This window comes from Paenibacillus sp. TSM33, assembly GCF_056099025.1.
Map to the genome: position 1 here is coordinate 1 of NZ_JBLZXB010000022.1, position 115,343 is coordinate 115,343.

At 44.6% G+C, this 115,343-nt stretch carries 76 protein-coding genes and 1 rRNA gene (1 of these 77 running past the window's edge); 12 read left to right on the forward strand and 65 right to left on the reverse strand.

What is annotated here, in order from left to right; genetic code table 11:
• The 12 genes from ACN6NF_RS22380 to rfbC all read right to left on the reverse strand — a co-directional run.
• Nucleotides 1-221 (reverse strand): 16S ribosomal RNA (locus ACN6NF_RS22380); the annotation flags it as partial.
• Nucleotides 222-597: 376 nt separating this feature from the next.
• Nucleotides 598-2,613, reverse strand: coding sequence for an NAD-dependent DNA ligase LigA (gene ligA, locus ACN6NF_RS22385; protein ID WP_474319609.1), 2,016 nt, complete (start codon nt 2,611-2,613; stop codon nt 598-600).
• A gap of 87 nt (nt 2,614-2,700) precedes the next feature.
• Nucleotides 2,701-5,025 carry a DNA helicase PcrA gene (gene pcrA, locus ACN6NF_RS22390; RefSeq protein ID WP_474319611.1) on the reverse strand — a complete coding sequence of 775 codons (2,325 nt, stop codon included), beginning with the start codon at nt 5,023-5,025 and terminating at the stop codon, nt 2,701-2,703.
• A gap of 41 nt (nt 5,026-5,066) precedes the next feature.
• Entirely contained in the window at nt 5,067-5,759 is a 693-nt protein-coding gene (pcrB, locus tag ACN6NF_RS22395) for a heptaprenylglyceryl phosphate synthase (protein WP_474319614.1), read from the reverse strand.
• A gap of 144 nt (nt 5,760-5,903) precedes the next feature.
• Nucleotides 5,904-6,776: a phosphatidylinositol-specific phospholipase C/glycerophosphodiester phosphodiesterase family protein gene (locus ACN6NF_RS22400; protein ID WP_474319615.1), complete on the reverse strand. Its 873-nt coding sequence runs from the start codon at nt 6,774-6,776 to the stop codon at nt 5,904-5,906.
• A gap of 136 nt (nt 6,777-6,912) precedes the next feature.
• Complete coding sequence (locus ACN6NF_RS22405) at nt 6,913-8,313, reverse strand: undecaprenyl-phosphate glucose phosphotransferase (RefSeq protein ID WP_474319617.1); 1,401 nt, start codon at nt 8,311-8,313, stop codon at nt 6,913-6,915.
• A complete protein-coding gene (locus ACN6NF_RS22410; protein ID WP_474319619.1) occupies nt 8,310-9,218 on the reverse strand; it encodes a glycosyltransferase family 2 protein in 909 nt (302 codons plus the stop codon). The genes ACN6NF_RS22405 and ACN6NF_RS22410 overlap by 4 nt, the downstream gene beginning before the upstream one ends.
• Before the next feature lie 370 nt (nt 9,219-9,588).
• Nucleotides 9,589-9,681 carry a putative holin-like toxin gene (locus tag ACN6NF_RS22415; RefSeq protein ID WP_377570451.1) on the reverse strand — a complete coding sequence of 31 codons (93 nt, stop codon included), beginning with the start codon at nt 9,679-9,681 and terminating at the stop codon, nt 9,589-9,591.
• A 184-nt stretch (nt 9,682-9,865) separates the two neighbouring features.
• Nucleotides 9,866-10,810 carry a glycosyltransferase family 2 protein gene (locus ACN6NF_RS22420; protein ID WP_474319808.1) on the reverse strand — a complete coding sequence of 315 codons (945 nt, stop codon included), beginning with the start codon at nt 10,808-10,810 and terminating at the stop codon, nt 9,866-9,868.
• A gap of 159 nt (nt 10,811-10,969) precedes the next feature.
• Nucleotides 10,970-11,842: a dTDP-4-dehydrorhamnose reductase gene (gene rfbD / locus ACN6NF_RS22425; protein ID WP_474319620.1), complete on the reverse strand. Its 873-nt coding sequence runs from the start codon at nt 11,840-11,842 to the stop codon at nt 10,970-10,972.
• A gap of 1 nt (nt 11,843) precedes the next feature.
• The gene (gene rfbB, locus ACN6NF_RS22430; RefSeq protein WP_474319621.1) at nt 11,844-12,863 is read right to left on the reverse strand and encodes a dTDP-glucose 4,6-dehydratase; all 1,020 of its coding nucleotides are present in this window, start codon (nt 12,861-12,863) and stop codon (nt 11,844-11,846) included.
• An 80-nt stretch (nt 12,864-12,943) separates the two neighbouring features.
• The gene (gene rfbC, locus ACN6NF_RS22435; RefSeq protein ID WP_474319622.1) at nt 12,944-13,489 is read right to left on the reverse strand and encodes a dTDP-4-dehydrorhamnose 3,5-epimerase; all 546 of its coding nucleotides are present in this window, start codon (nt 13,487-13,489) and stop codon (nt 12,944-12,946) included.
• Between the two features lie 83 nt (nt 13,490-13,572).
• Between rfbC and ACN6NF_RS22440 the strand changes: the two genes are divergently transcribed.
• Nucleotides 13,573-15,447 (forward strand): hypothetical protein, encoded by a 1,875-nt coding sequence (locus ACN6NF_RS22440; protein WP_474319623.1) that lies wholly within the window; start codon nt 13,573-13,575, stop codon nt 15,445-15,447.
• 67 nt (nt 15,448-15,514) lie between these two features.
• Here the strand turns inward: ACN6NF_RS22440 and ACN6NF_RS22445 are convergent, their stop codons facing one another.
• The 8 genes from ACN6NF_RS22445 to ACN6NF_RS22480 all read right to left on the reverse strand — a co-directional run bounded on the left by ACN6NF_RS22445 (nt 15,515) and on the right by ACN6NF_RS22480 (nt 26,565).
• Entirely contained in the window at nt 15,515-16,612 is a 1,098-nt protein-coding gene (locus tag ACN6NF_RS22445; protein WP_474319624.1) for an acyltransferase family protein, read from the reverse strand.
• 64 nt (nt 16,613-16,676) lie between these two features.
• Nucleotides 16,677-17,405, reverse strand: coding sequence for a sugar phosphate nucleotidyltransferase (locus ACN6NF_RS22450; RefSeq protein WP_474319625.1), 729 nt, complete (start codon nt 17,403-17,405; stop codon nt 16,677-16,679).
• Between the two features lie 27 nt (nt 17,406-17,432).
• Nucleotides 17,433-18,551 (reverse strand): glycosyltransferase family protein, encoded by a 1,119-nt coding sequence (locus ACN6NF_RS22455; RefSeq protein WP_474319626.1) that lies wholly within the window; start codon nt 18,549-18,551, stop codon nt 17,433-17,435.
• 69 nt (nt 18,552-18,620) lie between these two features.
• Entirely contained in the window at nt 18,621-22,457 is a 3,837-nt protein-coding gene (locus tag ACN6NF_RS22460) for a glycosyltransferase (RefSeq protein WP_474319809.1), read from the reverse strand.
• A 39-nt stretch (nt 22,458-22,496) separates the two neighbouring features.
• Nucleotides 22,497-22,910 (reverse strand): FAD synthase family protein, encoded by a 414-nt coding sequence (locus ACN6NF_RS22465; RefSeq protein WP_016822980.1) that lies wholly within the window; start codon nt 22,908-22,910, stop codon nt 22,497-22,499.
• The gene (gene asnB / locus ACN6NF_RS22470; RefSeq protein WP_474319627.1) at nt 22,907-24,445 is read right to left on the reverse strand and encodes an asparagine synthase (glutamine-hydrolyzing); all 1,539 of its coding nucleotides are present in this window, start codon (nt 24,443-24,445) and stop codon (nt 22,907-22,909) included. The genes ACN6NF_RS22465 and asnB overlap by 4 nt, the downstream gene beginning before the upstream one ends.
• 13 nt (nt 24,446-24,458) lie before the next feature.
• Nucleotides 24,459-25,766, reverse strand: coding sequence for an ABC transporter ATP-binding protein (locus ACN6NF_RS22475; protein WP_474319628.1), 1,308 nt, complete (start codon nt 25,764-25,766; stop codon nt 24,459-24,461).
• Between the two features lie 10 nt (nt 25,767-25,776).
• A complete protein-coding gene (locus ACN6NF_RS22480) occupies nt 25,777-26,565 on the reverse strand; it encodes an ABC transporter permease (RefSeq protein WP_474319630.1) in 789 nt (262 codons plus the stop codon).
• Between the two features lie 150 nt (nt 26,566-26,715).
• Here ACN6NF_RS22480 and ACN6NF_RS22485 point away from each other — a divergent pair, with 150 nt between their 5' ends.
• Nucleotides 26,716-29,175 carry an O-antigen ligase family protein gene (locus ACN6NF_RS22485; RefSeq protein WP_474319632.1) on the forward strand — a complete coding sequence of 820 codons (2,460 nt, stop codon included), beginning with the start codon at nt 26,716-26,718 and terminating at the stop codon, nt 29,173-29,175.
• A 114-nt stretch (nt 29,176-29,289) separates the two neighbouring features.
• Here the strand turns inward: ACN6NF_RS22485 and ACN6NF_RS22490 are convergent, their stop codons facing one another.
• The 4 genes from ACN6NF_RS22490 to galU form a co-directional block, all read right to left on the reverse strand.
• The gene (locus ACN6NF_RS22490) at nt 29,290-30,630 is read right to left on the reverse strand and encodes a lanthionine synthetase C family protein (protein ID WP_474319634.1); all 1,341 of its coding nucleotides are present in this window, start codon (nt 30,628-30,630) and stop codon (nt 29,290-29,292) included.
• Between the two features lie 3 nt (nt 30,631-30,633).
• Nucleotides 30,634-33,834 (reverse strand): lantibiotic dehydratase, encoded by a 3,201-nt coding sequence (locus tag ACN6NF_RS22495; RefSeq protein ID WP_474319635.1) that lies wholly within the window; start codon nt 33,832-33,834, stop codon nt 30,634-30,636.
• 74 nt (nt 33,835-33,908) lie between these two features.
• The gene (locus ACN6NF_RS22500) at nt 33,909-34,073 is read right to left on the reverse strand and encodes an FDLD family class I lanthipeptide (RefSeq protein ID WP_474319636.1); all 165 of its coding nucleotides are present in this window, start codon (nt 34,071-34,073) and stop codon (nt 33,909-33,911) included.
• A gap of 101 nt (nt 34,074-34,174) precedes the next feature.
• The gene (galU, locus tag ACN6NF_RS22505; RefSeq protein WP_474319637.1) at nt 34,175-35,065 is read right to left on the reverse strand and encodes a UTP--glucose-1-phosphate uridylyltransferase GalU; all 891 of its coding nucleotides are present in this window, start codon (nt 35,063-35,065) and stop codon (nt 34,175-34,177) included.
• Nucleotides 35,066-35,252: 187 nt separating this feature from the next.
• Between galU and ACN6NF_RS22510 the strand changes: the two genes are divergently transcribed.
• Together ACN6NF_RS22510 and ACN6NF_RS22515 are read left to right on the forward strand one after the other, a co-directional pair.
• Nucleotides 35,253-36,287 carry a glycosyltransferase family 2 protein gene (locus tag ACN6NF_RS22510; protein WP_474319639.1) on the forward strand — a complete coding sequence of 345 codons (1,035 nt, stop codon included), beginning with the start codon at nt 35,253-35,255 and terminating at the stop codon, nt 36,285-36,287.
• 13 nt (nt 36,288-36,300) lie between these two features.
• The gene (locus tag ACN6NF_RS22515; protein WP_474319640.1) at nt 36,301-36,738 is read left to right on the forward strand and encodes a GtrA family protein; all 438 of its coding nucleotides are present in this window, start codon (nt 36,301-36,303) and stop codon (nt 36,736-36,738) included.
• Nucleotides 36,739-36,841: 103 nt separating this feature from the next.
• On the opposite strand, the gene ACN6NF_RS22520 is transcribed toward ACN6NF_RS22515, so the two are convergent.
• The 4 genes from ACN6NF_RS22520 to ACN6NF_RS22535 form a co-directional block, all read right to left on the reverse strand.
• Entirely contained in the window at nt 36,842-39,352 is a 2,511-nt protein-coding gene (locus tag ACN6NF_RS22520) for a U32 family peptidase (RefSeq protein ID WP_474319642.1), read from the reverse strand.
• A gap of 432 nt (nt 39,353-39,784) precedes the next feature.
• Complete coding sequence (locus ACN6NF_RS22525) at nt 39,785-40,225, reverse strand: GNAT family N-acetyltransferase (RefSeq protein ID WP_474319810.1); 441 nt, start codon at nt 40,223-40,225, stop codon at nt 39,785-39,787.
• A 260-nt stretch (nt 40,226-40,485) separates the two neighbouring features.
• A complete protein-coding gene (locus ACN6NF_RS22530; protein WP_474319644.1) occupies nt 40,486-42,399 on the reverse strand; it encodes a stalk domain-containing protein in 1,914 nt (637 codons plus the stop codon).
• A gap of 48 nt (nt 42,400-42,447) precedes the next feature.
• Nucleotides 42,448-43,680 (reverse strand): S1C family serine protease, encoded by a 1,233-nt coding sequence (locus tag ACN6NF_RS22535; protein WP_474319646.1) that lies wholly within the window; start codon nt 43,678-43,680, stop codon nt 42,448-42,450.
• A gap of 355 nt (nt 43,681-44,035) precedes the next feature.
• Between ACN6NF_RS22535 and ACN6NF_RS22540 the strand changes: the two genes are divergently transcribed.
• Nucleotides 44,036-45,661 (forward strand): nitrite/sulfite reductase, encoded by a 1,626-nt coding sequence (locus ACN6NF_RS22540; protein WP_474319648.1) that lies wholly within the window; start codon nt 44,036-44,038, stop codon nt 45,659-45,661.
• Nucleotides 45,662-45,778: 117 nt separating this feature from the next.
• Here the strand turns inward: ACN6NF_RS22540 and ACN6NF_RS22545 are convergent, their stop codons facing one another.
• The 3 genes from ACN6NF_RS22545 to uvrB form a co-directional block, all read right to left on the reverse strand.
• Complete coding sequence (locus tag ACN6NF_RS22545) at nt 45,779-46,990, reverse strand: hypothetical protein (protein WP_474319650.1); 1,212 nt, start codon at nt 46,988-46,990, stop codon at nt 45,779-45,781.
• Between the two features lie 409 nt (nt 46,991-47,399).
• Nucleotides 47,400-50,261, reverse strand: coding sequence for an excinuclease ABC subunit UvrA (uvrA, locus tag ACN6NF_RS22550; RefSeq protein ID WP_474319651.1), 2,862 nt, complete (start codon nt 50,259-50,261; stop codon nt 47,400-47,402).
• 169 nt (nt 50,262-50,430) lie between these two features.
• Nucleotides 50,431-52,422, reverse strand: coding sequence for an excinuclease ABC subunit UvrB (gene uvrB / locus ACN6NF_RS22555; RefSeq protein ID WP_013373322.1), 1,992 nt, complete (start codon nt 52,420-52,422; stop codon nt 50,431-50,433).
• Between the two features lie 208 nt (nt 52,423-52,630).
• Between uvrB and ACN6NF_RS22560 the strand changes: the two genes are divergently transcribed.
• Nucleotides 52,631-53,458, forward strand: a complete 828-nt coding sequence (locus ACN6NF_RS22560; RefSeq protein ID WP_474319654.1) for a flagellar motor protein — start codon at nt 52,631-52,633, stop codon at nt 53,456-53,458.
• Nucleotides 53,442-54,257: a flagellar motor protein MotB gene (locus ACN6NF_RS22565; protein WP_474319656.1), complete on the forward strand. Its 816-nt coding sequence runs from the start codon at nt 53,442-53,444 to the stop codon at nt 54,255-54,257. The genes ACN6NF_RS22560 and ACN6NF_RS22565 overlap by 17 nt, the downstream gene beginning before the upstream one ends.
• A gap of 231 nt (nt 54,258-54,488) precedes the next feature.
• Here the strand turns inward: ACN6NF_RS22565 and ACN6NF_RS22570 are convergent, their stop codons facing one another.
• From ACN6NF_RS22570 to ftsE, 11 genes are all read right to left on the reverse strand, one after another.
• Complete coding sequence (locus ACN6NF_RS22570; protein WP_474319657.1) at nt 54,489-54,716, reverse strand: Spo0E family sporulation regulatory protein-aspartic acid phosphatase; 228 nt, start codon at nt 54,714-54,716, stop codon at nt 54,489-54,491.
• Nucleotides 54,717-55,010: 294 nt separating this feature from the next.
• Nucleotides 55,011-56,414: a DNA-binding protein gene (locus ACN6NF_RS22575; RefSeq protein WP_474319658.1), complete on the reverse strand. Its 1,404-nt coding sequence runs from the start codon at nt 56,412-56,414 to the stop codon at nt 55,011-55,013.
• Nucleotides 56,415-56,675: 261 nt separating this feature from the next.
• The gene (locus ACN6NF_RS22580; protein WP_019688759.1) at nt 56,676-58,073 is read right to left on the reverse strand and encodes a helix-turn-helix domain-containing protein; all 1,398 of its coding nucleotides are present in this window, start codon (nt 58,071-58,073) and stop codon (nt 56,676-56,678) included.
• 214 nt (nt 58,074-58,287) lie between these two features.
• Nucleotides 58,288-62,352: a glycosyl hydrolase gene (locus tag ACN6NF_RS22585; RefSeq protein WP_474319661.1), complete on the reverse strand. Its 4,065-nt coding sequence runs from the start codon at nt 62,350-62,352 to the stop codon at nt 58,288-58,290.
• A 425-nt stretch (nt 62,353-62,777) separates the two neighbouring features.
• A complete protein-coding gene (locus ACN6NF_RS22590) occupies nt 62,778-63,161 on the reverse strand; it encodes a hypothetical protein (RefSeq protein ID WP_165079715.1) in 384 nt (127 codons plus the stop codon).
• 272 nt (nt 63,162-63,433) lie between these two features.
• Nucleotides 63,434-63,991 (reverse strand): class I SAM-dependent methyltransferase, encoded by a 558-nt coding sequence (locus ACN6NF_RS22595; RefSeq protein WP_474319663.1) that lies wholly within the window; start codon nt 63,989-63,991, stop codon nt 63,434-63,436.
• A gap of 181 nt (nt 63,992-64,172) precedes the next feature.
• Complete coding sequence (locus tag ACN6NF_RS22600) at nt 64,173-65,486, reverse strand: serine protease (protein WP_474319664.1); 1,314 nt, start codon at nt 65,484-65,486, stop codon at nt 64,173-64,175.
• A gap of 164 nt (nt 65,487-65,650) precedes the next feature.
• Entirely contained in the window at nt 65,651-67,117 is a 1,467-nt protein-coding gene (locus tag ACN6NF_RS22605) for a S41 family peptidase (protein WP_474319665.1), read from the reverse strand.
• Between the two features lie 204 nt (nt 67,118-67,321).
• Entirely contained in the window at nt 67,322-68,605 is a 1,284-nt protein-coding gene (locus tag ACN6NF_RS22610) for a murein hydrolase activator EnvC family protein (protein WP_064961711.1), read from the reverse strand.
• Between the two features lie 84 nt (nt 68,606-68,689).
• The gene (gene ftsX / locus ACN6NF_RS22615) at nt 68,690-69,607 is read right to left on the reverse strand and encodes a permease-like cell division protein FtsX (RefSeq protein ID WP_474319666.1); all 918 of its coding nucleotides are present in this window, start codon (nt 69,605-69,607) and stop codon (nt 68,690-68,692) included.
• Entirely contained in the window at nt 69,597-70,283 is a 687-nt protein-coding gene (gene ftsE / locus ACN6NF_RS22620; protein WP_007432660.1) for a cell division ATP-binding protein FtsE, read from the reverse strand. Before ftsE ends, ftsX begins: the two co-directional genes overlap by 11 nt.
• Nucleotides 70,284-70,506: 223 nt before the next feature.
• Between ftsE and ACN6NF_RS22625 the strand changes: the two genes are divergently transcribed.
• Nucleotides 70,507-71,925: a VanW family protein gene (locus ACN6NF_RS22625; RefSeq protein WP_474319667.1), complete on the forward strand. Its 1,419-nt coding sequence runs from the start codon at nt 70,507-70,509 to the stop codon at nt 71,923-71,925.
• Between the two features lie 72 nt (nt 71,926-71,997).
• Here ACN6NF_RS22625 and ACN6NF_RS22630 read toward each other — a convergent pair whose 3' ends face one another.
• On the reverse strand, nt 71,998-73,170 hold the full coding sequence (locus ACN6NF_RS22630) for an S-layer homology domain-containing protein (protein ID WP_474319668.1): 1,173 nt from the start codon (nt 73,168-73,170) through the stop codon (nt 71,998-72,000).
• Nucleotides 73,171-73,438: 268 nt separating this feature from the next.
• On the opposite strand from ACN6NF_RS22630, the gene ACN6NF_RS22635 reads away from it, so the two are divergent.
• The gene (locus tag ACN6NF_RS22635; protein WP_474319669.1) at nt 73,439-74,227 is read left to right on the forward strand and encodes an alpha/beta hydrolase; all 789 of its coding nucleotides are present in this window, start codon (nt 73,439-73,441) and stop codon (nt 74,225-74,227) included.
• A 78-nt stretch (nt 74,228-74,305) separates the two neighbouring features.
• On the opposite strand, the gene ACN6NF_RS22640 is transcribed toward ACN6NF_RS22635, so the two are convergent.
• From ACN6NF_RS22640 to argC, 13 genes are all read right to left on the reverse strand, one after another.
• Entirely contained in the window at nt 74,306-75,940 is a 1,635-nt protein-coding gene (locus tag ACN6NF_RS22640) for a glycosyltransferase family 39 protein (RefSeq protein WP_474319670.1), read from the reverse strand.
• Between the two features lie 106 nt (nt 75,941-76,046).
• Nucleotides 76,047-77,648, reverse strand: a complete 1,602-nt coding sequence (locus ACN6NF_RS22645) for an ArnT family glycosyltransferase (RefSeq protein ID WP_474319671.1) — start codon at nt 77,646-77,648, stop codon at nt 76,047-76,049.
• Nucleotides 77,645-78,064: a GtrA family protein gene (locus tag ACN6NF_RS22650; protein ID WP_474319672.1), complete on the reverse strand. Its 420-nt coding sequence runs from the start codon at nt 78,062-78,064 to the stop codon at nt 77,645-77,647. The genes ACN6NF_RS22645 and ACN6NF_RS22650 overlap by 4 nt, the downstream gene beginning before the upstream one ends.
• On the reverse strand, nt 78,027-79,034 hold the full coding sequence (locus ACN6NF_RS22655; protein ID WP_457905999.1) for a glycosyltransferase family 2 protein: 1,008 nt from the start codon (nt 79,032-79,034) through the stop codon (nt 78,027-78,029). Before ACN6NF_RS22655 ends, ACN6NF_RS22650 begins: the two co-directional genes overlap by 38 nt.
• Nucleotides 79,035-79,057: 23 nt before the next feature.
• Complete coding sequence (locus ACN6NF_RS22660; RefSeq protein WP_474319674.1) at nt 79,058-81,517, reverse strand: glycosyltransferase family 2 protein; 2,460 nt, start codon at nt 81,515-81,517, stop codon at nt 79,058-79,060.
• Nucleotides 81,510-81,800 carry a hypothetical protein gene (locus ACN6NF_RS22665; RefSeq protein WP_474319676.1) on the reverse strand — a complete coding sequence of 97 codons (291 nt, stop codon included), beginning with the start codon at nt 81,798-81,800 and terminating at the stop codon, nt 81,510-81,512. The genes ACN6NF_RS22660 and ACN6NF_RS22665 overlap by 8 nt, the downstream gene beginning before the upstream one ends.
• A gap of 480 nt (nt 81,801-82,280) precedes the next feature.
• The gene (argH, locus tag ACN6NF_RS22670) at nt 82,281-83,693 is read right to left on the reverse strand and encodes an argininosuccinate lyase (protein ID WP_474319677.1); all 1,413 of its coding nucleotides are present in this window, start codon (nt 83,691-83,693) and stop codon (nt 82,281-82,283) included.
• A gap of 85 nt (nt 83,694-83,778) precedes the next feature.
• Nucleotides 83,779-85,014, reverse strand: coding sequence for an argininosuccinate synthase (locus tag ACN6NF_RS22675; protein WP_013373358.1), 1,236 nt, complete (start codon nt 85,012-85,014; stop codon nt 83,779-83,781).
• Between the two features lie 51 nt (nt 85,015-85,065).
• Entirely contained in the window at nt 85,066-86,022 is a 957-nt protein-coding gene (gene argF / locus ACN6NF_RS22680) for an ornithine carbamoyltransferase (protein WP_474319678.1), read from the reverse strand.
• A gap of 48 nt (nt 86,023-86,070) precedes the next feature.
• Nucleotides 86,071-87,327: an acetylornithine transaminase gene (locus ACN6NF_RS22685; RefSeq protein WP_474319679.1), complete on the reverse strand. Its 1,257-nt coding sequence runs from the start codon at nt 87,325-87,327 to the stop codon at nt 86,071-86,073.
• A gap of 52 nt (nt 87,328-87,379) precedes the next feature.
• Nucleotides 87,380-88,219: an acetylglutamate kinase gene (argB, locus tag ACN6NF_RS22690; protein WP_474319680.1), complete on the reverse strand. Its 840-nt coding sequence runs from the start codon at nt 88,217-88,219 to the stop codon at nt 87,380-87,382.
• A 117-nt stretch (nt 88,220-88,336) separates the two neighbouring features.
• Entirely contained in the window at nt 88,337-89,563 is a 1,227-nt protein-coding gene (argJ, locus tag ACN6NF_RS22695; RefSeq protein WP_474319682.1) for a bifunctional glutamate N-acetyltransferase/amino-acid acetyltransferase ArgJ, read from the reverse strand.
• 107 nt (nt 89,564-89,670) lie between these two features.
• On the reverse strand, nt 89,671-90,720 hold the full coding sequence (argC, locus tag ACN6NF_RS22700) for an N-acetyl-gamma-glutamyl-phosphate reductase (protein WP_474319684.1): 1,050 nt from the start codon (nt 90,718-90,720) through the stop codon (nt 89,671-89,673).
• Nucleotides 90,721-91,065: 345 nt separating this feature from the next.
• On the opposite strand from argC, the gene ACN6NF_RS22705 reads away from it, so the two are divergent.
• Nucleotides 91,066-91,986 (forward strand): SMP-30/gluconolactonase/LRE family protein, encoded by a 921-nt coding sequence (locus ACN6NF_RS22705; RefSeq protein WP_474319685.1) that lies wholly within the window; start codon nt 91,066-91,068, stop codon nt 91,984-91,986.
• A gap of 92 nt (nt 91,987-92,078) precedes the next feature.
• Here ACN6NF_RS22705 and ACN6NF_RS22710 read toward each other — a convergent pair whose 3' ends face one another.
• The 4 genes from ACN6NF_RS22710 to hpf form a co-directional block, all read right to left on the reverse strand.
• Nucleotides 92,079-92,978 carry a YitT family protein gene (locus ACN6NF_RS22710; protein ID WP_474319686.1) on the reverse strand — a complete coding sequence of 300 codons (900 nt, stop codon included), beginning with the start codon at nt 92,976-92,978 and terminating at the stop codon, nt 92,079-92,081.
• A 96-nt stretch (nt 92,979-93,074) separates the two neighbouring features.
• Nucleotides 93,075-94,188 (reverse strand): peptide chain release factor 2 gene (prfB, locus tag ACN6NF_RS22715; protein ID WP_129550094.1). Its coding sequence is split into 2 segments (ribosomal slippage): nt 93,075-94,115 and nt 94,117-94,188, totalling 1,113 coding nucleotides; the frame shifts between segments, so codons are not numbered across the junction.
• 442 nt (nt 94,189-94,630) lie between these two features.
• Nucleotides 94,631-97,081, reverse strand: a complete 2,451-nt coding sequence (gene secA, locus ACN6NF_RS22720) for a preprotein translocase subunit SecA (protein WP_016822935.1) — start codon at nt 97,079-97,081, stop codon at nt 94,631-94,633.
• 411 nt (nt 97,082-97,492) lie between these two features.
• A complete protein-coding gene (gene hpf / locus ACN6NF_RS22725) occupies nt 97,493-98,053 on the reverse strand; it encodes a ribosome hibernation-promoting factor, HPF/YfiA family (protein WP_474319687.1) in 561 nt (186 codons plus the stop codon).
• Nucleotides 98,054-98,490: 437 nt separating this feature from the next.
• Between hpf and ACN6NF_RS22730 the strand changes: the two genes are divergently transcribed.
• The gene (locus ACN6NF_RS22730) at nt 98,491-109,566 is read left to right on the forward strand and encodes a beta strand repeat-containing protein (RefSeq protein ID WP_474319688.1); all 11,076 of its coding nucleotides are present in this window, start codon (nt 98,491-98,493) and stop codon (nt 109,564-109,566) included.
• 157 nt (nt 109,567-109,723) lie between these two features.
• Here the strand turns inward: ACN6NF_RS22730 and ACN6NF_RS22735 are convergent, their stop codons facing one another.
• Complete coding sequence (locus ACN6NF_RS22735; protein ID WP_013373372.1) at nt 109,724-109,921, reverse strand: cold shock domain-containing protein; 198 nt, start codon at nt 109,919-109,921, stop codon at nt 109,724-109,726.
• A gap of 254 nt (nt 109,922-110,175) precedes the next feature.
• Entirely contained in the window at nt 110,176-111,264 is a 1,089-nt protein-coding gene (locus tag ACN6NF_RS22740; protein WP_474319690.1) for a hypothetical protein, read from the reverse strand.
• Between the two features lie 475 nt (nt 111,265-111,739).
• Here ACN6NF_RS22740 and ACN6NF_RS22745 point away from each other — a divergent pair, with 475 nt between their 5' ends.
• Nucleotides 111,740-112,588 (forward strand): hypothetical protein, encoded by an 849-nt coding sequence (locus tag ACN6NF_RS22745; protein WP_474319692.1) that lies wholly within the window; start codon nt 111,740-111,742, stop codon nt 112,586-112,588.
• 127 nt (nt 112,589-112,715) lie between these two features.
• Here ACN6NF_RS22745 and ACN6NF_RS22750 read toward each other — a convergent pair whose 3' ends face one another.
• The 3 genes from ACN6NF_RS22750 to ACN6NF_RS22760 form a co-directional block, all read right to left on the reverse strand.
• Nucleotides 112,716-112,841 carry a DegT/DnrJ/EryC1/StrS family aminotransferase gene (locus tag ACN6NF_RS22750; RefSeq protein ID WP_474319693.1) on the reverse strand — a complete coding sequence of 42 codons (126 nt, stop codon included), beginning with the start codon at nt 112,839-112,841 and terminating at the stop codon, nt 112,716-112,718.
• Between the two features lie 1,047 nt (nt 112,842-113,888).
• Entirely contained in the window at nt 113,889-114,788 is a 900-nt protein-coding gene (locus ACN6NF_RS22755) for a polysaccharide deacetylase family protein (protein ID WP_474319695.1), read from the reverse strand.
• Nucleotides 114,781-115,343, reverse strand: the 3' portion of a protein-coding gene (locus ACN6NF_RS22760; RefSeq protein WP_017427094.1) for a GNAT family N-acetyltransferase. 589 nt of this gene lie beyond the right edge of the window; 563 of the gene's 1,152 nt are visible here — the last part of the coding sequence; its start codon lies off the right edge, out of view; it ends in the stop codon at nt 114,781-114,783. The genes ACN6NF_RS22755 and ACN6NF_RS22760 overlap by 8 nt, the downstream gene beginning before the upstream one ends.

Genomic DNA, 115,343 nt, shown 5'->3' on the forward strand with positions numbered 1-115,343 from the left:
GCTCCGCCTTTCCTCCTTCTCCCATGCAGGAAAAGGATGTATCGGGTATTAGCTACCGTTTCCGGTAGTTATCCCTGTCTTGTGGGCAGGTTGCCTACGTGTTACTCACCCGTCCGCCGCTAGGTTAGTTAGAAGCAAGCTTCTAACTAACCCCGCTCGACTTGCATGTATTAGGCACGCCGCCAGCGTTCGTCCTGAGCCAGGATCAAACTCTCCATTAAAGACCAACCGAGGTTGGTTTATAGAAAGAGCGATTAGCTCATTTTTAATGCTAGCGATTCTTCTTTATAAAAGAAGTAATCTTTATTTCATCATCCATTTGTTCAGTTTTCAAAGAACTTGTCTGACCTCGTTTGTTTAATAAGTCAGGAATTAGATCATATCATGTTAGTTGCTTTCTTGTCAAATCTTTTTTTGATTATCTTTTCAGCAACTTTGCTTCAAGAAATGTTATTCTCAAAGCAACGTCTAATAATATATCATGCCTGAAGTTATTTAGCAAGCACTTTTTTATACTCTTGTTCTTTTACAACATGCTAGATAATAAGGCAGCCAATCCGCTTTGGAACGGAATGGCTGCCCTCATTGCAAAAACTATTATTGCTGTTCTAACAGTCTGATGAATTCATCCTCATCTTCAATGGTGTCGATTTCGAGCTGTTGTGCCTTAGCCAGCTTGCTCCCAGCCTTTTCACCAGCGATGACTAGATCCGTTTTTTTCGATACAGATCCGGCAACTTTGGCTCCCAGCGCCTCCAGCCTCGATGCAGCTTCATCACGCGTAAGCTGATGCAAGGTACCTGTAAGCACAACCGTTTTGCCACTGAAAAAGCTGTCTGTCTTTTTCGTCTGTGGAGCTTGGGGGGCCTGAGCTTTTACCCCTAGAGACAGCATCTTTTCAATCCCTGCTTGAGTAAATGGATCGGCAAAGAATGCAACAATGCTTTCAGCGACAATCCCACCTACATCCGGCAGTTCTATCAGTTCATCCACCGTAGCGGACATCGTCTTGTGCAAATCACGATAGTGTTCAGCCAACATGCGTGTCGTCGCTTTACCGGTATTTGGTATACCCAGAGCATAAAGGAAAGAAGCCAAATCTCTCTCCTTACTCTTTTCAAGTGCCGCCAAGAGGTTATTAGCCTTTCTCTCACCAAACCGCTCCAGCTTCACAAGATCATCATATTTCAGTGTATACAGATCTGCAGGTTCACGGACACCCAGTTCATCATGCAGTTGGATAGCTGTTTTGTCACTGAACGTCTCAATATCCATAGCATCACGTGAAGCAAAATGGGAAATGCGGGCCACAATTTGTGGTTTACAACCTAGCTTATTGTCGCAAAATAAATGGGCGCCTCGCTGCTGCAGTGGAAACCCACAAGCTGGACAATGATTTGGAACCACAATTTCCTCTCCGTCGTTCTCAGATGTTACTTTTCCCAAAATCTCAGGAATAACATCGTTTGAGCGACGAATAAACACGCGTGCCCCCAAAGCAAACTTCAGATTTTTACGCTCAATGTCACCAGCATTGTTCAGCGTACAATTTTGTACAGTGACTCCCGCCAGTTCTACCGGTTCTACCCTAGCCAGTGGAGTGATCTTACCGGTTCTTCCTACATTCCACTCTACCGAGTTAAGCACCGTAGTCGTTTCCTCTGCTTCGAACTTATAGGCCACCGCCCAGCGTGGGAATTTATCAGTATATCCGAGAACCTCACGTGTGCGCATATCTGTAATTTTCAATACTGCCCCATCAATAAGATAGTCCAATCCTGCACGCGATTCCTCAATCTCAATCAGCTGCTCCATTACATCATCAAAATTATCAAAGTAAGTCAGGTATGGGTTTACCTTGAAATGATTTTCACGCAGGAAGGTCATCATCTCCTGGTGGCTGCTAAACTGGATACCGTCTGCATATCCCACGTTGTAGAAAAATGCATTCAATCGGCGTTCTGCTGTCACTTTGGGATTCAAGTTGCGCAAAGCACCAGCTGCGGCGTTGCGTGCATTTTTAAGAGGGTCCACGGCAGTCTCATTATATTTGGACAGTACAGAGAGATTCATGATTCCTTCTCCCTGTACCTCAATTGTTCCATTTCGAAAAGGAATTGTAAGTGGCACGGATTTAATCGTCTTGACCTGTGCCAGTATCCCCTCACCTACCACACCATTACCACGTGTAGAAGCCTGCACCAGTTGTCCATCCGTGTACGTTAGGTTCAGCGTCAGTCCATCAAATTTTAGTTCTATCGCATAGCCGGGGGATGGCAAAGGTTGCTCTGGGTTCTTGGTATTGTAATCATTAATCAGCTTCACGACACGCGCGTTCCATGCACGTAGCTGCTCCATATTCTGGGCTTTATCAAGACTCCATAATGGGGCCAGATGGCGATGCGGTGTGAAACCCTTGAGGATCTCCCCGCCCACACGCTGTGTTGGCGAATCCGGCAGTACAATACCGCTTGTCTGTTCAAGCGCTACCAGTTCGTCATAAAGCACATCATATTCTTTGTCGCTGATCTGGGGATCATCCAATGTATAGTAGTGATAGTTATATGTGTTCAGTTCAGCAACAAGCTGCTCCATCCTGTGCATTGGGTTCATGCAGGCGTATCCCTCCGGGAACTTCATTAGGGCAGAGGCCTTAGCCAAGCTGCCCTATGAGGTTCGAGATTTAATGATAATTTAAATTTATTCTACTTTTGTAATCGGCGCAAAGCCAGCTAACAGTCGTTTAACCCCCACTGGAGCCGGGAAAGCAATCTGAAGCTCCATATCATTGCCCGTTCCTTTTACAGCTACAATGGTTCCAATTCCCCATTTGCCATGCTGTACCTTGTCTCCGGCAGCAAAAATGGATGAACCCCCTGTCGAAGCAGTCGGAGTTGGTTTTGCGGGTGAGGAAGTGGTCACTGTTACGCGGGGCGACGCTGAAGCAGACGAGCCACTACGGCTCATCGTATCAAACGAGCGCTCTCCACCAAAGTTGCTGCCACTGCTTTTGCCCAGTCCGCGACCACCATAAGATCCGCCTACATTGCCTGAACGACGGTAACGATCACGCTTGATGACCGTATCCTCTTTTAACTCATCCGGAATCTCTTCGAGAAAGCGGGAAGGCGGGTTAGCTGTGGTACGTCCAAACAGAGTGCGCATCTGAGCGCATGTAAGGAACAACTGCTCCTCAGCTCGGGTAATCCCGACATACGCCAATCTACGCTCTTCCTCCAGCTCTTCATTATCCAAAAAGGCCCTGCTGTGAGGGAATACCCCTTCCTCCATACCAACGATAAATACGATAGGAAACTCCAATCCTTTGGCGCTATGCATGGTCATTAATACCACCGCATCACTCTGCTCCTCTTCATCGTCATTCATGGAATCAATATCGGCAATCAGAGCAAGATCGGTCAGGAAGGAGACAAGCGACTTGTCTTCCGTCCCTTTTTCAAATTCCATGGTTACTGACAGAAACTCATCAATATTCTCCAAACGCGAGCGTGACTCGAGTGTATTCTCGTTTTGCAGTTCCAATCGATATTGAGTGGTTTCCAGCATTTTTTCAGTCAACTCAGTAACTGACAGGTAATCCACCATCCGACTTAAACCTTCAATCATATCGTAAAACTCTACAAGCGCATTGCGTGTGCGTCCAGCAAAGCCCAAGTCATCTACCACTTGAAGCACACGGAAAATCGAAACTCCACGTTCTGCCGCTGCTGCCTGCAATTTGGCAACCGTTGTGTCGCCGATGCTTCGTTTGGGTACATTAATGATTCGGGTCAGGCTGATATCGTCGTCAGGATTGGACAGTAGGCGAAGATACGCCAGCAAATCCTTAATCTCTTTACGATCATAGAACTTGATTCCGCCCACGATTTGGTAAGGAATATCCGATTTAATCAAAATTTCCTCGACCACCCGGGACTGAGCATTCGTTCGGTACAAAATGGCATGATGGCTATAGGTTTTGCCCGCCTTAATATTCTTATGAATTTCTGAGGCGATAAAATAACCTTCGTCATGCTCGGAGTCAGCACGATAAACCTTAATCTTGGCGCCGCCTTCTTTGTCGGTCCATAGTTTTTTCGGCTTACGGCCTGTATTTTGGCCAATGACTTCGTTAGCTGCATTAAGAATATTTGAAGTTGAGCGATAGTTCTGCTCCAGCAAAATCGTGCGTGCTTCCGGGTAATCCTCTTCAAAGTTCAAAATGTTGCTAATATCCGCACCCCGCCAGCGATAGATGGATTGGTCGCTGTCACCTACAACACATAGCCGATGATGCTTGTCGGCCAGCATTTTACACAGCATGTACTGCGCACGGTTCGTATCCTGATATTCATCAACATGAATGTATTGAAATTTCTTTTGGTAGAAATCTAGCACCTCTGGTACTTCTTTAAAGAGCTGGATCGTTGCCATGATCAAATCATCAAAATCAAGAGAGTTGTTATTTTTGAGCCGTTGTTGGTACTTGGTATATACCTTCGCCACAATTCCTTCAAAATAATCGCCAATCTTGCGCTCATACATTTCGGGAGTGACCAGTTCATTTTTAGCCGTACTCATCATAGATTGGACCGCTTTGGGTTCAAACTTTTTGGTATCTATATTCAAGTCTTTCATGCAGCTCCGGATGACAGACAATTGATCCGTAGAATCCAAGATGCTGAAATTAGAGGTAAATCCGATTCGCTCGATATCCCGGCGTAAAATACGCACACACATGGAGTGAAAGGTGGATACCCATACATCTCTCCCCTGTGGGCCAATTAGCTTGGATACGCGATCCTGCATTTCACGCGCGGCCTTGTTCGTAAAGGTAATCGCCAAAATCCCCCATGGAGCCGTCTTGCGGGTCGCAATGAGGTAAGCTATTCGGTGCGTGAGCACCCGTGTCTTACCACTGCCTGCCCCAGCCATAATCAGCAGCGGACCATCTACCGCCTCCACGGCCTGACGTTGAGGCTGATTCAGGCGAGCTACCGCCTCGTGTATATCTATTGATTGCATGCGTGCATGCTCCTTCCCTAAGCTTTCATAAAATTCACGCTCTATACTTCCAATTTCACAGCTACCGTCTCCAGCGCTTTCGCCAAATCACGATAAATAATGTTTCCTACTACAATGGTGTCACAAACAGCTGCTGCTTGTAACGCGGTAGATTTATCCACGATCCCTCCTCCGTATAGGACACGAGATCGCTCCGTACTGCGATGTATTTGTTGTACCAGCTCCATATCTCCAAAGACACCGCTATATTCCACATATACAATTGGCAGATGCATAAGCTTGTCAGCAATCTGTGCATATGAAGTGGCAGCAGAAGCACTCAATGAAGTTTCCGCACCGGTAAGCTTAGCGACGGTGGAGCCACCGTTCAAAACAATATATCCTTCCGTCACAAGCAAATCCCAAGGGATCATATAACCAAATTGCTCAATCGCACGTTGGTGCTGCCCCATAATCCAATTACTGTCAGCGGTATTCAGCACCATGGGAATCATATATAGATCAAACCCCGGCACCACAGCTTCCAGATCGGATACCTCAAGCACACACGGCACCTCATAACGCCGAACCCGCGATAGCAAATCCACCGTATTTTCATAGGTTACGCCCGATGAACCTCCAACCATAATGGCGTCCGTACCAGACATACACACGGCATCAAGCGCCTCATCATTCAGTTCCTTGTCAGGATCAAGCTTAAATACATGCCTCCATGATTGAATTGAATCTGCCAACACACATTCCTCCAGCATCCATTGCTTTTGTCATCATCCAGACGAGCCGAATTCCAATATCCAAAAGCGTTCTATGCTAAGTCTATGACAGTGGTTAAAAGGTGTCAATGTTCGTATCAAATGGGAACACCGAGTTCAGACAGCTCATGGTCTCAGCGCATACAACCAACTGCGTCTACTAAGTTCTTTTTCCGTTAAAACGTCAGTATAAAAACCTCTTACACCCATCTGTTCGTACTCAGTGGCGTCCTGCAACTCGTTAATCGTATTTACGTAGCACACTGCCCCTGCCTGACGTAAACTTTCCACTAAGGCACCACTCACGCGATTTTCTGGTAAAGTTACTGCCGTTATATCATGTTGTTGGACAAATTGAATGATCTGGTCATCTGTATCTTCTGTAGCATAGAGCGTATAAATAATGGATGTATAAGGATAGATACTCCGCAACGTTTGCAGCATTTCTTCATTATAAATTTGAGGGACAATACGAGACAAAAGTTCGGGATTTTTCTCTTGGGCCTGACGGGTCAGTTGCGCAAACAGCTGTTTGATTCGGGCAGGGTCCTGCTCTTTCGTATCGGTCACAATATAGGCATCCGGGTAGTTTTCCAGTAAATCCAATACATCCTTCCAATCTAGTGGAGTATAGGAACCGTGTATGGGGGTGTTTTTGAATTGATGATAGCTCCAAGGCTTTCCGCCCTGCTCTGTAGCAACTGCGTATTCCTGTTGCATCTGTTTTGTAAAGGATTCTGTCCATTCATGGCGCGCCACCAAATGTCCATCCGAAGTAAACATCAGGTCGACCTCGAATACACGGCTGCCTTTTTTATAATTTTCCACAAACGCTTCACGCGTATTGGTATAGGCCAAACCATCAACAGCTCCCATGGCATGCGAAATCACACGGTGTGTGGTGAAGCCAGTATGTTCTTCTGTAGATTGTCCTTTGTAAGCCAGTAAAAATGTACCGATTATCATTAAAAGAATGACTGCAGCAATCACTCGTTTCATAGGGTGTCACATCCTTTTCGTACAGGTCAATACCCTACATACACCTACTCAAAACAGCCCTATATCAGTTGAACTAAAAAATCAGCTATATAGACACAAAAAACACCCTCCGGCTAAGCCGAAGGGTGACTCTGGATTAATATGCGTTTTTGAAACCATTGCGAATCGTGCGAAAAATAATTTTAATATCGAATAAGAGCGACCAGTTCTCAATATAGAAGATGTCGTGCTTAATCCGTTCCTCAATAGATGTATCTCCACGCAAGCCGTTACTCTGTGCCCAGCCTGTAATTCCGGGACGAACATGATGCTTCACCATGTATTTTGGAATTTCCTCACGGAATTGATCCACATAATAGGGCCGTTCCGGGCGTGGGCCAACGACGCTCATATCACCCAACAGTACGTTGAAAAACTGTGGCAGCTCGTCGAGGCTTGTTTTACGAATAAAAGTACCAAAACGTGTGCGTCTTGGGTCATTGGCAGTCGTCCAGCCCGTATCTTCAGTTCCAGGCGGCAGTACCTTCATCGAACGAAATTTGTACATCCGGAAGGTACGACGGTTCAAGCCTACCCGCTCCTGCTTAAAAATAATGGGGCCTCTCGACGTGACTTTCACACCAATCGCCACGGCCAGCATAATCGGAGAGGTCAGGACAATGGCGAATAAAGAAAATAAAATATCGAATAGACGCTTAAACAATCGATTCCCTGCTACATCCAGCGGAATATCCCGTACATTGATCATCGGCATACCTGCAAAATTGTCAAAGTAAGGTCGTGCCGGCAAATAATCAAAGAAATCGGGAATAATAAGCGTGCGTACTCCAGCCTTTTCACACATGTTGATAATCTTGGGATACTTATCATGGGCATCCAGCGGCAGCGCCAGAATGACCTCATCAATCATCAGGCGCGACAGCGTTGCCTCCAACTGATCTAATCCTCCAAGAATCGGACGAAAATGAGCTTCTTCCTCTTCACTCCAATGTCGTTTATCATCCAGAAATCCCACTACTTCATAGCCTAAATCAGGATACTGTCCAAGATTATGATAAAATCGTTGGCCCAAAGAGCCTGCTCCAAGAATGAGCATGAATTGCTTATTGTATCCTTTTTGACGGAGAATTTTAAGAATTTGCTTCAAAAAATAACGATAAAACAAAATAATCAGCACATTACCAACCATATAGATCGCCAGGTAGGACCGCGAGATGTCGATTTGCTTTACGAAGAACATTACACTCAACAGCACAAACAGGCCAACAATATGAATCTGTGTGACACGAAACACGTCATCTGCAAACCGTTTTTTTCGTTTTGGTGAATAAAGTGAGAATAACATCCCCAGCACTACGGCAATTAGACCGTATATTAAGCTCCACCCTCCATATACTTGAATAGGAAGTGGCTCTTTATAAGTGATCCATTCACTTTCAAATTTAAAAAACCAAGCGATCAGAAAGGATAACTGAATGACCGCGAAATCCGCCACAATATATAATTGGGTTAAAAAACGCTGATTTCTGCGTATCATGCTTTCACCTCAGTACGAGATTGTTCCCCGCTGTCCGGCTTAACCGGTGCAGACAACTTATTTTTTAGAAAAGCCATTCCAAACTTCACCGTAATTCCCGCATATACAGCCATATTGGTGATCCAGCTGTATTGCTGCTTATAATGCTTACGATGAAATACCCACATAGCTCTATGAAACTCATAAATAATTTTCAAAGGGCGACGGCGAGCACTGCCTCCTTTGATATGAATAATATATGTGCGTGGGTAGTAGTAAATGCCCCAACCAGCTTGTTTAATCCGGTAACACCAGTCTATGTCCTCACCATACATAAAAAAGGTTTCGTCCAATCCGCCGACCTGGTCAATCGTCTCCCGACGCACCAGCATAAAAGCCCCAACCAGTACATCCACAGGATACTCATCATCCGGGCTTAGATGCCCAAGCTGATATTGGTTGTACTTCGGGTTATCCGGGTAACGCTTCGACCAGCCGAAAGCATAGTAAAAAGACGCAGACGGCGTTGGAAACCCTCGCTTACAAGCCTTATCTAGCGAGCCATCCGGCAGGATGACCTTACAACCCGATGCCCCCATCTCCGGATGTGTATCCATAAATTGAATCATTGTATCCAGCGTATCCGGCTGCACCAACGTATCGGAGTTCAACAGCAATACATAACGCCCGCTAGCTACTTCCATGCCCTGGTTGTTCGCCTTGGCAAACCCTGTATTATCCTGATTAGCTATCAACATAATTTCCGGGTATGCAGCACGAATAGCCTCAACAGACCCGTCACTGGAGTGATTATCGATAACAATCACTTCATATCGATACTGCGTCTTTGACGCATACACCGATTGCAAACAATCTAGCGTCAATCGACATGTATTATAGTTGACGACCAGTATGCTTACATCCATATTTAAAACGCTCCTGACAAATTCAGTAATCTATTCTACTATCGCCTATTATAGCATACCGTGCAGACCACGGGGCGCAAAAAAGCACATAACTTGTAACCTTGCATAGTTAGTAGAATTTCACAAAATTCGATTCCAGTCACTCCAAAGTGCAAATATAGACAAACGAAACCATTTGGATCTATATATTGTTCATTGGAAGTCGATTATTAGATTTTTGTAAAATCCTCGGTTGAGGTCTAAATTTCATCGTGGTAAGATATACATGGAAAAAGGGCTGGTGCCAGCCAGCCCCGCGCAACCAACGCTCCAAGAGCGGACGGTTTTGGAACAATCAGGCCGAAAATAGACCCTTCCTTGCGGGGGCGGTCTATTTTCGTTTGCTAAACTCTAACAGTGTGACGATTAACGCCCCGAACGTCAGCATTAAACTGAGCGCCTCAAACACTGTCACAGGCTTCACCCCCCTCCTCGGGAGAGTTAGCCGACCGCCCTTGTCAGCTCTATCGGTTGCACGTTTCAATTATACTATATATTTCCAAAAAGGAACACGCATTCGATGGGTTTTTATCTAGCATTCATTTGCACCTTTGAATATTTGACGCTTTTATATGGAAAAAAGTTTCAATATTTTTCTTTCCAGCCTCTTATAATTTCCCCAGTATAAAAACTAACTTATAAATCCAGTTGTCCAACCGTGACTGCCTGTAAAATGGAGACTGCCCAATATATTTCATACGAGAAAGCACACCCTTTTGGTAGCTATCCAGGAATTGATCCACATCTCTGTATAATTGAGGAGGCATATCTTGTCCATATAGTTGAACAAATTGCCGGGCTTGTTTACTTAAAATATAGCGATTTTTTCCTTTCACAAATCTACTTAGTCTCTTTCTCCACTTGCTAACCCAGCCATCCGTTGAACCTCCCAGCACGTTGTTTTGATGCTGCCGATACCAAATCGACGGCTCGGGATCAAAAACAACCTCACCAAAAGAAGCGGTACATAAGTAAATCCACCAGTCATGCATAATAACATTGTTTAAGGTAGCTGGAGTTTTCTTTTTCACGAGCTGGAGTGTTGGTTTATTGAACACCATGGTGCAACCTACACATACATTCTCGATGAGAGCATTATACAAGGATAAAGGTCGGGGAATATCAGCTGGCCATACCTTGAGTGGCTCCAAGTTTTGAGAGACCATTTGGGTAGCAGAACAGTACATCAGCGGCCGGCTCTCATCCTTTTCCCTGAGCCGAGCTACAGCCCGAGCAAGCTTGTTCGGCATCCACACATCATCCTGATCACAAAAAGCGTAATAGTCGAATGTCTCGGACGATCTTTGAATCAAATCAAAAAAACTCGTAATAACACCTACATTGCTCTTAAGGCATAACCTAATCTGTTGGGGATAGCGTTGCTCCAGTGTAATCAACTTGGCTACCGTATCATCTGTCGAGCCATCATCACGGATTAGAATCTGCACTTCTACGTCTTTTTGATTGATGAGACTTTCTATCTGTTCATCTAAGTAAGCTGCTCCATTATATGTAGACAATAAAACTTGTACGTTAGGTCTGTTCAGAGTAATTCCCTCCTTCTTTGGAAATATGGGCTACGGGGACATGTATGTCCCACCTGCCTATACATTATAATGCTCACCATCCTTAATCAACATAGTCTTTAACATAACAAAATCTCCCAATCCTGAAATGATGGGAGATTTTTGATAGCTATGATAAAGTTTCAATTACTCGGATTTATCAAAATACTCCTGCAAAAAGTCACGCAATCCCTTGCGCCAATCCTGTAAATCGTGGAATCCGTTGGTCCGGATTGCAATATGCTCCATCACGGAATTACGTGGCCGCGCTGCGGGTCTAGGAAACTGCTCTGTGCTGCAAGGCTCTAATTTTGCAGTGATTTTTACAGCATATAGCTCTGCGGCATCCTGCAAAATAGCTTGTGTGAACTCGTACCAGGTGCAAGAACCGCTATTGGATGCATGATATACGCCATACTTCTCCGTTTGAATCAATTCCGCCAAAAAACGTGCCAAATCCACCGTATAGGTAGGTGAACCCTTCTGATCATTTACCACCTGAAGCTGCGGCTTCTCTTGTCCAAGCTTCAACATGGTTTTAACGAAATTGTTCCCGTACAGCCCATACACCCATGACGTACGAACAATAAAGTACCTAGAGCAAAGTGTCTTGGTTAGCACCTCTCCTGCTCGTTTGGACTTCCCATAGATACTCTGCGGATTCGTATTATCATATTCGTGATAGGGCTGCTCGGCTGTTCCATCAAATACATAATCTGTACTGATATACACCAGTTTAGCTCCTACTTTTTCCGCAGCCAATACCATATTACGTGTTCCTGCAGCATTTACTTGATAAGCTCTATCCATATCAGTCTCCGCCGCATCCACTGCTGTATACGCTGCACAGTGGATTACAGCTTCAGGCTGATATTGTCCTACTATGTTCATCGCCTGATCCAAATTTGTTATATCCAGTTGTTCCCGATCGTAGCCAAGAACATTATGTCCTTGCTCTTGGAAGACTTTTGCCACATCCTTGCCGAGTTGACCAGATGCTCCAGTAACCAATATTCTCATTTTACACATCCCCTAAGCGGGAACCATACTGCCTGGTATAATATTGCTGATATTCGCCAGATTGAATGCGGGTCCACCACTCCTCGTTGTCCAAGTACCAGCGAATCGTTTCTTTAATGCCGGTCTCAAAAGAGTGCTTGGGCTTCCAGCCCAGCTCGTTCATGGTTTTGGTCGGATCAATACCGTAACGGCGGTCATGACCCGGACGATCCTGCACATACGAGATTAGAGATTCTGGCTTGCCTAGCTCCTCCAATACCGTTTTGACGATATGCACATTCGTCCGCTCGTTATTTCCCCCGATATTATATACTTCACCCAACTTGCCCTGATGAATGACCAGATCAATTGCACTACAGTGATCCTCTACATACAACCAATCGCGAATGTTCAAGCCATCCCCATACACAGGAAGCTGTTGGTCGCTCAATGCACGTGAGATCATTAACGGAATCAGTTTTTCTGGGAATTGATATGGACCGTAATTATTAGAACAACGTGTGATATTCACTGGCAAACCGAAGGTTTCATGATATGCACGAACTAACAGGTCACCGCCTGCCTTGGAAGCAGAATAGGGACTATTAGGCTGCAACGGAGTTTCCTCTGTGAACAATCCGGTTTCACCCAGTGAACCGTATACTTCATCTGTCGATACCTGCACAAATTTGGTCACATTATATTTCTTGGCGGCATCCAGTAACACCTGTGTACCGAATACGTTTGTTTTCACAAACACTTCCGGCTCCAAAATACTCCGATCCACATGCGACTCTGCCGCAAAATTCACCACCACATCAATTCCCTGCTGCATCAGCTGATCCATCACTTGTGCATCAGTAATATCTGCTTTCACAAAGGAATGTTTGGGATGATCTTCAATGGATTTCAAATTTTCCAAGTTGCCTGCATAGGTGAGTGCGTCCACATTCACGATTTCATAATCTGGATGCTGCTTTAACATATACAATACAAAGTTACTGCCAATAAATCCGGCACCGCCGGTGACAAGAAGTTTCATAAATACCTCCTCAAACGTGCTTTAATACAATTAACATGTTATTTTAAAACAGAACGACAAAACAGCCGCCTATTATCACTCTAATCAAAGTTAATGTCTGCATCCCTAAATGTCGGATGCTTCTGATCCTTCTCTGAAAGAATAGCATGAGAAGTTGGCCAATCAATCCCCAGCGCAGGGTCATTCCACAGAATTCCCCGATCATTTTCGGGTGAATAATACTCGTCTACCTTGTACAGCACTTGAGTATTTGGAACAAGCGTACAGAACCCATGAGCAAATCCTTTAGGCACCAGCAGCTGACGTCTATTATGTTCGCTTAAGATTACCCCGACCCAATGACCGAATGTTGGAGAACTTTTGCGAATATCCACAATAACATCATAGATGGCTCCAGAGAGCACTCGAATGAGCTTGGTCTGGGCTTTGGGGTTAAGCTGGTAATGCAGCCCTCGGATCACGCCAGCTTCTGCCGATAAGGATTGATTATCCTGAATAAAAACATGATTGATTCCATGCTGCTTCATCATTTGTTCATTGTAGCTTTCCATAAAAAAACCACGGTGATCACCATGGACCACGGGTTCAATGATTTTTGCCCCTGCAAGTACTTCCTTTATTATCATTCACGAAACCTCCAACATCTTCTGTATATACTTTCATTTATGATTACTATAAAATTAATAAGCACACTATTTTGGGAGGGAATATGCTTTTGAATTTATCGAGAGTTAATAAAAATTTTGTTTGGTCCTATTTGATTTTGATGTGGCTACTTATCCCGATTCTCATATTGTTTAAAATTGATTCTTACTATATCTCCATATTATTCAGTCTAAATATTGCTCAGTCGTTTGTCATAGGTGCTACATACATTTTACACATCAGTGGTATCTTAACATATGCAAAGAAAGAAATAATGGTGCAATACCTAGCTTTTGGCGGCTACCTCGTTGGAATTATATTCATTTACGCTTTCCTCCAAAGGGAACATTTCATTTATTATTGGGACTTTTCGGCCTATTGGAATACTTCCATACAATTTAATAACCTTTTAAGTACAGATTTTATAGCAGCATCTAAACAAATCTATGCAAGTATTTTAAGAGACGATTATTCCGTGTTCCCAACAGTCTTTCTCGCTTTACCGTTAAAGTTCTTAGGTACAAGCTACATGAGCTATGTGTTAGCAATCTACACCTGCTTCTTGTATCCTTCTTGTTTGATACTGTTCTTATTATGTATCAAGATTGCTGATCAAATCCAGCTAAACACAAAATTGAACGTTCTTATCATCTTTGTACTTACATTTACTTTTCCAATTATGATAGCTCCTATGTTGGGTGGATACCTGGATTCTATAGGACTTATTTTTATCGGCTTGGCCTTAGTTATCTTATTTAATAATGATTTTGAACGCTTAAATGTAAAAGCGATTTTACTTTTAGCTGCTTGCCTGGTATTACTAACATTCACAAGACGATGGTATGGATTCTGGATCGTATCTTTTTTTGGGTCGATCGGTATCGCCTTTATATTCAAATGGATAATAGAAAAAGATTTTCGCTTTAAGCAGCTTTTACAGGTTATCTTAAATTTTTTCATTATAGGAGCTTCTAGCGCATTATTTCTTGTCATATTCTTCAATGAGTTTATTCAAAGAGCTCTGACCAATAACTTTAAGAACGCCTACTCAGCTTATTATTTTGGTGACGTCTTAAGTAACTTGCAGAATTTATTTTATCATTATGGGGCCTTCATTTTTATCATAGCTCTTGTTGGTTTCGTAGGCTTGCTATTTATGAGTAAAACAAGGTATATATCAATCTTTTTAGTTACGAATTTATTCATTACGTACTTTCTTTTTACAAGAATCCAAAGCTTAGCTTCTCAGCATTATTATCTGCTTACAGTGAACGTGTTAATTCTATTTATTAGTGGCGTTATTCTTATACTAAACTATTTATCCAAGATAAAATATGCAAAAAGTATTGGCTTAGTTATTCTGGCTTATTTAGTGCTTTGTAATTTCTTAGTAACCTTTACGAATACAAATGCACGGCCGGTTACCTATTTATCTTCTTTATTCAGTGACTTTAAACAAACACCTAGAGTAAGAACAGATATACCTGTGTTGAAGCAATTGACGGCTGATCTTAAGGAAATTTCATCAGAACAGCATAAAGTATATGTTCTATCGAGCTCAGGAATCCTTAATGATGATATACTCAGACAGATCGAAATGCCTGACAATAGCAACGCTCTTCCGTTTATGAATTTGACCCATCATGTAGATTTAAGAGATGGCTTCCCAGTGTCGTTTTTTGAGTCTGATTATGTTGTGATCGCATTACCTACACAATACCATTTAGGTGAAAGTGGTCAAAAAGTTATAGGTATACTTGCAGAAGAAGTCATGAACGGATCTCTTAAAAATAATTTTAAACCTTTAAAAAGCTACACCCTTGATAATAACGTAAAAGCTATCGTATTGAAAAAGACATCATCCATCTCAAAAGAAAAAATTGATCTTATACGTTCACAATTTAAAGAAATATATCCTGATAATCCCGATCTTTTCTAATTCAATCCAGATGTACGACGCATAAAAAAACCCTCGAATAAAAATCGGGGGGTTTTTTAGTTAATCATTAAACATTTTTATTGGGGATTGTAGTTATATTAGAATTACCAAAACTAAATTTTTTGCCAATCAGGAATGGTAAGAATCTATTAAATATTTCAATAAAAAGGACACAACTTAAGAAAACAAGCAAGGTAGAGAGAACAACAAATGAAATTCCATCTAAATACATATTTGTTTTAGCAGAAAACAACTCGTAAAAATTCACATTCTCCCAGAAGCTAAGTATTAATCCATGCAGACCAAATATAATTAGAGAATTTTTACCGAAATAGGACAGCAAACTAGATGACTCAATTTGTTTGGATAAGTATATATAGAACATCAGGCTGCACAGTACTGATAGATAAAATAAAATGTAATTATGCCCATAGTAATTTCCTGACATACCTGGTTTATCATTTATTAAAAATAATAAAAGACCCAGAAAACCTGCGGCATAAGCAAAGTATGGTTTATTAATTTTAATTTTATCGATAAAAAATTGTTCATTTAATTTAAATAAATAACCACAAATAATTAAGGAAGCTGCATTAATTGAAGTTCCCAACGACCAGGGAAGTGCATGTGTGTCAAGTTTACTTAAAAATGCCCCTAGAATGGTGAGCAATATCCAAAATACATACATATAACTTTTCTTTGAGGAAATCTTCAAAACTAAGTACGAAATAATTTGGGCCAAGAAAAGACAAGGTAGGAACCATAGAGACATATTAAGAATACTCAGGTGATTCCCATCTGCATATAAAAAAGTTTCAATAACAACCATTGGATCAAGCGTTCCGACAATTCCCATCCAATGCATCCAACCAAAATACAATAAGGAGCATATATAAAGAGTCGTATATGGTAAAAGGATTGTTTTGATTTTAGACCACAGAAAACTACTAAACTTATACTTCTGAAAATTAGAAGTAAACCCAGAAGCAAAAAAGAAAAGAGGCATATGGAAGGAATAGAAATAACCTATAATAAAGCTTTTATCCATCGACTCATTCCCTTTAAAACCATGAGGCACCAAATGTGAGAAGACTAAAAAAATAATTGCCAGTCCCTTTAATACATCTACCCACTTTATTCTAGCTGGAGCATGCACAATTTGCATTTATAAAGTCTCACTTTCTTTATGTCGTTATTGTTTCAATGGATTCTTTAGTCCTGCGATCATCTTAAGAAAAAAGATCATAATCCATTTCACTTACTAATTTGTTAGCAAGCATCAAGGAAGTATGTGTTCCCGCATCAGTCCACCAATTTTCTAAAATATCAAATGTAAGTTGGTTTCGTTGGATATAAGCGTTATTCACATCTGTGATTTCATATTCTCCTCTTGCTGAAGGGGTTAAGGTCTTAATAATATCGAACACTGAATAGTTAAACATATAAATACCCGTAACTGCATAATCACTCTTAGGGTTCTTAGGCTTTTCTTCAATATTGACAATGTTATCGCCTTGTAATTCTGGTACTCCATAGCGATTAGCATCAGGCACTTTATGAAGTAGCAATTTCGCTCCTGAATCTTGAAGCTTGAATTTTTCAACGAACGAGGTTATATCATCTTTAAAAACATTGTCCCCCAAAATCACAACCATCTTGTCAATGCCAACAAAGTGTTCAGCTAAAAGCAAAGCCTGGGCAATGCCCCCAGCCTCATCTTGTACTTTGTAAGTCAGAGTAACTCCAAGGTCTATCCCACTTCCTAAGAGATTAACTACATCTCCCATATGTTCCTTACCAGTAACGATCAAAATATCATTTATGTTCGCCTTTTTGAGCTTGTCAATAGAGTAATAAATCATCGGATATTTACCAATCGGCAGCAAATGTTTGTTTGTAACTTTAGTAAGCGGGTACAATCTAGAGCCAGTTCCTCCAGCTAATATAATCCCTTTCATATCTAACTTCCTCCTATTGAAACTCTTTTATAGTAGCTCCATAATGGTTTTTGCACGAGCTTCCCAATTGTTGTGGACTATGAAGTTTTCCAGTTGCTCCTGATCATAAAAAGGCCGTTGCAGGGTGTCTACACTCGCTAAATATTCCCTTATTTCTTCTAAACTACGATATAGATAGACCCCATTCTGATCTAATAGTTTAGTTTCCTCACTCTGCACGGCTAAAGTCACTTTATTCAGACTAAGATACTCATAAACTTTGACTGGATTAATCGTATCAATTCTATCTGAATTCCTTGAAAAGGGATATAAACAAACATCAAAAACATCAATAATCGCACCAATTTCTGATTTGGGAACTGGGTTATAGTATCTAATCCCACTATGCTGCTCAAAATTATAGCCCAGGTTATTTCTGCCAACCAAACATACAACAAAATTCTCATCAAATTCTGTAATCGCCTTAACCGCTTCCACGTCAAACCAGTGGTCAATCGCTCCTACATAGCCAAAAATATGGTAGCCCTCATGCTTTAATCGTCTCAAGTCACTGGCAACTAGGCTATTTACATTTATGTTTAGTATAGCTGTATCCACAGCATTTTTCACTAAATAAGATTGTTTATTCAATGATAGAGAATGCTTATGCAAATCATTGCTCGTAGATATAACAAGATCCGCCTTGGCAAGTAATTCAAGTTCCCACTTTTTGAGTAACTTCTTCATCAATGCATTGTTAGTTAGAAATACATAGTCGTCCATACGATCAAATACAATCTTCTTTTTATTTTGTTTAATAAGAGGATAAAAAACTGGACTCCCCAACCAAATGATATCGGCACTGGAAATTAAATCTTTTAATTGTCTCTTCTCAAACCATTGATTTAGATGGAATATGTCTAAGCTTTCTAAGCTTCTAGGTAATCTCAGACTGCCTGAAGGCCTGAATATTTGAAGACTATCATTAATGGTTTGTTTTCTTTGCTTATAATCTGAGTTCTGCCTTGCAATACTATTAAGTATGCTAATGGATGGTTCTACAAAGGTGATGTGAACCCCCGGTAGCTTGGCAAACTCTTCAGCCAAATGTTGCGGACGTTGTTTTAAATCATCCCAATAAATTGGAGAGAAATATAAAATGTTCAATTTAACCGCTCCATACTATTAAAGGCGCCCCTTATTTTTATAAAAGAGGCGCCTTTAAAATTTTATTAATTATCTATACGCTCCTGCCAATTGTCTTCGCGTATTCATATCATTTTCCTTCATTTGTATCAGCTCTTCATAGGCTTCGATTGTGTACTGTTTATACAAGATATCAATTTCAATATCTCGATTCTTAGTTGGAATCTTCTGCAAATGATCTAACTCAGCTTTAACAATTTCAAGGTGACTCTTATCTGCCTCAATATCCGATTCCATTGGCGCATACAGATCCTTTTGCAATTGGTAATTAGTTAAAATACTGTTTCGCATTGTCTTTCTAACATGCTCAACCGTATATCGGGAGGTGTCCACATCATGAATGACTTTCATCTTTGGATTAAGACCAACCTTATAACCGATTTCTCTCATAGCAAAAGATACAACAATTTCTTCTCCTCCAGCGTAATTGTTTCCTTTGCGCCCATAAGCGCTCCTAAAGCCCCCAATTCGCATCAGCGCAGCATGTCTAACCGCAAAGTTGGCTCCATAAGGAAACTCCCACTGAAAATTAGAATCGATAATTTCTTCGCCATCGACTATAAGCTGACTCCAATACGCTTCAGTACCTGGTTTAACCACATCAGGCCGTTCCTCATGTAAATTGAGTATGATATTTCCACCCATAACTCCGATGTCAGGCCGTTCTGAGAAGCCTCTGACGGTCTCTTCAAGCAAGTTGGAGTTTGCGATAGCATCATCATCAATATAGAGTATGACTTCACCCTCTGCTCCAAATAAACCAACATTACGTGCAAAGGAAAGACCTTTTAACGGTGCCTCCATATATCGCAGGAAGGAATCATCAATATTGTGGGTTGCTCTGAATTCACGAACCAAATGATGAATCTCATCATTCTGATAATCATTATTGACAACAATAATTTCATAGCTCGCTTTATCCAACGACTGTTCTATCACAGATTTAATCGCATTGGATAGTTTTTCACTCCGCTGGTAAGTGCAAATAATAACAGATAGGTCCTTTTTATAGATGGGTTCACTTTCAATTACCGCCTCAATGCGATATAAGTGATCGTTTTTAATCTTCGTATTTATAAGAGAGAACAGAACTTCCGTATCCTGTGCAAAGAAATCATAGTTGCTATCCGTCTCACTATTCATTTTATCCTTTATTTTCAGATCCCAAGGATAATCAGCTACGAATGTATCTGTGGTGTGCTCTGATTTATCTATAAGCAGTGCATACATAGATGATGAAGCATTAGAATCCATAAATTCAAAATTATGGACTTCGCCTGTTTTAATATATAAATAGCAAACAGGCGTTGCCAAATTAAGGCCAATAATCGTATTTAGTTCATCTCTCCCAACCACGGTATGGCCCTTAGCCAGAACATATTTCTTAAAATAACTAACTTCAGCAGCGTCTCCCTCAATGATCCAAACTAATGGGGTCAGATAAAAATCCCTTCTAAAATCATCAAGTACCATGAGTTTATATCTGTTAGATGTGATGCCGAGTTCTTGATCTGAAGCGGTCAATGATTTATCATGCCAGCGATAATCATATATAGGCTCATCGAACGTCACATGTTTGAGCTCAAATAGGGAGTTCACTCTCATCCAATAATCATAATCTTCAAGGGTATGCTTATAGCTAGAGTAGTCACCTAACAAGTGAGTTACCTTGGCCCTATACATAAAGGCCGCACCAATCGTATTGTTAGGATATACATTTAGCTCCAATGCGGACTTAGGCAGCATAACATTGCCACTGAACTGTGGTTCTTCATACCAGCCATGATTGGATATTACTTGGCCGTCCGAGTCAATTAACCTCATGTTCGCATATACCATACCAATATTTTCATCACGTTTAAGATCAGCGACCATCTTCTCCAAGAAATGTTCAGGGAGAATATTATCTGCACTGGTCCACGTATGGTACTCACCCTTAGCTAGTTTAAAACCTCTGGATAATGTTCTAGGTATTTTACGATTTTCCTGATGGACTACCCTAATACGATGATCTGCTTTCGCATACGCATCAATAATTTCTGCCGTTTTGTCTTTTGAACCATCGTTAATAATAATGAGTTCAAAATACTTATAAGATTGCTGCAGAATACTATCAATAGCTTTTGATACATAATCCTCACCGTTATATACAGGAAGAACGATCGATATAAGATCTTTCTCAAATGCGGTCTCGAACTTATCAAGTTCCAGGGAAAATGAATTGTCTTTAGCTACTTTATAATTATAAAATTTATACTCGTACCAAGTTAATAACTGATTGTAGTTTCCTTCATCTTTGCGCAGATCAACAGGATGATCCCCTGCGTTAGTCCGTTTAAGCTTATGCGACACTTTAGATTTAATCTTTTTTAGTAAGATCGTGGTGCCATAGTTTTTCCATACTCTATATCCCTTAAGAACATATATCATTTTGGACTTGTGTAAGATATGTTTAAGTTTATTCGCCATTTTCCACCTTTTTGAGTTATAAATATTATGAAGCTCTGTCGACAGTCTTCCATTATATTCTTGCAACTCACTGAACTGGGTGTTCAGTTCATTATATTGACCAAATAATTGTCTATATTGATGATTTAAAATATCCAAGTTATTTTTTTCATCATTGTAATCCTGTATGAGTTGAACATATCTTTGTTCTAATTCATCTTTCTTTTCAGATAGAGATCTAAAATCTGCTGACATGCTGTTTATTACATTTTCCTGATGGTCACGCGTTTGAATCAATGTGTTAATCTGATCCGTATGCTCAGCTATGCGTTGTTTTTGCTGTTCTATTTCTTGGCTTTGATTTTGATTATGAGTTTGTAATTCATTAAATTCCTTTTTTAAACGTGTATGCCCTGCTCTATAAGCATGGTCTACGTCATCTTGTAAAAACCTATTAATTACATCCATACACTTATCTATCGTCTCTCTTCCTTTGACCGGAAACATCTCTAAAGTAAATTTCCTTCTTTGTTGTATTAGTTGCTCATCTAAGATTGCATTAAGTAAAGTTTGCTTAATATTGCCGTTATCACTCACAAAAGGAACAATGTTTTGCTGAACAATTTGTTCTTCCAAAGGTAAAATTCCCTCGAACGATTCTGTTTGGGGATGCTGAAATATTACAATTGGAGTATCCGTAAACAGCGCATCAAATATAGCCCCAGAGCCGTCTGACAATATTACATCCGCTTCCTCTATTAGATTAACAAGAGAAGCCTTGTGATCAAGCACTTCAGGAACACGAGATTTAACTAGACTAACCCGCTCATGCTCCAAAAAAGAAGTGCCATGGTGCAATTTCACCTTCACATTAAAGGTATCTGAAATCTCTTCAATATGGTTCATCACAAGCTCAATAGACGACTCATTCCCATACGTAGGCAAATAAAGCAAATTATATTTATCTGTTTCACGCTTCATCCGTTGAAATTTAGCGTATTTAATCATTCCTACGATTTCAGTCTGAGTGTAGGCTGCCAGAACCGAGGAATCATATAGCCCATTACAAAAAATGAAATCGAAATTCCGACTCCATGTATCTAAATTCCAGTTTGGTTTAGCCATTCCATACTGATATCTGAACTTATAATCGGACTTAACTTCCAAATAATAGGGGAGGTAAGGATAGAAGGCTATTTTATATGTTTTGTCAGGTACAGCGCTTGTTAGAGTCACGTTTATACCGTTGTTCTGCAAGTAATGATAGGTATCTAAGGACATGTCTCCCCAATTATCTTCTTCAATGTGAGGGACATAAATATCACAAACGATCTGCTTTTTTTCGCATTCCTCAATTAAAGGCTTAATCGTTTCATATAAAACAAGATTGTGAATGACAAAAGCTATAGATCTGTTCATATTCACTGTAAAACCTCTTCCTTTCAGGCAAAAATCCACTTATTTTCTTAATTTCAGTAATGTCTCATTCAGTAAAGTTGATGATGTACTCTTCGTATAGGGAAAATATATAATTTTCACTCCAACTTCCTTAAACTGCAACTCATACTGGTCCCAACGTTCATTTTGAAACCAATCATCACCAACGAACATTACGTCATACTTTAATTTTTGCCAAACCTCAAATTTATCCATGGAGTCCTGAGGAATTACAGTATCAACAAATTTGATATTTCTAACAATCTCAATTCGTTCCTCAAAAGGAATGACGGCTTTTTTGTACTTATATGAAACCAACTCATCTGTGGTCACACCCACAATGAGCTTGTCACAGAGTGACTTAGCATTTCTCAACAAATTCAAATGTCCAATATGAAATAAATCGAAGACTCCGGAAGTATAGCCGATAATCATAAGATTTCTCCTAACGTATTTAAATTGAAGTTAAACCATTTGTCGAATGTCGTCTTCCCTTCAATTTTTTCAGAAGATAGGACTCTTTCAAGTTGAACAGGAAAACCCACCTTTTTTCTGTTTACAATCTCTGCTGGGATAATGTCTTTAAAAATTCTCTTGAGCGGAGCCTTAACAGCTCCATCCTTCATCTTATACTGAGCGTCTACCCCTGCAAGCCTTTCAATTAATCTGTAGTCCAAGAAAGGTGATCTTGCTTCTACCGAATTTAACATCGAGGCACTATCCAGCCTTTTAAGTAACCCTCGCAAATGGGCTTGTTGAAAGAATGCCGCTACGATTTTTTGAGGGGACTTTAACTTCATAAAAGGTTCCAATGCATCTTCTACAATCTCTAAATCATCTTCCGATCCATAGGTGTAGAGATCACTAAAGGCTCGGATATCAAAGTCTGTGGTGCTACTAGCCCATCTGAAAATACGATCATATCCAAAGAAAAGCTCATCAGCGCCTTCTCCACTTAATATGACTGTGTTCTTAGCAGATGCTTGTTGTGTCATATGATACAGCAACACTTCGTTGGGCACAGACAGAGGCTCTTTTTTTACAATCACCAGCTCACGAGCTAATGATAAAAAGCGATCAGGATCAAATAATATCGGGTGATGAATAGTGTTATATCTTGTTGCTGCGATTTCAGACCACTCGAACTCATTATAATCTTCAAAGCCAACAGTCCAAGTATGCTCTACTCCAGCGAGTGCAGTAATAATCGTGCTATCCAAGCCTCCGCTAAGGTAACTTCCAATTTCAACATCTGCGATCTTGCGGTACTCTACTGCAGAACGAATTAAAAACTCAAGTTCCTCATCAGAAGGCGGCTCTTTCTCTGAATAATCAAGTTCCCAATATTTAATAAATTCGCCATTCTCATAGTAATATCCTGGGGGAAACTCTTTTATTTCATTATAGACAGTACGATTATTAAAAAAACATCTCATTTTTTTATATTGTCTTACAGCTGCTTGATCTAAAGAAACGTTGTGAACTAATGGGAGCAATGGAGCAATTTCAGAACTAAAAATGAACTCTTCACCATTCCTGTTATAATACAGCGGTTTTACCCCCATACGATCTCGCACTGCAAAAAATGATTTCTGCTGGACGTCTAAAACAATAAAACTGAACATTCCATTAAGCCAATTCAACATTCGGGGACCATATTGAATGTAAAGCTTCAATAAAAGTTCAGTATCTGAGTTTGTTCTCATTTGAATTGAATATGCAGAAGCTAATTCTTTATAATTATAGATTTCTCCATTAAATATAATCGCATATCTTCCATCATCAGAAAAAAAAGGCTGATCACTTCTCTGATCCAGATCTAAAATACTTAACCTGTTGTGACCAAGCATAAAATTTTCATGCTGGTATACACAAAGCGGGGCCGTAGGCCCCCGATGCTTCATTATATTTAATGAATTAAGAAATGCTTCTTTATTTATAGCTACATTAGAAAACAAAATCCCACACATTTTATCACCAGCCTTAATTAATAACTTGCAAATCTATTGTATTATCTACAAATATTAAACCTGGTACGTAATTATTCTCTGGTTTAGGAACCTCAAAAACAGCTGCTATACTTACGCTATCCAAATAAAGAGGCTCAAACGGCTTAGGTTTTAAGCCAATAGAAATGGTGTATTTACCACTTTCAGATAATAGATTACGGAAATTAAAGTTAACTTCAAGAATGCCCCCTGCTTGCATTTTCGGGACTAATTTTGCCTTATTATAGATATTCATGCCAAAAACATCTACACCAGTATGGTTTCTAACCATGTAGCCAATGGTTCCCTCGGAATCAATATCTTTATAATATTGTGCCAGCAAACGCAAAGTAACCATTTCACCAAAAGGGACCTGGTTTACCACTTCTCCATTGACTAACAAGTCTGCCCTTATAAAACGTGCATCTCCCGTTCCAGAGCGAAACTCATTGGCACGTTTTGCAAAAGCAGGATCCTCTTCTAGCAACAACAGCGTACTCTTTTTATCCGTTTCGGAATTCACAAATGTATCCAAAGATTGGACACGCTTCATATCTGCAATTTCCTGGTTAATAATATTTTCATAAATTTGTGCTACGCGCTTCACTGGACCAATCTCGACCATGTGTCCCTTATCAATAAGCAATGCTGTATCACAAAAACTCTTAATGGTATCCATGGAATGAGAGACAAACAAAACTGTGCTCTTTTTGGAGAGCTCCTTCATTTTGGTGATACATTTGGCCTGAAAATAAATATCTCCAACAGACAAGGCTTCATCCACAATCAAAATGTCTGGATCAACATTGATGGCTACTGCAAAGGCTAATCGGGCAAACATACCGCTGGAGTACATTTTGACTGGTTGATTAATGAAGTCCCCAATATCCGCAAAGGATGTAATATCTTCTACCTTCTCATCCATTTCTGCTTTGCTATAGCCCATAAGCGTACCATTTAAATAAATATTTTCCATTCCAGTCAAGTCTGGATTAAACCCAGCACCGAGTTCCAACAGAGCTGCAACTTTCCCATTTACCTTTATGCTTCCATTGGTAGGCGTAATTACGCCTGTAATCATTTTTAAAAGAGTCGATTTGCCCGAACCATTTTTACCGATAATACCAATCGCTTGCCCTTTTTTAATAGAAAAGGAAAGGTCACTTATGGCTTTGAAATCAGAATGATATTTCTTTTTAAAAGGATGAATAGCCTCTTTTAAACGTTCATTGGGATTATCATATATTTTATATATTTTAGTGACATTATTAACTTCTACAGCAACTGATTCTGTTTGAGTCATACTCTTCTCCTCACAATACATCAGCAAAATGAGATTTCATTTTTTTGAAAATTTTGATTCCTATCGTACCTGCGATGATCACAATAGCCCAAAAGTAGATCGTCATGGATGGATGCTCCCAGAACCATTTGTGATTAATAAAGGTATCACGATATCCTTCAACAATATAGAAAACAGGATTAAGTTTAAAGAAAAACTGATACTTATCCTCAACAATATTTAAATTCCAGAAGATCGGCGTAAGCCAAAAGAATAGCTGAATAAATACCGCAACAACTTGACCAACATCCTTTACAAAAACAACCAATGTCGCTGTTATGTAAGAAATGGACAAAGAAAGGAGAATCGTGGCCAATAAATAATAAAGGATTTGAATGTTATACATCGTAAATTCAACATTGTATATTTTGAACATAATGAAAAGAACGATGATAAAAAACACATGGACAAAAAGAGCAGCCAAAATTTTTACCATTGGTAGCAAGCCTACTCGGAAAACAATTTTCTTTACCAGATAATTGTTTTCAATAATACTATTGGTTGCAGTTGACAAGCTTTCCGAAAAGAATAACCACGGCACCATGCCTGTTAGTAACCAAAGTATAAAGGGAGTATCACCAATAGGTACATTTTTAAAACCAACCTGAAATACGACCCAATAAACAAGTATAGATACCATAGGATGTATAAAAGCCCAGAGTACCCCCATAAATGAACCAAGGTACCTAGATTGTATGTCCTTTTTAGACAATTCCCAAAGTAACTTTAAATTTTTCGAAAAGTTTTGAGTTAAATTCATACGAGTGTGTCACGACCTTAAATATGGTTTGGTAAGTCTCTTACAATACAAAGTAGTAAAAATTTGGTATTGTCATTGTTGCGATATGGCTCTAACAGCTACGATATGCTAAAATGTTGACGTATCTACAAGAAAAGGAGATTGTAAACCTTGTCGAATCCAGTATACGGGAAACAGGCCAAAACGTCGACCCGTGACGATAAAAGGCCGGCTATGTTTTGGGTGTTAATTGTTGGCATGATTCTGTTTTTTGCTTGGTCTCCCTTCCAAGCTGCACTCTTTAATGGGCAAATGCTCGATTTTGAAAAACCGCTCTATTGGGCTGTCATCATCGCCTCGATTCTGTTGATCCTGGCAATCGTATCTTATTATAAGAAATTCAAGCTGGAAGAGCAAAGGGACTGGCTGGCTGTATTAGTACTGCTACTTCCCCTGTCTTATGTACTTTCACTGACTTCAGCAGCTTCACATTACCTGGCCATGAATATGGTGGTGGTACAGTGCATCTATGCCGCTCTGTTTATTATCTCAATCTATCTATTACAGGATCGCTTAGGCAATAAGATTATTCACAACCTGATTATGACCATCGCTTATATCATCGTAGGCTTTGGCTTCATTAACTGGTTCGGACAGTGGGTGCTTGCCGGCAAGATGGTAGGCTGGTTTACCCAATATGTGTATCAGTATCGCTATACCAATGCAGTTATGACAGATACAAATGGTCTCCGGCTGACATCAGTGTTTCAATATGCGAATACATATGCGGCCTTTCTAATGGCTTTCTTATTCGCTGCCGTTTTCTGTCTGATGAAATCAAAACTATGGTATGGCAAGGCTATTCACGGCTTCATGTTGGTGCCTATTCTGGTCTCGCTATTCCTGACTTTGTCAAGGGGCGGTCTAGTTATGCTGCCTGTCGTGTTCGTGCTGCTTTTGCTTTTCTTTAAACCAGCACGCCAAATTATATGGATTTTGCATTGCGCCATTGCTGGTGTAGCGTCAATATCTATCTTGGCGCCGATTACAAATATGGGATTACAACTCAATAAAACTTACAACGGCGGAGAGGCTGCCAAGGCTTGGGGATTACTTATTGGTGTCTCCCTGGCTGTAGCTGTCGTACTGTGGCTTGTTGAACGTTATTTGGCTCCAACGCTGGAGAATGCACTCAAAGGATGGACCTCACGCAAGTTATCCAATCTGTGGTTGCCTGTCGGATCAGTTGTAGTGATTGGCTTGCTGGCTTTTCTGTTGATGGGAACTGGCCTGCGTAGCGTACTGCCGGAGAACGTACAGGTACGATTAGAAAATATCAATTTCCGTCAGCATAGTGTGCTGGAGCGGCTTGTATTCTATCAGGATGCTGCCAAATCGATTAAAGACCACCCTATTATCGGAAGCGGCGGTGGTGGTTGGGCAACTTTATACGAGAAATATCAAGATTATCCTTATACAAGCCGTCAGGCCCATAACTTTTTCATGCAGTATTTAGTTGAAGTGGGCATTCTCGGCTTCGTAATTTTCATGTCATTTATCTTATTTATTTTCTATAAGTATATCCGTAGCTATATTAGACAAGACGATGAAGAACGGGATTCTCATTTCCTGTATCTCATTTTGGCACTCTCAATCTTACTTCATAGCTTGCTGGACTTTAATATGAGTTACGTGTTCATGGGCATACTGGTATTTGTGAGTCTTGGCGGTATGGCCGCTACTATGGACAGCAAGCCGCTTAAACGTCTGACCATGGGTGCTTCCGGATTCCGAATCATGTATAGTGCTGTCATCGGCATTTTAAGCATTGTGGTGCTTTTTTCAGGTCTTCGCTTCGTGCAATCGGCCAATGCTGCCACATATGCCAAACAGATTATGGCGGCAAGTACATCATTTGAAGAAATTCAAAGTGCTATTAATAAAGATCTGGAGCTTCGCCCTACACATCCGGATTCGGTTATAAGATTGGCTGCACTGTATAAGAATGTGTATGATCAAACGAAAAAAGAGGAATTTTATAACGCTGCAATAGAAGTACTTAATACGGGCCTGAAGGCAGAACCGTATAATAAAATCATGTATAACTCCAAAGTTAACCTTTTAAAAGCAAAAGGTGAGAATGAGCAAGCCTTCAGCATTTTGGAAAATAACATTTCCAACTTTAACTGGGACAATGACTGGTACAACATGTTAATTACCCAGGCCTACACTATTGGTAATAAGGCACGCGAGCAGAAGGACACCGCCAAGGAACAGAAGTATTTCCAAGCAGGTCTTACTGCTTATCAGAAGGTTCTGGATGGGGTAGCTCATCTTAAGACGGTTCCACCTGAAATCGAGTTGACACGTACTTTTGAAGTAACTCCAGGTATTGCGCTCAGTACGGGCAAAATTGAATTCATGTTAGGTAAGCCTGCTGAGGCTGCAAGCATCCTCAAAAACGGCTTGAAGGACGATCTGAGCGATGCTACAAATCGTGAGGTTGCTCGCTATTATATCGTCGCTCTGCAACAGCAGGGACAAGATGACAAAGCTTTGTACGATAAACTGATTAAGGCTGATCCGAAGGAGAAGGAGCAGATTGAACAGTTAAAGGCTTTAAAGCTCTAGGTATACTGTTTAATATTGAACACAAATACAAAAATGCACCCACCAAAAAAGGAACGCAGAAGTTCTTCACTTCTAGCGTTCCTTCCTTTATATCCTAAGTTTTACTTCCTTCCGCTATGTGATTAATAAGCTTCTTCCCCAAATATTTCCCTCGGACTCTAGAGAATCTAGTAAAGTCATAACAATGCCTGCAACCCCATCCAATACGCCTACGAAATCCAAATGTTTGACTGATTGAGTATCCTTTACAATATCCCAAAAACCGAATGCTGCGCTTCTATCGAACTTGTTAACGACTTCTAAAAGCAAGCCCTGAGCATGATCACGCAACTCGGCATCTCCCGTATCCAGATACATCTGATGGGTGAGCTTTACTAATCCCGAATATCCATGACATACCGATGGAGAATATATGCTCCAACGTTCACGGGGACGTGCGTATATGGATTTGAAAGCATCCACAGCGAGCCCCTTTAAGTCTTCGTTCTCCAAAGCCCTCCCTGCTAGCCATAAACTCCTAGCAACCCCTGGAGTTCCATAACACCAGGCTTCACGTTCTGTTTCATCGGAAATAATTCCGTTCATATATTCTCTATAGCTTATATTATTGGGCCAGTACCACCCAAAATCATTCTGCTGCTTCCAATGAGTCAACCATGAACTGAAGTGTTCTATTGCCTCTTTATGCCCTAACACTCTCACATCTTGATGCCAAGCTATTGATAGTAAGGCCAACGGGCCAGGAATTCCATGAGCCAGCCCCATGTTAAAGTATCCTTCAGGATACCTTTGCTGCTCATGTGGGGGCAGATTTTGAACGGGAATATACCAACCTGGTAGAAATTCACCATTCCAAGCCCTCTCTTCACTTAACATGACAAGATATTCAAGAACATCTCTAAGGAGATCTCCCATCTCGGGTACATCTTTGAACAATAACAGGTATCTACCTATCCCACTCCATCCCGAAATAACATCATAGTCATGAAAAATGACTCCTGTTTTTAGATTGTTTCTTGAACTTTCCAAAAGAGCAGCACCATAACGAAGGATTAAATGATTGATCTGTTCAATAAAACTTCGGTATTTACGTAGATTGTCAGACAGTGCGTAGGCCGTAAATCCAATACCCGATAACCCGCTCCACAGTGATAAAGAGATGTTTTCCTTCAGCTTGAGTGCTTCTCTTGTATTCACAAGATACTGATGTGCGTATCGGGTAAACGTCTCGCTGCGGAATACAGTACCCAGCCTTCCGTATAGTAGACTCACCGCTGGATAGCCACTCGCAAGACTAATCTCATCCCATTTATAATCCACTTGTAAATCTGTTCGATTCGAATCCGATGAGCACATTGCCGTTACGTATTCTGGATCTGCCAATCTTCTTCCAACCTCATGTACAATATCCAAAATAGTCTGACGCAAATCTTCTGATATTCCCGTTGTAATCATGCCTCAGCACTCCTTTTTTGTATACTTCTGAGCATGGTTCAGATGATAAAGAGCGTGGCTTAATAGTGACATTATTTTCGCCTCCTTCATTCGATCCGTGCCTAGTAATCTGTTCAGATGCATGTGAATAAAACTTTCTAAAATATCCAATAACGGTCCGTCCCCGCATGTTTCCTCTTTTTTCTGAAAGAGCCTCTCCTTATATTGTTTTAGTTTTTCCCTGCGAGGTTGAAAGCGTTCTATCATAAACGCACCATAATCACAAGCTCTCAATGAACTCCATTGATCGGAAACATCGCATATCGACATGTACCATGTACGACCTTTTTGGAACTCTTTGATATGATAGTTATGCCACTCTTTCTGTTGGGACCATTCAACCTGCTTAGCTAGTGAAGGCATCCATTGATTTAACAAATCAATCACACTAATCAGGGCAATGTCTTCCAATGGCATATTCCATTTTTTGTTGTAGTGCAAATAAATGAATTCAGAAGCGAGCTTGGAATCTGCAGCAAAAACTTCCTCAGCCAGTTGAATGAAGTTCTCTCCTCCATATCTTTCCACCTCTGGCACGTATGTATCATACACAACTTGGTTCAGCAGTCCTTCTTTCTTAAGCTTGTTCGCCCACGTTTGAATAGCAGGAATCAGTTGTGCACACAACATCGCTGCATCACCATGAAATCTCACACGTACATGATCATCAGGATCTTTATATCGAATAATAAAATGTTGATCGACTATTTTTTGTTTTTCTGCCAGTTCACAAAAGAGTCTGAGATAATTACCAATGAATTCATCCTCCCGTTCAGACATACCATATAATTTAACGTACAGCCATTCACTGCCTGGAAAATAAACATCTATCGAACGGGTACTGATAGGGTTTTGCATAATATTCGGTTGAATACGGTCCTTTAAGCTCGATTGAACTAATTTATTCGTTTTCACCAAAGGAATGACATACTCTGCAATGTGATGTCCTTTCGTGGACTCTCCCCATACTTCACTCCAATCAAAACCGCATTCAGTCAACCATATGGATGCTGAATCTGTAAGCTTCTGATATTTATCATATAGTTCGGATATGCAAAAATCATGGGTAGTGTCAATTAACAATCTGTTATCCGCTATGGTTATATACACGTATCTTGGAATACTCCATTCCTTTTTCAGCCTTTCAAATGCACTGCACCAATCACTCTTGGTATGACAATTTTGAAAAGCCTCTATACCTGTATTTAAAGACCACGACGCTAATGACAGAATGGTATTGCCGTATCTTATGCGGGGAAGAAAAGGGAACTCTGATAGGTGATTCCCCCACTGAAACATTGAAACATTCCTTTGCCCTTCCTGCTCCATTTCACGTAAAAATCGATAAACATTGGGCGCTTTGTAATAATTCAGCATATTTGTGGCTACTGGAATTACTCTCTTATTTAAAGAGCGTGACATTAGATAAAAGGAGTCATGGGTACAACCTACATATAAATCGGATAAAGGAATAGTAGACTCACGGTCATCTGTATAATCATTGGTCCCAAGGATAATCTGATGAGAACAGGAACGATTCGTTATAACAACGTTGGAATGCCTGCTATTAATTGTAAGATAGATAAGCTCCGCAAAAATCACATTTGGATTTTGCTCTGATTGTATTTTATAAATACTGGAGATTTGTTTTTGTGCAGAAACATCTAGAATCGGACCAAATCTCCCAAATGTTTTACCTGCACCTGTGCCGCCTGAATTGGGGTTTAAAATTAATTTGTAGTCCCCACCTTTGAGAGCAGTGGCACCAGAAGTGGCGACAGTAACGTACATCTCCAACGATGTCGGAGGAGAAAGCTCCAAGGGTTCACATTCTATTTTTCTGATTTTTTCATCTGTAAGCTCAATTTCGATACTGCCTTGTTTGATCGCTTCTGTAATCCAGCGTGCTAAATGTTTATGTGTGTCTGCATTCGCAGCAGGTATTTCCCAGCTACGTTTGCTCATAGGATATTTATAATCTGGAGGAGCTCCTAATCCCATATCTTCATCCAATAGTTCTAACAAGGGAATCTGACGATGTACTCCGTACTTCTCAATAAAGGCGCTCCGATAGGTCACAAGATGCGGATTACATACATCATTCGATAGTCTCCATAAGATTTCTGCAGCTTCAGCAACCTCTTCCGCTATTTCGTGACTTAAAGTCGCGCTTGTTATAGCTGTTTCCATGTCAATTTGGAGCGGATCTTTGCTAGGGAACATTTCATTGATGCTGCTGCATATGTTCGTATATAGCTCTCCCCCCTCACCTACAGAGGTTTGATTATATTGCTGAATGTAGTTATGGATCTTCTGAATAGAGACTTTGAGATCGTCTATGCCTGTCATGGATGCGAGTTGCCCTTTTATATATTCAAATGGCATTTCAGAATTACGTATGGATAAGGGGGGTCTTAAATTACTTATTAAAAACTCTTGCTCTACTAACTTCTTTAAAAAATCAAATAGTTGATCTTGATTCATAGTCGGGAACTCTTCTTGCATTTTTTTCACTAGCTTCACTATAGGCACGGGCTGTTTTGTGCAGTGAATAACATAATCTACAAATTTGGAAATTCGGATTGAGCTACTTTTCATTTCATCAGAGGAATCAAAATGATCTATATAATTGAGATAAGGCAACTTCACACGTGAGCCGGAAGTATACAGGATCGAATTCGTACGAACTTCGACTTGTTCAACAACGTGCCTCATACGTTCCAAACCCTTTACAAGATCCATTAACCATTGCATATCTGGGCGTGCTATTTTTCGATGACAACTCAAGTCTCCTAATACAAGCCTACTTTCACTTTCAAAAGAACCCATGTTAACTCCAGCAAAAATACCGTAAGGGGTAGCGCGTGTTGAAAGCCTGATCATATAATGAGCTAATGCTTTGATCATCTTATCTACTTTCTTTGAATTTAGATTATCCAGTATTTGATTAACAGATCTCATTAGTGAGGGGCTGGCAATTAAAAGCGCTTCGTAGACAATTGGATCTTTTACCATATGAAGCAGCTTGTTACGTAAATTTTCATATGAAGGCTCATAAAATAGTTCCTTGTACATTTCTACAGGCAACAACGTAATTCTAACCAAAAAAAAATCTAACGCTCTAAACAAATTCCTATCTTCATTCCTGTGTTTTGCACCCTTCATAGCTAGTAACCCTCCTTCTTTACATAAGAAAACCCCAGATATACAAAGCATATCTGGGGTTAGTTTTAACACAATTAACAGCAGTTACAAGTTACATAAGTACTGTAGCAAGCAGAAACAGCACAAGTAACAGTTCCGGTACATGCCATAGTAACCGGTTCAGATGAGAAAGCATTAACCTGTAAGTCCAAATCAAGAGTGTCTTCTTGTTCCAAAGCGAATAGTTCTAAAGAGTTCATCTTTGTTCCTCCTTCGATAGAATAAGAGATTATTTGGAATATTACTCTCTTATTTTAAAAGAAGAACTAGATAATCGGAAATTTATTTTTATTGCATACAATTACAACTTTGTTATATTTTTATCAATATTTTCAATAACTTGTCTCATATAAGCCAGTACTTCATCCTTAATCTCGTTATGCTGTAGAGCATAATGAATGGTTGTTTCAATGAATCCCAGCTTCTCGCCAACGTCATGGCGATTGCCGTCAAATTCGTAGGCCAGAATAGGGTTCTTTTCTCCCAGTTTGGACAATGCATCCGTCAGTTGAATTTCCCCGCCTACTCCTGCCGATTGCTGACCCAGGATATCGAAAATGTCAGGCGTCAAGATATAACGTCCCATGATCGCCAAGTTGGAGTTGGCCTCCTCCTTCTTAGGCTTTTCCACCAATCGTTCCGCCTCAGAGATTTTGGAAGTAAGTGCATGACCTTCAACAATCCCGTAACGATGCACCTCGTTCCAATCGACTTGTTTTACACCTACTACAGAACGTTGATACTCATCAAACACATCAATCATCTGTTTAAGACATGGGTTCTCAGACTCAACGATATCATCACCCAAAAGGACAGCAAAAGGTTCATCACCAATAAACTTACGTGCACACCAGATGGCATGCCCCAAGCCTTTAGGTTCCTTTTGACGAATATAGTGGATATCTGCCATCTCTGAAGGTTTGCGTACTTCATTGAGCAGGTTCCATTTTTCCTTTGAGGTCAAATTATGCTCCAGCTCAAAGGAGTAGTCAAAATGATCCTCAATTGCCCTTTTGCCTTTACCAGTAACGATAATGATATCTTCTATACCAGATGCAACAGCTTCTTCAATAATATATTGAATGGTTGGTTTATCTACAATGGGAAGCATCTCTTTAGGCATCGCTTTGGTCGCGGGAAGGAACCGGGTTCCTAATCCCGCAGCAGGAATAATTGCTTTACGGATTTTCATAGGTAAAACTCCTTTTCGACAAATCTTACTAAATTATTCAATAGTTTGAGTAACGTTTGGAAATTGCTAATAGTTTATTATAGCACTTAGTCATTGCATTGTTATATAATTTAAGTAAACCATATTATAGACTAAAAAAGATAGAAATTTGAGTACCAGATAAGCCAAAATTTGAGGAGAGAGTTCTTTGGATTCAATAATCAGTAACCCTGTTTTAACGTTAGTTATTCCCTGTTATAACGAAGAAGAAGTACTGCCTGAAACCATAAGCAGGCTTACGGTCATTCTGGAAGAGTTGGCTGAGAGCGAGCTTATTTCTAAACATAGTAAAATGTTGTTTGTTGATGATGGCAGCCGTGATCAAACATGGGACATCATAGCATCATATAATCTAAAAAATCCTTTTGTCAGTGGTCTCAAATTGGCGAAAAATGCGGGCCATCAAAACGCTCTATTATCTGGGTTAATGGAAGCTAAAGAAACCTCAGATTGTGTGATATCCGTTGACGCTGACCTACAGGATGATCTCAATGCCATTCGAGAATTCATAATAAAATTCAAAGAAGGTAATGACATCGTATATGGAGTGCGAAAAAGTAGAACTACCGATACATTTTTCAAGCGTTCAACAGCCCAAGGCTTCTACCGTCTGATGAGTAAAATGGGCGTTAATATTGTATACAATCATGCAGATTACCGTTTAATGAGCAAAAGAGTTCTCCAGGAATTAAGCAACTTTAAAGAGGTAAATCTCTTTTTACGTGGTCTAGTTCCGTTAATAGGTTATAAGTCTACTGAAGTGTATTACGATCGACATGAACGCTTTGCAGGTGAATCCAAATATCCTTTAAAGAAAATGCTGGCTTTTGCTTTCGATGGAATCACCTCGTTTAGCGTAACCCCGATACGGCTTATTTCGGTTGTGGGTTTTGGAATGTTTGGCATAAGCTTATTAATAGCTGCCTATACCCTTATTAGCAAGTTCCTTGGCACCACCGTTTGGGGCTGGTCTTCTCTAATGTTGTCCATCTGGTTTATAGGTGGTCTACAGCTGGTAGCACTGGGGCTCATTGGCGAGTATATCGGTAAAATATATAAAGAAGTAAAACAAAGACCCAAATATATTATTGAGACTATTTTAGATTCCCAAAGCACCACCTTAGATACTGAAAACACAAAGAAAGTGAATAATACTGAAAGGGAAGCTGTGGCGGTCCAATAACAGATGCGAACAGGTGACTAATTTGACTTTATTTCAGAATAGTTTTTTCCGTTTTCTTGTTGTAGGTGTTCTAAATACAATATGCGGCATGTCCATCATGTTCTTACTCTTTAATATTTTAGAGACTAACTACTGGTTATCGACCTTTATTGGTAATTCTGTGGGCGCCACTGTAAGCTATTTCTTAAACAAAAGATTTACCTTCAAAAATGATTCGAACCATGGACAGACCATTTGGAAGTTCATCTCTATTATATTGATATGCTATATACTGTCGTATTGTCTCAGCTACCTTATCAGTCACTTCCTGATTTCAACTTTGAGTATTAAAAATAATGAGATTCTAGGCAACCTGTCTATTCTAATCGGGAATGTTTTTTATACTTTAATTAATTATGTTGGACAAAAATTTATTGTTTTTTCTAAAAAAACAAGTGCCCAAAAAGTATAGTAATAAGAGGCTCGATGGTAATTATTTATATAAACTAACAAATAAAAAAGGGGATGTGCTGTCGAAAGCACATCCCCTTTTTGCTTTTTCTATAGCATCCTTGTTACTTCACCAGTTGCCCACGTGTAACCCCTAACTGATTCGTCGCTTTCAGCGTCTTCCATACTTGTGTTCCGCTGATTTCTCCGCGTAAGGCACGGTTATAGAGGTCAATAACCTCATGGACTTGCTCTGGTGTCTCCTCCAAAAATTCCACGCGGTAACGGGACACGCCTAATTCCAGGAAGTTAGACAGGTATTCCGCGCCCGATTGCTCAATCGCGTTATACACCGTGTTACGGCATCCTTCGTCCACGCGAACCGGGTGAGACATCCCAATACGATCACGCAGGGATGCACGATGATCCTCACACGGACGACCACAGTTGGTGTAGTCTGTGCCTTCACTCATGAAGGTACAGTATACGCAGTGTTCGGTATGGAACATTGGCAAATGCTGCTGGATGACGATCTCCAGCTTGTCGGTACGTGTACATCTCAGCATATCGACCATTTGTTGGATGTTCAGATCATATGACGGCGTCACCAAGTCGCAGCCGGAATCCAGGAACAGATCAGCCGCTTTATGGTTGGCGATATTCAGCGAGAAGTCGCCAATCAATTGCGGATGATGTGCATCTGGGTTCTCCAAGCGATGACGCATGTAGAAATACAATGCACCCGGATTGCGTACCAGCACAGCATCCGGTTGCAGGCGCAGGATATTGTTGTGATATCCGTTTTCGCCCGGCATGTGAATACGCGGGGTAACCAGCGCAATTCGGCGCCCAGCGCCGTGCACAGCCTCTACGGCTGCCGGGAATTGCTTGATGAACTCGAAGTCGGCGTATATGAACTCCACGCCGGCCTCAAGCGCAGCCTCCACCTGAGGGAGACTGCGGCACAACGCGGTCAGCTCTGCCTGACCGTGTGCCACAGACGATGCCGGAGCTGAAGCATCGCCATACACCTCTACCGCCCGTTTCGTGTATATGGGCGGTTTGGGGCGCTCGCCCGCGAGCAGTTCCACCGCCTGACGGCGGATGCTGTTCAGCTCGCGCATGGGTACGATGACGTCCCCATGCAGATGGACGTCCAGCTCTTCCAGCTGGAACACTGTTCCGCCCAGTCGGCCGAACTGCTCTTCGAGCAGTTCGTGCGTCATCGGACGCTTCTGGGCGATTTCAAGTTCCAGCTCAGAATCCACGCGGACCGTTGTGCCTTTCTGCACGTCGGTCCACCATGTTGACAGCGGCTGTCCTGGTGAGCCGCTGACCCGCACGTGTACCGGAAAGACTCGGTACGGCTTTTCGGTTTCGTACGACTGGCGCAGACGCTTGTCCAGCGCCGGGTCGTTGGTCTTCCAAATACGGTCGCCCACGTGCACACGACGCAGATCCACATCGTTGCGTCCCGCTACGATGTCAACGATCCAGCCTTCTCCAGCTTCGCCTTCAATCTTCACGCCCTTGCGGCGGATATCGTATACGCGTCCGCCTTCTTCTTTTTGCGTAGGATCTCCTGCATCGAATACAATGCCATCGCCTCGCTTGAGCGGAGCATCGATACGGCACACTACGCCATCACGAAGGATTTTTTCCACTCGGCCGAGATACACGCCCCGGCTTTTCGGGAACGTGCCGTCCACCAGCTTTTTGTTATTCGTTCCTTCCAGAAAACCGTGCGTAAAACCGCGTGAAAAGCTCTGCTGCAGCTCGCGGATATCTTCTTTGCTCGTCTTGGACGTATCGCCATCAAAATACTTGTCAATGGCTTTACGATATTTGCTAACCACATTGGCTACATATTCAGGTGTTTTTAATCTCCCTTCGATTTTAAAGGAAACCACACCTGCATCGATCAGTTCTGGCATCAAATCAATGGCTGCCAGATCCTTGGGGGAAAGCAGGTATGTCACATCGGCCATCGGCTTTTGCTCTCCATCCACCATTAGATCGTAAGGCAAACGGCATGCCTGTGCACATTCACCACGGTTTGCAGAGCGTCCGCCCCACATTTCTGAAGTCAGGCATTGGCCGGAATAAGATACGCATAACGCTCCATGCACGAATACTTCCATCGGAAGTCTCGCTTGATCGCCAATTTTTCGAATCTGTTTTAAGTTATTTTCACGACCCAGCACAACCCGTTCCATGTTGTACGGCTTCGTGAATTCTACAGCCTCCGGCGAGGTAATCGTCATTTGAGTAGAACCATGGATCGGAAAATCCGGCGAAATGTCGCGAATCATTTTCACCAAGCCCATATCCTGAACAATTAGGGCATCGACACCGGCATCAATACAGGCATCGACCAACTCTTTAGCGTCCTCCAGCTCATTTTCAAATACTAGTATATTGAATGTCAAAAAGCCCTTAACCCCGTAGCTATGCAAAAAAGCCATAATTTCGGGCAGTTCATCCATACGAAAATTATTCGCCCGTGCCCGTGCGTTGAACTTTTCTACCCCAAAAAAGATCGCATCGGCTCCGTTCGCTACCGCCGCACGCATACAATCCCAGTCACCTGCTGGTGCCAGAAGCTCGACATCTTCTCTTCGTACTGCTGATTTCATTATTGCCCTCCCTATATGCTGAAAACGAATGTCTCTCATTGGAGCATCGTTGTTTTCAGGGCAGCTATGCTGCTTACTTGGTAATCTCAAGAACGTTCCATCCACTCACTGCAAAGCTGATTATGTTTAGTTAGGGGTATGGAAGCCTACTAGGAATCATATTATTAAGTCCTATCTGTCTCTATCATCTTGTCCGATCATTTACACGCTGAACCATCGGTCCCTCGCCTGAATCGTATCCAACTCAAAAAATCCGCATCACAAGCATCTGCGGCAGAAATCATTCTTATCTTGTAACTAATCTAGTGTACCAGACTGCGCCCCAAGCTTCTACACTTTCCAAGCGATTCCTTTAAAAATATAATCCTAAAATTCAAAAACACCCCCAATCCCGGTCAGCGGTGTATTGGAGGTGCGTCATCCTATCATTAACTAAGAAAACCTATACTTCGCAAGCATTTCTCCCCAGGGTGATATTCCTTCCTCCCTGAAACCAGATTTTCTGTATAGCTTTCTAGCAAGTTCATTGTCTGGTTTATATCCAATCATGATCAGATCAGTCCGATCACTGGCTTTCCTAATTTCGTCGATAACCAGCAACATTGCATGGTAACCATGACCTTGGCCTTGAAATCTTTCGTCAATCATAAATCGGTAAACCCAGTAATTCCCGTCATCCGGGTCTAAACCAAACATCGTAAAACCAATCAATACGTCATCATTATAAATCGCTCTCGATACAAACCCGTCCAAAAACTGACATTCCGCAATTGAGTAAAGGTTGGATACCATAAACCTTTGTTGCTCAGGGTTCGGTTGAAGTTCAGCACATTCTTCCCAATTACTTTTGTCAACTGCTTTTAGCCTAATTATTTTTGGATTCCTCCTTATACTTTTAGTCTGACATCTTCTCTCTTCCCTGCTTACTCACTCATTAAAAGATTAGTGGTCTTTGGCGGGCGCCAGCGAAGCGGGCCATTAGAATCCGAAGAAGCGCCAGTGTTCGCCTTTGACACGGGATTCTTACTATTAAATCCTATATACTCCAAGATCCCGGGTCAACAGCGATCGTAGGATCGAATGGCCCGCGTGGCGTCATCCCACATAACTCACTAATCTTTTACCCACACCCTTTACTTCACAAAATTAAACGAATTCAGTGTCGAATCCAGTGCGTTGGACTGTACACCCGTGTTGTTTGCATCGTTTAATGTCGTTGTTACGGTATATGTTTTACCGTTATGCTCCAGAACGATTTGGCGACCTGTATAGCCGATACCTTCGTCCACACGGTGGAATGTAAAGGACACTGCCGGCACACCGGCAAACGTTACATCCTTAACTTCCTCCACTTTGAGGTTTTTATAGTTCTTGGCTTGCTTATCATAGAAGTCCTTAAGCTGGGACACCGTTAATTCAAAAGATTGGTCGTTGTCGATTTTAATGGAAAAACGTCCTCCGGTAAATTGATACTCTATATCTCCCAATTCAAATTGATCACTAACCGCAGTCCAATACCGTGGGATATTTACTGTATATTCATATGCTTTAGACGTCTTTTTGATCGTTTTCGTTTTGTCCGCCAGGTAGTCATCCTCTTCCAATTGTCCAAAGTTATTCGCTACCGTTTGGAAATCGATTTGAAGCGAAGAAATGAGCGCGTTGAACTGGTCATTTCCCTTGCTTACTTTTTCAGGCACTGCGTATTCAGCCAGGTAGCGATACCCATTTTGCTGAATTAGCACATTGTACTCCTTGACCCATTCATCCCCAAAATTATAGCGGTACTCCTGCACTAATCCCTGAACGCCTGCAACCTCCAGCGGATACGTCTTTTGTGCCTCATAAGCAGTAGACACAAATGAATCGCTCAGCCATTTTTGCAGCTGCTGGCCCCAGTTCTCCAATTTTCCATCTGCTGGAGCAGAGGTGACTTTCATGCGGAAGCTTGATCCGTCATTGCTTTCATATTGCATCCGCTGGTCGTCCATTTTCCAGCCTGCGGGTATTTTGAGTGACACACCGTAGTCTGGATTCCCAGCCTCTCGTGTGCCTCCTACAACAGTGGACAAGTCTTTAATACTTTTATCCTGTGCATTAAAAGAGGTTTTAAAGGAGTTCAACAGTCCAGCATACTGGGCCAGATCTTTATAGTTCGTTGCTTTAGCATCGGAAAAATAAATTACATACAGTCTTCCGTTGTCATAGTACTGACGATTTTCCCACAGTACGCCATCCCCATCCTTCGTAATAACACGAGCATAAGGCACTTTCGCTTTCGGGAAGGATTTTCGGTCCACCACAGTTTCTCCCGTTTCCTTGGCTGCCTGCACCAATTGTTGCAATAGGTCGTCTGCATTCAGTGGAACCGGCTGTATTGCTGTGTGTACTTCCATATAGTATGCACTGTTCTCGTCCATAAATGTGGAAATGCTCTCATCTCCACCTCCTTGGCCGATGACGAGTCCTGTTGGATAGTTCATGGACCAATCGTAGTAACTGTTGCCGATCTGCGTCTTGCCCTCATCATTATCAATGTTCGGTGTCTCTTCAGCTACCGTGCCCGCCTCTTCTTGGGCTTTCATCCGAATGATGATCCCAGCGCCATTCTTCTCCATCTTACCGCCCAGTCCTTCTGCTACTTGACGCAATGGCACCATGAGAATCCCTGATGACATTTCCGGCGGAGCCGGAAGTGTTACCTTGTGACCCCTCACCCAGGCCGTACGACTACCGATCGTCAGCGATACCACGTGAGTGCCGCTGGTGATCTTGACCACATTATCTTCAGCTAGGCGAATTTTGCTGTTAAATGCCTTTTTAAACACACCAGCAGGAACCATCAGTGCACCACTTTTGGAATAGGGCTTCGTAATATTCGCATTTTGGCCGTTCACGACGGCTGTATTGCTGCCGCTTTGCAGACGCAATTCCAATATGTTTTTATCTTGATCTGCTGCAACTGCTGGTAAAGCGGTAAGCAGAAGGGACAATGCGACAGCGCCGACCCCCAGCTTACGCATCATTTTTCTTTGCATATGCTTCACAGTAAATCTCCCTTTAGCTTTATTTTATAGATTGATCAGCCGTTATCTTCACTTTCCAGTAGCTGACTCTGATGCTTCCTTCGAAGGAGCTACGCCGTCATCTACAGCAGCTCCTGATTCATTCGAATCTTCAAGATCTTCTCCAGACTGAATGGAATCATAAATCTCACCGTTATCCTGTGTCAGTACCAGCTTGCGCTTCACAATATCACCGTCCGACTGCATAAGTACACTCACCGTTTGACCTGGTTGATAGCTTTTAAGCAGCTCATTGACATCAATGGCGGAAGCTACACGCTTGCCGTTAATACTATACAGCTCATCGCCTTCCTTGATTTTGGCCTGTACAGCATTGGCTGACGTGATTTTCGTGACTTTCAAAGGGTCCTCAGTAGGTAATCCAACGATAGCTGACCAACTCTCTTCAAGCCCTAGGCCAAGACTAGCACGCCGAACCTCACCATATTTAAAAAATTGATTGATGACATATTTCACTGTATCCGCCGGAATGGAAAAGCCCATATTTTCAATTCCGACCGCAGAAAATTTCATTGTATTGATCCCGATGACCTCGCCCTTGAGGTTGACCAGCGGACCACCGCTGTTACCAGGATTGATCGCCGTATCACTTTGGATCAAACGATAAGCAGCGTTGACACCACGATTCAGCCCGCTAACAACACCTGAGGTTGCCGAGTTACGAAGTGAGAAAGAGATCGGCGTACCGATAGCCACTACCTGCTCGCCTACTTGTAAACTGTTCGTAGAAGCTGCAAAGGTAGCAGGCTTAAGGCCGCTTGCCTTAATTTTTATCAACGCCAAATCACTGATCGGATCGCTGTAGCTGTCGATGATTCCGTAAGATTTTCCGTCCGAGGTTACAACTACGGCATCACCTAGTCCTTCGATAACATGCGCATTCGTAACAATCCATCCATCTGCCCGAATGATGACACCCGTACCGTGAGCCAGGTTGTAACGGTCTCCCCCTGCTACGGTCTCTCCTGTCGCTGAACGGCCAATGATGCCGACTACAGAAGGAGATACATTTTTAACGACCTGCGGCACACGATCGGCCGATAACGTATATGTACCATTTGCGCTGTTATACGCGCCGCTGGTTCCTAATGCTTTATTCATATCACTTACGTTAACATAGACCCCGCCATTAATGACCTTGGCCTTTAACGCAGCTCCACTGCTGGCTGCACCTGCCGTTCCAGAAACACATAGAGCGCTGCCCAAAGCCAGAACAGCCACCCTTTTCCCCATCTTACACATATACTCACCATTTCCTCTCTAACATGACCCTGTTCTATCAGTTAGTCCAAATCTACCATAGAGGGGACACGCATACAATCTCTTTAAGCCCTATCTTTTTCTAAAAAAGCGCTGTTTGCCATATCCCTATCGTCTCATGCTATTTATATTATAAATTTTCCAAATCCTTATATCAAAAAAATAAGCAAAAACAATAAAAAATCGTTATACCATTTGGATCATTCCTTCGTTTACGGACATAACCAACTATGATACCATCACATTATATCTTAGTTATATTGTCGGAAATAAAAAATCGTGAGTTCTATATCTAAAATCTCAAGTATAAATAAGACACATGAAGGAGGTTAAAAAGATGGCCTATGAACCCATCTGGAATGCTCATCCCGATAAGCTTAACAAGTTTGAGTTAGTCAAGCTCGAAAAGGATGGTCTCGACGTTATACGTACCATCATCGAAAGCTATGCACACAAAGGGTATGACTCGATCTCTGCGGACGATATGGACCGATTCAAATGGGCTGGGGTTTACCAGCAAAAACCCAAGGATGGTCATTTCATGATGCGCGTCCGCATCAACACAGGGATCATGACTTCAGCCCAGGCACGTGCCTTAGCAGACATCTCCGCACTATACGGGCGTGGTCTTGTGGATGTCACCACCCGTCAGGCTATTCAATTTCACTGGCTGACCGTTGAAAGCTTGCCGGATATTTTCGAACGGCTGGAAAAGGTTGATTTGTATTCCTTTGAAGCCTGTGGGGACTGCCCGCGTACCATTGTTGGCAATCCGCTGGCTGGCATTGATCCTAATGAACTGATAGATACTCAGAAGATTGTAGATGAAGTAAACCGCTATTTCTTATTGAATCGCGACTTTTCCAATCTTCCGCGCAAATACAAAATGTCCATCTCTAGTAATACGTACAATAATGCACAGGCTGAAATTAACGATCTGTCCTTCATACCGGCAACCAAGACTCTTAACGGAAAAGAAGTGGTTGGCTTCCATGTGATGGTTGGCGGTGGACTATCCGCCAAGCCACATTTGGCACAGTCGCTGGATTTGTTTGTCCGTCCTGAGGAAGTACTGAAGGTTGCTATTGCTGTTACAACCATCTTCCGTGATTACGGCTATCGGGAAAAACGGCACCATGCCCGTCTGAAATTCCTTGTTGCCGATTGGGGCCCGGACAAATTTCTGGCCAAGCTGACCGAGTACACTGGCGAAATGCCGGGACGAGGTGAAGATAAAACCATTGGCTGGCAAGCCGCCTATTTTGACGGTATACATCCCCAAGCCCAAGAAGGTCTGAACTATGTCGGTTTGAACGTACCTGTCGGTCGCCTCAGTGCTGACGAGTTGCACGAACTGGCCGAACTGGCTGACCGCTACGGCGATGGGCAGATTCGTACCACGATGTCGCAAAATATTTTACTGAGCGGTGTGCCGGATGACCAAGTAGATGAGCTGCTGAAAGCTCCTGTGCTGCAACGCCTGACACCACAGCCCAAGCATTTTATGAGCCGTACGGTATCGTGCACGGGAAATGAGTTTTGCAATCTGGCGATTGTGGAAACGAAAAAGCGAGCGATTGACGTTGCCGAGTATTTGGATCAGCACGTACAATTGGATGAAAAGGTGCGCATCCATTTTATCGGATGCCCGAACTCCTGCGGTCAAAAGCATATTGCCGACATTGGACTGCAAGGCTCGCTCCTTAAGACACCTGAAGGCATGGTTGACGCGTTCGACATCGCTGTCGGCGGGGCGCTTGGAGCAGATGCCCAGTTCAACAAGGTACTCAAAGGCCGCGTACGTGGGGATCAGGTTGGTCCTGTATTGGCAGAGCTTATCCTGTTCTACAAAGAGAATAGGATTGCTGGCGAAAGCTTTTATGCGTATGTACAACGTGTAGGCATTCCGTCTTTCCAAGAGAAGTTGTCTGCCATTTTACAGTCCAACCACGTTGCATCCTAAACATAATCCGATTAACAGCCTGCTTGTATTTTATATACAAGCAGGCTGTTTCCTATGCCATACCACAGTGCCATACCTACTTGCTACTTCTTCGATTGCATAAAAAAAGACACCGGATTACTCCGGTATCAATATTTTCGCAAAATCGAGTACTACTGGCTTTTGGACGCCTGTTGTAGATGTCACCACCGCGTAGCCTGAAGGTATCTTATATATCAATCCCGTATCATATCGGATGCCGAAGGAGTTATCTTCCTTATAATGAGTCTTCGTTTCCCACACCTTCGTGCCGTTTCCTTTTAAGCCTGTGATAGTAATGCCATGCATCTTCGTGGTTTTACCCAGTGGATCATATTGATCACTGAACTGGACGTACAACTGCTCCTCAGGCAGATACACCTGGTCAGCGGCATAGTCCTCTGTATTACTAAACAATTGCAGACCATTACTTAACACCTGGGTACGTTTGCTGTTTCCTTTAAGCCCTGTTACAGCAATATGGCCGCTGGACAACTCACGTACCGCGGCAATTTCCTTACCTGATCCTAAGTCTAGATGGACATCACGGATATTACGACCATACACATCGGCTTGTACACCCACGGGACCATCTGAGCTGTTCAAAAGCGCATAATATCCATTGTGACTGCCAACCAGCCAACCTGAGGTCACCCCGGCCGTCGTCCGATTCCATTGTATGTCGCCATCTTCTGTGTATTTGAGTACAGTGAAGGACTGATCCGCAAGGTTCAATGAGGAGACTAGAAAACTGCCATCCTCTAGTGGCTCCAGTCCTACCTGAGAACCCTGCCCTTGGGAGATCAAGCCATCAGTCGGTAATGTTTTGGACCACAAGGGGTTTCCATCCGCGTCCAATCGTGACGCCCGCAAATCCCGCATTCCGTTCGGTTGGGTATAATCAATCAGAAACAGCAAGCCACCATCTGATGTCTCCCGCTGGACTCCCCTGCTGCTTGTTCCCGGTTGTACGCTCAGGTCCTGCTGGTGTTTCCATACAGTCTCCAGAGAACTGTCCAGCTTGCCATACGTGACGTGTACCACACTTGCTTCTGTAACGTCCTCGACGTTCAGCATTAAAAACCCACCCTTTGCAGCGGGCTGAATATAATTGTGAGCGTTTTCTGAATCTTTAATAGTTCCAATCGCTGCACTGGTCTCGATCTCGGCTTGTATGGGCGCATACGCCTCGGACACCTCGGAGGCATAGGACGGTGCAGCACTATAACCCAATAACCATGCCGCTATAGTGACTCCTGCTGCCCATGAGTATACACGTGTACGTAGAACTCTACTTTGCTTAATCTTCAAACGTTCCAGCTCCCTTCATGACTTCCTCAGAGATGTGGTATAAATCTTAGATGTGATATAACTATAGACGGTTTCGCTTCAACTAGTAATGGTTGTCACGTGGGCACGGAACTTCGTATGATGCTAGATAATCATAAGTTATATATTAACCTCTTCAAGCCCGAGCCTAAACATCCAAAACTCTAAAAATTTAGAGATTACTCAGAGACTTTCTGTCGATGAATATACATATAGATTTATTATTCCAGCGCTTGGTAAACTATGTGTCACATGCTTTAACGCAGGAATTTAATAAAAGTTTTCTTTTTTTACAAAAAAAATAAACCCTGCCAACGGGAAAGCATAAATACGCTAATTCGTATTTTGCCTTCCTGTCTGTGCAGGGTTTCTAAAACGTACTAAATAGTATCTATAGATCGACGGTCTGAAGCGCTTGGCTGCGCTGTGTATCCCGTTCAAGGATCGGCTTTAAGTATCGGCCTGTATAGGATTCTTCGACTTTTACGAGTTGTTCTGGTGTCCCGGTAGCCAAGATCGTTCCACCGCCGCTTCCGCCTTCTGGCCCCAGATCAATCAGGAAATCGGCTGTTTTAATTACATCTAGATTATGCTCAATAACCAGTACCGTCTCTCCCGAATCGACCAAACGATGCAGCACGGTCAATAAACGGTCAATATCGTGAACATGTAGACCCGTTGTCGGCTCATCCAAAATATAAATGGTTTTACCTGTGCTGCGACGATACAATTCGGAAGCCAGCTTCACACGCTGTGCTTCACCACCGGACAAAGTAGTCGCTGGTTGACCCAACTTGATATACCCCAAACCTACATCCATCAGCGTCTGAATCTTGCGATGAATCTTCGGGATATTTTCAAAAAATGCTGTCGCATCCTCTACCGTCATCTCCAGCACATCAGCAATACTCTTCCCTTTATACTTAACCTCAAGGGTCTCCCGATTATAGCGTTTGCCTTTGCACACTTCGCATGGTACGTACACATCGGGCAGAAAGTGCATCTCAATCTTGATGATGCCGTCGCCTCTGCAAGATTCACATCGGCCTCCCTTAACGTTAAAACTAAATCGGCCTTTCTTGTAGCCTCGTACCTTAGCCTCGTTCGTCTGCGAGAATAAGTCACGGATATCATCGAACACTCCGGTATATGTTGCAGGATTGGAACGCGGTGTACGGCCGATTGGCGATTGATCGATCTCAACAACCTTTTCGATATGCTCTAGCCCGCGAATTTCTTTATGTTGACCTGGGCGTACTCTCGCACGGTTCAGATCACGCGCCAACGTTTTGTATAAAATTTCGTTGACCAACGTCGATTTTCCAGACCCGGATACGCCAGTGACAGCCGTGAAAACCCCCAATGGAATTTTGACATTCACATTTTTGAGATTGTTCTCCTTGGCTCCGCGAATCTCCAGCCACTTATCTGCAGGCTTGCGCCGCTCGGTATTGACCGGAATAAACTTGCGCCCGCTCAAATATTGCCCGGTCAGGGAATTCGGATCTTCCATAACTTCCTGTGGGGTCCCCTGTGACATGATCATCCCGCCATGGATTCCGGCTCCTGGCCCAATGTCAATGATATAGTCTGCCGCCATCATCGTATCTTCGTCATGCTCCACCACGATCAACGTGTTACCTAGATTCCGCATATGTTCCAATGCACTAATCAGGCGGTCATTATCTCGCTGATGCAACCCGATACTTGGCTCGTCCAAAATATAAAGCACACCCATCAGACTGGACCCGATCTGTGTCGCCAATCGGATACGCTGTGCCTCCCCGCCGGACAACGTACCTGCTGCACGGCTTAAAGTCAGGTATTCCAGACCAACGTTAACGAGGAATCCCAGTCGGCTGTTAATTTCCTTTAAAATGAGGTTGGCGATCGACTGCTCTTTCTCACTCAGCTCCAGTGTATGGAAAAAATGAGAGGCCTCCCCGACTGACAAAGCTGTCACATAAGCGATATTACGCTCTTGTATAGTTACCGACAGGCTTTCTTTTTTCAGTCGGTGCCCCTTACAGGTGTTACATGGCTTTGCACTCATAAAGCCTTCAATAAATTCACGTATTCCCTCAGAAGCCGTATCACGATAACGACGCTCCAGGTTTGGAATAATACCTTCAAAGGTCACGTAGGCTTCCTTACGTTGACCAAAATCATTTTCATAGCGGAAACGGATCTTCTGGTCACCTGTTCCCTGCAAAATAAGATTCATTTGTTCTGACGTCAATTGACTTACAGGAACGTCCTGCGGAATACCGTAGTGTTCGCATACGGACTGTAAAAATTGAGGATAATAAGTGGAAGTTCCTCCACTCCATGCCTGGAACGCCCCATCTTCTACACTTTTTTCTGGATCGGGTATGAGCAGATCAGGGTCAACCACCATTTTAACTCCTAGCCCATCACAATCTGGACAAGCACCAAACGGACTATTAAAGGAAAACATCCGTGGAGACAGCTCATCTATGCTAAAACCGCAAATCGGGCACGCAAAGTTGGAGCTAAATCGCAACTCCTCTTGCCCTATAATATCTACAAGCAACTGTCCGCCTGAAAGATTCAGTGCCGTTTCGATAGAGTCGGACAGACGCGCACGTACATCTTCCTTGACTACGATCCGGTCTACGACCACTTCAATCGAGTGCTTCTTGTTCTTCTCCAATTCAATCTTCTCGGACAATTCACGCAGTTCGCCATTCACACGTACCCGTACAAAGCCCTGCTTGGCTATATCAGTGAAAAGTGTCTTATGCTCACCTTTGCGGCCGGATACCAATGGAGCCAGGATTTGTAGCCGTGTCTTTTCAGGATACTGTAAAATGCGGTCTACCATCTGTTCGACGGTCTGTGAAGTGATTTCAATGCCATGTTCAGGACAATGAGGATGACCCACTCGGGCAAATAACAACCGCAGGTAATCATAGATTTCTGTAACTGTTCCGACCGTAGAACGAGGATTCCGACTTGTCGTTTTTTGGTCAATGGAAATGGCAGGAGACAGACCGTCAATCGAATCGACGTCCGGTTTCTCCATTTGCCCGAGGAATTGACGCGCATATGCAGATAATGATTCCACATACCGCCGCTGTCCTTCCGCATAGATCGTATCGAAAGCCAGTGATGATTTACCTGAGCCGCTAAGCCCTGTCAGGACGACGAACTTGTCCCGCGGAATCGTCACGTCAATATTTTTGAGATTATGCGCACGTGCGCCTTTGATGATGATGCTTTCATTCGCCAAATGTTTCATCTCCTTAGCCGTAATTCACGTCATCCTATATCGCATTGGATTATCCGATGGAAGTGATATATCGCAAAGAGAACGACCACATCGGCCGTCCTCACTATTTCTTAAAAGCAATCAAGCATTGTATTATCAATATGTTGTGCTTCTAGCTTATTAACAATGTTTAATCAGCCCGCAACTCCAGCAAAGCATCACGCAACTCGGCAGCCCGCTCGAACTGTAGATTCTTGGCCGCATCCTTCATTTCTGCTTCCAGGCGCTGAATGAGGGATTGACGCTCCTTCTTGGAAAGTTTACCCGTCTCATTAGGAAGGTAATCATTCTTGGACTCTGCTGTCTTGGTTGCTTCAATGACATCACGAATCTTTTTACGGATGGTTTGCGGGGTAATCCCATGCTCTTCATTGTATTGAATTTGAATCGCACGGCGACGTTCTGTTTCCTTAATCGCTTTATCCATAGAATCGGTAATCTTATCGCCATACATAATAACACGTCCGTCACTATTCCGCGCTGCCCGTCCGATCGTCTGAATCAGAGAGCGCTCAGAACGCAGGAAGCCTTCTTTGTCCGCATCCAAAATCGCAACCAGCGATACTTCCGGCAAATCGAGACCTTCCCGCAACAAGTTGATCCCGATCAGCACATCGAAGGTTCCCAGACGAAGATCCCGCAAAATGGCCATCCGCTCCAAAGTCTTAATCTCGGAGTGCATATACCGAACCTTGATGCCCACTTCTTTTAAGTAGTCTGTCAAATCTTCAGCCATTTTCTTCGTGAGTGTGGTGACCAGTACCCGTTCTTCACGTTCTATGCGCTGACGTATTTCATTAATGAGATCGTCAATCTGTCCTTTGCTCGGACGCACCTCAATAATAGGATCAAGGAGACCGGTAGGACGAATAATCTGCTGCACCATCGTATCGCATTTTTCCATCTCATACGGGCCTGGAGTAGCCGATACATAAATAATCTGATTCACTTTGTCCTCGAACTCTTCGAACTTCAGTGGACGGTTATCCAAGGCAGATGGCAAACGAAAACCATGTTCAACGAGAACATTTTTACGCGCCTGGTCCCCGTTATACATCGCACGAATCTGCGGCAATGTAACATGAGATTCGTCGATGACGATCAGCATATCATCTGGAAAATAATCCAACAGTGTATATGGTGTTGCTCCGCGCTCGCGGAATGTCAGTGGACCCGAGTAGTTTTCGACACCGGAACAAAAGCCAACCTCTCTCATCATCTCGATATCATAGCGGGTTCGTTGCTCCAAACGTTGCGCCTCTAATAGCTTCCCTTGCTCCTTCAGCTCTGCTAAGCGCTCTTCTAACTCACGTTCAATGTTGACCAGTGCTACCCTCATCGTATCCTCATGGGTAACGAAGTGAGATGCCGGGAAAATGGCGATATGCTCACGTTCACCGATCAATTCACCTGTAAGCACATTAATTTCGGTAATCCGTTCAATCTCATCTCCGAACAGTTCTACCCGGATCGCGTTTTCTCCATGGGAAGCCGGGAATATCTCAACAACATCCCCCCGTACACGGAAAGTACCCCGCACGAAGTTGATATCGTTCCGCTGATATTGAATATCGACCAAGCGGGACAAAATCTGATTGCGGGGTTTCTCCATGCCGACTCTAAGCGAGAGCAGCAAGCTTGAATATTCTTTCGGGGAACCCAAACCATAAATGCAAGAGACACTCGCTACAATAATAACGTCACGACGCTCAAACAGAGAGCTTGTGGCTGAGTGGCGAAGTTTATCAATCTCCTCATTGATGCTGGAGTCCTTCTCAATATACGTATCGGAAGAAGGGATGTACGCTTCCGGTTGGTAGTAATCATAGTAGCTGACAAAATAATCGACGGAGTTGTTGGGAAAGAATTCTTTAAACTCACTTGCCAGTTGAGCAGCCAAAGTCTTGTTATGTGCAATAACCAGCGTAGGCCGATTCAGCTTGGCAATGGTCTGAGCGATGGTATACGTCTTACCTGTTCCCGTAGCACCCAATAGAGTTTGATGCTTCTTTCCTTCTGCAATTCCCTCTACCAATTCAAAAATGGCCTGGGGTTGATCGCCTTGAGGTTGGAATTCCGACTGAATTTCAAAAGTCTTATCGCTAACAACGATATCACTCATTGCCCTGCATCACCCTTATCGTCTAAAATGGAAACATCATGTTTTTACACTAATCGAGCTTTAACGTCTTTGCCTGTAATTCTATGTCGATATTTCCCGAGCAATGATACTTGGGAAATATGGTTGAATAAGAATGTTTGTTCCCGTATTATACCTCTTTCTTACCGTGGATGCAAACGATAAGTCTTGAATAGGAGTGAATTAAATTTTGGATATCACCATCGTATTGGGCATCATCGCCGGAATCATAGCATTAATCGGTGGCTTCTTATGGGAAGGCGGCGAATTCACAGGGCTGCTACAAGGCACATCAGCTCTGATTGTATTTGGCGGAACTTTCGCCGCAGTTGTTATCAGTTACCCTGCCTCCAAGCTGAAGACGATACCCACCGCTCTGCGGATGGCTTTTAGTCGTGAGGATAATCCTACGGAGCAATATATAGAGGATTTGGTTTCCATGGCCGCCACCTCCCGCCGATCCGGTGTGCTTGCGTTAGAACGTATATCATCGGAGCATCCGAATGCATTTTTGCGGGAAGGTCTTCAACTAGTCATTGACGGCACTGAACAGGAACAGATCAAGCAAATTTTAGAACTAGAGTTAGATGCTATTGGGCACAAGCATGAGGGGTACGCCAAAATATTTGAATCGGCAGGCGGCTATGCCCCTACGATGGGGATTATCGGTACGGTCATGGGTCTGATCCATGTACTTGGCAGCCTAACCGAGCCTACTGCGCTCGGGCCGTCGATTGCTGTGGCTTTTATCGCAACATTATACGGCGTTGCTAGCGCCAATCTGATCTTTCTGCCCATCGCGTCCAAAATAAGAGCAGCCAGTGAAAATGAAATTATCACGATGGATTTGCTGCTGCAAGGTATTCTGGCTATCCAAAACGGAGAGAACCCTAAGCTTGTACGCAAGAAGTTGGAGTTCTTTATCCGCTCAGAGCAAAATATAGATCGCAAACCGCCTCGTCGCTCACGTACAGAGAGCGCTACTCCAAAGGAGGACTTCCATGAGAGCGCGCGCTAAGCGCCGTGGGCGTCAAGGTGGCGGCGGAGACCAACGGGATCGGTGGATGATTACCTATGCCGATCTGATCACCCTGCTGCTCATTTTTTTCGTCGTGATGTATGCTATGAGCAGTCTGGATGCTAAGAAATACGATGTCGTTGTTCAATCCCTTCAGGATACGTTCCACAAGGGAGATTCTATTTTGGAGCAAGGCTCGGGCATTACGGGGACTGCCGATCGTTACACCAGCAAGAACCCACCCGCGACCAAGCAACCGGCCTCTAATAAAAAAGAAGCGGGATCAACCAAGCTTACCGAGCGTGAACAAGCTTTTCGCAAGCAGGAAAAAGAACTGCAAAACCTAATGGGTGTCATCCAGGAATATATTACAGACAACAAGCTACAAAACCAGATTTTCGTATCCGATCAACCGCGCGGCATTGTCATTACGCTGAATGACCGCTTTCTATTCGACCAAGGCAGAGCGGCACTCAAGCAGGGCTCTGCAAACACGCTATCCAAATTAGCCAGTCTGTTCCGGGATTTAAAAACACCGATTAGCATTGAGGGGCATACGGACAATATTCCATTCACCCGCTCCTCCAACTCATCGGCCTACAAGGACAACTGGGAGCTTTCCGGCGCTCGTGCACTGTCTGTACTTCGGTTCTTTATCGACCGAGAGCAGCTATCCCCCTCAGGATTCCAGTATGCGGGTTATGCAGATACCCGTCCGGTTGGTGACAATAGCACCGAAGCAGGGCGACAAAAAAACCGCCGTGTCGAAATCACTGTGCTGCGTCAGCTCCAGCAGTAAAACCCAAAAACCTCCCGATTCACGCCATAACGTGAATCGGGAGGTTTTTTGAGATGTATCCTCATGTTACATGGCTTCCGCTCTGATGTAGACGCAGAACAATAAACTGTACGAACAACGTGGATAAGGGCGGCGTACGAGATGTAATAGAGATTATTTTGTTTATGCTATATCTCACTATGTATAGAAGCCAAGGTGAAGTTAGGTTTTATCTTGTCATGATGCTTGATGTTAATAAGATAGGACGAGCTCGTGTTGCTTCTCTTGGATCTGTGAACTTTGGGGTACACTCTGTTGTCTACGATAGCTATATTTCCAATCACTGTACTTATTAAGGAGACGATCCAACTCCATAGACTTGGCCAACACCCGTCGATCCTTCAATCCCACTTCTTTCGCCAAATCATTTAATTCTTTTCGCTTTTCTTCGATGCACTCCTCCAATTGTTGCCATTTCACATCAATAAACCTCCTGTTCGGTGTGGTATTTACATTAGTTTACAGGCTGATACCTTCCCCACAGGTTAAAAATATAATAAAACCCATTTCATCCCTTTAGCGGAATACATCAAAAAACCAGCCTTACCAAGACTGGTTTTTTGCTAAGTCCATTTACTTATAAGCTTCCCCTGATACTAACCTAGAAGTAAATATAACATGATTATAATTCAGCCACCTCTACCGTGGCTTGAAACTGTAATCTGTGAACCATTACCAATTGTAATATTATGAAGATAAGACAGATTCCCAATATTACTGACTACTATTAGAGAAAGCAAGAGTGAAAGAAAAACCTTCTTCATCTTTGCACACCCCCTTAATAATAGATTTATAAATTTCAATTTGTACTTCGTCACATAAAGCTCTAAGATTTTCGAAGAAAACCATACTCTGGGCAAAACTCTCTACATTTTTAAGAAAGAATGATGTCTGAATACATTGTAAAATAGCATTTATTGCATCCTTGTGTCTCTTATTTCGCCTATAATAAATGGCTAATTGAAAATTAAAATTATAATAGTCATCCATAAATATTACGTCTTGAGTACTTCTGAAAGTATCAATAAACTTGATAAATTGATCTAAAATGCTGTCAACCGAGAAGAAATTTCTATTAGCCGATTCCAAAATATTCACAAGCCCTGGTAATATCTCATCATTATTGTTCTCTAATAAGTTTACATATTGAGGGAGCACAGATGTATCTCCTAACAGTAAATCAAGTGTATAAGAGTTCCCCATAGACCATACCTTAAACTTTTCCACTTCTCTTTTCCCAACGGTGTCTAAACCCTCAAACCAACTTAGATCGGCATACTCAGCAACAATTTTTTTCGCCTTCTCATAGTCGCCAATTTTTTGTAAGGCATAAGCTTTCATAAGTAATCCTTGCCCATAATATACTACTAAATGTCGTTCGGTTTTTACCGGTACATAACTCCTGTTTTTCCGAGCTCTTCTTTTATTTTCCTCTTCATATATAATTTTAGATTGCTCCCAAAGCTCATCACTGTGTGTAATTGTTTCTTGCCATTTATGTAGTGAGGAATATATATTTGTTAGGTGCAATAATCCGTCCAATTGATGACACTCTGGCAACCGAAAACGAAAAGGCTCAAATTGAATAGCTGCCTTTAGATTTATTTCAGTATTCTCACCAATTTTTGCACGAAATAATTTATAATGACTGATCGCCAAGCGTTCTGAGTGCTGATATTTTTCATTTTCAATTACACACTCATAGAAAGGAATTGCCTCCTGTAGCTTTCCCCCATCATATAGCTCCTCTGCCAAAGCAAAGATCGTCGGGATGTGATTAAGATCCTCCATTAAGCGTGAGAGCACTTTCTCCACGCATTGCAGGTTTCCTACTTCAACACAGCGTATAAGGAACGGCTTAACTCTTTTCCAATGTGGTCTTCCATCATAAAAACATTCATCCACATACAGGTCATACAACCAGTCTTCGGGATAATTAAGCGCTTTAGTGATCAAGTCCATTTGTCGTACGGAGATAGGCTTAGGCGGATTTCCGTTAAGCATAGCACTAAAAATGCCCCGATTAAGACCCGTAGCTTGTCCAAAACTATTAAAAGTATAGCCACCAAGTTTTAATTCTTTCTCAATTTCCGAACGAATCGTGGTTGCATTTTCCAATAAAAACACCCCCGGCGTATTCAGATGATTTTAAAAAATCACCCTCCTCGACAATCAATTACAATATACTAGAAATTATATGAATAAATTGGATGGGGGTCAACCCTTTATTCTACACCATTTCAATATATTATGGAATTTAATGTGTATAAAAATCCTCACAGCGGATATTCACTAATTTTTTTCAAACAATTTAGTCCAATAAACTAAAAGAGCTATGTGATCTTCTGCTTTAGGTACAGAAACATAGCCCTTTTTGCTCTAAGAGGTCATTTGCCTCGTATTATATTCCACTGCTTTTATCGCTTTTTCATATTCTGTCCGTTGTTCTTCAGTCGAATGATCCTTATATTTCTCAAACAATAGCGTGATGGACTTGATATAATAAGTTTTATCGTTCAACTGAGAGGATGCTTCTAAACTAATCAGCATATTGTTTATTGCCTCGGTGTAGCTTCCCTTACTAAAAAAATATCGACTAAGTTCAAGAAAAAAACGAGAATATGTCAGCAGACTGTTGTTGGTATGATAATACGATATATTTGTACGTAGCTCCCTAAATTTATTAATATCCTCGGCGAAAAGGACCAAAGTATCATCTACTGAGTAACTGTAATTATTGGCCGATTCTATAATGGTTAATAGACCTAGTAATATTTCCTGTGGATTATCCCTAATAAGTTCAACATAGGCAGGCAGACTATCTTTATCCCCCATCAGAATTTGTAGATTCAATCGATTGGCTTTCCCCCATATTTCGAATTTCTCTGCTTCTATCATTCCAACCTCATCCAGGCCTTCAATCCGAGTTAGATTTTCATAGTAAGGTATGAACTTCATAGCTGCTTCATATAGTCCTTGTTTTTCTAAGGAATTTCCCTGCATTAAATAGGCTTGACCATAATAAACGATTAGATGTCTTTCTGTATTGAGACGTGTAACTTCACGATTTTTCGCCCTTGCTTGAGCCTGGTCCCAAAAAATACCTGTGACTAATACTTCAAGTTCTTTCGCATAATGTATAGCCATGTCATAATCATAAAATTGGAAATTTGTATTGGTCAACTTCAACAAAGCGTCTAGTTGATAATTTTCGGGAAGGTTCTTTGGAAACGGTGCAAACCTTATAGCTGCTTGCCGATTATTATCCAAATCAGAATTTAGAGAATAACAAAACAGCCTATACTGGCAGATTGCCAGCCGCTCCGAATGGTAATATCTTTCGTTCTCTACCACACACTCGTAAAAAGGGACAGCTTCATTTTTCTTTCCCACTTTATGCAGTTCTTCTGCAAACTCAAATACCGTTGACACATAGGACCAGTCTTCCGTTAATCTCGACAATACCTTTTGAATACAGTCCTTCCTTCCTAAATCTACACAACGCAATAAAAAAGGCTTGATCCGTTTCCAGTGTCCTTTCCCCTCGTGAAAGCATTCATCTATGTATAACTCATACAGCCAGCCATCGGGATATCCTAGTGCCTTGGTAATCAGGTCCATCTGCCGAACCGAAATCGGCTTGGGTGGATTACTGTTCAGCATGGTGCTAAATGTACCACGGTTAATTCCAGATATTTTACTGAAGCTGCTAAATGTATAGCCTCTCTGCTTGAGTTCGGTCTCTATCGTCGAGCGGATCGTAGGTGTATGTTCCATTTCAATCCCCCTCTTAACTAAAAAATATATTTTTCGTCTTTTCTAACATTATGAGGTAATTTTAGTTCGTGATTTCTTTAATCTGAATATAAAAGTCAAACATATCCCTTCCTTCGTTATCCATTTTAAAGTTATAGAGGCTCTGTACAAAAAAATGAGCAGAGGATACAACCCCCCTGCTCATTTCAGCAATGTTTTAGATCGAACATTTATCTTAATTAGCTGTCGGCTCGGTTCCCCAAACAAGTACGCCGTTATGATACAAGGTAACTTTAGGATGATCGGCATATGAGGTTTGCGTGCCTTTATACGAATAATCGTCACTTTCGTTATAGTTCGACCAGTCTGTCTTATGAATACGGGTTTGGATATCGCCCGTGCTTCCTTCAGGTGCTAACACGCCTGCATCCGAATTGAAGCTGACTTCCAAATAATAATCGGCACCGGTTGCAGCCTTCTCCATTTTAACCAGTTTACCGTTCAGCTTCGAGCAGCTCAGCGTCGCATAGTCGCAGTTGAATGTCTGCTCACGGTCACCATCGATTGTGTAGTAGTAGCGAATTTTCAACTCGCTGATCGGTACGGAGGTTGTGCCTTTGTTTACAATTTGGAATTGCGGATTGAGGTGATTATCGTTCATCTTAGTATCTGCTGTGCGATACTGGAGCAGCAGTCCTGTTGTCGGCTGCTGTGTATCCGCTTTTGGCGCTGCGCTAGCGGTGTTCGACAGCGTCTGTCCTGCATCGTTCTTCGCTACGACTTGGTAGTAGTACGTCATGTCTGCCGTTACAGCTGTGTCAGTGTAGCTACTGCCATATACATCACTCACTACAGTGGCGAACGCGCCGTTTTCAGCCGTCGAACGCTTCACTTCATAGCTTTTTGCATTCGCCGATGCTGTCCAGCTTAGCGATACTTTCGCCGTTTCGCCCGCAGCGTTCAGCGTGAAGCTGCCCGGTACTGACGGCTGCTCGGTAATGCCATACGTTTTTAAGTTCGTTGGAAGCTCATCAAGCGTAATAACGTTCGGATGATGATACACTTTTTTCAGATGCTCAAGGCTGTTTTGTTTACCGTCTCTCAGGAAATCCCCATACCATGTAGCGAACCAGCTCCAATGGGCTTGATACGCCTTCATTAGATCAGGGTCTGGGATCGGTCCGTTTTCGCTCATGGCAACTAACTTTTTGTCCTTGCCCAATGTAACAAGGTCTTCGTATTTTGCAATTTGCGGGCTGTAATCACCTGCTTGCGGATAAGAGTCAAAGCTCAAAATATCCACATATTCGTCTCCAGGATACCAGTCCGGAGCAACAGAATTCCATACCCATATCAGATTGTTCAATTTGTGCACATTCGTCAATCGGTCGTGCATTAAAATATACAATTTTTTAACAGGTTCAGGGCCTTTGGCGCCCCACCAGAACCATTTGCCTTCTGCTTCGTGCAAAGGACGGAACAGGACAGGAACCTTCGCATCCTGCAGCTTCTTCAATTGCGCTGCGATCACATCGATATCGCGAATAAGTAATTTATAATCCTCGGACTCTGGATGGCTCATCGCATATTCTATATCAAATGTGGTCGAATCGGCATAGAAGCCTCTCCACCATTCTTTTCCCTGCGTATCGATCAGACCTTTCGGAGCGTTCCAGTGCCATGCAAAGGTAACGATGCCTCCTTGCTTATCCCATGCAATCGCCTTTTCCGCCTCTGTGGAACTAAGACCGTGTTCCGCTCTGCTTGGCGAGTAGTCGATCAGGTCAAGCGCTGCAATCGCCGGCTTTTTACCTACATTGGCTTGAAGCCAATCAATTTCGTTTATTTCCTCTTGACCAGAGAGCATATTCTTCCCATATTGGTCAACCAGGTAGTTCATCAATGCTTTTGCTTCTACCGTCGCATTCGGATTGGTAAGCGTTTTGGTTACCGCGTGAGGTGGGCGGTCAGCAGCAGGCTCCAGTCTGACGTAGTCGATATCGTACCAGCCCCAGCCTGTTTCAAAACCGATCGTATTCGCGCCTGCATTCAGCAGAACCTTGCCTCCAGAAGTTTCTTTAAAATCAGCCGTTTTTTTAAGCACCAGTTCGCCAAACGCTTTGCCGTTTAATGAGAAATTCGTGCGTTTGTCATCATGAGGAGAACGGTAGCCGATTGTAAGATTGTACAAGCCTGCCGCGGGAGCCTGAATCGTCATCGCCAGGGAATCCCCTGGATTGTGGAAATTCGTTACATAACCAGTACCAGAGAAGCCGCTCCCGCTGGATTCCACAATAGTTCCCTTCAGCGTGCCTTCCTCGGCTTCATAGCGAGCGGGACCGTTTACAGCTATCTTCGGAACCGCTTTCAAAATAGTGGATTCGCTCGATCCCTTATTGGTTTTGGCGGTTACTTTGTAATAGTATGAAGTACCGTTTGTTACGTTAGTATCCGTATAGGATGTTTCGGTCAAGTTGGATGCTACAGCAGTAAAAGGGCCGTTTTCACTCGCTGCCCGCTGTACACTGTAGCCCACAACTCCGCTGGAAGCGTCCCAGGACAAATGGACTTTCCCATCGCCTGCCTCTGCCTTCAGCTTAAAGCTATCAGGATTTTCCACTGGTGGCACAGACGTATCTTTGCCAGCAGTCAGCACGATATGATATGCCGTCAAAGGCGGTACGGTATAAGTAAAACGGTTACCTGAAATTTGCGTGATTGGCGCTGCTTCTTTAATTTGTGAACTATTTTTATCGAAGCCCCATACTTTACCGGAGCCGTAAGTCGTCGCGCCAGCAAGATCAAATTGAGCGTCGAATGCGCTGTCCATGCTTTTGTTCATGACCACGAGGTGCAGTTCCTTGTCGGCTGCATTTGTTATGGAAGCATGCACGGAGCTGTTAACAATATCCGACGTTTGCGCACTAACACTGGTGTCCCCGAAAGTAGAGTTTTTTCCGTCATAATTGCGGTAAAGCTTGTAAGCGGCACTAACGTAGTTGTTGACACCATCCTTTAACTTCCAGTAGTTTGCCATATAAACATCGTTTTTGCCCAAGATGCCGAGCACATCGGTCATCGCAATCCCGCCGGAAATATCATTTTCGCCGCCATAGCTATACTCGGTCAAAGCCAGTTTGGTCCCCGGATAATACTTATCCACCGACTGCTTCAATCGAGGTAGTATGGGCAAAAAGTCGCTGTTCCATTGAGCGATCCAACTATCTTCCTTATAGGTCGGGTCCCACAAGGTGCGAGGTGCCTGCATTCTGGCTTTCTTCGTTTCGTCATTGCCTACCTCATTCGTAATTCGTATGCCTCCGCCCATCGCTTCGGGATACCAGTGTACGTCGAATACATCCAGCAATCTCTTGCCTTCGGCTTGCGAACTAAGGCGCATTTGATCCAGGTAATAGTCTACGAACCAGCTATAATTGCCTTTTACAGAATCCCAATCAGGTGCAGTTTGAAGATCTTTATAGGCTCCAAAACCGTAAAGAACCGGTCCAAAAATTTCTGCTCCCGCATCAACCGCTTTTACAGCTTTGGATAAACTGACTGACCGGTCTATCAGCTCTTTCGCTCCGACCTTCTCACCATGAATGCGCGGATGCGTGTGCGACCAAAGAGCGGGTTCATTGTCGAGCGCATATCCTTTCACACCCGTCTTCATTGAGGCAGCGCCGTACTTGTTCACTAAAAAATGGACGAACTCATCCACATAGACCCGATTGTCATTAAGGTCAGGCTGTAGTTGGAACGGTGCATTCTTGGCGTTTACGACCTGATTCCAACGAGCGGAAGGGGCCTTTTCACTTTCCTGCACACTTCCGTTTCCATCCTTAGCCACATAACCGGCCATCGGCAACGTAACTAAAGAATAAGTGCCGTGCTTCAGCGATTGGTCATGAAACGAAGTCGTCACCGCTCCTGGCTTTTCACATTCGGCTTGTGTCAGGCCACCATTACTGCATAAATAGTTATCGCTAGATTGCTGCCAGTCACTTCCTGCATTGGACATATTGTTTTCCCAGTTGTATCCCGTCATTCGATTGCCACCAAGTCGTCTGGCAGCCATATTTTCATCACCTGCCAAATCCTGATTTGTACCGTATATATAAGGGCTAATAGGCTTACGATCCTTGGATGTATCTACTTTAATAGCAATAGTCTTTGCCGTTTGACCGTGAACCACAGCTGGAGCAGGTAAAGCCCCCCCTACTATCATCGTGCAGGCCATGACGACAGGCAGCCATTTGGAACGTTTGAACAGAATACTACTACTATTTTTCACTCTCATACCACTTTCCTCCTTTACATTTGAAAAGAGCAGCCCCATACAAGTGCCGCTCCGAAAGGTTTTAAGGCTCCTAAATCCAAACGGGTTTATCGTTCCGGCACAGCGTCGCCTTACTCTAATCCATAGATTCATTTTTTATAGATTCGTGCTTAAATTCCACCCATCGAAGCTCCAAGTAGCTGGTTGATTACACTCTCCTCTCCGTCCGAAATCAGAATTGCTCGGATCTTCAAATGTTGTAATACTGCTTTGCTATACGTTTTACCGACCAAATCTTCATATCGAACCATTTATGGGACGTAATGTCCATATTCTTAGATTATTCCAAATGCCCATATAGCAGAACATTGACTAGAGTTAACTTATTAAATAACTTTATAGCCTGAATATAAAAAAAGCCCCTTATCTAAGGGGCTTTTTTATCTCTACCGTACTTTGTCCTTTTGGATAAGCTCATAGTAGATCCGTGCTGGCTCGGCATCTCCAGTGGATAAAATGTATTCTGCCAAAGGTGCACACAGCTTTTGGAGATAAAAGGAATACAGCAGTTCAGCCGTGTCAAAATGAATGTTCAACACTCGTTTCATCAGTTCTTCAAATTTGTTATAATCCAGTTCTTCCGGGCTAATATCAAACGGGTATTCTGGAAAGGCTTTTTTTTGAATCTCAACAAATTGTTCCTTAAGTTTGGGTTGATTACCTGATCGTGCAGCCGAAAAATTCATCATAAAAAAGGATACAAAGTCTGTCTCACGGTCGCTTAACCCATAATACTCACACCAGCGCATGAACATCAACGGTTTTACCATATATAAATCTCCTTTAACAAAAGTTCAGATTTATTATGAATCCTACAAAAGTCTAAGAGGTTCCAACTTATGTAATATATAGGTTAAGCCCCATTTTAAAATATGATTCCTTAAATGAATTTTGCCATTTAACATATCCCTTATCTTATATTTCCATAAAAGTGGACAACAAAAAAAGACCGTTTCAGCATTTTAATGATGCTGACCAAGTCTTCTATTCATCCGCATATGGGTATTCGTATTTATTCTAATCCTCTACATTACCTGAGAAATCACAAGCTGCAAGTGAACACATAGGCTGGCGGAACATTATAATTCACCTTTTTAATCTGGATATCTGCAAAAAAAGTACGGAAGAAATTGTGCTTAACCTTGCTGTACTGGAACGTAATAAACTTGCCCTCCTGACCCAACACCTCGGCCGTTTGTCCCAAAATAAGGCTGGATAACGCAGCGGGTAAGCTGGTGAAAGGGAGCCCCGATACGATATAATCGACTTTCGAGACATGATACTGTTTCATGTACCGCGCTACATGCTCGGCCGATCCATGAATAATGTGTACCCTCTCCAAGTGTCCATATTTGCTTTGTAATTTTTTATAAAACGATTCATTAGCTTCAATCACTAACAGTAACGTTTCTGGACGCTTGTTCAAAATCAACTCCTGTGTAAACACACCGGTCCCTGCTCCATATTCAATAATGCACGAAGCTTTGTCAAAGTAAATCGGTGTGGCAATTTGCTTGGCCAGTTGTCTTGAGCTGGGTATAACAGCGCCTACGCTGCGTGGGTGCCTGATGTACTCTCGAATAAAGTGAATCGCGTTCATCTTTTCCTCTCCCTGCTTGACACACATGATAGGCATTCGGTTTATCAATGTTTCCCATTACATATTCATTGTATACCGATGAGAATATTGATTTCAAGCAGGCTGCTGTCGCTATATACAAAAGGGGGTAGCCTTATTCGACTCTAATCAAATAATGACCACCCTCTTGTTGTGGTATCTATTAGTCCATGGTGTCCAAATGCGTACCCTCTGCCTTGGATGCTTGTCCAGCTTTGCGCCGTCGTGCGCCTATGTGCATGGCCACAATTCGGTAGATGGAGGCCGGCTGTATAGATACGGCCCAGCCTGCGTCTGCATCCGGTGCAAGCACGACCCCTAGCTGATGATGATCGCCATCGTACATGCCTCGCTGTACAAACTTGCTCTCACCTTGCAGATTGCGTACCTCCAGCTTACAAAAAGCAGAGTTGATCCGCAAGGCCTGATGCAGCTCGGCACGACTGTTCACAACCAGGCCATTCACACGGTAAATGGCTTCACCCGGCAGTATGCCCATAGCTGTCGCCGGACTATCTGGCAGCACAGCAAGTACACGCATCCCTTGCTCTGGATGTACAAACATCGGGCTAAGACGGCTTTCCTCTATATTACCGTACCAAATCAGCGCCTCATGGGCCAAGAAGGAGAATAACGCTGCCAGCAAGATCAGCGGACTCCACCAGGCCGCCAATAGGCTTAGCAAAAGCAAAGCCACACTGTACAGGAGCAATCGGTTCGAAGTAAGTACTGCCTTCTGTCGGGGTAACTGGCCGAGCGTCACACTGCTAAAGCCCATCAGGACTGGCAGAGCTGCTAGCATATACCCTGTTCCGGCATCGCTGCCGAACAAAGGTGTCCAGGGGAGCATGAATCCTCCCTGAGCGGGTACCAGTAATAGCAACGGAATAGGCCAGAGATCCTCCATGCGATAGCCACCAACCAATCTCCCCCGTTTGCCCTCGACAAACAGCGGAGTAGCTGCCTTTCCTCCTTGCCAGCGAACCAACAGCGCTTCAGCCACATGCAGCACAGCGACCAACACTAATAGTGCTGGAATATCCAATCCGCGGATGGCTGCTACCGATGTCCCGAGCACTCCCCCAGGCTGCCAGCCACTGGCTACGTTCAGAAAAAATTGAACTACACCTAGCAGACCAACCGAATAAGCAAGACATAGGTAGCGGACGCGTACCAGCATGAGCAGTAATGTGGTAATCCACACGCACACGATGGAAGCCGGGGTCAGATGCACGCTGACGAACATTCCTAGAGCGGATAGCGCCATCCCGGCAAGCAAGCCACTCCACACGACACGCCAGGTCTCGGCAGCCCAGCTATGTATTCTGGTATGAAATAGCTTGCGCTCCAGCAGCATTTGCCGACGATAGCCAAGCGCGACAATGAGTATCGAGATATAATAAAACGGCTGCGATAGCAGATACAAGCAAGCATTCAAGACGCTCCATCCCCATTGTAATGCCCATTCCAAGTCCATTCACACTCCTTATGCCCCTGGCCCGCTGTATAGCGGATCACGTACATTTCATATCCATTTATTCTATATGAAATTGCCAACGTAGGGAAGACAAACCGACAGACTGCAAATATATCCCAATAAAAAAGGAGGCTGTTTCCAGCCCCCTTGTTGTAGCCTCACTATTATTTCGCTACGTTTGTCTTCATTTCCTTCCGAATCTCTTCAATCCCCTGCTTGAGTTGATTATCATTTTTCGGATCGCGAATTTTTTCAATCAGCTTGGCTTCCATTGCTGCTGCTGTCTTGGCATCAATGATGCCGTTAGCTGTCAGCTTCGCCTCTTTTTGAAAAGCCATAACAGAGCTTTCAGTCACTTTGTCAAAATAGCCATCCTCGCGACCTGGTTTGTAGCCCAAGCCTTGCAGAATGATTTGTGCATTTTTCACATCACTGCTGTTCATATTGTATTTCAAGGACTTTTCCTTGTTCAGCGGTGCTGCCGTAAAGTATTCAGGCTGTTCCACCGCCAGATCCGGCTTAATCCCTTTTTTATGAATCCATGTTCCATTTGGTGTTAGCCATTTGGCAATTGTGATTTTGAGCAGGCTGCCATCACCCATTTGCTTGTCATAGCTGGTCTGTACAGTACCTTTACCAAAGGAGTTTTCCCCGATCAACACTGCGCCAGCGGATTGCTGGAGAGCACCTGCCAGAATTTCGGACGCACTTGCGCTACCTTTATTCATGAGCAAAGTCACCGGATAATTTTTGCGTGAACCTTTGGATTTCTCTTCTTCACGCTTCTGATTTTTGTCTTCCACTTGTACAATCGTTTTGCCGGAAGGTACAAATTGCTGTGCAATATCAATGACGACAGAAAGCACCCCACCTGGGTTATTACGCACGTCAATGACGAGTCCTTTAAGCCCTCGTTTCTCCAGCTTGGCTAACTCTTCCTTGAAGCGTTCTGCCGTATTTAAGGAGAACTGGGTGATCGTAATGACACCTACACCACCGCTTTCCATATGAGCCGTTACAGTTTCCATATCAATGTTGTCACGGGTAATCGTGTATTCAAGTGGATCTGGAGAACCGTTACGCTGAATTTTGACTTTTGCATGACTGCCCTTTGGTCCACGAATTTTGGAAACGGCCTTGTTCAGATCCAATCCGTCCAGTGTTTCACCGTTAACAGACAGTATAATATCCTTAGCGCGTAGACCCGCCTTTTCAGCCGGAGAGCCTTTAATTGGTGTAACTACGACTACTTTCCCATTCTCAGCAGCTACTTCGGCTCCAATCCCGGTAAAAGAGCCTTCTATGGATTGCTCGAACTGCTGTGCGGTTTCTTTACCCATATAAGAGGAATACGGGTCGCCAAGCGACTCCATCATTCCATTGATGGCGCCATCCACTAGCTTGGTGCGATCCACATCCTGATAGTATTGTCCCTGAATTAAGTCCATCGCTGTCTCAATTTTGCGAATATCACTTCTGGAGGAGGAACTGCTCCCTGTTACACTCGCCAGCAGCCCCTCGCCTAGAGCGCTATTCCCTACTGTGGTTGTTCCAGTATAAGCAAAAGTGAGCAGACTGCCGCCAAGCAGCCCGATCACCATCAAGAGTACCGCTGTACTTTTTTTCAACATCTAATCGTCCACCGCCTTCTCTTTATCTTGTATCCTATTTCCTCACAACGCATCCATTCACGAAGTATACGTCTAGCTTGTACGGAATATGTTAATTGTATCCTACTCCGTGTTTCAATGCACATGTTCTTGATTGGATATGAACCATTACAGCAAAACCCTATCTACAACCAGATTGGTTACAAATAGGGCTTACCTTATCTATTATAAATAGTTCATCGGATTTACAGGTTTGTTATTCTCACGCACTTCAAAATGACAGTGAGGTCCTGTAGAATTTCCCGTCGAACCCACTTCTGCAATTTTTTGACCGCGTTTCACCGTTTGCCCCGTATGAACCACCGTACCACCGTTGCGAATATGTCCGTATAAGGTCCATAGTCCGTCTCCATGGTCAATGACAACCGTGTTCCCATACCCGCTCCACCATTCAGCAACAATGACAACACCGTCTTCGGCTGCATGAATATCGGTTCCCTGCGGAGCCGCCAGATCAATACCTGTGTGGCCTTTAAGCTTACCGGTTATCGGATGTACCCGCATGCCAAAAGTAGATGAGAGTCGGTAATGGGCTACTGGCGTAGCCAATGTACCCGATCCGCCTGTATACGTACTGGCTGCCGTATGACTGGAATTCGAAGCAGCGCCTGAGGATGAAGATGCATATCGCTTAGCTGCCGCAGCACGTGCTGCCGCTCTAGCACGTGCTGCTTTGGCAGCCTGCTCCGCTCTGAGCTTGTTCTTCTCCTGCACTAGCGCCACACGTTTGTTCGCAAGGGCTACCAGCATATCGTTTTGCTCTTCACTGATTTCATCCGATTCAGCAATATCATGATCATAGTTGGCAATCAGTCTTTGCTTCTCTTTTTCCTTGGAATTCAATTGAGCTTTGGCGTCCTGCTTGAGCGCGTACAACTTCTTGGCATTTTTATATTCCGTGTCGAGCTGCTTCTTCTTGCTAACGACCAGAGCCTTGTCCTTTTTATGCTCGTCCAACAGAATTTGGTCCTGCTCCACGATCGTTTTCAGGGAATCTACCCGACTGAGAAAATCACTAAAGCTGGTCGAAGACATAAGCACGTCCATATAGGAGACCGTTCCATCCGTATACATGAGACGCACACGAGTTTCCAGCATTTTTTCCCGCGAATGGATACGATCAATCGCTTCGGCTAAATCTTTTTTAGTCGCACGCAGATTATCTTCCGTTTGATCGATCTGAACCGCTACACGAGTCAGCTGATCACTGACGCTGTTAATTTGAGCAAGTACCGTTTTCAGGTTTTGCACGGTTTTATTTTTGTAATGTTGAGCATACTGTTTATCTTGAGCAGCCTTTTGCTGTTGTTGCTTGGCAGACTTGGCTTGCTTTTCTAATTGGTTCAGTTGCGAATTGATTTCACTCACGCTTTTGGCATATCCGTCAGAAGGCTGGATTAGCAATGCAGCTACCAACGTAGCAGCCAACACAGATCCTATTTTTTTCAACTTGCACTCCCCATCCTTTATCGCAAAATAACACCGGGCTTCCCCGTTCTATTGAATCGACCACGACGTTCCACCAAATGCTTCTTAGACTTTCAAGAACTTGCGCATGGACAGGGTACTGCCAATAATTCCGACCAGCATCCCCAAAATAACCAGCAATGCACTCAGCTGAATCCAGATACCTTCAAGCGGCATAAGCTTCAACATATTGAGAGCGATATCTCCCTGAACGGCTGTCAGCAAACGCTGATAGCCTGTAAATAAAACACCTACAGTAATAAGAGAACCAATAAGACCAATAAGCGCGCCTTCGATAAAAAACGGCCATCGTATGAAAAAGTTGGTCGCACCGACCAGCTTCATAATGCTGATTTCTCTGCGTCTTGCCAATATCGTTACTCGAATGGTATTCGAGATCAAGAACATAGACATGATCGCCAGTCCGGCGACGAATATAAAGCCAACATTACGGATCAGCTTGGTAATGGTAAAGAGCGTCTCTACAGTGCCTTTTCCGTAACGAACCTTTAAGATCGGTTTTTCGGGATGCAATGTATTCAGCTTCTCAATCTTCTCGGCCACAAACGGAACCGTCGTTGGTTCAATAACCTCTACCACGATTTTGTCCGGCAGTGGATTGCTATCCTTGTCAAAACCCTCTAGCAGATCTTTGCCGCTGTCTCCCAAATCTTTGCGCAGCTCCTCCAAACCTTGAGCTTTCGTCACAAAGGTCGTTTTACTGATTTCCGGCATTGCCGCGATTTCCTTTTGCAGCGTTTCACGCATGCTCTGATCGACATTGAGCTCCAGAAACACGTTAACTTCCACCTGACTATCTGCTTGATCAGCCAAGGAGTTGACGTTAAGCACCAGCATGATAAACACGCCGAGTATAAGCAGTGACACGATAATTGAGGTGATGGATGCTACGGACATCCAGCCATTGCGGAATATGTTTTTGAAACCTTCCCGCATATGACGCAAGAAGGTATTAAAAGTCATATCCGTACTCCCCTCTTACCTGGTCTCTTACGATGTTGCCATTTTCGATGGCGATAACGCGTTTACGCATGGAGTTCACGATATCCTTATTGTGTGTCGCCATCACAATGGTCGTACCCCGAAAATTAATTTCATCCAGCAGTTGCATGATCTCCCACGATGTTTCGGGGTCCAGATTCCCTGTCGGTTCATCAGCAATGATGACCGAGGGATTGTTCACGATGGCCCGTGCAATCGCTACACGCTGTTGCTCCCCACCAGAAAGCTGGGCAGGCTCACGATTCATCTTTTCTTTTAAACCAACCAATTCAAGCACTTCCGGAACCCGCTTGCGGATCAGCTTCTTGGGAGCCTCTATAACTTCCATAGCAAAAGCTACATTCTCATAGGCGGTCAAACGCGGCAAAAGCCGGAAATCCTGAAAAATGACTCCGATGTTACGACGAACATAGGGAATTTTGCGCTGCTTGAGCTTCCCAATGTTAAAACCATTGACTGAAATTTGCCCCTTGGTCGGTACTTCTTCTCTATAAATAAGCTTCATAAAAGTCGATTTCCCCGCTCCAGACGGACCGACTACGTATACGAATTCATTACGGTCAATTCTAACCGATACTCCTTGAAGTGCGTGGGTCCCGTTCGTATAGGTCTTCCACACATCCTGCATTTCAATCACTCGATCACTTCCCGCTGCTTAATCATATTACGTATAACCTAATATCCATTCGACATATTCCATGCATTTCCTTTAAAAACTTCTGTATTTCATCATACCGTTTATCATTGTAACAAATTTGTTACCTAAATAGTACCGAAAGTTTTCTGCTTTTGGCACATATATATGAATATTATGGCACACGAAATGCTATCAAGCTTATCAGACAGGAGACATCTGCATTATGAAAAAAATTCATTTATCTGTCATTTGGATATGGTCTGGTGTTCTGGCGCTGGCCATGCTGTGGGGAGGACTTCATCTGTACGCCGACAGACAAACGCTACCGGCGGGAGTGCGAGTCGGAGGAGTCAACGTAGGCGGCATGGATAAAACAGACGCTCTTCGGCTAGTGGAGAAAAAACTGGATGCATTGAAGCAGCGTCCTCTGCTCCTGACGGACAGTGACAGCAGTGCACAGGATATAAAGCTAACACTCGGGGAAGCAGGGGTTAGTTATAAAGCGGATGCATTCCGAAATGCGGTAAAGGCGCTGAGCGCGGAGCATCTCTGGACTCGCGTACAGACACGTTTTGGCTTTGAGAAGGAATGGTCTATCACACCTTTCCAGCAAGAAAAGATCTTAAAATCAAAATTCGGAGCTGATTGGGAGGAGCAACGATACGGCATGCCTATCAATGCGGTACGTCAGATTGATGCAAACGATCAGGTTCGTTATATTCCGGGACGCTCTGCCCGGCGCTTGGATTGGCCCAAACTGGACGTCGTAATGAACCAGGCACTCCCCAAGGATTTCACGGCTTCCGAGGAGCCGATCCGAGTGGAATTACCGTTCCACCAGTTGGAGCCGAAAATTACAGTCGACAGTCTGCGCAGCGAAGGTATAGAACGAAAGATCACCCAGTTTTCCACCAGTCTTGGCAGCAGCTCGGAAGGACGTGTATATAACGTTAATTCGGCGGCAAGCACCGTCGATGGTTTAATTCTCAAACCAGGTGACATATTCGACTACGGCCAGGTGATTGCCAAGGCTGAGCGCACCCATGGCTTTCGTGAGGCTCCAGTGATCGTGAATGGACGGCTGGAGTCCGGCATTGGCGGTGGGATTTGTCAGGTATCCAGCACGGTCTATAATGCAGCGCTGCGAGTCGGCTTGGACATTGTCGAACGCCGCAACCATTCCCTGCCAGTCAGCTATCTGCCCAAAGGCCAGGATGCGACTTTTGCTACCGGGTCTATTAATTTTCGTTTTAGAAACAATACTCGAAAATATTTACTCCTTCGTGCTACGGTCCAACACCGAACACTTACTGTCAAAATTTTTGGTACGTTCCCATCCAATGTTTCGTATGAACTTGAATCTCACACCGTTCGCGTACTCCCTATACCGGTAAAAAGAATACGTAATGACTCACTATCTCCCGGCTTCGATCAAGTCATTCGGCAGGGCAAAGAAGGGTATGTGGTAGAAACATTTCGAATAAAAAAGGTAGATGGAAAACCCGTCGAGCGCACCCGAATCAGCCGTGATACGTACCGAGCGCAGCAGCGCATTATAGCTAGTTATGGCGGTAACACAACGTCTGAGCCACAAACACGCGAACTGGAGAAACCTATTGTGGAAGATGGCATAAGCGAATAAACGAAAAAATCCCCCTTCACTACTGGCTGGATTGGTTCCAGAAAGAGTGAAAGGGGGGTTTTTGTTTCTAAATTACTCGCTGCGTTTACCCAAAACCGAGATTTCTACAGGCTCACTTTCATGGCCGTCTGTATCTTTAGCTTTGATCACCAGTCTAACTGTTGCTTTTTGACTAAGCACACTGATGCTAAATGTGCCGTCATCTTTGGCTACTGCACTACCGATAGGCAGATCATTGGAATAGGCAGTTACTGTGGAACCAGCTTTAGCTGTCCCTGTAATTGTACTTTCACCATCGTACACATCGTTAACTTTCAGTGCATTCGAAGTAGCATTCGCGTCAGCGGAAGTGTCTGCATTGCTGTCTGTAGTCGTATCCGTAGTTGTGTTGGTATCGGTGCTTGTATCTGTTGTTGTAGAGTTGTCTGTAGTAGTCGCAGTCGTGCTATCTGTGCTAGTACTTGTGCTGCTATCTTCTGTTTCACTGCCAGAAGTAGTCGACGTGTTACCGTAAGTGGAATCTGTCACGTTACTGTATGTGGAATCTGTTACCGTTCCACCAGGAGTCGTCGTCAGATTATCAACAGGGCTCAGGTTATAACCGGATGCAGCATCCAGAATAGCAACCGCCTCTGCGCGAGTCAGCGGCTTCAGTGGCTGGAATTTACCATCCGGATAACCGTTGATGATTTTTTGCTCCGCAACAGCCGCTACACTTTTCTTCGCCCAAGATCCGATTTTGTCGGAGTCAATGAATTTAGTAACATCTGCTGCATTACCCGCAGTCAGCCCAATAGCTTTGCCAATAATCGCAGCAGCTTCCTGACGTGTTACCTTACCATTTGGTTTGAGCTTGTTACCTGCATAGCCGCTTATGTAGCCTGCATTCACGGCACTTGTCAGTTCGTTGTATGCCCAGTGGGATGCCGGAACATCTGTAAACGTTCTGCTTCCATTACCGTTGATTTTCACACCACCCGCATACGTTACGTCTGTCACTGCTGGAAGTTCCTGTGTGAACGTTCCCAAGCTGCGGTTCAAGAGAACAATAAATTCTGCGCGTGTGATCGCCGCATCCGGTTTTACCGCCCCATCCAATTGCCCTGTAGCTGACCAGCGTTGCACCTGATCTCCTGCCCAATGGCCGCTTGTAGTTTGAGGAGCAGCTGCCGCTGCGCTGAATGCGCTAAGAATAAGACCTGTGCTCAGTACACCTGTAATTGTGGTTCTTAACTTTTTCCCCATTGCTATAAGTTCCTCCCTCAGATTGGATTCATCAATCTTTTTTAAACACTTTACCAGAAATCAAACCCAAATAACCCCTAAATTAAAAAAATCGTCCCATATAACCATGCCCCCTCCTAATGTAGGATAAATAAGAAACAGGACTTAATACCTAGTTATTCACTTGGATATGTATATTTGGACAGGTTAAAGTATACTGAATGAATAATCAGTTGTAGGCTGGAACAGGTCAAAGAGATTGCTACCCCCTAGGAAAAGAGGTTTTCTTATGGCTCTTATTCAATGTCAGTTTTATTCGGAAGTTCTTGGTCTAAGCACATCCATGAATGTTATTCTTCCGCAGGCAACCCGCTCACAAATTGGAATGGAGGGCAAGCAAGGAACAGGGCCACATCCGACACTGTATTTACTGCATGGCCTATCAGACGATGATTCAACCTGGCTGCGTCGAACCTCCATTGAACGCTACGTCGCCTCTATGGGCCTAGCCGTCGTCATGCCCCAGGTACACCGGAGCTTCTATACGAATATGAAGCAAGGAGCGGCTTATTGGACCTTTATTAGTGAAGAATTGCCGGCTTTGGCCCGTTCATTCTTTCCTCTGTCCGCCAAGCGTGAAGATAATTTTGTAGCCGGGCTTTCTATGGGTGGGTATGGCGCTTTCAAACTGGCACTTCAGCATCCAGAGCGCTTTGCAGCCGCTGCCAGTCTTTCGGGGGTCATGGATTTACATGCATCCCGTACCGATCCTGTGCAAAATGCAATGAGTCCAGCGGAATGGCTTAACATTTTTGGACCAGATGAAATACGCGGAACAAGTCACGACTTGCTGGAGTTGCTACAACGTCATGCCGCCGCGGGGACCTCACTCCCCCGACTCTACCAATGCTGCGGTACGGAAGATTTTTTATACAAGGGGAATCAGACTTTTCGGGAAACATGCAACTCTCTTGGAGTTCCGCTGACCTATGAAGAAGGTCCTGGAGCACATGAATGGGGATACTGGGACGCCAAAATTCAGGATGTACTGGCGTGGCTACCGTTTAAAGGGCACTAAACTTGCAAAAAAAATCCCCGCAGCTTTCCTCATCGCACCATGCGAAGGGATTAGGCTCCGGGGATTGTTGTTATGCCATTAGGGATTTGTCGTTGTCTCCGTCGATGGAGATCCCTTAGTTAGTGACTTAGGCAACACTTTATACAGGCGCCACTCGCCGTTAAACTCACGTTCAAGCTGAACCCACGGGGCACCATGTTCATATAAATTTGGATATACCATATTGATCTTACTCAGCGGCATGCCAGACATAATCTTAGGTACAAGGATATAGTCTACATGATTGTCCTGCGGATAACTTAATGCTTTATTGAACGCATAATCACTGGTGATCAGAAAACGTTTGGGATATTGGCTGTAGACGATCATTGTATAGGCTGAAGCCGAATCAGTCATAATGTTAGACTTCGGCAGATGCTTATCCAGCCAAACGGCAATCTTACGATCTGATTCCTGTCTCACATAGTTCACATTCCCCGTGCGTGTGAGAAAGCTATTCTCATCCGGTGCAATATCCGGGCGAGTCAACGCATAGGAGAGTAATCCAGCGGTTAGTAGCAAACTGACGGACACTAGACCAAAGGCCGCCCTCCGCCATCGTCCCTGAAGCTGGCTCAACTCATACGGCAACCAGGCTACGGTAATCGGGAATACATACATAAAATAACGAAACCACCCGTACGAGGATTGTCGCATCATAAGTAAAAATTGCAAGCCCGGCACAGACAGGAACAATAACAAAATAATCAGGGTTCCCCATCGGAATAATCGCCCGCTCAACAGACGAATGAACAGAATAGAAAATAAAGGTACAGAATACCAGATGGTTTTGGAAGCAATAAACTCCAAGGCCACCAGCGGATTGGAGAAAATCTCTACAAATTTATCATCATTCAGCAGCTCTGCCGATTGGGCCGTGTTCGAGTACTCTGAATTTAGGAAATAAAAAGCGTTCCCCATAATAAGATAGTTAAAGAAAATCCACAACAGCCCGGAAAAGACCACAGGGAGTAGAAGAAGTAACCAGGTTGCCTCGACTTTATGCAGCTTTTCCCGCAGAGCCAGCTCGCGTCTGCCCAAGTTACGATGAAGAAATAAAATCGCCAAGACCACGCCAACAGCCATGGCCATGCCTAGAGGCACCGCTTCATAGCGAGTCCAGAACGCCATGGCAAGTGCTAACCCAGAAACAATCAGACTTGCCGTCATGCGGTCCTTGAGCCACAGCGCAAATTCAATCACCGTCATCATAATGAAATATATGTATAACGAATCGCTCAGACCGTTGGCACCAAACAGTAAAATAAACGGATTCAGTGCGTACAACAAAGCCAGCAGCAAGCTCATGCTAGAGCTAAGCCCTGTTCTGACACCCGCCCGATATAGCAGCATAGCGGTCAAAGCAGAAAAGGTAGCACTCAGAATAACAGCAGCCAATCCATAGGAAGCTAATGCCGGAAAGATTGGATACAGCAATAGAATCACCATTTCCAGAAGACTGGGTAGTGGATTCCAGATAAATCCGATAGCGCCCAGATGCGGGTCGCGGCTGTACAGCACATAAAAGGCGTTAGCTACCCGACTGAGCGCGTCTGTGTGCATATATCCCAGAACATAGCTGAAATAGATGCCTGCAGACAGTTCCAATGCAAGTATAAACACAAACAGACCTATAGCCATCCATCTGCTTGCAGACCATTTGCGAAAGGACATTCCTCTCGTTCCCCCTCAAACTTCTTGCGGTGGTACAGCTGTAGGGAACTTACACCCGACAGCAGTATCCTTCCCTCCGCTACGATGCACTAATATACAATAAAAATTATTGCAGTTCTTCATGCTCTATCTTGTACAATCGCCACTCCCCGTCAAAATCATGCACCAACGAGGCCCATGGCGCCCCTTTTTCAAACAGATCAGGATAGTTCCGGTTCACCTGATCCAGTGGTACTCCTTCTACCAAGCGCGTAACCAAAACATAATCCACCTTGGAAGCGGGCAGATCCGTTAAAGATTTCCCAAAATCATAATCACTCGTTATCATAAACTTCTTCGGCATTTTACTGCTCAAAATGATCGGATAGGCCGTATAAGAATCTGTCAAAATGAGAGATGAACCATAATGTTCATCCAGCCATGACCCTATCTTCCGTTCAACAATTTGCCGAGTATAGCTTTCATTGCCACTATGCGTTAGATAGCTATGCTCATCCGCCGCAATCGCAGGATTCGTCAGTGCATAGGATAACAAGCCTGCTGTTACCAACATACCTGCCGTTACCAGTGAGATTCCGATCCCCCGCATTTTTCCCTTCAACAGACTAAGCTCATACGGCAACCAAGCAACGGTAATCGGGAATACATACATAAAATATCGGAACCAGCCGAACGAAGAATGTTTAAGCATCAGTAAAAGCTGAAGCCCGGGTACCGATAAAAAAATAGCCAGTAGCGTTACCGTGCTCCAACTCCACAGACGTTTGTCCAATAGGCGTATAAGCAAAATGGCAATCAACGGAGCCGCATACCATAAGGTTCGTTGCCCGACAAACTTTAGCATCAGCACAGGGTGAGCAAACATTTCCACAAAGCGCTGATCCTCCAACAAAGCCGCTGATTGTGTGGAATTGGAGTATTGCGAGCGTAAAAAGTAAAGCGGATCGCCCATGATAATCCAGTTAAAAAAGAGCCACAGCAAACCGGAAAAGACAAGCGGCAGCAACAATAGAAGCCATGTCGCTTCTACCTTGTACAGGCGCTCTTTTACAGACAATTGCGTTCTAACGTTCTCTCTGTTTGTACGCCACCGATGCAGAAAAAAAATCGTCAGTAATACGCCCAAAGCCAGCGCAACCCCCAGTGGGACTGCTTCGTAGCGAACCCAAAATGCCAATGCAAGCGCAAAACCGGATACGATCAAATTCGCTGCCTTGCGATCCTTAAGCCACATACAGAATCGACTCACTGTCAACAGGATAAAAAAGATATATGGCGAGTCACTCAAACCGTTGAAGCCAAACAGAAACATAAACGGATTCAGCGAAAATAACAGCGCAATCAGCAAACTGGTTGCACCGTGAAGCCCTAGTTCTTTTCCCGTCCCGTACAATAATGCTGCGCTCGCCTCAGCAAACAGGCTGCTTACAATCACTGCTGCTAGCCCGTGGGAAGCGAGTGCGGGAAATAAAGGATAGAACAACAGCACAATGAGTTCCATCAAACTCGGTAGCGGATTCCATACAAACCCGATAGCACCCAAGTGCGGATCACGGCTATACAGCACATAAAATGCATTAGCCACTCGACTGAGCGCGTCGGTATGCATATAACCAAGATGCCATGCAAAATAAATACCTACGGCCAATTCTAGAGCAGCAATACAAGCAAACAATAACAGTAACTTTCCATGTTTCCTTACGATCATGAAGCCTCTTTCTGACGCTTTTGCGGAACGGAGAAGATCCAATAGCGATTCCAGATATAATTATGAACTGGCACGATGATGGTAGTTAGGACTTCACCAATCAGATACGACCAACCGATCCAGTGAATGGTTACGTACATCAGAGCGGCATTCAAGAGCAAGCCGCAAGTACAGACCAATAAATATTTAAGAAACTGAGTCCGGCTTCCCTCGCCGGTAGGCTCGAACGTCCAGTTTCGGTTCAGCACATACGATACAAGCAGCGTAACTATAAAGCCTATTGTAGTAGCCGTTACTGCAGGTATTGCAAACAGTTCCACCAGCAACACAAGCACACCGACATGAATGCCTGTACCCAGCAGTCCGACAATACCGTATTTAATGATTGGATACTTTAGATACGAACGTCTGATCATGTTGATTAAACTCCCTATCCACCCACAATCGGTCAGCATTCGCCCGTTTGTCTGCAATTAGATAACGGGGTCTGGCTTTGACTTCGTGATATATGGCGGCAATATATTCTCCTACCACTCCAATCGACAGCATGAGTACACTACCGATAATCAAAAGCAGTAAAATGACAGTGGTAAACCCGGTCACAGCGTCACCCGTTATTTTGTGCATTAAGGTTTGTATCCCCAACACGACTGAAATCAGCATAAAAATGAGACCCATTAAACTCACTACCCGCAAAGGTACCGTCGAAAACGAAACGATCGCTTCCGCAGCCAATCGAAACAGCCCTAACGGACTCCAGCGGCTTGGACCCTCTTCTCGTGGAGCCACCCGGAATGTGATCTGGGTTTTACGAAAACCGAGCCAGGCGGTCATCCCGCGAAAAAACGGCATACGCTCTGGCATTGCCATCCAGGCATCCACCACTCGTCGATCCAGTAGCTTATAATCGGAGGCATCCTTGAGATTAAAGCCCGTCAAACGATTCAAGGTTGCATAGAACAAAGAAGCTCCGAGCTTTTTGCCTACAGACTCTTCTCCCCGAAATTCTTTCACACATTCAACTAAATCATAACCTTCATTCTGCCATAAACGCACCATCTCCCCGATCATTTCAGGAGGATGCTGCAAATCGCCGTCCATGACAATGATCGCATCGCCAGATGCATTTTCCAAACCTGCGCACAACGCCAGCTCTTTACCGAAATTCCGACTCAGCCGGAGCGCGAGTAAAGAGGGCATACGACGGGACAATTCGGACAGCTTGAGCCATGTATCATCTTTGGAACCATCATCTACAATAATGAGCTCATAACGTGGGGTGACAACAGACAGCACCCCATCAATCACCTTAAGTGAACGCTCAAGGTGTGAGCCTTCATTGTACATGGGAATGACGACGGATAAAAAAGGATTTTTTGTCTCCATTCTTGCTCCTTCTTTCTTCATATTCAGGAGGACTGTGCCGGGGCATCATCCAAGTCATGCATATCGGTCAGACCATGCGTCGTCTTCTCCCAATAGAACGGCTTGGTTATAAGCTGCCAAGCTGCTTTTATCGCAGCTATACTCATAAGTACCCAATATAACGGCGAGAGTAGCCCATATTTGACCATCGCGTATGAAAATGTTCGTTCACCGCGCTCTTCCAGCTCACCGATGACCCAATACATGCCGGCCACATTACTGAATACGAACAGAAAGTTGCCGATATAAAATTCCGCGCTGGCCAAGTAGTACACATAACCCGGGAACAGCTTGGGAATAAAGGATAACTCCCAGCCAAACCATAAAATAAGTAACCCCCAGAAAATCGGGTTTAGCAATGGCAACATCGGAGTCGCCAGAATCATCACCTGAAAACCGAAAAAGCCCTTCCAACCCACTTCGCGCACCAGCTTAACCGGATTGCGCATATGAACCAGCCATGTCTGCATATATCCCTTGATCCAACGTGAACGCTGACGAATCCAATTGCCCACGCGGCTGTTCGCTTCCTCCCATGTGCGGGAATCGACAATGGCCGTTTTATAACCACCCTTATACAGACGAATGCCCAGATCGGCATCCTCGGTTACATTATAGGGGTCCCACGCATTGATATCTTTCAATACAGATACCCGGAAATGATTGGACGTACCGCCCAACGGAATGGGGGTATCTAACTGCATAATTCCTGGCAGCAGCAATTCGAACCACATACTGTATTCTTGTGTGAACCAGCGGGTCAGCAAATTTTGTGTGCTGTTAAAATAATTGAGTTTTGCTTGAATACACGCATAATTTTCAGGGAGTGAATCAAACGCTGCAATAACCTTTTTAAGTTGGTCAGCATCGGGACGATCCTCAGCATCGTAAATGACGACAAACTCGCCGCGGGCGCGAATAAGTCCATAATTACATGCCTTCGGCTTGGTTTTCGGCAAGCCGTCAGGCACGACCAATGTCGTGTAATACGCTGGCAGCTTCATTTCCCGCAGCAGCTCAATCGTCTCAATGTCGTCCTCTTCGATCAGCAGCCGTACATCCAGCTTGGACTTGGGGTAATCCAGCTGTTCCAAATTCCGCAACAACATCGGAAGCACGCCCGCTTCCTTATACATCGGGACAAGAATCGTATAGATCGGCAGCCTTTTTTCATCCATGGCGTCTACCTCTTCCTTCGTGAAGCGAAGCTGCGCCCCACGCCGGGAACCGAGATAGATAATACCAAATTTGAATAGCGTCATAGCAAAATAAAACAGCTGGATCATCATATTAATGATCAGCACTGTCTTCCAGCTGTTCCAGAGGAGGCCGAGCAGTGTGATCATTCCCATAGCTGCAAACACCCAGAGCTGTCCCTTGGTAAAGGTGGTCCGCGCCGAGTTGTGCGGTTCTTTTTCCAATAGCCCGGTCGTGCTCTCTTGCATCATTTCCTCGCCGTAGATTTTACCCCAGAGCTGCTCCATCTCTTCCTTCGTAGCAAGCACTTGCTCTACTGGCATACCTAGAATTTCTTCCAGCTTCAAGCGTCGCTCCTCTGGCAACGGATCACTGACCGCTACAATATAGCGGTTCATATATTGATGGATGACGACCACGCCATAAGCCATGGCCACTTGCTCGGGTAGTTTGTACGCCGCATCTAGTGCCAGCTCCTCACCAATACGCCCGATTCGGTTCTGTGTAGCAATCGCGCGGTACAAATCCGCAGGCTCCAGCATTTGCAGTGACAGCAAAATGTCGCCGAGCAGTCCGCCGCTCTTCGCCTGGAACTCGAGCGCACGCTCTAGCTGCTCTGGTGTAATATAGCCGGAACGAACCAGCATATCGCCCAGTCTCTCCTTGGACTCATCACCGTCAATTTGCTCCTGTAGCTGCTCAGCTGTAATGAACCCCATCTCTACAAGAATATCGCCCAGTCTACCACCGTAACGCTTCTGGTTGCGGATAGCATCTGTCAGCTGATCCCGGGTAATCATCCCGTTCTCCACCAGCTGATCTCCCAGACGGGCTTTGCCGTTTCGTCCGGTCTGCGTTCCTGCTGCCGCCTCTCCGCCTTCTGCACCAGGGATACTGGAAGCAAGACCCATGGCTGCTCCTGCCGCTGCCTGTTCCTGCCCAGATGCATACTGAACTTGCGCCTCCTGCACCTGTCCATCCTGTATCCCTTCATCCAGCAATTGTTCCACTGCAGCCGCTGTGTCATTGGCTTTCTGTATAGCCTGAATACGAAGTTCTGTATCCCGAAGTCGCCGTTCCAACTCTTCGATATGAAAATCAAGCTTGTACAGTATCGGGGCCTGCTCTGCACGCTGAGCCTCTAGCTGTTGTTGCAGTTGTTCGATTCGCTGACGCTCTTCTTTTATTCTTCTCTTGGTTTGGCGAATTGAAACTCCTCCAACCTGCCACCTAAGCTTGTCACCCATGAATTCCCGCCCTTTCAATCCAGCGCCGCTCTTCCGCAAGCGCGTCCGCAAGCTGCTGCTTTAACTCGGCATCCCGCTGCTTTTTCCGCTCCAGCGCTGCGTGGAAAAGCTCCCGCTCCTCACGTAGCAACTTCTCCGCCTGGATTCGCTCCTCATGCAATGAGGATACGAGTTGATCTGCGTCAGAAGCGCGATAACCGATCCAAGCACTCTTTAGCTGACGCGTCGTTCGTTTAGTTCTCATAATGCCTCCCTGGATCGTCCCGACTCTGCCTTTTGCCATGTCGCTACTTCAATATTCTTAACGGCTGTTCTTCGAAACCAGGACACACCTGCTTTCTCATTCAAGCCCTTCATTTACACATTTATGCAATTCCCCTGGACGAAAAAACCAATAAAACTTGACAATGATTTATCGCATATGCTTCTTGTTCTATTGAATTGGTAATTCCATGAAAAACTTAGTGCTATTCTACCATAATCATGGTAGGCGTAGTATACAAAAATGTAAATTCTAGAAACTTTCACACTAATGTATGAATAGGTATATGGAACTATATAACTTAAACGCCACGATCGATATATACTTCCAATACATCTATGTAGTTCATGATTATTCGATCATAAATCATTCACATACCTCGGAAAACACAAAAGACACCGCGAACGGTGCCTTTGAGAACATAGCTGGCAAATATTCTTAAAATCTGATTTTACACAGCATCCTGTTGCTGTGCAAGAGAATAATTATTTCTTTGACAGATTAATTTTTTGGCTTATGATTTTCAAACCATGTTGACGTGTTCACTAGAAGCTGTTCACTGCGTCCAATGGCTGCCTGCACCTGACCGGTGGCGGTTCCGCCATACACATTCCGAGCATTGACTACCGCTTCTGGTTGAAGCACCTCGTAAATGCGCTCATCGAACAGATCCGAAAACTGCTGGAATTCATCCAGTTTCAGATCAAGCAAATATTTGCCCTGCTGGATGCAATACAGCACCGTTTTTCCGATAACCTCATGGGCCTGACGGAACGGAAGCCCCTTGCCGACCAGGAAGTCCGCAATATCCGTTGCGTTGGAGAAATCCTGGTTGACCGCTTGACGCATGCGATCCTTATTCACCTTCATCGTAGCGATCATCGGAGCGAACAATTGCAAGGCTCCCTCCAACGTAGCAACCGTATCGAACATCCCTTCCTTATCTTCCTGCATGTCCTTATTATAAGCTAGTGGCAAGGACTTCAGCACAGTCAGCAGACCGACGAGGTTTCCATAGACACGGCCGGTTTTGCCACGAACCAGCTCCGGTACATCCGGGTTTTTCTTCTGTGGCATAATGCTGCTGCCTGTGCAAAAAGCATCATCCAGCTCGACAAAACCAAACTCCGTGCTGCTCCATAGAACCAGTTCTTCGCTCAGACGAGACAAATGCGTCATAATCAGCGAGGCCGCGGCCAAAAACTCTACGATAAAGTCCCGATCACTAACAGCGTCCAGGCTATTTTCATAGACGCCATCAAAACCGAGCTGCTCAGCTACAAAATGACGATCAATCGGGAAAGTGGTTCCAGCCAATGCCCCAGCCCCTAGCGGCAACACATTGATGCGCTTGTAGCTGTCCTTGAGTCGGTCAATATCACGCTCTAGCATAGACACATACGCTAGCAAGTGATGCGCGAACAAAATAGGCTGCGCACGCTGCAAGTGTGTGTATCCAGGCACTATTGTGTCCAGATTGTCCTTGGCCTGCCCAATTAATGCAACTTGTACATCATGCAGCATACCCACCAGCGATACCACACGTCCGCGCAAATACAAGTGCATATCCGTTGCCACCTGATCGTTACGACTGCGTCCAGTGTGCAGCTTACCGCCGACCGGACCAATGGCCTCGATCAGGTTTTTTTCAATATTCATGTGAATATCCTCATCCGAAACGGAAAATTCAATTTCCCCACGGCGGATACGCTCCAGAACGGTGTGCAGTCCCCCCTTGATCGTGTCTGCATCCTCCTGTGGAATAATACCGCATTTGCCCAGCATGGCCACATGAGCCAAACTACCTTGAATATCTTCTTCCGCCAACGCCTGATCAAACCCAATAGAAGCCGTATATTCCTCTACCAGTTTGTTCGTTTGCTTTGTAAATCGTCCGCCCCATAGCTTACTCATTGCATGATCCCCTCTCTGCAATAACAAGCCGCCCTCGTCGTTTGGACAAGAACGGCCCGCATTCCGTACAGTGTTAGATTACATCTTATTTATGATTTTGTGTTACGCCTGCATTTACCTTCAAACGCAAAGCATTCAAGCGGATAAAGCCTGTCGCATCGCCTTGATCGTAGGCCTGTGTCGGATCAGCTTCCATGGTTGCAATGTCTGGGTTGTACAAGCTAACCGGACTTTTAACGCCTGCACCAATAATGTTGCCTTTGTACAGCTTCACGCGCACCGTACCACTGACATTTTTCTGACTCTCATGAACCAAGGCCTGTAAAGCGACACGTTCCGGCGCGAACCAGAATCCATTGTACACCAAGGTAGCATAACGGGTAATCAGGCTATCACGCAGATTCATAACCTCGCGATCCATTGTGATGGACTCCATTTTGCGGTGAGCTGTGAACAGGATTGTACCACCTGGCGTCTCATAGACTCCGCGGCTCTTCATACCCACAAAACGGTTCTCCACCATATCTACACGTCCGATCCCATGTTTGCCGCCCAGTTCATTCAGCTTTTCCATCACTTGTAGCGGAGTTAGCTGTTCACCGTTCAAAGCAACGCAATTGCCTGCTTTAAATTCCAGTTCCAAATATTCTGCTTCATCAGGCGCGTCCTCAGGCGCGTTGCTGAGCAAGAACATCTCTTTATTTTCAGGAGCGCTCGGATCAAACCAAGGGTCCTCCAGCACGCCGCTTTCATAGCTGATATGCAGCAGGTTGCGGTCCATGGAGTACGGCTTGGCTGCAGAAGCCGTTACTGGAATACCGTGTTTTTCCGCATAGGCAATCATTTCTGCCCGGCCCGGAAACTGATTGCGAAACTCTTCCAGCCGCCAAGGTGCAATGACTTGGATGTCCGGCGTTAGCGCCGCCGCGTTCAGCTCGAAGCGCACCTGATCGTTACCCTTGCCTGTTGCGCCGTGAGCAATGGCTGTTGCTCCCTCGGCAATCGCAATATCGACCATCCGCTTAGCGATCAATGGACGTGCAATACTCGTTCCGAGCAAGTATTGCCCTTCATATAAAGCACCCGCCTGAAACATCGGGTAAATAAAATCCTTGGCGAATTCATCACGCAGATCATCGATGTACACTTTAGAGGCTCCTGTAGCAAGTGCTTTTTCCTCCAAACCGTCCAATTCTTCCTTTTGTCCGATATCTGCGGTGAAAGCGATAATTTCAGCATCATATGTTTCCTTGAGCCATTTCAGAATGACCGACGTATCCAGACCGCCGGAATATGCGAGTACGATTTTTTCTTTTGCCATTGTTGAAGTCCTCCCCGAATGCTTATACCTCTATCTTCTTAACGATCAACCTTATCCCATTAAAGCAACTAGCAACGCTTTTTGTGCATGCAGACGATTTTCCGCCTCATCAAAAATGACCGAGTTGGGACCATCGATTACTCCTGCACTTACTTCTTCGCCACGATGCGCAGGTAGACAATGCAAAAATAAATAATCTGGCTTTGCGAGCTTAACCAGCTCCTCATTCACCTGGAAGTCAGCAAAAGCAAGCTCACGCTCCTTCTGCTCTTCCTCAAAGCCCATGCTTGCCCACACGTCTGTGTAGATCGCATCGGCATCTTGTACTGCTTCCTGCGGACTTTGCGTGATAACAATTTCACTCCCTGTCTGTTTGGCAATCTCACGGGAAACCGCGACCACACTCGGGTCAGGCTCGTATCCAGCTGGACTTGCAATGGAGACATGCACTCCGAGCTTGGCTCCGCCAATTAAGAGAGAATGCGCCATATTGTTGCCGTCTCCGATGTAAGCCAGTTTGAGTCCTTCCAGCTTGCCCTTTTGCTCATACAAGGTTTGATAATCAGCCAGCACCTGACACGGATGCGCCAAATCGCTCAAGCCATTAATCACAGGAACGGATGCATAACGGGCCAACTCTACCACATTATCGTGCCCAAAGGTACGAATCATAATGCCATCCAGATAACGTGACATCACTTGGGCCATGTCGCTAATCGGCTCTCCGCGTCCCAGTTGAATGTCATTTTTGCTGAGGAAAAGGGCATGCCCGCCCAATTGATACATACCGACTTCAAAAGATACCCGTGTGCGTGTGGAAGACTTTTCGAAAATCAGTCCAAGTGTTTTCCCCTTTAGCGGCTGATAAGCTTCTCCGTTTTTGTGCTTACGCTTAATTTCAATGGCGAGATCAATTAAATACTGGATTTCCTCTGGCGAGTAATCGTCCAGCTCTAGAAAGTCCCGTCCTTTCAAATTCACCTGTTGCAGTGCGCCGCCCTGGCTCATGCGATCCTCTCCTTTTACACTCTAATCTCGGATGCTTCTGTCTTTACACTAAGCTACGTGCTCCCGAATCAATTCAGCAATCCATGCTACAGCCTGATCTATTTCTTCTTTCGTTACATACAGGTTAGGCAACAGGCGAATCACGTTCGGTCCTGCTGTAATGAACAGAATGCCCTTCTTCTGTCCTGTCAAAACAAGCTCTGCTACTGGCTCCGCACACTCAATGCCGACCATCAAACCTTTTCCACGGATATCCTGAACAAAAGGAATATCTCCAAGCTGCTTTTGCAGACTCTGGAAGAGATAATCTCCCATTTCGGCAGCGCGGTCTGGCAGCTTGTCATCAATAATCGTTTCAATGGTCGCTTGAACTGCTGCCATAGCAAGCGGTGTACCCCCGAACGTAGAACCATGACTGCCCGCTGTGAACGCTTCACGCAAATATTCTTTGCCTAGCATTGCACCGACCGAAAAGCCACTGCCCAGTCCTTTCGCCAATGTAAAAATATCCGGCTCAATCCCATAATGCTCAAAGGAAAACAGTTTACCTGTCCGTCCCATACCTGTCTGCACCTCGTCAATGATCAGCAGCAATCCATGCTCCTGGCACAGCTGGGTAATCACGGCCACGAAAGCAGGGTCTACCGGATACATGCCACCTTCGGCCTGCACCATTTCCAGCATAATTGCCGCTGTATTCTCATTGATCGCTGCTTCGAGCGCAGCCTGATCATGAAGCGGAACGCTTTTGAACCCGGCGGGAAGCGGTAAAAAGCCTTCTTTCACTTTGTCCTGACCCGTAGCAGTCAAGGTTGCCAGCGTCCGTCCGTGGAAGGATTGCGTGAACGTAATTATTTCATAGCGACCGTTCTGCTTCACCTTCTGGTGATAACGACGTGCCAGCTTAATGGCAGCTTCGTTCGCTTCAGCTCCGCTGTTGCAGAAGAACACGGCATCTGCGCTACTATTAGCTGTCAGCAAGGCCGCAGCCCGTTCCTGCCCAGGAATATGAAACAGATTGGATACATGCCACAGTTCATCGATCTGTTTTTTCAAACGCTCCGCTACAGCTTGAGGCGCATGGCCTAGATTGGTAACGGCAATCCCTGACATGAAATCCAGATAACGTTTGCCCTGATCATCCCACAGCCAGCTTCCTTGTCCTTTCACCAGTGTAAGCGGGTATCTCGCGTAGTTTGGAAAAAGAGAGCTATCTGCCTGCGTTTTTGCCGCCCCCTTTTGCGCTCCGCTTCCATTCGTACTTGGCATTTCCTCGCTCACCAGCGTATTCGGTTCCTTACTCATGTCGTTCACGCCCCTTTATCGTTTGGTTATATAGGTGGAGCATATATTGCAATTACTGCATACGCACAATGCGTGTTCCAATCGATTCTCCGCTCAGCACACGGCTGAGTACCTGCGGTTCGCTGCCGTCCACAATGACGACTTCCTTCACTTTTCCGTGAATGCAGGCAATAGCCGCTCTCACTTTCGGGATCATACCACCGTAGATTTCACCCGTGCTGATCATATCTTCAATTTCCTGTATGGTGATCAATTCCAGCACCTTTTTCTCTACACCATTCTTTTTCAAAATACCGGGTACATCCGTCACAACAATCATCCGACTGACGCCAAGATGAGAAGCAACCGCGCCCGCCGCTGTATCGGCATTAATGTTATAACGCTGACCGGATCGATCCATGCCAATAGGCGCAATAACTGGCATATAGCCCATATCCAGCACACCGGTAATAATCGACGTTTGAACAGATGTTACCTCTCCGACCCAGCCGACCTCTGCGGCATTCGGCACAGGCTTTGCTTCAATTAAATAGCCATCACTGCCCGACAAGCCCAGCGCTCGCCCTCCGTGCATCCCTATTCTGCGAACAATCCGCTTATTAATACTGCCTGCCAGCACCATTTCCACGACATCTAGCACGGGTTCAGTCGTTTTACGCAATCCATGAATGAACTCCGTCTCGATTCCCAGCTTCGCCAAATTGTCAGAGATCGCAGGCCCACCGCCATGTACAATGACCGGTTGAAGACCTTCCGACTGCAGACGGGCCAAGTCGTCAAAAAAGGAATCAGGCAACGCAGCTAGCGTACTTCCTCCGCATTTCATCACAAAATTACGACGTGCCACTCCCGCATGTTTCGCTTGATCCGCGTGTCCCACTGCCGATTGCATATCATCTCTCCTTTTCTCCTCTGCACAATTTTGTGCGATTTTCAAATGATGCCGATACTATATCCGCCCGCTTCTTCTATTAACTATTAAATATCCATCCGTATTTAAATCTGGTATCTATGTCCGATATGCCGCATTAATCCGCACATAATCATAGGTTAGGTCACAGCCCCATGCTGTAGCCGTCCCGTTCCCGTGATGCAAATCAACGATAATTTGCACCATATCTCCACGCAAATAGGAGAGCGCCTCGGCTTCATCAAAAGCAACTGGACTTGATTGGCTCAGCACCACAATATCGCCTAAACGAATGTCTACCGTATCCGGATTCACCGGCTCTCCGGCACGTCCGACGGCTGCAATAATCCGTCCCCAGTTGGCGTCTGCGCCAAAAACGGCTGACTTTACCAGACTGGACCCGATCACAGTCTTGGCTATCGCCTGGGCAGAAGCATCGCTTACCGCCCCGCTTACAGACACCTCTACCAGCTTCGTAGCACCTTCCCCGTCACGGGCAATCGCCTTCGCCAGCTCCCGGCAAATATAAGTGAATGCCTCGGCAAAAGCCTCCCAGTCGGGATGCTCAGCGTTCAACTCGCTGTTGCCTGCCAGTCCGCTTGCCATAGCGATTAGCATATCGTTCGTACTGGTATCCCCATCGACCGTAATCATGTTAAAGCTGGTATCCGTGGCCTGCTTTAATAGTTGATGAAGGGCCGTCTGTCCGATGACTGCATCACAAGTTATAAAAGCGAGCATGGTTGCCATATTCGGATGAATCATACCCGATCCCTTTGCCGCCCCGGCGATGTGCACAGTCACACCGTCCACTTCAACTGACACGCATGCTTCCTTTTTCACCAAATCCGTTGTCAGAATGGCTTGGCTGAATTGCTCCGCCCCATCGTTTGCCCCGCTCATCCGCTCAGGTAATGACGATATACCGCCAAGCACACGGTCCATTTTCAGATGCTCGCCAATTACACCAGTCGAAGCAACGGCTACATCGCTCTCTGCCACACCCAGTTCACGAGCAGCGGCCGAACGCATAGCGTAAGCGTCCTGCTCCCCTTGCTGTCCCGTACAAGCATTGGCGTTCCCGCTGTTCACTACTACCGCTTGCAATCGGCCGTTTGTCAGGCTCTCGCGGGTCACCTTCAGCGGTGCAGCCTGAAACACATTAGTGGTATACACCGCAGCAGCTGTCGCCTCTACCTCACAGCGAATCGCGCCGATATCGTTGCGGTTCGTATTCTTCAATCCACAGTGCAATCCCCCGGCTGTAAAGCCACACGGAGTTACGATGTTGCCCCCATGTACTACTGTAAATCCTACTTTGCCCATAATTATGTGCCCTCGCCCGCATTATAAGGAATGAATGGCAGCTGGACGCTTGCGTTCTCAAGCCTGCCCGCTGTCGTTCCCCTGTCCCTATTGCGTTTACGTGCTACTTACGGATATACCGGTATGAAGCCCAGCCCGAGGTTCTCCTCCCATCCCATCATCAAATTTAAATTCTGAATCGCCTGCCCAGCGGCACCCTTCACAACATTATCAATGACAGAAATAATCGTAAGACGCCCGGTACGGGCATCTGCTGCAAAACCGATGTCGCAGTAGTTTGAACCAAATACTTCCTTTGTTGCCGGCCATATACCTTCGCCACGTACACGGACAAAAGGATGGCCTTTATAATAATCCCGGTATAACCCGATAAGATCCTGATCTGTATGATCACCTTTCAACGTGACATAAATTGTACTCATAATTCCTCGCGTCATAGGCACAAGTTGTGTCGTAAACGTAATCGTAACGTCCTCGCCCGCAACATCACCCAATACCTGTTCAATCTCAGGGATATGTTGGTGCTTATTCACCTTATAAGCCTTAAAATTCTCATTCATCTCCGCATAATGTGAAACAAGACTTGTTCCGCGACCGGAGCCGGATACCCCGGATTTGGCATCCACAATCAGTGACCGATGGTCAATCCAATCCGCCTTCAAGGCAGGAATAATTCCTAATAGTGTTGCTGTTGGATAGCAGCCTGGATTCGAAATGAAAGAAACACCAGCAAGCTTTTCTGCATACACCTCGCTGAGTCCGTATACCGCTTGCTTGAGATACTCAGGTGAAGCCGCAGGCTTTTTGTACCATGCTTCATACACTTCCCCGCTTCGGAGCCTAAAGTCCCCGGAAAGGTCAATCACCTTCAGTCCGGCATCCAGAAGCTGTGGCACTAATTTGGTGCTAACGCCTGATGGCGTAGCTGTGAAAACCAGATCAGCCTTGGCAGCAATTTCATGGATATCGACACCGTCCAAATCCTGCACCACAATATCCGTCAGATGTGGAAACCCATCACTAATCGGAACACCCGCGCTGGATGAAGAAATAACAGATACAATCTCCACCTGCGGATGATGAACCAAAAATCGAATCAGCTCCACTCCGCCATACCCAGTGGAACCGACAATTGCTACCTTTAGCTTGCTGCTCACAGACCTTCCTCCATTCCGTCCCTATGAAATATGTATTATTATACGACTCTATTCATATAAATACAACACCTCATGTCATGTTATTCCTCCAAATTATAAATATGCACTCTTGCCCATTCTTTTGGCCGACAAGCTGTGCAGGCTATAATTGAAGAAACCAAAAAAGACAGACCCCCCTGTGAATTTGGTCTGCTATTTTGCATAAAGAATGGGATCGTTCCCTTTATATATTATCTTGTATATTGGTATTCATCCGGATTATCCATTTGCTGCACTTATGTATTCGTTGAACATTGAATAGGGTATAAAGAGTGAGTATGTACCAAAATAAACCTATAGTTAGGGGTGTTACACATCGAAACCTATACAGCGAATATAGTAATAGATGCTAAAGCCAAATTAGGCGAGGGTCCTAGTTGGGATCACCAGTCTCAACGTTTATTTTGGGTCGATATTGAAGGCTTTCAATTGCACATCTACGATCCATCTACAGGCACAGATCGTACCATAGATGTAGGCGAACATATTAGCGCAGTCGTCCCTTATCTTGAAAATAAAGTAATTGTGGCTATGATCAGCGGTCTATACTGTTTGGATATTGAGACAGGAGCCAAAGTATTGATCCACGATCCTGAGGAAGGTAGGCCAGGAAATCGATTTAATGATGGTAAATGCGATCCTGCAGGACGTTTTTTGGCAGGAACCACGAGTTTAAATGGCGAACGCGGGCAAGGCGCATTGTATAGTCTAGGAACAAAAGGAAATTTGTCCTTACTGGTTGATAAAGCTTCCACATCTAATGGCTTAGCCTGGAGCTCAGATCACCGTACCCTGTATTATATTGATACTCCGACCTTAGAAGTGGTCTCCTTCGATTACGATGTGACACAGGGCACCATTATGAATAAGCAACTAGTAGCTAGATTGGATGAAAGTGAAGGATATCCAGATGGCATGACCATCGATGCAGAGGGGATGTTGTGGATCGCGCGCTGGGGCGGTAAACGTGTCTCTCGTATCCATCCTGCTCAGGGGGAAGTGATTGCTGAGGTGTCACTCCCAGTCAATTGTGTGACTTCATGTGCTTTTGGCGGTAGAGATCTGGATGAATTGTATATCACAACTGCTCAAGATGGCGATAATACCGATCAGCCACTAGCAGGCGGTTTATTTATGGTCAAACCCGGAGTAAAAGGAGTCCCGACCTCATATTTTAATCAAGGACAACCAGCAGATTGGCTTGATCTATTATCAAAAAGGACTTAATGAAACTGTTCTGAAAAGATAAGAGCCCACTCATCAGTGGGCTCTTCTGCATTGATTCAGTTAGGAGCAAGCGTCCAGAAGACCATATTATGCTAGCCTTCCCTTTTGAACCCTTCACCCAATACCTCATGTGTATTACTAATAATTACAAAAGCTTCCGGGTCTACCAAGCGGACGAGTGTTTTGAGGCGGGTTACCTCGTTTTGCCCGACTACAACCATAAGTACAGGACGTTCTTCGTTTGTGTAACCCCCCCGTCCTGCAAGCTCTGTCAACCCCCGATCCAAATCCTGCAAAATAGTTTGCGTGATCTTTTCCTTTTGATTGGATATGATGTAAGCCACTTTGGAGTAGCCTAATCCCATTTCTACAGCATCAATGACCTTGCCAGTTACAAACAGGCCAATCAATGCATACAAAGCTCGCTCCGGCGATAGGGCGAAACCAGCTAGCGTGATCACTGTGCCATCCATTAGCATGACACAAAGAGAAAGGCTAAAACCGGTATACTTTTGAATAATCTGCGCCAAAATAGCCAGTCCACCCGTCGAGCCTCTGCCCCGAAACACGGTGCCCAAACCCAATCCTACTCCGATTCCACCATACAGCGAAGCCAGCAACGGATTTGTTGTCGGGACTGCCCAATCCTTCGTCACATAAACGAATAGTGGCAGCATGATGCTTCCTAGCAGGGAACGCAAGCCATACTTTTTTCCTAATAGCAGTACTCCTGCTATAAATAACGGAATATTCATTCCCCACTGCGTATAGGCCGGTTCCAGGCCAAATAGCTCCTCTCCCAGGATAGACAAGCCAGATACACCCCCGGATGCAATCCGGTTGGGCAGCAAGAACATGTTAAAGGTCAGCGCTGTAATAAAGGAGCCAAGTATAATTAGCAAAACATCGGTTACGTTACGCGCTGGTCCACTGGCGGCAATCAGAGGCTTACGCCTTCTTCGGCGGGCAGTGGGAGGGTTCAATTGAGACATCATTCACGTTCTCCTTTAATAAAAATACCGTCACACAAAAATTCCTACAGGCCGCAGGCACGTAGACTGCGGTTCTGTAGGAAAACATACAGGCAATTATTCTGCGTCCAGCTTAATTTGGCTGCGCAGGTAACCATCGATGAACGGATCGAGATCGCCATCCATCACAGCCCCTACATTGCCAGTTTCCACGCTGGTACGGTGATCCTTAACCATGCTATATGGATGGAACACATAGGAGCGAATTTGGCTGCCCCATGCAATGTCGGACTGTTCACCACGGATTTCGTCCAATTGCTGCTGTTGTTCTTCGATCTTGCGTTCATAGAGCTTGGAACGAAGCATCGTCATTGCACGTTCACGGTTTTTAATCTGGGAACGCTCATTTTGGCAAGTCACGACAATACCGGTAGGCAAATGCGTAATCCGAACAGCCGAGTCGGTCGTATTAATATGCTGACCACCTGCACCGCTGGCCCGGTACGTATCAATTTTAAGATCTTCCGTGCGGATCTCAATATCCACATCATCCGCAATTTCCGGTACTACATCACAAGACACGAACGATGTATGTCGACGACCGGAGGAATCAAATGGAGAGATGCGAACAAGCCGATGTACACCTTTCTCCGCCTTGAGATAACCGTAGGCATTGTAGCCTTTGATCAACAGGGTTACACTCTTAATCCCTGCTTCATCACCTGCCAAATAATCCAGGGTCTCCACCTTGAAGCCTCGTTTTTCTCCCCAGCGTGTATACATACGCAGCAGCATTTGACCCCAATCCTGGGACTCGGTACCACCTGCCCCCGGGTGCAGCTCCAGAATAGCATTTAGCTTGTCATAGGGCTGATTCAAAAGCAATTGCAGCTCAAATTCTTCCAGCTTGCTCAACAGGGATTTGATACTGTTTTCAACTTCTCCAACCAGCGCTTCATCGCCTTCCTCTTCAGCCAGTTCAACCATCATGCCTGCGTCTTCATATTCCTGACGTAACTGTTCATAGCTGTCCACAGAAGACTTCACAGCATTCATCTCAGCAATTACGCCTTGGGCCTTTTCGTTATCATCCCAAAAATCAGGGGCTGCCATCTTTTCCTCAAAATTCGCGATCATTTCCTGTTTGAGATCTAAGTCAAAGAGACCCCCTAAGGTTTGTTAGTTTCTTGCCTATTTCTCGTAAATCATGTTTTACACTTGGATCAATCATGATGTCATTCTCCTTTTAATATAGGGTTAGGGGGAGTAAAAGCGTTATGAGTTACGGCTGGTGGGTAGGCGCTGCGCGAATGATTTGATCTTACGATCGCTGAAGCTTCTCCAGATTCAAATCCTCCGCTTTGCTCCCGACCGCCGTAAAGTCAAACTGCTTTTACATAACAGGCTCTGGTATGTGAGCCAGATCAACTGCGGAATTGACTGACAAATAAGCAGAGACTTGCTTATTTGTCATAATTGTTTTAAAAAAACTAGGAGAGCACAGTCATAGCCATATTCAACCTGACCATCTTACAGAAGAGCTATATTGAATATATCTGTGTCGTCCCCTGATGGCACAAAATGGCCGACGGTCAGTGGTTGAACTGCCGCCTGCCATTATATGCATTGCAGAGGATAGTGTATATCAAGATCTATCCCTTAATTTCAATCCGTTATTTTCTACGCGGACGCGAAGGAGCGGATTTCTTTTTGGGAGCCGCAGGTTCGCCACTCGTCGAGATTTTGTCTTCGTCGATGACAGCCTGACGCTCTTGGTTGGATTCGATTTGTGCTTTCATGATGTATGTCGCTACTTCCTCTTGGATGCTAGCAATCATAGCATGGAACATTTCGAAGCCTTCAAATTGATACTCGCGCAGAGGATCGGTACCGCCGTAAGCACGCAAGTGAATACCTTGACGCAATTGATCCATAGCATCAATATGATCCATCCATTTGCTGTCAACTGCACGCAGTACGATAACCTTCTCGAACTCACGTACCATTTCTTCGCCGATCATCTCTTCACGGCTGTGGTATCTGTTGGTAACTTTCTCGAAGATCATATCGACCATCTCTTCTTTTTCCTTACCCCACAGATCGTCACGCGAAAGTGTATTTTCCTCAAGCAGGTTGTTGTTCACATACTCTGCGACTTCTTCCAGTTCCCAGTTTTCAGGGATATCATCACCACAGTGAGCTTCCACTACACGCTCAATGACAGGTTTGATCATGTCGAACACAATTTCCTTGATGTTCTCTGACTCCAGCACCTCACGGCGTTGTTTGTAAATAATAGCACGCTGCTGATTCATCACGTCATCATATTGAAGAACGACTTTACGCTGATCAAAGTTATTCCCTTCGACACGTTTTTGAGCTGATTCGATAGCACGTGAAATCATACGGCTCTCGATAGGTTGATCTTCTTCGAAGCCCAAGCGTTCCATCATATTCAGTACGTTGTCTGCACCAAAACGCTTCATTAACTCATCGCCCAGCGATAAGTAAAACTGCGTGGAGCCCGGATCACCCTGACGCCCTGCACGTCCGCGAAGCTGATTATCAATACGACGGGATTCATGACGTTCTGTACCGATGATGTGCAAACCACCGAGTTCTGCAACGCCTTCGCCCAGTACGATGTCAGTACCACGACCAGCCATGTTAGTAGCGATGGTAACCGCGCCAGCTTCACCCGCACGGGAAATAATCTCAGCTTCTTCCGCATGATACTTGGCGTTAAGCACTTTGTGACGAACACCTTTGCGTTTCAACATTTCAGAAAGAAGCTCCGAGTTTTCAATAGAAACCGTACCTACCAATATCGGCTGGTTCTTTTTGTTACGCTCCAGAATTTCGTCTACTACAGCATGGAATTTACCCTTCACGCTCTTGTACACTACGTCAGGCATATCTACACGCTGGTTAGGCTTGTTCGTCGGAATTTGGAGCACTTCCAGACCGTAGATTTTTTTGAATTCTTCTTCTTCAGTTTTAGCTGTACCCGTCATCCCCGCCAATTTGCGGTACATACGGAAATAGTTTTGAAATGTAATTGTCGCCAGTGTCATGCTTTCATTTTGGACAATGATGTTTTCCTTCGCTTCAATAGCTTGGTGCAAACCATCACTGTAACGACGACCAGCCATCAGACGACCTGTAAACTCATCGACAATCAGGACTTCACCGTCAGCCACGACATAGTCCACATCCAAACGCATAATAGCGTTAGCTTTCAAGGCTTGTACGATGTGGTGATTGATTGTAACACTTTCCTGATCGTACAGGTTTTCAAGACCAAAGAAATTTTCAGCCTTGGATACGCCGTTTTCGGTCAAAGCAACTGACTTCACCTTAATATCCAGCGTGTAGTCCTCTTCAACATTCAGGCTCTTTACAAAACGATCAGCCGCAAAATACAGCTCGGTCGATTTTTGAGCTTGTCCTGAAATAATCAATGGTGTCCGGGCTTCATCGACGAGAATAGAATCCACTTCATCAATGATACAGAAGTACAACGGACGCTGTACCATCTGTTCTTTGTAAAGCACCATATTGTCGCGCAGATAATCGAACCCGAACTCATTGTTTGTGCCATACGTAATATCACAAGCATAAGCTTCCTGTTTAGCGGCATGATCCATATTCGCCAGGTTCAGACCTACGGTCATTCCCAGGAAATTGTAGATCTGTCCCATTTCTCCGCTGTCGCGTTGTGCCAGATAGTCATTGACTGTAACCACGTGCACACCTTTGCCCAACAGAGCGTTCAAATAAACCGGCAGTGTTCCCACCAGTGTTTTACCTTCACCAGTTTTCATTTCGGCGATTTTTCCTTCGTGCAACGCAATACCACCGAGCATCTGTACGTCATAGTGACGTTTGCCCAGCACCCGCTTGGACGCTTCACGAACCGTTGCAAAAGCTTCCGGCAGCACTTCTTCAGCGGTAGCACCTTGTTCAATCCGCTCTCTAAACTCCGCCGTCTTCGCTTTCAGTTCCTCATCCGAGAGCTTCTCAAAATCAGGCTCTATTTTATTGATCAGTTCAACCGTCTTCATTAAACGTTTGACGTCACGTTCATTCGTATCTCCAAAAATTTTTTTGACAATTCCTAGCATGGTTTACCCCTTTCGCGCAAAACAATTAATAGAATCAATTTCACAATAAGAAAGGGTCCATGATGAAATTGATTCCCGATATGTTTGACAGGCCCGGCTATACCAGCCCATCGTGCGATGTTCTTTGCATAAATTGTAACAGTTTGTAGGACATGCCGCAACACAAGCAGCCTCTAGATTTGCATCCGGTTAAAGATACCAAAACAATTGACGCACGAAATACACAATTGGTTACACTTATTCAAGTTGAAATTTCCATTCCTGTTTACAATAAACATATAAAAGAGCCCTATCCCGCCAGGTTCGCAAGGATAAGGCTCGTGTTATGATCATTTTGCTAATATCCATGAAGCATATTCAATCGAAAACGTACTATTCATTTTAAAATGTGATAAGTTTCTGCTTCTCAGGCTATTCCCGTTCGATCAGACCGTATTTACCATCATTGCGTTTGTAAACTACGTTAACTTCTTCGTTATCAATATTAGCAAATACGAAGAAATTATGTCCAACCATGTTCATTTGAAGAATAGCTTCTTCCACATCCATAGGTTTCAATAAGAAACGCTTGGTGCGGACGACTTCCAGCTCATCCAATTCTGCATCCTCATCTTCAGCAACAGCCACACCACCAGCCGGATCTTCCACAAAAAGAGTTTTCAAACTGCCTTCCTGCCGGAATTTTCGGTTAAGCTTGGTTTTGTGCTTGCGAATTTGCCGTTCAAGCTTGTCTACCACGGCATCAATGGACGCATACATGTCATCGCTTTCATCTTCGGCACGGAGTACAAGCCCCGGCAAAGGAATGGTTACTTCTACAGTGTGCAAATCTCTGGTTGTGCTTAACGTTACACTTCCATCAGACGTCGGGGGTGCATCGAAATACTTCTCAAGTCTGCTGAATTTCTTATCAACGTAGTCCTTCAAAGCGTCGGTAACCTCGATCTGTTGACCTCGTACTGTTAAGTTCATAGGGCACGCCTCCTTTGCCTCTTCAGTATAACACATATGTTAACGCCAAGTAAAAAAACCTATCAACATTTCGACGGTTTTTTACAAAATTCTTTATAATTCGATAAAATGCTTCCGATAACGCTAATCTTTGAAAAGGGTCATGATTAAATTTAGCTCGCATACATATGTGAATAATGAAGAGATATTCAAAAAGCCGGTCCGCTGGTGTTGTGACAGATCCACTGTTTTCGAGTTCATGCCAATCTATTTTATTAAAGAGGGAGGGTGGCTTTATCAGGCTAATCAGATATAGGGGCTTATGCTGTAAGCAAGGCCTGGTTATCATATAGGCAATTTATACGAAAGGATCATTACACCCAGCCTAGCTGGCTCTTCCCCTTCAAAAATCTCTGAAGTATCTAATTGGGAAGAGATGGAAAGTAGGAAGTTAATCCATGGCTTTTATTCAGCGTTATGCAACGAACCAGACCGGGGCTATTACCTTTATAGGGAATACGCTCGGGCTGGCACGTTCTACTTCGGTAGGGGTGCCGGGTACTGCGACCAGCATCGGCGCTTTCATCACAACCAATACAGCCTCACGCTTCGGCACATATCCATTCGGCACGACTTCTGCCTTTGCCAGTAACTCATCGACAGCATTCCTTGTGCTCCCTGCGGGCAGTACAGTGCTGTATGCTGAGCTTATTTGGGGAGGAAGCTATGCCAACGGTAGTACCAATGTATTGTCCAGCGCCAGCAACCCAGTCACATTTCAGACCCCTGCTTTATCTACTACAGTCAGTCCTGAATCTGCAACATCGGTCAACGTCACCAGCCTCAGTACCTATGTAAGAACCGCAAATGTAACAAATCTGGTCATTCAAGGCGGCGCAGGAGCGTATACGGTCGGAAATGTGACGGGCACCATTACGGTCCCCGATTCTACCAACACCAACCACGCTGGATGGACGCTGGCAGTGGTGTACAATAACCCGTCTCTCCCCTTCCGTAATCTATCGCTGCGTGTAGGTGGTGAGGGGGTCAGCAGCGCTACTGGCTCGGTCAACGTAGTAGTGAGCGGGTTTGCTACACCAGTACAGGGGACTTTGCGCGGCAGGGCGTTGATTAGCGCCCAAGAGGGTGACGTGGATATCACCGGTGATCGTGCGTTGTTTGGACCTACTACATCCAGCTTAACTGCGCTGTCTGGGCCCAACAATTTTTCGACTAATTTTTTTGCGTCGCAAATTAACGGGGATGACGGCACACTCGTCACGACAGGGACCTTCGGCACAACGAATGCCGTGAATGGGACACCTGGCACGCAGGTTACGGGTGGACGGCAAGGCTGGGACATTACCAACGTCGATATCTCCTCCACGCTGCTAAACAGCCAAACCAGTGGTGTCCTTCAACTAACCACTAATGGCGATATTTATACCGTTAATGCCAATGCCATTCAAATTGATATCAATGCTCCGCTGGTGACCCTAACCAAAACTGCTAGCTCTACGGGGTTGGTAATTGGCGATACAGTTACTTACACGGTTAACATTTCAAATACGGGGCTTGTCAGCGCGTCTAACACAGTACTTACCGATACCATACCAGCCGGAGCTACCTTTGTACCCGGCAGCGTTATTGTCGCGGGCACTGCCCAGCCCACAACCAATCCTGCAACAGGTATTACAGTGGGCAGCGTAGCTCCTTCTTCCACGGTAACCATTACATTCCGAGCAACAGTCACCTCATTGCCAGCCAATGCGCAGCTAGGAAATCAGGCATCAGCATCTTTTTCTTTTCAGACTGTTCCGGGCGGTCCTGTCATTTCTGGTAATGTTCCTTCCAATACTGCGAGTACACCGATCTATCAACCCGTTATTGGGATTGTTAAAAGTGCCAATACATCGGCTGCTACAGTAGGAGACACCATTACGTACACGTTTCAAATATCCAACACGGGTAGCATTGCTGCGAATCTCAACTTTACAGAGAGCATCCCGGCGGGCTCATCCTTTGTTCCGGGCAGTGTGACCATTGGCGGTTCTTCCGTGCCTGCTGCCAATCCTGCTGCTGGCTTTTCAGTAGGAACGATTAATACGGGGTCTACTATACCGGTGACCTTCCAGACCCTCGTCAATGCCGTTCCTGCCTCTGGCAACTTGACAGATCAGGCGACTTACACGTACACCTTTACGCCACCTGACGGACGTGTATTGAATGGAAACGGCACATCCAACACGCTCACCATTCCTGTATCCTCGCCGAATGTGACCGTGACCAAAGCCTCTTCCCTAGCAGCTGCTGCTGTTGGCGAAACCGTTCAGTTTACGATAACCGCCACAAACAACGGCATTGCAAATGTGACCAATGTCGTGGTAACTGATCCGCTACCTAGTGGAGTTGCCTTCGTACCCGGAAGCGTCACCATAAACGGGACACCAGCTACGACAGCTTCGCCTGTAACCGGGATTCCAATTGGCACTTTAGCTCCAGGCGCATCGGTAACGATTGTATTTCGAGCAGCCATTAATTCATTGCCTTCTCCCGCGCAAATCAACAATCGCGCGATCGTCAGCTTCACCTCCGGTGCTTTTACCGGATCATCGTTGTCCAATCTTGTAGCTATACCTGTCGTGATTGCAGCGCCGACGATTACCAAAAGCGCGAGCTCCAACCGTGCCAGCGTCGGTGGGACGATTACTTATTCATTTCTCATCGCCAACACCGGTACAGCCGTGTTAAATACGACCTTAACGGAAACTGTACCGACAGGCTCCACCTTTATTCCAGGTAGCGTCATTGTTGGCGGGTCTTCAGTTCCAGGTGCCAACCCCAATACCGGAATTCCAGTAGGCACAGTGAGTCCTGGGGCACAAATCACAGTCTCGTTTCGCACCACAGTAGACTCTCTACCACCCGGAGGTGGATTAAACGATCAGGGGCAGCTCCAGTATTCCTATCAATTGCAAGACGGGAGAACCCTGTTGGGCACACTTCTTTCAAATATCGTGTCCGTATCCATATCGCTTCCCAACGTAGCAGTAACCAAGTCTGCCGGATTCACATCCGTTAGTGTAGGCGAAACGCTGACCTACAGTGTAAACGCAGTTAATAACGGAATTGATCCCATTACCAACGCCGTGATTATCGATCCGCTCCCTAGCAGTGTGTCATTTGTACCCGGAAGCGTAACTATTGGCGGTTCACCCGTGAGCACTGCTGACCCCAGAAGCGGTATTCCTGTTGGCAACATCAGTGCAGGCGCATCTGTTCTAGTGTCCTATGCCGTGCTGGTCAATGCCGTCCCGTCCGTACAACCGCTGCAAAACACGGCCAGTGTCAGTTTCACCAGTGGCACCTTTACCGGAACCTCTCAGACGAATACGGTTGCTGTGCCCGTTTATCAGCCGCGTATCAGCGTCGCCAAATCTGCAAATACAACAGCAGCTACGATTGGCGACACGATTTTGTATACCTTGTCGGTCACGAATAGCGGCAACTATAATGCTTCTGTCACGCTGACTGATGCTATTCCTTCCGGGTCTACTTTTATAGAGAATAGCGTGGTAATTAATGGTGTTAGTCAGCCTGGAGCCAGTCCAGCAGCAGGTATTTTCATCGGAACCGTGTCACCGCAAAGCCCAATCACACTGACATTTCAAACTGTAGTGGCTTCTCTTCCAACGCCATCTGTGCTAACTGACCAGGCCACTGCCGCCATTTCCTTTACGCTGCCTGATGGGCGGGTACGCACAGAAAGCACATCGTCCAACGTGTTATCCATTCCTGTGTCTGCGCCAAATGTATCCATTTCAAAGACCGCAGACCGTTTCACTGCCATTCCAGGCGATTCAGTGTTATACACGCTGACAGTACTCAACAACGGTATCCAGGCAGTGAACAATGTGGTTGTTTCCGATCCGATCCCGCTCGGCTCCCAATTCACTGCGGGCAGCGTAACAGTGAATGGCATTGCAGTGGCTGGCGGAGATCCGTCATTAGGTATCCCGGTTGGGAATATTGCCCCAGGAGGAGGGGCTACGATCACGTTCAGGGTCACGGTATCCTCTCCATTGCCGAGCCCACCGCAGCTCAACAATCAAGCGCGTGTCAGCTATACCAGCGGCGCTTTTTCAGGTGTTTCAGTTTCTAACCCGGTGACGGTAGCCGTCAATGCCCCAGTGCTAACTGTAAGTAAAATTGCTGATCCCATACGGGCAACGGTTGGCGATATCGTCACGTATTCTGTGGCAGTAACCAACAATGGCAACATAGCTGCTGCTGCCATATTGACAGACAACATCCCCACAGGCTCGGCACTTGTGCCGAACAGCGTGGTCGTTAACGGTACACCTGCTCCGGGCGCCAGTCCCGCAACAGGTCTGTCTATTGGCTCCATTACACCTGGAGCTACAACTCAAACAACTTTTCAGGTGGTGATTACTTCCGTGCCTTTACCTCCCCAACTCACCGACCAGGCGAATATCAGCTTTTCCTTTCAACCGCCGGATGGTCGGATTGTTAACGGCAATGTTTCGTCCAATATCGTCACAATTCCTGTTTCATCGCCCAATGTGCAGGTCAGTAAAAGCACCTCGGCAACTGATGCCGTTCCCGGTGATACGATAACCTATACGATTACAGCTACCAATAGTGGGATCGCAATCGTAACAGATGTCCGCGTGACTGATACCATTCCGACAGGCTCCTCTTTTGTTCCTGGCTCCGTTATCGTAAATGGAACAACGCTGCCGTCAGCCAGCCCCGTGACCGGGATTCCAGTCGGTTCTATCGCAGCCGGGGCGTCAGCAACGGTCACTTTCTCCGTGTCTGTTAACAGCCTGCCTGAGCCACCCCAGCTTAGTGATCAGGCCACGGTTTCTTTTACCAGCGGCACACTGAATTTCACATCACTCTCCAATACCGTTGTCGTTCCCGTTTACCAACCTATTATCAATCTCGTTAAAACTGCTAATATGAGTCAAGCAACCGTAGGCGATACCGTAGTCTATACACTGACCGCCCAAAATACAGGTAATTTAGCAGCAACAGCTACCTTTACCGATGCCATTCCATCAGGCTCCTCCTTTATACCCAACAGCGTCACCGTAAATGGTTTACCTGTTGCCGGGGCTAACCCCCAAACGGGTGTGGTGGTCGGAAATATTGCAGCAGGAGCCTCTGTCGCTCTAACCTTTCAAGTGGTCATTAATGCTGTCCCTGCGGGCTTGGGCCTGTTAAATCAAGGTTCGGCCACATTCACTTTCCAGCCGCCTGACGGTCGAACATTAAACGGAAGCGTCCAATCGAATCCGGTGTTTATTCCTGTATCCAATCCAGATGTGACCGTGACCAAAACAGTCAATCAGACGTCTGTAGCCTTTGGAGATACCATTACGTACACCATTACCGCAGCAAACAATGGCATCACACCGGTGACAGGAACGGTCTTTATCGACCCGATTGCCGACGGCACTACTTTTGTACCTAACTCCGTACAAGTCAACGGTGTCACTATACCGGGAGCCAACATCGCCACAGGCGTGTCTGTAGGCACTGTCCCTGCTGCCAGCTCGGCAACGGTCACCTTCCAGGCCACAGTAACTTCCTTGCCAGCATCAGGTTTGTCAACGGATCAGGCAACAGTCTCCTTTAATTCCGGGGCCTTCGCGGGTCAATCCGTCTCGAATCAAGTCAATCTGCCTGTATTTCAGCCGATTTTGAATGTGACCAATACTTTGAGCGCAGATCGTGCAACCGTAGGGAATACGCTTGGTTTTGTCATCACTGTCACGAATACAGGCAATGCGCCCGCAGAGACAGTCGTGCTGGATCTGTTATCCAGCTCGCTTAGCCTGAATCAAAATAGCGTGTTGGTCAACGGTGCGCCTATTCCCGGGGCAGACCCGATTACAGGCATTAATATCGGCTCGGTCGCCCCAGGTGCGACGGTAACCGTCTCATTTAGTGCCGTGGTCATATCGGTACCATCTGGCTCTATACTAACCAACCAAGCCACTGTGAACTACACGTTCCAACTGCCGGATGGACGAACGTTGACCGGCAGCGGTGCAGCCTTGCCCGTATCCATTCCGGTCTCATCACCGAATGTTACAGTCACGAAGGCTGCTGATGTGGCAGTCGCTGTCGTAGGTGATTCGGTTCCCTACGTCATAACTGCGTTCAATAACGGACTCGATCCTGTTACTGGCGTAATCGTCACAGATACCATTCCTTTCGGAACCGCCTTTGTACCGGGCAGCGTTACAATCAATGGTACTCCTGTTGTTACAGCCAACCCGCAAAATGGCATTCCTGTCGGGACGCTTGGAGCCGGTGGCGGAGCCACTATTCGCTTCTTGCTTAGCGTACAATCGCTGCCGTCACCAGCGTCCATCACCAATGAAGCGACCGTCAGCTTTACTTCAGGTGCATTTAATGGATTTTCTGTGTCCAACCCTGTTACCATCCCTGTGTACCAACCTATCGTCACTGTATCAAAAAGTGCAGGAACGGGAAGAGCTACGGTTGGAGATACTATAACCTATACATTCTCTGTTACTAACTCTGGTAACATCGGCGCAGATACCGTCCTTACTGATCCGATTCCAGCCGGGGCTGCCTTTATCCCTAATAGTGTAGTGATCAACGGCACTGCCGCACCTGGCTCAGATCCAACCGTCGGGATTCCCTTAGGTATTATAGGCGCCGCTACGACCGTCGCACTGACCTTCCAGGCAGTTATTACCTCACTGCCCGCGTCGGGTACACTGGTCAATCAGGCGACCGCTGCTTTCAGTTATCAGCCACCAGATGGCCGTGTCCTGACCGGAAGTGCAGTATCTCCGGCCGTGACCGTCTCCGTCTCTTCGCCGGATGTGGACGTTATCAAGACAGCCTCCGCTACAGATGCCGTAGTCGGAGATACCATTACTTATACCGTGATCGCCACGAATAACGGAATCAGCCCAGTCGTGAATACCGTCGTATCTGATCCACTGCCGCCAGGCACCAGCTTTATCCCCGGCAGTGTGACCGTGAATGGCACATCTGTACCTGCTGCGTCACCAAGCTCAGGCATCCCTGTAGGCACCATTGCAGTGGGTGGCTCAGCAGCCGTTACATTCCAAGTCTCCGTTGCCAGTCTGCCTCAGCCGCCGCAAATAACCAACCAAGCGACTGTCAGCTTTACTTCAGGCGCGTTGACCTCGTCTTCGCAATCCGATCCGGTGACCTTGCCCGTTTATCAGCCGATCATCGGTCTGACCAAAACCGCTAATACCATCAACACACAGATCGGATCGACCTTGGTCTACACCTTGACGTTAACCAATACTGGAAATATCGCCGTTTTACCTGTTCTGTCGGATAACATTCCTGTAGGTTCTGAACTATTGCCTAACAGCGTAGTCGTTAACGGCATCCTGGTGCCAGGAGCTTCGCCAGTTACAGGCATAACACTCGGATCACTGGCCCCTTCAGGCAGTATCACAGTAAGTTTCCAAACCATCGTCTCGTCTCTGCCAACTCCGCCTATACTGACCGACCAAGGGCAAGTGAACTTTACGTACTCACCACCGGATGGTAGAGTGCTGAGCGGTACTGTCACATCCAATACAGTTAATGTCGCTGTGTCTGCACCTAATATTCAGGTGACTAAAACATCCAGTCTGGCAGCCGCTGTAGTTGGAGATACGATCAGATATACACTGAGTATTACGAATAGCGGTGTGGATTCCGTTACAGATACCGTTGTAACCGATACAATCCCAGCAGGTACTTCCTTCGTTCCGGGTAGTGTCCTTATCGACGGGGTACCTTTCCCTAACGCCTCGCCCATTGCTGGAATTGTCATTGGAAACGTCGCACCTGGAAATACATTTATCGTGAGTTTCCAAACTTCTGTCCAAAGCTTGCCGCAACCACCACTGCTCACTGATATTGCATCCGTCACATTTACCAGCGGAACGTTCACCGGCACTGCCTTTTCCGATCCACTCATCGTCCCTGTGTTCCAGCCGTTAATTACACTTACTAAAGCATCCAGCACTGTTAACGCCTCCGTCGGCGATACACTAACCTATACGATTACAGCTGTGAATAACGGTAATATTGCAGCTGCCCTTACGATCAGTGATAATATCCCCGCCGGATCATCATTCCTTGCCAACAGTGTCAGTATCGCTGGCAGTCCACAACCTGGTGTGTCCATCGAAACGGGCGTCCCGGTTGGATCTGTGCTGCCGGGCGGAACGGTATCCGTAACTTTCCAAACCGTTATCAATGCTCTGCCTAATCCACAGGTACTGGTCGATCAAGCATCAGGCTCATTCACTTTCCAACCGCCGGATGGCAGAACCGTATCAGGATCAGTTGTATCCAACACAGTTAGTATCTCTGTATCTTCGCCAGATGTGAGCATTGTCAAAGGAACAGCAGCTACAGACGCCATTGTCGGCGATATCATCACCTATACCTTGGCTGTCTCCAACAATGGAATCAGTACCGCCAATAATATAGTGGTTTCAGATGTCATTGCAGCGGGAAGCTCCTTTGTGAATGGCAGTGTTACTATAAACGGAACCTCCTTCCCTGATAGAAATCCGGGATTTGGAATTGCCATCGGTACACTCACTCCTGGAGCCGTTACTACCGTTACATTCCAGGTTCGAGTTGATTTCTTACCCGCACCTGCACAATTTACCAATCAGGCATCAGTTAGCTTTACCAGCGGGGCATTTACTGGCAGCTCAATATCTAATGTGGTAACTATTCCAGTCTTCCAGCCGATCCTGACAGCAGTCAAAACAAGCAGTACCAACAATGCCACCATAGGGGACATCATCACCTACACCATTGTCGTATCCAACACCGGAAACATTGCTGCCTCGACTACGGTAAGTGACAATATTCCAGACGGCTCCGTATTCCTTCCAAATACAGTGTCGATTAACGGCATCGCTGCTCCTGGTGCAAGCCCAGTTTCCGGCATCCCGACTCCAGCTATAGCACCAGGACAATCGGCAACCGTTACTTTCCAAGTGCTGGTATCCTCCATCCCTACAGCTGTACTACTGGTAGATCAGGCTGAGGTAGGCTATCGCTTTAATGCTCCAGATGGCCGAGAGGCTGGCGGATTCCATTTATCCAACATCGTTGAGGTTGCCGTGTCACCGCTAGATATCACCTTAAGTAAAAGCGTAAGCTCACCTTTCGCCACTACTGGCGATACCCTGACGTATGAACTCGTGATTCATAACGAGGATGCGGACACCGTACAAAATGCCCGTTTCCTGGATACATTGCCAGAGGATATCGAGTTTATTACAGACTCAGTTCAGATTAACGGGTCTACCGTGGCTGGAATCGATCCTAGTGATGGCATACCGTTGCCTTCATTAGAAGCGAATACTAAGACCCTTATATCCTTTGAAGTCCGTATCGCAGCTACCGAACAGCCGGGACCGCGTACCAACCAGGCCCGCTTGTTGCTCACAAATGGTGAAGAATCAAGTGCCATTTTGTCCAATCCTGTGACGGTTGCTATACTCCAGCCTGTAGTGAACCTTACGAAATTAACCAATACAGAGATCGCACATCCGGGTCAAAGCGTCACCTATTCCATCATCGCGGAAAACACCGGAAATATTGGGGCCTTCGGCTTGTTGGCTGACTTATTGCCACCTGATCTCTCCTTTGTTCCCGGCTCTGTTTCGGTTAATGGAGTTGCTCAATATGGTGCCAGTCCAGAACAAGGTATTACTCTAGGCGCTATTGCACCAGGAGAAAAAACGACTACTGTCTTCTCCGCACTTGTCGTTCGTGTCCCTGAGTCGGGCTTACTAGAGAATCAAGCTTCGCTGACTTACTCCTACCAGTTACCAGATGGACGGAGCCTAGATCAGCAAACGACTTCGCCTTCCGTCTCGGTTAAAGTAGCCGCTGCCGATCAAGGAGCCTTGTCAGCTGTGCTGCACACGACGGTATCTACTGTCGCATTGGGTGATGCTGTGCCTTATCAGCTGACCCTTGTTAATGATGGAGGTTCCGTCGTTACCGACATCGTATTAGCCGATTACGTACCAAGTGGCACCCTCATAAGCCCGGACAGCTTGAAAATTAACGGTTCTTCATCTGCCTCCAGCAAGCCGGGTGAACCACTCTTTATCGGCAGCTTACAGGCGGGACAGACAATTAACGTATCCTACACCGTAAATGTTCAATCTCTGCCGATCGGAGGACGTCTAAATAATAACGTGCGGCTTCAGTATGCTGATAGTGGTGGTGCGAGCGAGGTCACCAGCAATACCGTGACTATAGCTGTTTTCGATCCGCAGCTTGCCGCAAACATCTCCACAGAAAATAAGGAGGCCCTAGCAGGAGAAACCCTGACCTACACGGTACTGCTCAATAACTTTGGCAACATTGCTTCAGAAGTTATTCTGCAAAATTTCATCCCTGCCGGGACCCTATACATTCCTGGTAGCCTTCAGTTGAACGGTCAATCGTTGGCAGAAGCCGATCCTGCCGCCGGAGTTAGTCTTGGATCTGTAGAAGCCGGTCAGTCATTGACCCTGACTTATCAAGTAACCGTATTCGAGACACCTCCATCCGGCTACATCGTAAATCAAGCTGCCTTTACCTACTCGTTTACATTACCTGGAGGAAGAATCGTACCAGGCACATTGACTACCAATACCGTGACAGTCCCAGTGGTATTCCCACTGCTCGAATTAGTGAAACAGGTGAACACCCATGACGCCTCTGTAGGAGACACACTGACCTTCACCATTCAGATCACAAATAAGGGGGGAATCTCGGCGCAGTATCCGTTGTTCACGGATCCGTTGCCGCATGGACTTGTTTATGTGCCCAACAGCCTGACTATCCAAGAGAAAGCACAGCCAGGCGCTAATCCTGGCACTGGTATCACACTCCCGGATATTGCACCAGGAGAGACGCTCACCCTTACGCTCCAGGCACAAATTCGTGAAGCACCTGCAGATGGAACATTCAGCAACCAGGCCACCATCGAATATACCTCACGTCGTAGTGGTGGAGAGACCCTGCAGGAAACCGCCCAAACCAACACTGTAGGCGTGGCCGTCATCGCAGCCATCCCTAAACTTACACTTAGCTCCAGCGCTCTGCGTGTCGGGCAAGAAGATACCCTGTCCTTCACCGTCCAGGTGGAAAACATCGGCAACACTCCGCTGGAGGAGCTATTGCTCACAGCACCATTCTCAGCCGAAGATTTCCTTGTACTGAGAACCGTCACCGTGAACTCTGTGCCAATTCCGCATCCTAATCTGCTCCAAGGTATCCCGTTAGGCCAGCTTGATCCTGACCATAAAGCCGTCATCGTCTTCTCCTTCGATATCGAATCTGCACTCCGCGCGTACTTGATCGCCCAGGCCATCCTGCGCTATCAATTCCGTTATCCAGACGGACGCGTAGAGAAACAATCTGCCTCCTCCAATACCATTTTTGTGGAGATGGCTGACTTTGACGGTTTTCTAGAGTAAAGGTTCTGTTACGTTGAGCCCCTTACCCGTGTAAGGGGCTCTTTTATGTATGTAGAAAACATAAAAAAGCCCTGGAATATATTCCAGGGCAGTTGCTAGCGCGTTATCCATTGCTAACCATCTTACCAATTATGTAGGTCGGCTATGCCGGGGATGATTATAATTTGGTTACGTTAGCGGCTTGTGGTCCACGTGCGCCTTCGACGATGTCGAACTCCACGTCTTGTCCTTCTTCAAGTGTTTTGAAGCCTTCTGTTTGAATTGCGGAAAAATGTACAAATACGTCGCCGCCGTCAGCCGTTTCGATGAAACCATAACCTTTTTCTGCGTTGAACCATTTTACTTTACCTTGCATGCACTAACATTCCCTTCGTCATCAAATGAAGTGAAGCTCTCGCCCACATTTTTGACTATACCACCCAAAGTTATCCATTGTCAATTGGAATTGATAATGTTTTCATACATAGTTATTCCAATTTTATATTGACAAAGCCTTCTATTCCTATAGATTGGAATGGTATAGTAGGCAAAAGAGTTTATTATACTTGTATAATAAACTCTTTGTGAATGTTTGAAACTACTAAAATAAATTTAATTTTTTCTACGACGTTAGTTATAGTAAACTACCGTTGGCTGGGGCTCGATTCCTTTTGCATAGTAGTAATTTAAGTTACTTACAAAATCAATTACTTTCTTTTTATCTAGATCATACACAAGAATGTCTGGATCTCCAGCCATATCAATAAAATCTAGACGTCTCGGCGTAGTTCTGCCACTGGTGTCAACAAAAGAGGAACTGTGATACGGTGGATTGCCTGAACTATATGCAGATTCAAAATAGGTAAAAAGCGTATCTGCATTTAGAACAATCAAAACAGCATTATCCGAGCTTGCATAATTTGACGTATACTTCACAGGCGTAGTGATACTTTTAACCCGAACATCTGATACATTATGACTCCTTGAAGAATAACTCCCACCACTGGAGAAGTTGAATTCTCTTGACCATTCCAAATTCGGGTTTGCCACCGTTGTATTGGCAATTTGGGTCCCATTCACCTTAATATCTCCGTTTGAATACTCAATTACCGTATATAACAAATTGTTAGAGTAGGATGTTAGCTTGGCCGTCTTACCATTAATCGGTGTATCCGCTGGTGAGGCCGCATTCATGTGGATACTATAGCTTTCACCTACCGTTCCTGTGGAAGTAACACGCAGGCCCCAGTCCCCTGCTTTTAAGTCTGTAGCAAACTTCAGTTCAGAGGCCTTTCCTCCAAAACCTGTCAGACTTGCTGTCCCCGTGCTCCAATCAATCGAGTACAAGTCAAATCTATAATTGGGATTACTGGATTTGATCTGAGCCAGAATGCTTCTATCCGTAGGTACGTTAAAGAACCAAAAATCTGTTGGATCAGCTGTCGTTAAAGAATCAGTGAAACTCATGAGATCACCGTTCACATTGAAATTAGACGTTAATGTAATCCGATGATTGTTCACTTTAAGAGTCTCGCCATATACAGCTTCAATCGTGCTAGTAGGTTCTAGCGCTTGAGTCGTATTAAGTGAAAGTGACGTAGCAGTATCCTTCGTCGTTGAATTTGATGAACTGGCCTCAACTGAGGCTGGAGCTATTGACATACTGCTTAAAACTAAAATGGCTAATAAAATCCCAGAAAGATATTTTCCCCACTTCATAAACATCATCCCTTCTCAGAATATTTAAAATTATTCATAGATTGAAAATAATTCCTGTGGATGATGTACTATTTCTATACAACACTTAATTATCCTTTATTCTAAGCTTTCGTCTTAGAAGATCTTATGGTGAATCTATGAACTAACCTTGATCAGCACCCTCATCCATTAATACTAACTTTCCATTTTTTGAATTCTATAGCCACACTTTATATATCAATACAATGCACTATAATTTCGACCTTGTGTTGAAACTACTAGTTATCCATTCAGCCTACTTTTGTTTAATAACTCATCCACTTTTTCTATATCAAAAATATGTGGATAACAAGAATATCTACTATTTTCAAATAATTCAGTCATCATATTTTGTATAACAGGAAAGTTTATTCTGAATATATAGACATAAATGTTTAGACATCCCTTTTGTTCTTTTGTATTCTTGGTAAGTAAATTAACTCAAAGGAGAATATGAATGAAAAAGATTTTTATCCCACTCTTACTTTCCATGTTTTTTGCATTATTTATCGTTTCACCCACTTTTGCTGCTACAAATATTGGGTCAGTATTAGAGCAACCCGAGCAAGGTTGGACAAGATATAATCACGACTCAAGTGAGATAACCTATTTAGGTGGAAAATGGACGCTGGATTCAAGTTCAAAATCTTATAATTCTACAATTGGTAATAAGGATACAGGTATTAAATTTAATTTTACCGGTTCTAAAATCCGATATATATCCACTACATGGTCATCTGGTTCATCTAGTAATGATGTTATAATCGACGGTAAAGTCGTTGGTAAAATTAACTTTTCTGGTCCCGAAGTGTACCAGAAAAAAATGATGTTTGAAAAAACGGATTTAAATCCAGGTGAACATTCATTCGAATTGAAAAATAATGGTACCAACTATATTTTCTTCTACGGTGTGGACATTGAAGGAACTTTAAAACCATTCAATCTAATAAACCCGACTCCTGTGAACCCCGTGCCTGTAGATCCAACGCCTAACCCTGATCCAACACCAAGTCCTAATCCTGATCCGTCCGAACCTACTGAGCCAACCGAACCAGCACAACCAACTGGCGACCGAGCTATTCTGACTGTAACAATGGACAATGGATTTGATAAAGAATTCGATCTGAGTAAAAAAGAATTGAATGCCTTCATCGCTTGGTATGACGCTAAAGATGCTGGTAGAGGCCCTTCATTCTTTGCGGTTGATAAGCACAATAATAACAAAGGTCCATTTAGTAATCGTAAGGACTATGTAATATTCAATAAAATACTCACGTTTGAAGTAAGTGAGTATACAACTAAATAAATAATAAAGAGGACTCTATATTGGTTAAATACCAGCGGAGTCCTCTTTTAAATCTACTCTTACGGAAGAATAAGATCCGTTAACTTAGTAGATTCCGGCGTTATTTTCTCAACTACTCCTCCGCAGTCTACAATCTCCTTCCTTTATATTCACCAAGAATTCCTTGTGCTGCATCCTCTACAACTGCCAAATTGTATCTATTCGTCAACTCTAAAATTTTATCCATATCACAAGCTACTCCAGCATAATGCACTGGGACAATTGCCTTTGTTTTATTTGTGATCGCATCTTCTGTAAGATCTTCATTATTTGAAGTCGAATATCCACGAATACAATCTTAGCTCCTCTTAAAACAAAGGCATTGGCAGTAGATACGGATGTATAAGAAGGCATGTTTACACTAAAAGTTCTTTCAAACTAGTTTGCACATAAACTCGTAAATTCTCCATCCCCCGAAAGATGTCCACTAAAAAAATGACTTTTCAACATACTCCCCTTCTTTACCTACGATTTCCAGTACATTGAAATTTATCATTATCATCTCTCATTTCAGAAAATTATGTGGTGATGCCTATGCCTATGTAGCTTAATAAAAGTGTGGTGAATTTAGTCACAGTCTCAATAATTTGTCTCATACTTTCACTGTAAAAAATTTTATCCGTCCTGTTTATTGCTAAAGATCTTCCGCGTCCTCTAAATACAGGAATTCCCCAATTTTTTATAAATGTCTTCACATCCTCAAAACTGTTAATATAATAGTACTCTCCTGCCGTGTGAGCAACATCTACGAAGGTATATGTAAAAACGGGTAGACCTTGCCGTAAGCAATGGCAGCAGAAGTACTGCCTCCAGATCAAACTGTGTTTAAATATGCGTCACACGGGGGATAGTCATTACATTTCAATAGATCGTCTAGTTCTGTTAAAAAAGAATCGTTTAGCTCCGTATCAAGGTGATTACCCACTATGGACAGTCCCCCTCCCCAATACTCTCTATCAATTTAGTCTGTGGAGGCATATATTTATAAGTAAACGCACTCTCAATAATGGATTCCCGAGACCTATCTAATCTGCTGTGTTTATTTCCCTAGGCAAAATTGAAAATGTGCTCTATGAGATAGGAAGATCATAAGCCAATGGCAGAGTGATTATGGGCACAAAAATAGAGAAAGGTCGGAGCTTAGATTGAGCCTGAGATAGACAAAACAACGAGCGGCTTTAAATGTAATATCAACTCTTATTGGGATAAAAAAACACAAGGAACCAACATAGTAGTTCGTTCCCCATTCACATCCCACAGATCACAAATACGATGATGTCCCTAGAGGAGGCAGACGTATACAGTCTATTCTGTCCATCCAAAACTCTCTATTGTCCGAAATCCCTCCTTCTCTTGTACTGAAAGCACCAACAAATCCATTCTGTACTAGAACAGGAGTTAGTTTGTCCAACATTAACTTTTGGTTGACTCCACCACCAAAAGCAGGCGTATACCAGATCGGGTTTATACCTAAAACACTCTTCATCCAATCTTTACAAGGGCCGATTTCAATATCATAGAATTCCTGTGGATCGCCATTGTAAGGAATATGATTATGAGCATGCACACCTATAGTCATTCCTGCCTGGCTCATTTCGACTATTTCTTCTGTACTTATATAAAAATCATTTATAAATTTTTGCTTATCGGGAAATAAGGACTGAAAAATAGACTCAAGAAAAATAGTTGCTTCCGTAACAGATAATTTAAAATTAAGCATAAATTTATTGTATCTGCGGAGTTTCTTCTGTTCGTACTTATAGATTTGGCTCTCCTCTTCCACACCGCTCGTATCATATGTCCCACTCAATAATTCCCATAACTCTTCATCGGATTTGAAAGAGAGTACCGTGTGTACCAAATGAACTAATGGAACGTTACCCGTGAGGTGTGGCCCAGACATGACTGTGAAATATGCAGGAATTCCTTTTCTTTTCAAGATGTCAAAGGCAAACGTATATTGGTCTTTTGTACCATCATCAAACGTTAGTACACACCATGGTTCCGAATTAAATCTATCAATCTCGTCTAACGAGATAATTCGGTGTGTCTTGCTAATTAAATCTAGCTGTTCTTCAAAGTCATGGGGATGCAAGGGAACAATCCCACCCCATCCCTTCTTCTCACGTACATAGTGGTACATCGCAGCAATATTACCCATTATTATTCCACCCTTTAGGAAGTGGCCAGATGTTAGGACGATCCATATCTCCATCAGTTTTAACAAGGTACATGTTATTCACTTCCGTATTTTGAAAATAACCTTCATTATTCTTAATTTTCCATACAAAATTAATAGGATTAACACGATAACGAAAAGGCTGGAACAGGCCTGCCAATCCACATTCCTTTGGTGTGTAGTCTATATTTTGTTTTCTAAAACCGATAGATTCCAGAACATGCTCTAAACGATTTGAACTTAACTGAAAATCCGCCGCTACACACCCTTGGTTTCGAGCCCATGACAAAACCCCGGATACCATCTCAATCAAGCGATGATCTGCTATTCCTTCCCAAACATCAGCATTAGCTGGGATGATTTCTATAATCCTTAACACTTTTGTGCCGTGGATACTCTCTTCTGGAGCATATACTCTATCTAGGCGTGCAACTACAATCCCTTCGGCAGTGGAATCCCCGAAAAATAAATACTTATAGCCCGCGCTATTTATATATCTCCATTCCCAAAAGGAGGCGCTACGGTACTGCGAAAGTG

Bases quoted from the DNA above. Each gene is read 5' to 3' on its own strand.
- ligA (WP_474319609.1), bottom strand. From the start codon at position 2,613: ATGAACCCAATGCACAGGATGGAGCAGCTTGTTGCTGAACTGAACACA.
- pcrA (WP_474319611.1), bottom strand. From the start codon at position 5,025: ATGCAATCAATAGATATACACGAGGCGGTAGCTCGCCTGAATCAGCCT.
- ACN6NF_RS22400 (WP_474319615.1), bottom strand. From the start codon at position 6,776: ATGAAACGAGTGATTGCTGCAGTCATTCTTTTAATGATAATCGGTACA.
- ACN6NF_RS22405 (WP_474319617.1), bottom strand. From the start codon at position 8,313: ATGATACGCAGAAATCAGCGTTTTTTAACCCAATTATATATTGTGGCG.
- ACN6NF_RS22410 (WP_474319619.1), bottom strand. From the start codon at position 9,218: ATGGATGTAAGCATACTGGTCGTCAACTATAATACATGTCGATTGACG.
- rfbD (WP_474319620.1), bottom strand. From the start codon at position 11,842: ATGAGAATATTGGTTACTGGAGCATCTGGTCAACTCGGCAAGGATGTG.
- rfbB (WP_474319621.1), bottom strand. From the start codon at position 12,863: ATGAAACTTCTTGTCACCGGCGGTGCCGGATTTATTGGCAGTAACTTT.
- rfbC (WP_474319622.1), bottom strand. From the start codon at position 13,489: ATGATAATAAAGGAAGTACTTGCAGGGGCAAAAATCATTGAACCCGTG.
- ACN6NF_RS22440 (WP_474319623.1), top strand. From the start codon at position 13,573: ATGCTTTTGAATTTATCGAGAGTTAATAAAAATTTTGTTTGGTCCTAT.
- ACN6NF_RS22445 (WP_474319624.1), bottom strand. From the start codon at position 16,612: ATGCAAATTGTGCATGCTCCAGCTAGAATAAAGTGGGTAGATGTATTA.
- ACN6NF_RS22450 (WP_474319625.1), bottom strand. From the start codon at position 17,405: ATGAAAGGGATTATATTAGCTGGAGGAACTGGCTCTAGATTGTACCCG.
- ACN6NF_RS22460 (WP_474319809.1), bottom strand. From the start codon at position 22,457: ATGAACAGATCTATAGCTTTTGTCATTCACAATCTTGTTTTATATGAA.
- ACN6NF_RS22465 (WP_016822980.1), bottom strand. From the start codon at position 22,910: ATGATTATCGGCTATACTTCCGGAGTCTTCGATTTATTTCATATTGGA.
- asnB (WP_474319627.1), bottom strand. From the start codon at position 24,445: ATGTGTGGGATTTTGTTTTCTAATGTAGCTATAAATAAAGAAGCATTT.
- ACN6NF_RS22475 (WP_474319628.1), bottom strand. From the start codon at position 25,766: ATGACTCAAACAGAATCAGTTGCTGTAGAAGTTAATAATGTCACTAAA.
- ACN6NF_RS22480 (WP_474319630.1), bottom strand. From the start codon at position 26,565: ATGAATTTAACTCAAAACTTTTCGAAAAATTTAAAGTTACTTTGGGAA.
- ACN6NF_RS22490 (WP_474319634.1), bottom strand. From the start codon at position 30,630: ATGATTACAACGGGAATATCAGAAGATTTGCGTCAGACTATTTTGGAT.
- ACN6NF_RS22495 (WP_474319635.1), bottom strand. From the start codon at position 33,834: ATGAAGGGTGCAAAACACAGGAATGAAGATAGGAATTTGTTTAGAGCG.
- ACN6NF_RS22500 (WP_474319636.1), bottom strand. From the start codon at position 34,073: ATGAACTCTTTAGAACTATTCGCTTTGGAACAAGAAGACACTCTTGAT.
- galU (WP_474319637.1), bottom strand. From the start codon at position 35,065: ATGAAAATCCGTAAAGCAATTATTCCTGCTGCGGGATTAGGAACCCGG.
- ACN6NF_RS22520 (WP_474319642.1), bottom strand. From the start codon at position 39,352: ATGAAATCAGCAGTACGAAGAGAAGATGTCGAGCTTCTGGCACCAGCA.
- ACN6NF_RS22535 (WP_474319646.1), bottom strand. From the start codon at position 43,680: ATGTGTAAGATGGGGAAAAGGGTGGCTGTTCTGGCTTTGGGCAGCGCT.
- ACN6NF_RS22540 (WP_474319648.1), top strand. From the start codon at position 44,036: ATGGCCTATGAACCCATCTGGAATGCTCATCCCGATAAGCTTAACAAG.
- uvrB (WP_013373322.1), bottom strand. From the start codon at position 52,422: ATGAGTGATATCGTTGTTAGCGATAAGACTTTTGAAATTCAGTCGGAA.
- ACN6NF_RS22565 (WP_474319656.1), top strand. From the start codon at position 53,442: ATGAGAGCGCGCGCTAAGCGCCGTGGGCGTCAAGGTGGCGGCGGAGAC.
- ACN6NF_RS22580 (WP_019688759.1), bottom strand. From the start codon at position 58,073: ATGGAACATACACCTACGATCCGCTCGACGATAGAGACCGAACTCAAG.
- ACN6NF_RS22585 (WP_474319661.1), bottom strand. From the start codon at position 62,352: ATGAGAGTGAAAAATAGTAGTAGTATTCTGTTCAAACGTTCCAAATGG.
- ACN6NF_RS22590 (WP_165079715.1), bottom strand. From the start codon at position 63,161: ATGGTAAAACCGTTGATGTTCATGCGCTGGTGTGAGTATTATGGGTTA.
- ACN6NF_RS22595 (WP_474319663.1), bottom strand. From the start codon at position 63,991: ATGAACGCGATTCACTTTATTCGAGAGTACATCAGGCACCCACGCAGC.
- ACN6NF_RS22600 (WP_474319664.1), bottom strand. From the start codon at position 65,486: ATGGACTTGGAATGGGCATTACAATGGGGATGGAGCGTCTTGAATGCT.
- ACN6NF_RS22605 (WP_474319665.1), bottom strand. From the start codon at position 67,117: ATGTTGAAAAAAAGTACAGCGGTACTCTTGATGGTGATCGGGCTGCTT.
- ftsX (WP_474319666.1), bottom strand. From the start codon at position 69,607: ATGACTTTTAATACCTTCTTGCGTCATATGCGGGAAGGTTTCAAAAAC.
- ACN6NF_RS22625 (WP_474319667.1), top strand. From the start codon at position 70,507: ATGAAAAAAATTCATTTATCTGTCATTTGGATATGGTCTGGTGTTCTG.
- ACN6NF_RS22630 (WP_474319668.1), bottom strand. From the start codon at position 73,170: ATGGGGAAAAAGTTAAGAACCACAATTACAGGTGTACTGAGCACAGGT.
- ACN6NF_RS22635 (WP_474319669.1), top strand. From the start codon at position 73,439: ATGGCTCTTATTCAATGTCAGTTTTATTCGGAAGTTCTTGGTCTAAGC.
- ACN6NF_RS22640 (WP_474319670.1), bottom strand. From the start codon at position 75,940: ATGTCCTTTCGCAAATGGTCTGCAAGCAGATGGATGGCTATAGGTCTG.
- ACN6NF_RS22645 (WP_474319671.1), bottom strand. From the start codon at position 77,648: ATGATCGTAAGGAAACATGGAAAGTTACTGTTATTGTTTGCTTGTATT.
- ACN6NF_RS22650 (WP_474319672.1), bottom strand. From the start codon at position 78,064: ATGATCAGACGTTCGTATCTAAAGTATCCAATCATTAAATACGGTATT.
- ACN6NF_RS22655 (WP_457905999.1), bottom strand. From the start codon at position 79,034: ATGGAGACAAAAAATCCTTTTTTATCCGTCGTCATTCCCATGTACAAT.
- ACN6NF_RS22660 (WP_474319674.1), bottom strand. From the start codon at position 81,517: ATGGGTGACAAGCTTAGGTGGCAGGTTGGAGGAGTTTCAATTCGCCAA.
- ACN6NF_RS22665 (WP_474319676.1), bottom strand. From the start codon at position 81,800: ATGGCAAAAGGCAGAGTCGGGACGATCCAGGGAGGCATTATGAGAACT.
- argH (WP_474319677.1), bottom strand. From the start codon at position 83,693: ATGAGTAAGCTATGGGGCGGACGATTTACAAAGCAAACGAACAAACTG.
- ACN6NF_RS22675 (WP_013373358.1), bottom strand. From the start codon at position 85,014: ATGGCAAAAGAAAAAATCGTACTCGCATATTCCGGCGGTCTGGATACG.
- argF (WP_474319678.1), bottom strand. From the start codon at position 86,022: ATGAGCCAGGGCGGCGCACTGCAACAGGTGAATTTGAAAGGACGGGAC.
- ACN6NF_RS22685 (WP_474319679.1), bottom strand. From the start codon at position 87,327: ATGAGTAAGGAACCGAATACGCTGGTGAGCGAGGAAATGCCAAGTACG.
- argB (WP_474319680.1), bottom strand. From the start codon at position 88,219: ATGCAATCGGCAGTGGGACACGCGGATCAAGCGAAACATGCGGGAGTG.
- argJ (WP_474319682.1), bottom strand. From the start codon at position 89,563: ATGGGCAAAGTAGGATTTACAGTAGTACATGGGGGCAACATCGTAACT.
- ACN6NF_RS22710 (WP_474319686.1), bottom strand. From the start codon at position 92,978: ATGTCTCAATTGAACCCTCCCACTGCCCGCCGAAGAAGGCGTAAGCCT.
- secA (WP_016822935.1), bottom strand. From the start codon at position 97,081: ATGCTAGGAATTGTCAAAAAAATTTTTGGAGATACGAATGAACGTGAC.
- hpf (WP_474319687.1), bottom strand. From the start codon at position 98,053: ATGAACTTAACAGTACGAGGTCAACAGATCGAGGTTACCGACGCTTTG.
- ACN6NF_RS22730 (WP_474319688.1), top strand. From the start codon at position 98,491: ATGGCTTTTATTCAGCGTTATGCAACGAACCAGACCGGGGCTATTACC.
- ACN6NF_RS22735 (WP_013373372.1), bottom strand. From the start codon at position 109,921: ATGCAAGGTAAAGTAAAATGGTTCAACGCAGAAAAAGGTTATGGTTTC.
- ACN6NF_RS22740 (WP_474319690.1), bottom strand. From the start codon at position 111,264: ATGAAGTGGGGAAAATATCTTTCTGGGATTTTATTAGCCATTTTAGTT.
- ACN6NF_RS22745 (WP_474319692.1), top strand. From the start codon at position 111,740: ATGAAAAAGATTTTTATCCCACTCTTACTTTCCATGTTTTTTGCATTA.
- ACN6NF_RS22755 (WP_474319695.1), bottom strand. From the start codon at position 114,788: ATGGGTAATATTGCTGCGATGTACCACTATGTACGTGAGAAGAAGGGA.